Source organism: Treponema lecithinolyticum ATCC 700332 (assembly GCA_000468055.1).
Taxonomy (GTDB): Bacteria; Spirochaetota; Spirochaetia; order Treponematales; family Treponemataceae; genus Treponema_C; species Treponema_C lecithinolyticum.
Map to the genome: position 1 here is coordinate 3,715 of KI260564.1, position 115,343 is coordinate 119,057.

102 protein-coding genes, 5 tRNA genes and 1 other RNA gene (1 of these 108 running past the window's edge) are annotated in these 115,343 nt (G+C 43.3%); 68 read left to right on the forward strand and 40 right to left on the reverse strand.

The window, feature by feature from the left end; genetic code table 11:
- Nucleotides 1–139 precede the first annotated feature (139 nt).
- The 13 genes from HMPREF9193_RS04640 to HMPREF9193_RS04695 are packed head-to-tail and all read right to left on the reverse strand — an operon-like array spanning nucleotide 140 to nucleotide 14,405.
- The gene (locus tag HMPREF9193_RS04640; protein WP_021686920.1) at nucleotides 140–1,600 is read right to left on the reverse strand and encodes a B12-binding domain-containing radical SAM protein; all 1,461 of its coding nucleotides are present in this window, start codon (nucleotides 1,598–1,600) and stop codon (nucleotides 140–142) included.
- 21 nt (nucleotides 1,601–1,621) lie between these two features.
- On the reverse strand, nucleotides 1,622–2,596 hold the full coding sequence (locus HMPREF9193_RS04645; protein WP_021686921.1) for a glycosyltransferase: 975 nt from the start codon (nucleotides 2,594–2,596) through the stop codon (nucleotides 1,622–1,624).
- The gene (locus HMPREF9193_RS04650) at nucleotides 2,593–3,861 is read right to left on the reverse strand and encodes an oligosaccharide flippase family protein (protein WP_021686922.1); all 1,269 of its coding nucleotides are present in this window, start codon (nucleotides 3,859–3,861) and stop codon (nucleotides 2,593–2,595) included. Before HMPREF9193_RS04650 ends, HMPREF9193_RS04645 begins: the two co-directional genes overlap by 4 nt.
- Before the next feature lie 29 nt (nucleotides 3,862–3,890).
- Nucleotides 3,891–4,937, reverse strand: coding sequence for an acyltransferase (locus HMPREF9193_RS11020; protein ID WP_021686923.1), 1,047 nt, complete (start codon nucleotides 4,935–4,937; stop codon nucleotides 3,891–3,893).
- Nucleotides 4,938–4,990: 53 nt separating this feature from the next.
- A complete protein-coding gene (locus HMPREF9193_RS04660) occupies nucleotides 4,991–5,809 on the reverse strand; it encodes a hypothetical protein (protein ID WP_021686924.1) in 819 nt (272 codons plus the stop codon).
- 17 nt (nucleotides 5,810–5,826) lie between these two features.
- Nucleotides 5,827–6,771, reverse strand: a complete 945-nt coding sequence (locus HMPREF9193_RS04665; RefSeq protein WP_021686925.1) for a glycosyltransferase family 2 protein — start codon at nucleotides 6,769–6,771, stop codon at nucleotides 5,827–5,829.
- A 3-nt stretch (nucleotides 6,772–6,774) separates the two neighbouring features.
- A complete protein-coding gene (locus tag HMPREF9193_RS11470; protein WP_021686926.1) occupies nucleotides 6,775–6,900 on the reverse strand; it encodes a hypothetical protein in 126 nt (41 codons plus the stop codon).
- Between the two features lie 14 nt (nucleotides 6,901–6,914).
- The gene (locus HMPREF9193_RS04670) at nucleotides 6,915–7,337 is read right to left on the reverse strand and encodes a hypothetical protein (RefSeq protein WP_021686927.1); all 423 of its coding nucleotides are present in this window, start codon (nucleotides 7,335–7,337) and stop codon (nucleotides 6,915–6,917) included.
- Nucleotides 7,338–7,352: 15 nt separating this feature from the next.
- On the reverse strand, nucleotides 7,353–10,310 hold the full coding sequence (locus HMPREF9193_RS04675; RefSeq protein ID WP_021686928.1) for a bifunctional fucokinase/fucose-1-phosphate guanylyltransferase: 2,958 nt from the start codon (nucleotides 10,308–10,310) through the stop codon (nucleotides 7,353–7,355).
- Nucleotides 10,310–11,170 (reverse strand): ABC transporter permease, encoded by an 861-nt coding sequence (locus HMPREF9193_RS04680; protein WP_021686929.1) that lies wholly within the window; start codon nucleotides 11,168–11,170, stop codon nucleotides 10,310–10,312. Before HMPREF9193_RS04680 ends, HMPREF9193_RS04675 begins: the two co-directional genes overlap by 1 nt.
- A gap of 14 nt (nucleotides 11,171–11,184) precedes the next feature.
- Nucleotides 11,185–13,023 (reverse strand): aminotransferase class I/II-fold pyridoxal phosphate-dependent enzyme, encoded by a 1,839-nt coding sequence (locus HMPREF9193_RS04685; protein WP_021686930.1) that lies wholly within the window; start codon nucleotides 13,021–13,023, stop codon nucleotides 11,185–11,187.
- A gap of 15 nt (nucleotides 13,024–13,038) precedes the next feature.
- Entirely contained in the window at nucleotides 13,039–13,824 is a 786-nt protein-coding gene (locus HMPREF9193_RS04690; RefSeq protein ID WP_021686931.1) for a DUF6675 family protein, read from the reverse strand.
- Nucleotides 13,821–14,405, reverse strand: a complete 585-nt coding sequence (locus tag HMPREF9193_RS04695; RefSeq protein ID WP_021686932.1) for a winged helix-turn-helix transcriptional regulator — start codon at nucleotides 14,403–14,405, stop codon at nucleotides 13,821–13,823. The genes HMPREF9193_RS04690 and HMPREF9193_RS04695 overlap by 4 nt, the downstream gene beginning before the upstream one ends.
- A 321-nt stretch (nucleotides 14,406–14,726) precedes the next feature.
- On the opposite strand from HMPREF9193_RS04695, the gene HMPREF9193_RS04700 reads away from it, so the two are divergent.
- From HMPREF9193_RS04700 to HMPREF9193_RS04710, 3 genes are all read left to right on the forward strand, one after another.
- Entirely contained in the window at nucleotides 14,727–16,295 is a 1,569-nt protein-coding gene (locus tag HMPREF9193_RS04700; RefSeq protein ID WP_021686933.1) for a glycogen synthase, read from the forward strand.
- Complete coding sequence (locus HMPREF9193_RS04705) at nucleotides 16,276–16,785, forward strand: TIGR03546 family protein (protein ID WP_021686934.1); 510 nt, start codon at nucleotides 16,276–16,278, stop codon at nucleotides 16,783–16,785. The genes HMPREF9193_RS04700 and HMPREF9193_RS04705 overlap by 20 nt, the downstream gene beginning before the upstream one ends.
- Nucleotides 16,786–16,863: 78 nt before the next feature.
- Nucleotides 16,864–19,077 carry a TIGR03545 family protein gene (locus HMPREF9193_RS04710; RefSeq protein ID WP_021686935.1) on the forward strand — a complete coding sequence of 738 codons (2,214 nt, stop codon included), beginning with the start codon at nucleotides 16,864–16,866 and terminating at the stop codon, nucleotides 19,075–19,077.
- A 52-nt stretch (nucleotides 19,078–19,129) separates the two neighbouring features.
- On the opposite strand, the gene lplA is transcribed toward HMPREF9193_RS04710, so the two are convergent.
- The 5 genes from lplA to HMPREF9193_RS04735 all read right to left on the reverse strand — a co-directional run bounded on the left by lplA (nucleotide 19,130) and on the right by HMPREF9193_RS04735 (nucleotide 25,653).
- Nucleotides 19,130–20,122: a lipoate--protein ligase gene (gene lplA / locus HMPREF9193_RS04715; RefSeq protein ID WP_021686936.1), complete on the reverse strand. Its 993-nt coding sequence runs from the start codon at nucleotides 20,120–20,122 to the stop codon at nucleotides 19,130–19,132.
- Entirely contained in the window at nucleotides 20,119–21,012 is an 894-nt protein-coding gene (gene lipA / locus HMPREF9193_RS04720; protein ID WP_021686937.1) for a lipoyl synthase, read from the reverse strand. Before lipA ends, lplA begins: the two co-directional genes overlap by 4 nt.
- Nucleotides 21,013–21,036: 24 nt before the next feature.
- On the reverse strand, nucleotides 21,037–22,596 hold the full coding sequence (locus HMPREF9193_RS04725; protein WP_021686938.1) for a P83/100 family protein: 1,560 nt from the start codon (nucleotides 22,594–22,596) through the stop codon (nucleotides 21,037–21,039).
- A gap of 111 nt (nucleotides 22,597–22,707) precedes the next feature.
- Nucleotides 22,708–24,486, reverse strand: coding sequence for an outer membrane protein assembly factor BamB family protein (locus HMPREF9193_RS04730; RefSeq protein ID WP_021686939.1), 1,779 nt, complete (start codon nucleotides 24,484–24,486; stop codon nucleotides 22,708–22,710).
- 3 nt (nucleotides 24,487–24,489) lie between these two features.
- Nucleotides 24,490–25,653, reverse strand: a complete 1,164-nt coding sequence (locus tag HMPREF9193_RS04735; protein WP_040847606.1) for a class I SAM-dependent RNA methyltransferase — start codon at nucleotides 25,651–25,653, stop codon at nucleotides 24,490–24,492.
- Between the two features lie 47 nt (nucleotides 25,654–25,700).
- Between HMPREF9193_RS04735 and HMPREF9193_RS04740 the strand changes: the two genes are divergently transcribed.
- Both HMPREF9193_RS04740 and pcnB read left to right on the forward strand, forming a co-directional pair.
- Nucleotides 25,701–26,636: an alpha/beta hydrolase gene (locus HMPREF9193_RS04740; protein ID WP_021686941.1), complete on the forward strand. Its 936-nt coding sequence runs from the start codon at nucleotides 25,701–25,703 to the stop codon at nucleotides 26,634–26,636.
- Nucleotides 26,637–26,695: 59 nt separating this feature from the next.
- Nucleotides 26,696–27,790, forward strand: a complete 1,095-nt coding sequence (gene pcnB / locus HMPREF9193_RS04745; protein ID WP_021686942.1) for a polynucleotide adenylyltransferase PcnB — start codon at nucleotides 26,696–26,698, stop codon at nucleotides 27,788–27,790.
- Between the two features lie 35 nt (nucleotides 27,791–27,825).
- Here pcnB and HMPREF9193_RS04750 read toward each other — a convergent pair whose 3' ends face one another.
- Both HMPREF9193_RS04750 and HMPREF9193_RS10740 read right to left on the reverse strand, forming a co-directional pair.
- Nucleotides 27,826–28,689 (reverse strand): hypothetical protein, encoded by an 864-nt coding sequence (locus HMPREF9193_RS04750; RefSeq protein ID WP_021686943.1) that lies wholly within the window; start codon nucleotides 28,687–28,689, stop codon nucleotides 27,826–27,828.
- The gene (locus tag HMPREF9193_RS10740; protein WP_021686944.1) at nucleotides 28,673–29,857 is read right to left on the reverse strand and encodes a pseudouridine synthase; all 1,185 of its coding nucleotides are present in this window, start codon (nucleotides 29,855–29,857) and stop codon (nucleotides 28,673–28,675) included. Before HMPREF9193_RS10740 ends, HMPREF9193_RS04750 begins: the two co-directional genes overlap by 17 nt.
- A 71-nt stretch (nucleotides 29,858–29,928) precedes the next feature.
- On the opposite strand from HMPREF9193_RS10740, the gene HMPREF9193_RS04760 reads away from it, so the two are divergent.
- The 11 genes from HMPREF9193_RS04760 to HMPREF9193_RS04810 all read left to right on the forward strand — a co-directional run bounded on the left by HMPREF9193_RS04760 (nucleotide 29,929) and on the right by HMPREF9193_RS04810 (nucleotide 41,515).
- The gene (locus HMPREF9193_RS04760) at nucleotides 29,929–30,408 is read left to right on the forward strand and encodes a divergent PAP2 family protein (RefSeq protein ID WP_021686945.1); all 480 of its coding nucleotides are present in this window, start codon (nucleotides 29,929–29,931) and stop codon (nucleotides 30,406–30,408) included.
- Nucleotides 30,409–30,421: 13 nt separating this feature from the next.
- Nucleotides 30,422–31,915: a hypothetical protein gene (locus HMPREF9193_RS04765; RefSeq protein WP_021686946.1), complete on the forward strand. Its 1,494-nt coding sequence runs from the start codon at nucleotides 30,422–30,424 to the stop codon at nucleotides 31,913–31,915.
- Nucleotide 31,916: 1 nt separating this feature from the next.
- On the forward strand, nucleotides 31,917–33,224 hold the full coding sequence (locus HMPREF9193_RS04770; protein WP_021686947.1) for a 4Fe-4S-binding domain protein: 1,308 nt from the start codon (nucleotides 31,917–31,919) through the stop codon (nucleotides 33,222–33,224).
- The gene (locus HMPREF9193_RS04775; protein ID WP_021686948.1) at nucleotides 33,208–33,432 is read left to right on the forward strand and encodes a hypothetical protein; all 225 of its coding nucleotides are present in this window, start codon (nucleotides 33,208–33,210) and stop codon (nucleotides 33,430–33,432) included. Before HMPREF9193_RS04770 ends, HMPREF9193_RS04775 begins: the two co-directional genes overlap by 17 nt.
- Nucleotides 33,433–33,443: 11 nt before the next feature.
- Nucleotides 33,444–34,289, forward strand: a complete 846-nt coding sequence (locus tag HMPREF9193_RS04780) for an RnfABCDGE type electron transport complex subunit D (protein WP_371440102.1) — start codon at nucleotides 33,444–33,446, stop codon at nucleotides 34,287–34,289.
- Nucleotides 34,282–34,734: a hypothetical protein gene (locus HMPREF9193_RS04785; protein ID WP_021686950.1), complete on the forward strand. Its 453-nt coding sequence runs from the start codon at nucleotides 34,282–34,284 to the stop codon at nucleotides 34,732–34,734. The genes HMPREF9193_RS04780 and HMPREF9193_RS04785 overlap by 8 nt, the downstream gene beginning before the upstream one ends.
- Nucleotides 34,731–35,342: a hypothetical protein gene (locus tag HMPREF9193_RS04790; RefSeq protein WP_021686951.1), complete on the forward strand. Its 612-nt coding sequence runs from the start codon at nucleotides 34,731–34,733 to the stop codon at nucleotides 35,340–35,342. The genes HMPREF9193_RS04785 and HMPREF9193_RS04790 overlap by 4 nt, the downstream gene beginning before the upstream one ends.
- Complete coding sequence (locus HMPREF9193_RS04795; protein ID WP_021686952.1) at nucleotides 35,339–35,890, forward strand: hypothetical protein; 552 nt, start codon at nucleotides 35,339–35,341, stop codon at nucleotides 35,888–35,890. The genes HMPREF9193_RS04790 and HMPREF9193_RS04795 overlap by 4 nt, the downstream gene beginning before the upstream one ends.
- 91 nt (nucleotides 35,891–35,981) lie before the next feature.
- Nucleotides 35,982–37,961: an alpha-amylase/4-alpha-glucanotransferase domain-containing protein gene (locus tag HMPREF9193_RS04800; protein ID WP_021686953.1), complete on the forward strand. Its 1,980-nt coding sequence runs from the start codon at nucleotides 35,982–35,984 to the stop codon at nucleotides 37,959–37,961.
- A 10-nt stretch (nucleotides 37,962–37,971) separates the two neighbouring features.
- A complete protein-coding gene (gene metG / locus HMPREF9193_RS04805; protein ID WP_040847609.1) occupies nucleotides 37,972–40,368 on the forward strand; it encodes a methionine--tRNA ligase in 2,397 nt (798 codons plus the stop codon).
- Between the two features lie 7 nt (nucleotides 40,369–40,375).
- Nucleotides 40,376–41,515 carry a lipid II:glycine glycyltransferase FemX gene (locus HMPREF9193_RS04810; RefSeq protein WP_021686955.1) on the forward strand — a complete coding sequence of 380 codons (1,140 nt, stop codon included), beginning with the start codon at nucleotides 40,376–40,378 and terminating at the stop codon, nucleotides 41,513–41,515.
- On the opposite strand, the gene HMPREF9193_RS04815 is transcribed toward HMPREF9193_RS04810, so the two are convergent.
- The gene (locus tag HMPREF9193_RS04815) at nucleotides 41,516–42,145 is read right to left on the reverse strand and encodes a DUF2271 domain-containing protein (RefSeq protein ID WP_021686956.1); all 630 of its coding nucleotides are present in this window, start codon (nucleotides 42,143–42,145) and stop codon (nucleotides 41,516–41,518) included.
- Complete coding sequence (locus HMPREF9193_RS04820; RefSeq protein WP_021686957.1) at nucleotides 42,142–42,741, reverse strand: TetR/AcrR family transcriptional regulator; 600 nt, start codon at nucleotides 42,739–42,741, stop codon at nucleotides 42,142–42,144. The genes HMPREF9193_RS04815 and HMPREF9193_RS04820 overlap by 4 nt, the downstream gene beginning before the upstream one ends.
- Nucleotides 42,742–42,877: 136 nt before the next feature.
- On the opposite strand from HMPREF9193_RS04820, the gene HMPREF9193_RS04825 reads away from it, so the two are divergent.
- From HMPREF9193_RS04825 to HMPREF9193_RS04870, 10 genes are all read left to right on the forward strand, one after another.
- Nucleotides 42,878–48,886: an alpha-2-macroglobulin family protein gene (locus HMPREF9193_RS04825; protein ID WP_040847611.1), complete on the forward strand. Its 6,009-nt coding sequence runs from the start codon at nucleotides 42,878–42,880 to the stop codon at nucleotides 48,884–48,886.
- The gene (locus HMPREF9193_RS04830; RefSeq protein WP_021686960.1) at nucleotides 48,886–51,270 is read left to right on the forward strand and encodes a transglycosylase domain-containing protein; all 2,385 of its coding nucleotides are present in this window, start codon (nucleotides 48,886–48,888) and stop codon (nucleotides 51,268–51,270) included. The genes HMPREF9193_RS04825 and HMPREF9193_RS04830 overlap by 1 nt, the downstream gene beginning before the upstream one ends.
- 3 nt (nucleotides 51,271–51,273) lie before the next feature.
- Nucleotides 51,274–52,236 carry a glycoside hydrolase family 113 protein gene (locus HMPREF9193_RS04835; protein WP_245565493.1) on the forward strand — a complete coding sequence of 321 codons (963 nt, stop codon included), beginning with the start codon at nucleotides 51,274–51,276 and terminating at the stop codon, nucleotides 52,234–52,236.
- A 157-nt stretch (nucleotides 52,237–52,393) separates the two neighbouring features.
- The gene (locus tag HMPREF9193_RS04840; protein ID WP_021686962.1) at nucleotides 52,394–53,152 is read left to right on the forward strand and encodes a hypothetical protein; all 759 of its coding nucleotides are present in this window, start codon (nucleotides 52,394–52,396) and stop codon (nucleotides 53,150–53,152) included.
- A gap of 3 nt (nucleotides 53,153–53,155) precedes the next feature.
- Complete coding sequence (locus tag HMPREF9193_RS04845; protein WP_021686963.1) at nucleotides 53,156–54,112, forward strand: carbohydrate kinase family protein; 957 nt, start codon at nucleotides 53,156–53,158, stop codon at nucleotides 54,110–54,112.
- A 34-nt stretch (nucleotides 54,113–54,146) separates the two neighbouring features.
- Nucleotides 54,147–55,085, forward strand: a complete 939-nt coding sequence (locus HMPREF9193_RS04850) for a pseudouridine-5'-phosphate glycosidase (RefSeq protein WP_021686964.1) — start codon at nucleotides 54,147–54,149, stop codon at nucleotides 55,083–55,085.
- Nucleotides 55,086–55,118: 33 nt separating this feature from the next.
- Entirely contained in the window at nucleotides 55,119–56,045 is a 927-nt protein-coding gene (locus tag HMPREF9193_RS04855; protein WP_021686965.1) for a ribonuclease Z, read from the forward strand.
- A gap of 14 nt (nucleotides 56,046–56,059) precedes the next feature.
- On the forward strand, nucleotides 56,060–56,797 hold the full coding sequence (locus HMPREF9193_RS04860) for an ABC transporter ATP-binding protein (RefSeq protein ID WP_021686966.1): 738 nt from the start codon (nucleotides 56,060–56,062) through the stop codon (nucleotides 56,795–56,797).
- Nucleotides 56,794–59,160, forward strand: a complete 2,367-nt coding sequence (locus tag HMPREF9193_RS04865; RefSeq protein ID WP_021686967.1) for a Gldg family protein — start codon at nucleotides 56,794–56,796, stop codon at nucleotides 59,158–59,160. The genes HMPREF9193_RS04860 and HMPREF9193_RS04865 overlap by 4 nt, the downstream gene beginning before the upstream one ends.
- A complete protein-coding gene (locus HMPREF9193_RS04870; protein WP_021686968.1) occupies nucleotides 59,157–60,269 on the forward strand; it encodes a hypothetical protein in 1,113 nt (370 codons plus the stop codon). The genes HMPREF9193_RS04865 and HMPREF9193_RS04870 overlap by 4 nt, the downstream gene beginning before the upstream one ends.
- On the opposite strand, the gene HMPREF9193_RS04875 is transcribed toward HMPREF9193_RS04870, so the two are convergent.
- Complete coding sequence (locus HMPREF9193_RS04875; protein ID WP_021686969.1) at nucleotides 60,259–61,143, reverse strand: hypothetical protein; 885 nt, start codon at nucleotides 61,141–61,143, stop codon at nucleotides 60,259–60,261. The genes HMPREF9193_RS04870 and HMPREF9193_RS04875 overlap by 11 nt on opposite strands.
- 76 nt (nucleotides 61,144–61,219) lie before the next feature.
- Between HMPREF9193_RS04875 and HMPREF9193_RS04880 the strand changes: the two genes are divergently transcribed.
- From HMPREF9193_RS04880 to rodA, 17 genes are all read left to right on the forward strand, one after another.
- Nucleotides 61,220–61,579, forward strand: coding sequence for a hypothetical protein (locus HMPREF9193_RS04880; RefSeq protein ID WP_021686970.1), 360 nt, complete (start codon nucleotides 61,220–61,222; stop codon nucleotides 61,577–61,579).
- A gap of 106 nt (nucleotides 61,580–61,685) precedes the next feature.
- A complete protein-coding gene (gene aroH, locus HMPREF9193_RS04885) occupies nucleotides 61,686–62,048 on the forward strand; it encodes a chorismate mutase (RefSeq protein WP_021686971.1) in 363 nt (120 codons plus the stop codon).
- 103 nt (nucleotides 62,049–62,151) lie between these two features.
- Nucleotides 62,152–62,225 (forward strand) — tRNA-Thr (locus HMPREF9193_RS04890).
- A 61-nt stretch (nucleotides 62,226–62,286) separates the two neighbouring features.
- Nucleotides 62,287–62,368 (forward strand) — tRNA-Tyr (locus HMPREF9193_RS04895).
- Between the two features lie 68 nt (nucleotides 62,369–62,436).
- Nucleotides 62,437–63,375 carry an MBL fold metallo-hydrolase gene (locus HMPREF9193_RS04900; protein WP_021686972.1) on the forward strand — a complete coding sequence of 313 codons (939 nt, stop codon included), beginning with the start codon at nucleotides 62,437–62,439 and terminating at the stop codon, nucleotides 63,373–63,375.
- Nucleotides 63,372–63,563 carry a hypothetical protein gene (locus tag HMPREF9193_RS04905; protein ID WP_021686973.1) on the forward strand — a complete coding sequence of 64 codons (192 nt, stop codon included), beginning with the start codon at nucleotides 63,372–63,374 and terminating at the stop codon, nucleotides 63,561–63,563. Before HMPREF9193_RS04900 ends, HMPREF9193_RS04905 begins: the two co-directional genes overlap by 4 nt.
- Nucleotides 63,553–64,635: an endolytic transglycosylase MltG gene (gene mltG, locus HMPREF9193_RS04910; RefSeq protein WP_021686974.1), complete on the forward strand. Its 1,083-nt coding sequence runs from the start codon at nucleotides 63,553–63,555 to the stop codon at nucleotides 64,633–64,635. The genes HMPREF9193_RS04905 and mltG overlap by 11 nt, the downstream gene beginning before the upstream one ends.
- A gap of 12 nt (nucleotides 64,636–64,647) precedes the next feature.
- Nucleotides 64,648–66,444 carry a DNA primase gene (dnaG, locus tag HMPREF9193_RS04915; protein WP_021686975.1) on the forward strand — a complete coding sequence of 599 codons (1,797 nt, stop codon included), beginning with the start codon at nucleotides 64,648–64,650 and terminating at the stop codon, nucleotides 66,442–66,444.
- Nucleotides 66,444–68,222: an RNA polymerase sigma factor RpoD gene (rpoD, locus tag HMPREF9193_RS04920; protein WP_021686976.1), complete on the forward strand. Its 1,779-nt coding sequence runs from the start codon at nucleotides 66,444–66,446 to the stop codon at nucleotides 68,220–68,222. Before dnaG ends, rpoD begins: the two co-directional genes overlap by 1 nt.
- A gap of 40 nt (nucleotides 68,223–68,262) precedes the next feature.
- Nucleotides 68,263–69,126 carry a zinc ribbon domain-containing protein gene (locus HMPREF9193_RS04925; protein ID WP_021686977.1) on the forward strand — a complete coding sequence of 288 codons (864 nt, stop codon included), beginning with the start codon at nucleotides 68,263–68,265 and terminating at the stop codon, nucleotides 69,124–69,126.
- Nucleotides 69,127–69,128: 2 nt separating this feature from the next.
- Nucleotides 69,129–69,501, forward strand: an RNA gene (gene rnpB / locus HMPREF9193_RS10835) — RNase P RNA component class A.
- Between the two features lie 15 nt (nucleotides 69,502–69,516).
- A complete protein-coding gene (locus HMPREF9193_RS04930; protein WP_021686978.1) occupies nucleotides 69,517–70,479 on the forward strand; it encodes a tetratricopeptide repeat protein in 963 nt (320 codons plus the stop codon).
- 13 nt (nucleotides 70,480–70,492) lie between these two features.
- Complete coding sequence (locus HMPREF9193_RS04935; protein ID WP_021686979.1) at nucleotides 70,493–71,530, forward strand: rod shape-determining protein; 1,038 nt, start codon at nucleotides 70,493–70,495, stop codon at nucleotides 71,528–71,530.
- A gap of 24 nt (nucleotides 71,531–71,554) precedes the next feature.
- On the forward strand, nucleotides 71,555–72,487 hold the full coding sequence (mreC, locus tag HMPREF9193_RS04940; RefSeq protein WP_021686980.1) for a rod shape-determining protein MreC: 933 nt from the start codon (nucleotides 71,555–71,557) through the stop codon (nucleotides 72,485–72,487).
- The gene (mreD, locus tag HMPREF9193_RS04945; protein ID WP_021686981.1) at nucleotides 72,484–72,993 is read left to right on the forward strand and encodes a rod shape-determining protein MreD; all 510 of its coding nucleotides are present in this window, start codon (nucleotides 72,484–72,486) and stop codon (nucleotides 72,991–72,993) included. The genes mreC and mreD overlap by 4 nt, the downstream gene beginning before the upstream one ends.
- On the forward strand, nucleotides 72,993–74,885 hold the full coding sequence (gene mrdA / locus HMPREF9193_RS04950; protein ID WP_021686982.1) for a penicillin-binding protein 2: 1,893 nt from the start codon (nucleotides 72,993–72,995) through the stop codon (nucleotides 74,883–74,885). The genes mreD and mrdA overlap by 1 nt, the downstream gene beginning before the upstream one ends.
- Nucleotides 74,886–74,889: 4 nt before the next feature.
- On the forward strand, nucleotides 74,890–76,203 hold the full coding sequence (gene rodA, locus HMPREF9193_RS04955) for a rod shape-determining protein RodA (protein WP_021686983.1): 1,314 nt from the start codon (nucleotides 74,890–74,892) through the stop codon (nucleotides 76,201–76,203).
- A 137-nt stretch (nucleotides 76,204–76,340) separates the two neighbouring features.
- Here the strand turns inward: rodA and HMPREF9193_RS04960 are convergent, their stop codons facing one another.
- Both HMPREF9193_RS04960 and mfd read right to left on the reverse strand, forming a co-directional pair.
- Nucleotides 76,341–76,964: an HAD-IA family hydrolase gene (locus HMPREF9193_RS04960; RefSeq protein ID WP_021686984.1), complete on the reverse strand. Its 624-nt coding sequence runs from the start codon at nucleotides 76,962–76,964 to the stop codon at nucleotides 76,341–76,343.
- A gap of 85 nt (nucleotides 76,965–77,049) precedes the next feature.
- Nucleotides 77,050–80,568, reverse strand: coding sequence for a transcription-repair coupling factor (gene mfd, locus HMPREF9193_RS04965; RefSeq protein WP_245565494.1), 3,519 nt, complete (start codon nucleotides 80,566–80,568; stop codon nucleotides 77,050–77,052).
- Between the two features lie 99 nt (nucleotides 80,569–80,667).
- Between mfd and HMPREF9193_RS04970 the strand changes: the two genes are divergently transcribed.
- Together HMPREF9193_RS04970 and HMPREF9193_RS10745 are read left to right on the forward strand one after the other, a co-directional pair.
- Complete coding sequence (locus HMPREF9193_RS04970; protein WP_021686986.1) at nucleotides 80,668–81,627, forward strand: hypothetical protein; 960 nt, start codon at nucleotides 80,668–80,670, stop codon at nucleotides 81,625–81,627.
- Nucleotides 81,624–82,469, forward strand: coding sequence for a hypothetical protein (locus tag HMPREF9193_RS10745; protein ID WP_021686987.1), 846 nt, complete (start codon nucleotides 81,624–81,626; stop codon nucleotides 82,467–82,469). The genes HMPREF9193_RS04970 and HMPREF9193_RS10745 overlap by 4 nt, the downstream gene beginning before the upstream one ends.
- 16 nt (nucleotides 82,470–82,485) lie before the next feature.
- Here HMPREF9193_RS10745 and HMPREF9193_RS04980 read toward each other — a convergent pair.
- Nucleotides 82,486–82,569: transfer RNA gene (locus HMPREF9193_RS04980), tRNA-Leu, on the reverse strand.
- 73 nt (nucleotides 82,570–82,642) lie between these two features.
- On the opposite strand from HMPREF9193_RS04980, the gene HMPREF9193_RS04985 reads away from it, so the two are divergent.
- The 4 genes from HMPREF9193_RS04985 (at nucleotide 82,643) to HMPREF9193_RS05000 (ending at nucleotide 85,791) form a co-directional block, all read left to right on the forward strand.
- Nucleotides 82,643–83,059, forward strand: a complete 417-nt coding sequence (locus HMPREF9193_RS04985; RefSeq protein WP_021686988.1) for a zinc ribbon domain-containing protein — start codon at nucleotides 82,643–82,645, stop codon at nucleotides 83,057–83,059.
- 80 nt (nucleotides 83,060–83,139) lie between these two features.
- Nucleotides 83,140–84,165: a hypothetical protein gene (locus HMPREF9193_RS04990; RefSeq protein WP_021686989.1), complete on the forward strand. Its 1,026-nt coding sequence runs from the start codon at nucleotides 83,140–83,142 to the stop codon at nucleotides 84,163–84,165.
- Between the two features lie 20 nt (nucleotides 84,166–84,185).
- On the forward strand, nucleotides 84,186–85,604 hold the full coding sequence (gene thrC / locus HMPREF9193_RS04995; protein WP_021686990.1) for a threonine synthase: 1,419 nt from the start codon (nucleotides 84,186–84,188) through the stop codon (nucleotides 85,602–85,604).
- Between the two features lie 115 nt (nucleotides 85,605–85,719).
- Nucleotides 85,720–85,791 (forward strand) — tRNA-Gly (locus tag HMPREF9193_RS05000).
- 1 nt (nucleotide 85,792) lies between these two features.
- On the opposite strand, the gene HMPREF9193_RS05005 is transcribed toward HMPREF9193_RS05000, so the two are convergent.
- Complete coding sequence (locus tag HMPREF9193_RS05005) at nucleotides 85,793–86,752, reverse strand: hypothetical protein (protein WP_021686991.1); 960 nt, start codon at nucleotides 86,750–86,752, stop codon at nucleotides 85,793–85,795.
- 84 nt (nucleotides 86,753–86,836) lie between these two features.
- Between HMPREF9193_RS05005 and thiI the strand changes: the two genes are divergently transcribed.
- The 6 genes from thiI (at nucleotide 86,837) to HMPREF9193_RS05035 (ending at nucleotide 93,445) form a co-directional block, all read left to right on the forward strand.
- Nucleotides 86,837–88,015, forward strand: coding sequence for a tRNA uracil 4-sulfurtransferase ThiI (gene thiI, locus HMPREF9193_RS05010; protein ID WP_021686992.1), 1,179 nt, complete (start codon nucleotides 86,837–86,839; stop codon nucleotides 88,013–88,015).
- Nucleotides 88,016–88,136: 121 nt separating this feature from the next.
- Nucleotides 88,137–88,988: a hypothetical protein gene (locus HMPREF9193_RS05015; RefSeq protein ID WP_021686993.1), complete on the forward strand. Its 852-nt coding sequence runs from the start codon at nucleotides 88,137–88,139 to the stop codon at nucleotides 88,986–88,988.
- A 9-nt stretch (nucleotides 88,989–88,997) separates the two neighbouring features.
- Nucleotides 88,998–90,548, forward strand: coding sequence for a phytoene desaturase family protein (locus tag HMPREF9193_RS05020; protein WP_021686994.1), 1,551 nt, complete (start codon nucleotides 88,998–89,000; stop codon nucleotides 90,546–90,548).
- 1 nt (nucleotide 90,549) lies between these two features.
- Nucleotides 90,550–91,710 carry an iron-sulfur cluster-binding domain-containing protein gene (locus HMPREF9193_RS05025; protein WP_021686995.1) on the forward strand — a complete coding sequence of 387 codons (1,161 nt, stop codon included), beginning with the start codon at nucleotides 90,550–90,552 and terminating at the stop codon, nucleotides 91,708–91,710.
- 25 nt (nucleotides 91,711–91,735) lie between these two features.
- Complete coding sequence (locus HMPREF9193_RS05030) at nucleotides 91,736–92,671, forward strand: DUF5692 family protein (protein WP_021686996.1); 936 nt, start codon at nucleotides 91,736–91,738, stop codon at nucleotides 92,669–92,671.
- A 39-nt stretch (nucleotides 92,672–92,710) separates the two neighbouring features.
- Complete coding sequence (locus HMPREF9193_RS05035; protein WP_021686997.1) at nucleotides 92,711–93,445, forward strand: lysophospholipid acyltransferase family protein; 735 nt, start codon at nucleotides 92,711–92,713, stop codon at nucleotides 93,443–93,445.
- 66 nt (nucleotides 93,446–93,511) lie between these two features.
- Here HMPREF9193_RS05035 and HMPREF9193_RS10750 read toward each other — a convergent pair whose 3' ends face one another.
- The 7 genes from HMPREF9193_RS10750 to coaD all read right to left on the reverse strand — a co-directional run bounded on the left by HMPREF9193_RS10750 (nucleotide 93,512) and on the right by coaD (nucleotide 99,427).
- Nucleotides 93,512–95,071, reverse strand: a complete 1,560-nt coding sequence (locus tag HMPREF9193_RS10750; RefSeq protein ID WP_021686998.1) for a hypothetical protein — start codon at nucleotides 95,069–95,071, stop codon at nucleotides 93,512–93,514.
- The gene (locus HMPREF9193_RS10755) at nucleotides 95,049–96,638 is read right to left on the reverse strand and encodes a hypothetical protein (RefSeq protein WP_021686999.1); all 1,590 of its coding nucleotides are present in this window, start codon (nucleotides 96,636–96,638) and stop codon (nucleotides 95,049–95,051) included. The genes HMPREF9193_RS10750 and HMPREF9193_RS10755 overlap by 23 nt, the downstream gene beginning before the upstream one ends.
- A gap of 12 nt (nucleotides 96,639–96,650) precedes the next feature.
- The gene (locus HMPREF9193_RS05050; RefSeq protein ID WP_021687000.1) at nucleotides 96,651–97,460 is read right to left on the reverse strand and encodes a hypothetical protein; all 810 of its coding nucleotides are present in this window, start codon (nucleotides 97,458–97,460) and stop codon (nucleotides 96,651–96,653) included.
- An 89-nt stretch (nucleotides 97,461–97,549) separates the two neighbouring features.
- Nucleotides 97,550–98,281 (reverse strand): ribonuclease III, encoded by a 732-nt coding sequence (rnc, locus tag HMPREF9193_RS05055; protein ID WP_021687001.1) that lies wholly within the window; start codon nucleotides 98,279–98,281, stop codon nucleotides 97,550–97,552.
- 100 nt (nucleotides 98,282–98,381) lie between these two features.
- On the reverse strand, nucleotides 98,382–98,618 hold the full coding sequence (gene acpP, locus HMPREF9193_RS05060; protein WP_021687003.1) for an acyl carrier protein: 237 nt from the start codon (nucleotides 98,616–98,618) through the stop codon (nucleotides 98,382–98,384).
- Between the two features lie 15 nt (nucleotides 98,619–98,633).
- Complete coding sequence (gene rpmF, locus HMPREF9193_RS05065; protein ID WP_040847614.1) at nucleotides 98,634–98,822, reverse strand: 50S ribosomal protein L32; 189 nt, start codon at nucleotides 98,820–98,822, stop codon at nucleotides 98,634–98,636.
- A gap of 125 nt (nucleotides 98,823–98,947) precedes the next feature.
- Nucleotides 98,948–99,427, reverse strand: a complete 480-nt coding sequence (gene coaD, locus HMPREF9193_RS05070) for a pantetheine-phosphate adenylyltransferase (RefSeq protein WP_040847616.1) — start codon at nucleotides 99,425–99,427, stop codon at nucleotides 98,948–98,950.
- A gap of 54 nt (nucleotides 99,428–99,481) precedes the next feature.
- Here coaD and HMPREF9193_RS05075 point away from each other — a divergent pair, with 54 nt between their 5' ends.
- The 13 genes from HMPREF9193_RS05075 (at nucleotide 99,482) to HMPREF9193_RS05135 (ending at nucleotide 111,058) form a co-directional block, all read left to right on the forward strand.
- On the forward strand, nucleotides 99,482–100,096 hold the full coding sequence (locus HMPREF9193_RS05075) for a hypothetical protein (RefSeq protein WP_051306003.1): 615 nt from the start codon (nucleotides 99,482–99,484) through the stop codon (nucleotides 100,094–100,096).
- Nucleotides 100,097–100,162: 66 nt separating this feature from the next.
- Nucleotides 100,163–100,870, forward strand: coding sequence for a HEAT repeat domain-containing protein (locus tag HMPREF9193_RS05080; protein ID WP_021687007.1), 708 nt, complete (start codon nucleotides 100,163–100,165; stop codon nucleotides 100,868–100,870).
- Nucleotides 100,871–100,930: 60 nt separating this feature from the next.
- A tRNA-Arg gene (locus HMPREF9193_RS05085) sits at nucleotides 100,931–101,004 on the forward strand.
- 13 nt (nucleotides 101,005–101,017) lie between these two features.
- The gene (locus tag HMPREF9193_RS11025) at nucleotides 101,018–101,836 is read left to right on the forward strand and encodes a putative ABC transporter permease (RefSeq protein WP_021687008.1); all 819 of its coding nucleotides are present in this window, start codon (nucleotides 101,018–101,020) and stop codon (nucleotides 101,834–101,836) included.
- Complete coding sequence (locus tag HMPREF9193_RS05095) at nucleotides 101,824–102,501, forward strand: Maf family protein (RefSeq protein ID WP_021687009.1); 678 nt, start codon at nucleotides 101,824–101,826, stop codon at nucleotides 102,499–102,501. The genes HMPREF9193_RS11025 and HMPREF9193_RS05095 overlap by 13 nt, the downstream gene beginning before the upstream one ends.
- 118 nt (nucleotides 102,502–102,619) lie before the next feature.
- The gene (gene rpsB, locus HMPREF9193_RS05100; RefSeq protein WP_040847617.1) at nucleotides 102,620–103,486 is read left to right on the forward strand and encodes a 30S ribosomal protein S2; all 867 of its coding nucleotides are present in this window, start codon (nucleotides 102,620–102,622) and stop codon (nucleotides 103,484–103,486) included.
- Between the two features lie 12 nt (nucleotides 103,487–103,498).
- Entirely contained in the window at nucleotides 103,499–104,335 is an 837-nt protein-coding gene (tsf, locus tag HMPREF9193_RS05105; protein ID WP_021687011.1) for a translation elongation factor Ts, read from the forward strand.
- Nucleotides 104,336–104,348: 13 nt separating this feature from the next.
- On the forward strand, nucleotides 104,349–104,903 hold the full coding sequence (gene frr / locus HMPREF9193_RS05110; RefSeq protein ID WP_021687012.1) for a ribosome recycling factor: 555 nt from the start codon (nucleotides 104,349–104,351) through the stop codon (nucleotides 104,901–104,903).
- On the forward strand, nucleotides 104,903–105,622 hold the full coding sequence (gene uppS / locus HMPREF9193_RS05115; protein ID WP_021687013.1) for a polyprenyl diphosphate synthase: 720 nt from the start codon (nucleotides 104,903–104,905) through the stop codon (nucleotides 105,620–105,622). The genes frr and uppS overlap by 1 nt, the downstream gene beginning before the upstream one ends.
- Nucleotides 105,623–105,632: 10 nt before the next feature.
- Nucleotides 105,633–106,484, forward strand: a complete 852-nt coding sequence (locus tag HMPREF9193_RS05120) for a phosphatidate cytidylyltransferase (protein ID WP_021687014.1) — start codon at nucleotides 105,633–105,635, stop codon at nucleotides 106,482–106,484.
- A 23-nt stretch (nucleotides 106,485–106,507) separates the two neighbouring features.
- Nucleotides 106,508–107,701 (forward strand): 1-deoxy-D-xylulose-5-phosphate reductoisomerase, encoded by a 1,194-nt coding sequence (locus tag HMPREF9193_RS05125; RefSeq protein ID WP_021687015.1) that lies wholly within the window; start codon nucleotides 106,508–106,510, stop codon nucleotides 107,699–107,701.
- The gene (rseP, locus tag HMPREF9193_RS05130; RefSeq protein ID WP_021687016.1) at nucleotides 107,698–109,095 is read left to right on the forward strand and encodes an RIP metalloprotease RseP; all 1,398 of its coding nucleotides are present in this window, start codon (nucleotides 107,698–107,700) and stop codon (nucleotides 109,093–109,095) included. Before HMPREF9193_RS05125 ends, rseP begins: the two co-directional genes overlap by 4 nt.
- 4 nt (nucleotides 109,096–109,099) lie before the next feature.
- Entirely contained in the window at nucleotides 109,100–111,058 is a 1,959-nt protein-coding gene (locus HMPREF9193_RS05135) for a WD40 repeat domain-containing protein (protein WP_040847619.1), read from the forward strand.
- Nucleotides 111,059–111,124: 66 nt separating this feature from the next.
- On the opposite strand, the gene HMPREF9193_RS05140 is transcribed toward HMPREF9193_RS05135, so the two are convergent.
- From HMPREF9193_RS05140 to HMPREF9193_RS05165, 6 genes are all read right to left on the reverse strand, one after another.
- Nucleotides 111,125–111,985 carry an HhH-GPD family protein gene (locus HMPREF9193_RS05140; RefSeq protein ID WP_021687018.1) on the reverse strand — a complete coding sequence of 287 codons (861 nt, stop codon included), beginning with the start codon at nucleotides 111,983–111,985 and terminating at the stop codon, nucleotides 111,125–111,127.
- Complete coding sequence (gene cmk / locus HMPREF9193_RS05145; protein ID WP_021687019.1) at nucleotides 111,978–112,553, reverse strand: (d)CMP kinase; 576 nt, start codon at nucleotides 112,551–112,553, stop codon at nucleotides 111,978–111,980. The genes HMPREF9193_RS05140 and cmk overlap by 8 nt, the downstream gene beginning before the upstream one ends.
- Nucleotides 112,554–112,667: 114 nt before the next feature.
- A complete protein-coding gene (locus HMPREF9193_RS05150; protein WP_021687020.1) occupies nucleotides 112,668–113,537 on the reverse strand; it encodes a hypothetical protein in 870 nt (289 codons plus the stop codon).
- A gap of 12 nt (nucleotides 113,538–113,549) precedes the next feature.
- Entirely contained in the window at nucleotides 113,550–114,131 is a 582-nt protein-coding gene (locus HMPREF9193_RS05155) for a hypothetical protein (protein WP_021687021.1), read from the reverse strand.
- A 29-nt stretch (nucleotides 114,132–114,160) separates the two neighbouring features.
- Nucleotides 114,161–115,054, reverse strand: a complete 894-nt coding sequence (locus tag HMPREF9193_RS05160; RefSeq protein WP_021687022.1) for an SGBP N-terminal domain-containing protein — start codon at nucleotides 115,052–115,054, stop codon at nucleotides 114,161–114,163.
- Between the two features lie 21 nt (nucleotides 115,055–115,075).
- The coding region annotated (locus tag HMPREF9193_RS05165; protein WP_021687023.1) for an SGBP N-terminal domain-containing protein crosses the window boundary (this coding region is incomplete at its 5' end): on the reverse strand, nucleotides 115,076–115,343 show 268 of its 1,037 nt. 769 nt of the annotated region lie beyond the right edge of the window.

Sequence of the window (115,343 nt, forward strand, 5' to 3'; positions counted from 1 at the left end):
CCCCCCCCCCCCCGATATTTTGTGATATAGATTCATTTTGTATAGAAATGAGATAGGGTAATATTTTATTGAACATAGGACGGAATATTTCCGTATCTCCGCCCTGATACATTATTTCATTATTAGTCTTTTCCATAAACTATTTCCCTCTGAAGTCTGTTAAGTGACCAAGTACTTTTCCGGCTGCACGAACAAAAAACTTTATGTCATCAACACTTCGAATACTGAATAATCTTCTAAGTAAAAATTCGGGATTAAAGGCAACCTTATATACGGATTGTACAGCCTCTTTTAATTTTTCATCACCCACCGGCGTTTTCATTACCGGACGGCGCATATCAAATTCTTCATAGTCTTCCGTTTGCAACCAGCCGTTTTCTTTACATTCCTTATATAAGGGAGTGCCGGGGTAGGGGATAACAACTGTTGCTTGTAGTGTATGAGCATAGCCTTTTTGTAAAAGTTTACGTCCAAGTTTTACTGTGTTTTGAATTTCTTTTTCACCTTCCCATGGATATCCAAACATAATTGTTACATGAGGAGAAAGGCCGGCTTTTTTTGCCAATCGACAGCTTTCTATCATAGCTTCAATTTTTTCCCCCTTCTTTATTCGGTCCAAAGTTGATTGGTTTGCGCTTTCAAGACCGAACAGAACGAAACGGAAGCCTGCTTTTTGCATCAGTTTATAATCTTCAAAACTTAAGGCACAAAAGCGCATATTACAGTCCATAATAATTTTTTTATTATAGCCCCGTTCTATCATTCCTTTGCAAAAAGTTCTCAGCCATTCTCCGACGGGAAAAGCTCCCGAATCATCCATAATTTCCTTTACACCATATTTTTCGATCAGTATGCCTACTTCATCCAAAAGTTGTTCCGGAGTTCGCGTTCTATATGAGGGGTATAGGGTTGTCCAGCTGCAAAAAGTACACCTATGATACCAACAATCCCTTGATGCATACGTATAGGTTCCGGGGAGACGTTTGTAATTACCATTTTTTTTACTGTATAATTTCCAGTCAGTTAAATCTCTGTCGATCATAGGTAATTTATTTAGATCTTGATTTAATTGGAACTGTCCTGTATTTTTTACACTGTGATTTTCTCGGTAATAGATTCCCGGTTCCAGATTTTGAATTTTGCATTCACCCTGAGAAATATTTTCACAAAGATTTGCAAGTAAAAAATCATAATTTCCGCCGGTCAATACAAAATCAACAGAACAATTGTTCATTGTTTCATCAGGAAACGCGGTGACATGATCACCTACCATAACAATAAAGGTTCGAGGATTTATTTTTTTTAGCTCGTCAACAATTTTCCAGTGCATTTTCAAAACAGGAGCTTTTGATTCAAGCATGATAAGGTCAAAATCTTCTTTCTTAAAGAAATCTATAAATTGTTCGTATGTCCACTCCTGTGCAATTGCATCATTCCATACAACTTCATGCCCTTTTGTTTTTAAATAAGTTGCTGCATAAGCTGGTACCATGGGGTAAATATACGTAGGACTATTAAACCATTGAAACTGTCTGTTTTGTCCCAAAAGGGGTGTTCCCTTTGTACTTGTAAGTGGCGGATAGGAAATCGCTATTTTCATTTAAACTCCCATAAAAATAAACTATCGCGGTAAATCTTTACTGAATAAACCGACCAATGTAAAAAAACCATACGTTATATGTGTTGCAAATACACCAAAGAATGCAAGTAAACTTATCAAAGGCGTTTTCAGTTTAAATACTGAAATAATGTCTGCAAAAAAATATAGTCCTAAAACGGAAAAATATACCGGCCACAATACAGGAAAAAGCATACACGCTATTGGACCTAAAAAAACGCCGAGCATAAAGCACAAAGGTAATAAATACGGGATACGTAACGATGTTGCTGAAAGTCTTTTCATAAAATACCCACGGTGCTTTGCATAATTGGCAATCTGTTTTAAATGTCCTCTGAATAATTTTCTTCTATGGTGATAAACAAATACTTCAGGGCAGTAAATTATTTTTTTGCCCAGTTTTTTTGTTATATCTAAACACAGTTTTGTATCTTCGCCGGGATAAAACGAAGAATCAAAGCCTCCGATTTTTTCGAATACATCACGGCGCACGAGCAAATTGACGGACGGTAAATCATCATCCAGCGTTTGTTTTTGCGGTTTATATCTTCGTATATACGCTCCACTACACAAATAAGATTCAAAAACTCTACCTGAAGCTTTTTGTAGCAAGGAGTCGCTGTCAGGTGTTACAGCAGGTCCGCCTACCGCCCCAACAGTTTTATCATCAAAGTATTTTACGGCATTTTTTAGCCAATCAAAACGAGGATATGCATCGTCATCTATAAAAGCAAAAATATCGCCCTGTGCATACTTCAAAGCCATATCACGTTTTTCTGCAGGCCCTGTTTTTCCGCTTGCGATTATACGAATCCGCGTATCCGAAAATATCTTAGGCAGCTTATAGTCCGGTAATTCATCGGGGAATATGAGGATTTCAAAATTGGAATAATCCAAAGATAGTAAGTGGGGTAAGGCTTCGTGAATGTAGTCATTTAGAGCTTTTACCGGAATAATAATTGAAACACACAGATTCAATTCATAGCTCCTATTTGTTTTATTTTACATTTTCTGTATTCATCATATAGCAATACAATAAAAATGATATTACCGATAAAACTTGCAAAAAAAATATTTACCATAACTTGGATAAATGAAGCATGAAATAAACACGTCCCTATAATCTCTATTAAAACTGCTATCCCGAGCGGTAAAATACAAATATATTTTTCTTTTGCCAAAAAATATGTAAAAAAAATATTAATTATGCTTAGAGGAACAAAAGCAAAACCGTAAAAGCGAACTAACTGAGTTGCATTTACATATGCATTTCCCAAAGAAATTAAAACGATAAATTTTGAAAACAATAGTAAAAAAAATGCGCCTAAGATGGACAAAACAACGTTTAAGAGTATTGCTTTTAATAAGAGTTTTTCCGAGGTGTCACCGGCGGCGGTGTTTTCGGCAACTAAGGGAAAAATAACCAACGCTATCGCTGCAGGAAAATATATAATAGCTTTTCCGAATATTGCAGCGGAAGAATAAATTCCTGTTTCATACGACGAAAAAAACAATCTCACGAGCAGTATATCCGCTTGCATAAGAGTATTATAAAATATATAGGCTGAACCGGTTAGCACAAAGTATTTAAAAATACCAATCTTGTCGGCAACGTAAACTGTTTTATCATGCATAAATATTCTATAAAGAAGTACATAAAAAAAAGAAATTGTAAGGATCCCGGCGAGCAATCTTCCAAATAATACTCCGGTTTCACTATGACCCAACATTGCAGCACCTGCTCCGAAAAATAATACAGACATCGGAAACAACATAATGACGATAGCCAATATTTTAAAACGCTGCAATCCTTGAAACATACCGACTATCCACATTTGTATATTCGTTAAAGAAAAGTAAACAATTGTTATAAAGATATTAATATATGATATGTGAACCCTTCGCCCTAAAATTACCGCGAAAGTTGCAGGCACAAATGTAAGAAGTAAAATATTAGGTAGTAAAGAATGAACGGTGAATCTGAAAAAGCCGCTACAAAGCTCATTACGAGCTTTTAGTTTTGATATTTCGTTCGCAACAAAATTTTGTAAAGGAAGAGCCGTTATTGCAAAAAGAAAATTGAAAGAAAGAGCTGTATTTAATATACCGTAAGATTCAACTGACAAATATCGTGCTGTTACAATTTGGAAAAGATAGGCACAAATATTAGCCACAGTTGTTGCAATAAGTAGGAAAGTACTTGTCTTAATAAAAGATATATTATATTTATTACTAATCATCATAGTTATGTGCTCTAACTAATGTGTGTGGTTTATACGAGATATTTTTTAAAAATAGGTATTTTTCGTATTAAAAATACAACTATTGCAGAAAGGACAAAAAAAGCAATACTTATTACCGGTATATATAAAAATCCCGGCTGTAAATAGTGTTTTATATATTTTTCTAAAAAATGTATAAGCAACTCATGTATCAAATATATACCAAAAGTAAGGTTTGCTATAGACCGTAGCTTTTTTTTACGAGAAGCCGTAAAAGTTATTCTATCGCAAATATTTTTACACAAGATAAATACCGCTACCGTTATTACTGTACTAAAAAAATTAAAATACCCGAAATCGCCTGTCGGAGTTATTTGTATTACAGTATTTTGTTCTTTTGCAGTTATTCCGATAAAAACCATCGTATACAAAATTACCAAAATGGCACAACAATAGACTATTATTCGAGTTACACGTTTTAGCTCATATTTTGAAAAATAGTACCCTGCAAGGTAGTAAGCGATATACCGAAGAATTTCAGTGCAAAGAACTTCAATAAAATAATACTTATTATCCTCTCGACCTATATATATATATATATATAGGATAAAAGATGTAAGAAATACGGCTACTGTAAAGATCGCTGTGCTATACCGGTTTAATCTTTGCAGAATTAAACGCAAAACAGGTGTTATGGTATATAACACAAGTATTATACATAAAAACCATAAATGAGATGATGATGCCGTATGCAATACACCTGATACGGAAATTGTACCTTGTAGTACTATGCAATAGATTGCCGACCACAATAACAGCCTTATTCCTATTTTAGGAATCTGTTTTATATATACTGCCTTTACTGTTCTTTCTTGTCGTTCATCAAGAAAAAATATCCCGCTTATCATAACGAATACGGGTACACACCATAAAGTAGTTTTATTATAGATATTCATAATTTGCCAGTTTAAAGAATGAATCGGCGTATCATAGTAGTAAATACCTATTGTGTGTACCATTATAACTCCAAAGGCAGCTATAATCCTCAATACATCAGGATATATCAGACGTGCTTTTTCGCTCTCTCTCGGTTCCATTAATAACGTGTCCTTTGATTATTCAAATACATCAACTCACAAATAAAAAAATGTTACTTTCGCTTTTCACGAGAAAGTATATTTTGAAATTTTACTATCATGTTGGGATTTGTTTCCAATATCAAAGTCCGGATACATCTTTTTAATTGATCCCAAGAAGATAAAACGCCGCGTTTTGTTAGATCAATAGAAATATCATTGTAATTACATATCTGTAATGCAAGATGTTCCCATTTACCTTTATGTACAACTTCAATGTATGGAAATATTCTTTTACGTGTTCCATAAATCGGCATTGTATAGCTTTCTTTGTCATACGAAATTTTTCTTTCAAAATCCCAAATATTGTCTGCTTTTTTCATAAGTGTGAGTAGAAAGTTCCTGTTCCAAACTGAACTTTGAAAAGATAACCGGTATGGGGAGCCTTTCGGATATTCTATATATTCCTCCGGTGCTACATTTGCAGGCTGTGTTTGCAGTATTTTTGACTGTAAAACTGTGTTATCGCCCAACATTTTAATACAGCCGCTTTTATAATATTTAATATCATGAATTATTTTTTCAATTTTATTTGTGTTAACGTAATCAATCAAAAAATAATCGTCACAAAGTAGTAACACGTAAGGTGTTGTCAGTTGACTTAAAGCTATACAAATAGTTTCCGCGGAGCTCTTCCTTCCTTCCTTCCTTCCTTTGTCGCATAAGATAGTTTCATCAAACTCTTTACATATTATGCTCTCGGAAATTAAAACAAGTTTGTAAGGACAATCTGACCAAAATTTTCTAAAAAGTTTTATAAAGGGTATCCATAAATCGGAATATTTATCGCAGGATGTTACCAATATGGTGAGGTTTTTATCAAAATCTTTCATTTTTCTCCCTCTGAAACTTAATTCACTCTTTCCCGTATCACATACAGCGGGCGGTTTACTACTTCATCGCGTATCTGTCCGATATACAAAGCAATTAAACCAAGCGCCATAAGAACAATTCCCAACACGAGCGTATTCAGTACAATTACAAAAGAAATGGAACTAAACATAGGGCTTTTTAGTATAAACCTAAACAAACACATTACACATAGTAGTATAAAACTGACACTAAAAATAAAAACTCCGAAATAGCCTGTTATGCGAAGTGGAAAAAGCGAAAAGCTTGTCATACTGTTTACAGCCAAACGGGTAAGTTTTATAAAAGAATAGGTTGCTTCTCCGTGTATTCGCTCAGGAGCTACAAATTCAATATATTCGGTTTTAAACCCCAGCCAATCGATAAGCCCGCGAAACATTCTGTTATGTTCGGTAAACTTTTGTAGTACAGTAATAACTTTTTTATCAATTAATTTAAAATCGGTTGCATTTTGCGTTAAAGGACTGTCTGCATTTTTGTTCATGATCGAATAAAAAATTTTAGAGCCTATATGTTTAATAAAAGCTTTTTTCTTTGTTGCCTTACGGATACTGGCAACTATATCAGCACCATGTTCCCATTTTTCAATAAATTGGGGTATCAGAGCAGGGGGGTGTTGTAAGTCGGCATCCATAAAAATTGCAGCGTTTGTATCACCTGAACAATTTTGTATGCCGGCTGTAAGAGCAATTTCTTTTCCAAAATTGCGGCTAAAGTCCAAAACTTTTACACGTTTATCTTTTGAAGCTAGTTTGTTTAAGACGGCAAATGAATTATCTTTGCTGCCGTCATTTATAAAAATCAACTCCCAATTATATGAAGGAACCTCGTTCATCGCGTTTTTACATGCCTCATACATGGGTAAAATATTAGCTTTTTCATTGTATACGGGCACTATAAGAGAAATAAGTTTTTTGACTTTCATATTTTATCCTGCCAAACTGTTATCCGCATTAATTAACATATCCGAAATAATGGTTTCAATATCACTTTTAAATTTTTTCCATTCAGGATCTTTTATCCACTTAATATATTTAAGTTCGGCTTCCGGCATATCTTTTAATATTTCTACAATGACCGGTATTTCAATGCCTGCCTCTTTTTGTCGAGCTTCACAGATAATATCCGCCGGTCAGATAAAAATGTGTGTTGCAAGTTTTTATGATATTCAGAACCCCAGCTTGAAGCGGGTAAAGGCTCTTTTCGTAATAATCGGAATACGGTATCATATCTTTTCCTCAACACTTTGGAATGAATTTGCATTAGCAGTTTCGGTGTATACGACTTGAGTATATTTTCTATGCCCCACAGGGCAACAATTCTGTGCCAGCTTACCCGTTCGAGACAGCGTACAAGTAATTTTTCCGAAGTAAAGGGACCGGCTTTTTCTTTTTTCCCGTTGATTACATCAAGTAATTCATCTTCTGATACTTTATAATCCCACGCAAGACCCGTAAGTATGTCGTTTTTGTCCTGTGTACTTAGCTGCATGAGGCGAACTTTCTCCTACGACCGGCTGATTTCCAAGCCTTTGGTGTTCAAACTTATGCCGACAAAACGGGCGCGCTCGTTTATAGGATGTTCTTCCAAAATGCGGACTATCCTTGACACGGCATCTGTATCTTTTGCGCATATGAGCATGTAGCCGCCGCCGCCTGCTCCGGGCAGTTTATAGCCTGCAGCATAATCGTCTATCATGCGTATAATGCGCTCTATTTCTTCGTTGCTTGTACCGCTGTCGAGTTTTTTGTTCAGCTGCCACGAGCGTAAAACAGCGCGGGCGGCGCTTTCATAGTTTCCCGTTTGAAAGGCGAGGGCGCTGTTATATGCATGCTGTTTTATATCGTGCAAAATGTCGAGCGTTTTTTGTTCATTTAAAAACATCGACTTTACGATTTCGGCTAAAATGCTTTTTGCCGTTCGGGTAATTCCCGTGTAATACAAAAGCCAGCAAGGCGCCGTTTGCGCGTCCGTAAACAAGCGTTCGTTCAGCCAACCGACGCCGATATTGTTTTGAATACCGCTCGAACTTTCAAGCAATTTAAGACCGCCGAATACCGCTCCGTATTGGTCTTGCCAGCCGCCGCCGGTTGTTAAAAGCTGCTCGAGTATGAGAACGCGGTTTGCCGTTTCGTGTTTACTCCAATTAAGTGAGCATGCGTTCGAAAGCGTTCCCAAAACGGCGGCTGCAAGCACCGAACTGGTTCCGAGTCCGGAGCCTTTGGGAATGGCGGCTAAAAGACTTAATTCCAAACCTCCGCCCATGGCATCAAGCTGCTGCTCAAGTGTTGCAAAATGCTGCGTGCAAAAATCGGGATAAAAGCCGCACAAACACAAGGCGGCTTTGGGAATAGCAAATACCGATCCTACTTGATTAAAGGCGGCAAGGCTTTTGTAAGAGCGTACTTCTTCACTTTTTCCGTTATCGATTGAGCGAAGCCGTATAACTTTTTCCGGAATAGAGCGCACATATACTTGAACGGGCTGCTGTCCGTTTAAATCGACGGCAGCGTTTAAAACAGAGCCGCCGTTGATATTGCAAAAGGGCGGAGTGTCGCTCCAGCCGCCTGCTATATCTATACGTACGGGACTTCTTCCCCACACGATTTGATCCGAATATAAATCGTAGCGCGGCATAACGGGAAGTGCCGTTTGCACAATGGCTTCGCGCAATATGGCAAAGGCTTTATCGCTTTCTTTTTTGACCAAGCGTTCGTCTTTGCCGCACAATTCGGCAACGCGGCTTTTGAACATAGCGTCGCGCATGCGGTTTATATATTCAGCATCGGAAGAAAGATGCGCCGGAAGTTTTAAACCGTGCTTTGCGTATAATTGCGCGCCAACCGCCAAATCGCTTTGGTAAAACACGCTTTTTTCGTAGTGTTTTGCCAAAACGCTAAGGTTTTCCGTGCAATAACCGAGCCGTTGATTGTACAAAAAGGGAATGTCGCAGTGCGTGCAGATTTTGTCGGCAGACAAACGCTTGGCGGAAAGCCAGTTGTTTGCAGCTTGTCGGCATTCTTGTGCGCTTAGTTTTTCATCCGGCTTTGACGCAATCATCCAGTTGAGTAAAAGCGGAACTTCTTCTTTTTTTACGACCGGAAAAAGCGGCGCACTTTGAATGTCTGTTTCAAGCTCGATACCTGCTTTGCCTGCGTCTATGCTGCGCCGGGTAAACCACTTTGTAATCGCTGCGGAACACCACTGCGTTTTTTCGCTGCTGCAATCCCCGCGGAACGAATCGTTTATGCCGTAGGGGCGAATACACCATGCGATATTTCTGCCATTTTGAGCGCTGCGCACGGGAACAAAATCGACACAGATACCTGCAGGAATATCAACCGTCCAATTGTTTACAGGTGCGCCGGTAATAATTGTATTTTCCCGCAGCGTCCATTTTTTTCCTACGGTGCTGTTTTCTATCCAAATATTGCGGTGTGCCGTGTTCCATTGAACATCGATATCGGCATTTTGTGTAAAAATACTTGGGTGGGTTTTTATTTTTTTATGCCAAATTGAGCGCTGATCTGTTACAAGGTTTTGGATCTTTTCGGTTGACGAAATAAGTTCTGCGCTCGTTCCGTAGTGATAAAACTCTCCTTTGTTGAGGCATACGACGGCAACACTTAATGAAGCGATTTCTTTGTCATGCAGTGTCGGATGAGTTCCCATTGCGGGTCCAAAATCGGAATATAAATCATAAAAACGGGGAGGCGGATTCACGCCGGAGCCGCAAGATGCACCGGTACCGGTTCCGCCGGTTTTGGGTATGCATTTTTTTTCAAGCACGCCGAGTGCTTTGTCGCTTAAAATCCATATACCCACATCCATCATAAAAAAGCTGTTTTGTCCGATTTTTTCAAGTATGGCAGGGGATGGTTTTTGCAGCATGCAATCCAAAATGTTCGGGCTTTCTTTTTTTACGATAAATACACCGTGATGAGAGGCTGTTTCAGCTTCTGTCCACATACCAAAGCATACGACGTCGGCATCGGGTAAAGTTTCGGGAAGCTCATCGGTGCGCACCAAAATATCGCCCGATGCGATAAGCGTATTTTGATTTTCCGATGTCAAAGCCATAAATTTTTCATACAACCGGCTTTGAATGTCTAAAAGTGTTTGCGTAACACTTTGTCCGATTGCCCAGCGAAAAACGGGAATCGGCGTCAGTAATTTTCCCCACACCGCATAAGAGGGCAGGCGTCTGCTTTGTCCGCCTGCGTGAATGATAATGCGTTTTTCAGGTCCCGGCGCCTTTATGCTGATGTTTTTATTTTTACCGGCTGTTTTTGTGCTGCCCGCTTGCATACGGCTTTTAGACAAAAGCCATGCGGTCGCTCCTCCCGAACCTATTTTTACTCCCTTAGGATCCGAAGCGGCAATATACTGCCGATCTTCGGTATCGGGAACAATTTTGCTCCAGCACGAGGCAAGGTTTTCAGGTACGGACAATAAATACTGCATTAAATCACATCCACAAAGGTGCGCTCGTTGCGGTTAAACAGCACCAAACCGAAAAACATAAATGCAAGAGTTTCGGCAATGCTGATGATAATCATAGAGACGGGAATGTTTCCTGCACCGTAAAACCAAATGCGGAACAGTTCTATGGGCGCGCTCATCGGGTTTACGTAAAACACCCACCAAAACTTTTGCGGCGCTTCGGACAGCGGATAGACAATCGGGGTTGCATACATTGCAAGCGAAAGCCCGAATCCCAAAAGCTGGTTTAAATCGCGGTACTTTGTCGTCAGCGCCGATATAATCATGCCGAAGCCGGTTCCCATAGCGCCCACCCAAATAACGAGCAGGGGCAGCGCCGCGATCCACCATGAGGGCTGCACGGGCGCTTTTATAACAAGATAGTACACGTAAAAAATCATGAGTGTGGCAAATTGAATGCCCAGTTTTATCATATGGCCGACGGTAGTGGAAATAGGAACGGTCAAGCGCGGAAAATAGACTTTGCCGAAAATACCCGAATTGTTTGAAAAACAAGCTGCTGCGCTGTTAAGGCATGCGGTAAAATATGTCCACAACATAGTGCCTGCAAAATAAAAAAGCAGGTACGGAACACCGTCGGTACCTATTTGCGCAAGGTTACCGAATACAAATGTGTACATAACCGTCGTTACCAAAGGCTGCACGATGTACCACAACGGTCCCAAAATCGTTTGTTTATATGCGGTTACAAAATCGCGCTTGATAAACATAAATACCAAATCGCGGTAGCGTATCAATTCGCGGATCTTTAAATCCAAAAGCCGGTTCTTCGGCTCAAGAATCATATCCCAGTGGTCATGGGGTGCTGCGCTGTTTTGCATTTTTTAATACACCTTTATAATAATTCTTGCAATGCTTTTATCAGTTTGTCGTTGTCTTGCTTTGATCTGACGGCAAGCCTAATAAACTGTCCGTGCTCAAAGCCGGTTTTTGAAGACAAATCCTTTATAAAAATATTGTATTTTTCAAGTAATTGCATGGTTAATTTTGACGAAGTAAGTTTTTCGGTCAGTTTGCACAAAATATAATTTGCTTGACTTGCATAGGGGTAAAGACCCGGTATGCCGCGCAATAATTCAAAAAAGCGTGTACGTTCGGCGGCAATTTTATCGCAGCCTGTTTTGTAATCGGCTTTGTATTTGTCGAAAATCTGCAAAAAATATTCTGCAAAAGAATTGATATTCCAAATGGAAATTTCTTTGCGCAGTTTTTGTACGAGTTCTGTACGCGAAGAGGCTGCAACACCTAAGCGCAAGCCGGGAACGCCGTAGCTTTTGCTTATGCTTTTGATTACGATAAGACAGGAATATTTTTCCAATATGTCATCGTTAAAAAAAGTGTAACGTATATCGCTTTGGGCAAAGTCTATAAACGATTCGTCAAATACGCAGATAATATTTTTTTGTGTACAGTATTCCAACAGTTTTTCTGCATCCCGTTTAGCGATAAAATTGCCGCTTGGATTGTCAGGGTTTATTAAAAGAACAGTACCGATTTTTTTACCGTCTTTTTCGGCTTTGTCGAGCGCGCTGATAAGTTCTTGTGTGCCGTATGAAAAAGTTTTTCCGTCCGCATACAGGGGAACAATGCTGTCTTCGCCGAAATGTTTTTTAAATCGTTCGGGATATTCGTTGAATGTCGGATGAACGGTTAAAAAGGGCGCTTTTAAATACGGCGTGAGTGCCGAAATCAATTCTGCAGCACCGTTTCCCACAACCGTTTTTTCAGGAGCTATGCCGAAGATTTTGCCTGCCAAAAGTGCTTGCTCTGCGCTTCCGCTCGGGTACTCAGTTAAAAGCGTTTGAAAATTTGCCTTTAATTCATTTACCAATTTTTCCGGCGGAAAATATGGATTAACCAAATAGCAGTAATCGAGCATGGACGGAAAGCGCCAATAACCGCCGTATCGCTTTTGCATTAATTCAAGTTTTTTTTCTTTGCATGCAAAACGGTTTGAAGCAATCGCCAAATCCTGCATATCGTCTATTTCGTACCAGCGTTCGCCGCTTATCGGGTATGCGCGCAAATTGGTGCAGTCCAAAAATGAAATAACTTTTAAAACCTGTTCATAGTATTCGTTTTGACCGTATGCTTTTTGGTATGCCGCTAAAAAAGGTACGTAGTACTTGCTCGAAAATTCTTTCGACAGTTTATAAATGTTTACCGTTTTATAATAGTCGCCAATGTTTTCCCATAAAAACTGTTTTTTGCCGAGCATGCCGGTTATATTGTTTTGTGAATCGATGAGCGTTACCGTTCCATCCATCCACGGTTCAAAATGAGAAACCACCGCCAAATTGGGTTCGGGGTTTTCAATCAATTCGCCGATTAGTGCAGGATCAAAAATCAAATCGCTTTCGAGCAAAATCGTGTCGTCTTTTTCAAGCTCGTTCGATGCTAAAAACAGCGAATAGATATTGTTTGTTTTATCGTACACCGGGTTTTCTATCCACGTTATGCGCATTTCGGGATATTTTCCGTCAAGGAATTTTTTTAATGCATCTCCTTTGTAGCCGATAACGATAATCATCGTGCGGATGCCGGCTTTTAAAAGCGCTTCAATGCAATATTCGATAAGTGTTTTTCCGTTTACCGGTACCATGCACTTGGTAGCGTTTTGCGTATACCTTCCGAGCCTTTTTCCCATTCCTGCGGCTAACATAAGAGCTTGCATTTATTTTTATTGTCCTTATATTTTTTCAAAAATGAATTTACAAAAAGTTTTTATGCGGTTTATAAATGACGTTTCTATTCGGTCGCGCAAAAAAAATACGCTCGGAGCATGAACGCCTCCGATGCCGTACAAAATAACAAAATCGCCGTATTCAAATACATAGACCAATGATTTCATATTGTATTTTTTTATTATGGTCATATTTTCGTATTTGACTATACTGTTGTTTTGCATTGTATACAAAAGTTCGTTTTCGTCGGAAAGCAATTCAATGTTAACGTTTATATTGCCGAACGGGTTCATAAACAAATCGGCGTTCATAGTCATTCCCGTATCCGTTTTTTGGGATTCTAAAATTTCGGCACTTGAATACAAATCGTAAAAGCGTTGATTGCGTTCAGACCAATAGGGAATGCCGACATAGCTTTCTATATCAAGCAAAAGAGGCCGGATACGTTCGATAAGGTTTTCGCCGGTACTGTTGTTGCCGGGCTTTTCGCTTCCGCCTGATAGTTTTCGTATTTGAATTACTTCAGCCAAATATGCAGGGCGTAAATCGTTTACGGTATCGATAAGGGTACGCGCGTATTCCGTTACGGGGTTAAGAGTCATGTTTTTAGCTTTTCCGATATTGCGGATTAGAATTTCGCCTGAAGCAAGTTTTTCTTTTTCTTCAGAATTTAAGCGCGAATTGAATGCGCTAAATACGTCAACGGAATTTTGAGCGTAAAGAGAAAAGCCGGTTATGTATGCGGCTGCAAATACGCACAAGATTGCAAAGCGGTAAATGTTATTTTTCATACTATTTCTTTTTCCCGTAAAATATGCATAATGCTGGTAAAGCGGACATTGTTGTCAAAACTAAGAGTAAGTGTTTTTTGGGTATGTTCATACTGTTCTTCGTCTGAAAAAACGACGACGGTATTTGCTGTGCATACATCTTGCAAAGCTGTAGATGAATTAAACGCTGCTTTTTTATAAAACGATAATTTGTATAATCCGCACGCATAGTCAAACAAAAATTCCAAATCGCTTTCTCCTATTAAAACGATTTGATTGCATCCGGCATTCACAGCTTCCGCTGCAAAATGGCTGATACAATTTTTGTATTCACTCATAAGGCGCGCCGTATTTTTAAAATAACGTTTGCTGCGCGAAGCAAGCTCTTTTATGCCTTCGGAAGTTAACACGTAACGGATATTCCGTTTTGAAATCTTTTTCATGTACAGCCAGCCTTTGTCGGCAAAGCGGCGCAAAAGAGCGTTTGTCATTCCCAGCGATAAATTGGTGTTTTGTGCAAGTTCCCGCTGATTCAGTTCGCTGTTGCTTTTAAGAGCGCTGTGTACATTTGAGAGTAATCTAAGTTCGGAATCTTGTTCCATTGATTTGTTTTAGGTATCGGCGTTTTCGGTTAACCGGTTAAAAGTGTAGGGTGAAAGTTGAAAGTAAATTTTCTTTTTTATTGCATTTTATTGCAAAACGCAAAAAAAATGGAAAAGGTGAATGACTTGCCGAAAATCTTTGCCGCCGAAACAGGCTAAAGGTCGGTAAGCCAGTTGTTCAACTTGTGAACAATATAGCATAGTCTTTAACTTAGTGCAAGCACTTAATATTATTTTTCACACAAATCATACATTGTATCTTCCGTTAATGTACGTTTTATGCTATATTACGTTTAAGATTACGCTCAAGCGGGGTACAGGATGAAGATTTTGATGGTAAGTGCCGAAGCCGTTCCCTTTGCAAAAACGGGCGGTTTGGCGGATGCAGTGTCTGCTTTATCAATTGCATTGCACAAACAAGGTCACGACGTCCGTATTGTACTGCCGCGCTATTACAATATCGATAAAAAAAATCTAAAAAAACTTGAAGGTCCGATGGGCGTTCCCTGCGGTTACCGCGAAGAATGGACGGCGGTTTATACGGCTGATATGCCTTTGAAATCGCATGTTAAAGAATGTCCGCTTCCGCTTTATTTTATAGACCACGAACAAGCATTCGGTAGAGACGGCGTATACGGCACGGCACAGGAAACCGACTTTGCGGACAATCCGTTTCGTTTTGCTATTTTGTGTCAAGCGGCGTTTAAGCTGTGTAAAAAATTGCACTGGTATCCGGATATCTTTCACGTTCACGATTGGTCGGCAGCCTTTGCAGCTGTTTTACTCAAGTTTAACGAACACACCGAGGTGCAAAGTCCTTTTTTCCGTTCGGCAAGCGTATTGACGATTCATAATTTAGGTTATCAGGGAATATATGGAAAACATAATTATCCGTGTTTGGGACTTGCATGGGAGCATTTTTATGCGGCTGGTTTTGAAGACTACGACCGAATGAATTTTCTAAAAGCCGGTATTACCAGTGCCGATATGTTGACGACCGTGTCGCCGACGTATGCGGCGGAAATTCAAAATGCAGCGTACGGTTTTAGAATGGACGGTCTTTTGCGCGCCAGAGCTGATGATTTAACCGGTATCTTAAACGGTGTGGATACCGATGTGTGGAATCCGGCTTCGGATACGAAAATTCCGTTTCAATATATTGACAGCGACTGCAGTACGGATGACGCCGGATCCGGCGGATGCAATGCCGGCAGCGGCGAGCGCGGCGGAAAAGCAAAAAACAAAGCGGCATTGCAAAAACTGTTCGGCTTTGAAGTTAACCCGGACATTCCCCTGATAGCTATGATCAGCCGTTTTGCCGATCAAAAGGGGATAGCCGAACTTTTTGCCCCCGGTTTCGGCTGTGTATATGATATGTGTTCGAATATAAAACTGCAGTTTGCCGTCCTCGGTTCTGGTGAAAAATGGTGCGAAGACGAACTGCGCGTTCTTCAGGCGAAGTTACCGAATTTCCGCTGCCGCATCGGATACGACGATAGTTTAAGTCATCTTATGGAAGCCGGAGCGGATTTTTTTCTTATGCCCAGCAGGTACGAACCCTGCGGTTTAAATCAAATGTATTCACTTTTGTACGGTACGCTTCCCATAGTGCGGCGCACCGGCGGTCTTGCGGATACGGTTGAAAACTACAACGAGCAAACCGGAGCGGGTACCGGATTTATGTTTGACGATTTAACGCCGCAAAGCGTTTATAATACGGTAGGCTGGGCTATTCACACGTGGTATAACAAAAAAGAGCATATATATGCAATGCGAAACCGCGCAATGAAAATGAAACAGCAGCTGGGCTGGGATAAATCGGCACAAAAGTATGCAGACGTGTATGCAAAGGCATTAAAACGGAGGGAAGATGTTTGCACCGATCGTTAAACTTTTTAAATCTTTAAATACAAATTCACATCCGGGCGAAATTGCCCATGCGGTCGCCATAGGAATGGTGCTGGGCTTTATGCCTAAAAACAATGTGTTGTGGTACATACTGTTTGTGTGCTTTTTGTTTATCCGGATTAATAAAGCGGCTTTTTTGCTGACGGGAGCTGCAGTTTCGCTGATTATTCCTTTTGCCGACCCTTTGTTTGATACCGTAGGTTATGCTTTATTGAATATGTCTTTTATGCAAAATTTTTATAAAAGCTTGTTCGATATTCCGTTTGTTTCATTTACCCGGTTAAACAACACGGTAGTTGCAGGATCGCTCGTTGTAAGCTTGATATTGTATATTCCTGTATACATCATTATAAGATTTTTAATATTGTTATGGCGGAAATACGGTGCAAAAGCATGTGCACAAAGCAAAGCTTTTAAAATTTTGTATAAACTTCCGCTTGCAGTTAAATTAAAAAAACTGTTTTTCCGCTGATTGCAGCGATGTAGTCACGTTAGTCAGCGTGCCGATGTCAACGCAACGGCGCATTGGTAACAAAATAAGGAGCATAATATGAGTACGACAGATAAAAAAATTACGGCAAAAAAGCTTCCATCACTTTTAAAAAAAGCGTACAGTGAAAAACAGCTTGAAAACAAATTGCTTAAAAAGCTGTACATAGCCGGCGACCGTGAATTTATGTCATCATATTTTGTCTCCGATTCAAAACAGCCGAATAAAAAAAGCATTCGGCAAAATACAGAATTAAACAAAGCCGACTTTATACGCTTAAAATTACTTGCCAAACAAATAAAAAAACAAGGGTTACGCGTTAAATTCATTCCTTTAGCCGCTGTTTTAATTTTTATAGTATCGTTGTGCGCGGTAGTGTTGCTTTTTAAAGACAGTTTGGTAAAAAGCGCTTTAATACACGTACTGCAAAATGCGGCAGGAGCAAAAACCGAAATAGGTTTTGTACACGTAGGAATTTTGGATTCGGTATTAACAGTGAAAAATCTGCGTGTTGCCGACAAAAATAATCCGATGAAAAATATTTTTGAAGCTCAAAAAATAGAAGCCGATTTTAATTTAACCCAGCTTTTGAAGCGCCGGTTTGTGTGTGAAAATCTTGAAGTATCCGGCATGGCTTTCGCTACGGAACGGCAAACTTCCGGAGCACTTTCCAAACGTGAACAAAAAAAACAAAGTAAGCGCACGGCAAAAGCCGGCAGTAAAAAAAGCGGCAGTGTTGCCGCGCTTATAGAACAAAAAAAAGACACGGCGCTGGATGCGACAAAACAAACTATAACCCGTGTGTTTGAAAAATTCGATCCTAAAATGCTTATAGACGATGCGCAAAAAGATTTGCGTTCGCCTCAAGTGGCACAAAAAGCACGCGAACAAATAGAAAGCGTTTTAAGCACTTGGGAAAACCGTCCCGAACAGCTCGAAAAGTCGGTAAGCGATTTTTCACAGAGCGTGCAAAAGCTGATTGAACGCGATTATAAAAAAATTACAAATATCGGCGAACTGCAAATAGCTTTTGAAGAATTAAACCGTGCCGCGCAAGACGGAAAAACCGTATCGCAGCAAGTTCAAAGCGCTGTTTCTGATATAAAAAAAGACGGACAAGCCGTGCGCCGGTTTGCAAAAGAAACAGCCGATGCGCTTAAATATGATACGTCCGTAATTGCCGAACGTATTAATAAAGTGCGTTCGTTTAAAACGGACGACGGCAAAAATCTTATTTCGCAAAGTATAACTTCGGTTATTTGCAGTATTTTGGGAAAGTATTACCCTTACGCACAAACTGCCGTCGACACGCTTGTAACAATAAGCCGAAACAGTGCGCACGGTAAAAATAAAGACAGGACAAAAAAAACAAAACGCTCGTCTACACCCTTACACCGGCTGCAAGGCAGAACAATCGAGTTTGGCTCACGTTATCCTTCGTTCCTTATTGAACGGGTATATGCAAGCGGAACGGGATTTGAAGCTCAATTAAACGATATTTCAAATGATCCTGATATGTGGGGAAAACCCGCAGCGCTGAGCGCAAAGCTTGATGAAAAAGCCGTAAACGGAACGGAAAGACTGCATACGGTTAACGCAATTGTCAATACGGGAGAAAAAACGGACTATCCTTTAATACATTTGACATATGAGGGAACGGGCTATAAACTTTTTTGGAAAAATACCGAACAGCTTCCCGGCATTCCCTCTCTTAACGGTACGGCAGCGTTGCACTCAGACTTTGAAGCGTTTAAAGCCGGGGGATTTGCCGCAAAAACCGCGTTGCGGATAACCGATATGGATGTATCATCCGGCGCATTCGAACCTGAGTTTGTGTGGCGCATATATAATCGTTCGCTTGCTTCAATACGTAAAATGGAATTGGGAATAAATGCCGCCGTATCGGCTGATTTGGAATTCGATGTGGATGTTGTTTCGGATGCGGATAGCGTTTTTCAAAACGCTTTAAAAAACGGCATAAATGAAGAACTTACGCAAATAAAGCGCACTGCGATTAAAACGGCTCAAGCAGAGCTTGAAAAATATACCGGCAGCGTTAACGAAAAGCTAAGCGATTTTAATGTTATTGAAAAAAATATATTAAAGCGCCAGACGGAATTAACCGGTTTGCAAAACGAACTTGAAGAGCGTAAAAACGAAATAAAAAAGCGCATAGAACGAGGCGCGCTAAATGTACTCAAAAGTGCGGCAGCTGAAACCTCAGGCGATATTCAGGATACGGCGGCAACGCTAAAGGGATTGTTCGGACGCTAACACAGCGTGTAGAGGACATGCGGTATTTTTATTTGCAGTGCTTTGATGTGCTTTAATCGATAATGCTTTCGACTAAATCCCGTTCATCGAGTAAATAAAAAGCGGTGTGCAGTTTTTTATTGTGAACCGTGCGCTCTATGTCGGCTTTTCGGTACGGAATGCCGCACAAGCTTTTTTCTACGGTGCTTACCGGAATATTTCCCGTTTCAAAAAAATCGCCGCATATACTGCACGAGACGATAATGCCGTTTGCAATTTGCAGCCGTATTTGAAAACCGCCTGCAGCATATCTTTTTTTCCGTTCAATATCGAAAGCGGGCGAGCAGCCGTAGTTCCATTCCCATGTACGGAATTTGGCAGCGGCGCCCTGTTCGATATGTGCTGCATCATCCGATGTTAATTCGTATTCGGTTCCGCTTGTTCCCAGTATACCGCGTACCATGCGTTCTTTAAACTCTTGTACCGTAAGCGGATTTTCCATAAACTCGCTTATGTTTGCAACACGCTCTCGCACCGACTTTATGCTTTTGGAAAAGATTTTATCTTGCGATACTTTAAGGCTGTCGGTTAAAGCTTCTAAATCGGTTTTGTACAAAATGGAGCCGTGGTGCACCATAGCCGTTTGTTTTTTATATTGAGCGTTTCCCGAAATTTTTTTTCCGTTAACCGTTATATCGTTTCTGCTTCCGAAAGCGGCAGGTACTCCCATATCCTGAAGTACTTTTATAACCGGCTGTGTAAAATATTTAAAAGAGCTGTTATTTTCATTGTAATTTTTAATGATAAACGAAAACTGCCATGCGCCTTCATCGGTGTAAATGGCGCCGCCACCCGAATTTCTTCGGACGACGTTTATGCCGTGTTCCCGCACGTAGACTGCATTGATTTCTTCGCTTGTGTTTTGAAAACGTCCTACCATAACGGTCGGCGTTGTGCGCCAAAACCAAAACAAACAATTGTCGAGTGTATCTTTTTGCGTTAAAAAATACTCTTCAAGGGCAAAATTAAAAAACGGGTCGGTACTGTTGCAGTTTATATATGTCATTGCAAAAGCCCCGTACCGATAAGCGCTTCCGCTGCATTGTACGAGCTTCTGACAAATGGTCCGCTTGCAACGTAACGAAAGCCTTTTTGCATACCGATTTTTTTGTATGTTTCAAATTGTTCGGGTTTTATGTATTCTGCAACGCCGATGTGCTGTTTGCTGGGACGAAGATATTGACCTATGGTTATAATATCGCAGCCGGCAGATCGTACATCGTCCATAACTTTATACACTTCATCTTCGGTTTCGCCCAAGCCAACCATAATGCCGGTTTTAGTAACCAAGGGTATTCCATTTGCCGCCGCATAGCTTTTTGTGTAACGCAGCACTTCAAGCGAACGCTCATATACGGCTTGCGGACGGACGGCGGTGTACAAGCGCGGAACGGTTTCTACATTGTGGTTTAATACGTCGGGCGCCGCGTTAAGCACAGTATCTAAATTATTTTTTTTTGCGTGCATATCGGGGATGAGCACTTCAAGTTTTGTGCCGCAGCATATATTTTTTACCGCGCGTATCGTATCGGCAAAATGTGCGGCGCCCTCATCGGGTAAGTCGTCGCGCGTTACACTGGTAATAACGGCGTATTTTAGATTGAGCTTTTGAACGGCTTGGGCAACGCGCAGCGGTTCGCTTTTGTCTACGGCGGAAGGACAGCCGCTTTGCACATTGCAAAAACTGCAGTTTCGGGTGCAGTTTTTGCCGAGTATCATAAATACGGCAGTGCGTTTTTTATAACACTCGGCTAAGTTCGGGCACGCGGCTTCCGTACAAACGGTATTAAGTGACAAATTCCGCACTAAACCTGCAACTTGTTCAAGCGAACCGCTGCGGTACTTTACCGTAAGCCATGCCGGCTTTTTTAAATCTGCCGGATTTTTTAAATCCATACGCGCGCCGAACCCAAAGTTTTTTTATTCTACACCTTGCAAATTGTCGGCTTTTAAAAGTTTGGCAAAGCCGTATGTATCGGTAACCGTAATGCCTAATTCGCTTATCGTAATAGGAGTTGCCGGATTTACCGGTACGTTTGATTTTACTACTTGTTTTAAGTCCGCACCGTATTTTGCGGCAACATAATTTTTTCCATCTTGGATAATAACGTAGTAAAAAGCGCCTTCTTTTACCAACACCGAATTGACGGCAAGTATTTCGGCGGTTTCGCCGATTATTTCCATTGTTTTGCCGTCGAGTTTTACCAATTTAACGGCAGCGTTTCCGCCCGTTTTACCGGCAACCGCAATAAAATCTTTGCCTTCGGGGTATATTACCCGGTTGCGTATAACGGTAACCGGCGACTCTTTTACCGTCCGTCCGGTTTTAGTATCTACAAGTACCATACCGGAAAGCAATTCTCTGTCATCGGTAATTTTAAGACCGTAAGCTGCGGTAATTACATCGTCGAGGGCAGCATTTTCACGGATTAATTGCTGCTGGTCTTTGGCAATTTCTATGCGTTCTTTTTGTGCTTCGTTTTGTTTTTTATCCGCAACCGCTTGCTCTTTTTCAGCAGTTTTTTCCAAATCATCGGCTTTTTGCTCCGCTTGTGCCGTTTTTTCTTCTTGTATAATTACTTTTTTTTCAGCTTCTTCTGCTTTTTTTTGAGCTTGCTTATCTGCAGGTTTTGCTTCAGCTTCTTTTTTGGCAAGTGCCGCTTCTTTTTTTGCTTCGTTTAATTTTTCTTTTTCAACTGCCGCTTCTTTTTTTGCTTCGGTTGCTTGGTTTTGCGCTTTTTCGGCTTTTGCTTGCGCTTTGTCGGCTTCCGCTTCTTTTACGCTTACCATATTTTTACGCTCTTTTATTCCCTTATCCGGTTCTTTTTGCATGGATTCAATAACTTTTGTATCGGAAATAACGCTGGTATCGACGGTCGCTGCTGTTCCGCCGCGTATGTCGGACAAAGGAATAACGATTTGTGTTTTTCCTGGCCAATCGGCATAGTTTACCGACAAACCGACTTTATCGGCGCTCAAATGTTTGGTAACCACGTTTTTATATTTTTTATAAAATGTATCGATATTGCTGCGGTACACGGCATTGTACACGGTAACAAAAACTGCAAGCGTTTGCGCCGTTTGTGCAGGATACCCGTATGCCGTTTCCAAATACGCACCGATAATGCGGCGCAAATTGTCCACATGGTCTACACCGGCTCTTTCGCCCAAAATTAAAATATCGGCATCAAGTTTTTCGGTAACTGTAGGGTCTACGGCATGAATAACGTAATAGCGTGCCGTTTGCCCGGCATTTGTTTCTTTTTCAAGGTTTTTTGCAATTACTTTTCCCAAACCGATTCCGATTTTACGGATTTCGTCTATGGTATTGATTATTTGATGAGGTCCCGAATAGTTTATAAACACAATTGAATTGGCAGAGCCTGCCGATTCAAGTTCCGCTTTATCGACTTCCAAAGCGGGGGCAAAAAACTGCACTGCCAATAACAGTGTACACAAAACCGACGTATATCTTTTCATATTTTCCTCCTAACTAAAAGCCGAGCGTGCTATAGTATAACGCAAAAGGGTAAAAAAAGCTAGTAAGTGTGACGGCGTGTAACGGCGTGACGGCTTATAATACATCGTCTTTTACGAAACCGGAGTTTCCAATTCTATAAAGCGCAGCATAATTTCCCGCGCACGCGTTTGAACCGTGCTGTCGTTTCCGGGAAGCAGCATATCGGCAAGGATGGCTTTACCGCGTTTGGTAAAAGCGGGGCGTCCCATATAGCGGCAAATGTAATACACCGCTTCTCCCAATTCGCCTAAGACAGCCGGAGAAAGCGTTGTTTTTTTTCGGTGGTACAAACGCTCAACCGCTTCAAGCATTTGTCCGTCAGGATCGTTTCCCAGTGCCGCGGCGCAGCGAAAGGCTGCGGCGGCGAGGGCAGGGTCTTTTTCGTTTTGTAATATCAGCGGTACAACGTAATTGAATTCGGTGCTTTCGAGCAATCCTACAAGCGTTAAAACGGCGGTTTTTTCTGCTATGTTTGAAAAATACCGCTCGCTGCTTCCGTATTGTTCTTTATAATCGTTTAATATTGACACAATGCGTTTTTTGTACACGTTTTCTTTTGTGCCGTAATCGCCTGCGCTTAGCGTTTGTGCAATATCCGCAAGCGAAGCTTTTTTTATTTTTTTATCCTCTTGCGCTTTTTTTTCGGCTTGCGCAGTTTTTGTGTTTGCGTATGAACCGTAGCGCAGCATAAGCGGCTTGGGTAAAAAATCGGCGCTTTTTTCTTCGGTGTCGTTTTCAAGTGAATATGCCGATATTACCCAATTTTTGTCGCACAGCACAAGGTACAGCGACGAAGTTACCAGCGGAAAACGCCCGGCGCTTTTTACCGTTTTTTGCCACAAAAGCGTTCCGCCTTTTTGCCGCTCGTTTTCCTGCGATGCGTATGAAGCGGTATACGTTCCGTTTACCGATGATAAAGCGAATACATAGCGTCCGGTATCGTAAGCTGCAAAAAAATCACCCGACGGTTTGACTTGCCCGTCGTGTTTTGTCCACAGTACGCTGCGGTCGTTAAACGAATATTCGGCAAGGTTAGAATCCGAATACAAAACGCAAAAACCGCTTTTACCCGGTATAATGCGCTGCGCCGTGCCGCTTGTATCTTTTGTTTTAAGCGACCACAATGTTTCGGTAGTATTGTTAACTACGGCGGCGCAGCCGACCGTTCCCGTGTCAAAACCCAATATAACGCCTTCGCTGTGCGAAGCTATTGCCGAGATTTTTCCGGTAAATACGATTTCTTCAATCGGTTCTCCGTAAGGCGATATGCGTATGCCCGTGCTCGCTCCGTTTTTGGTAAAAGAGGGAATGTACAGTATGCTGCCGTCGTTCATCTGAGTAAGCGGTAAACCGCTTCCTGCAGGCAGTTCGGTGATCCATTTGCGTTTTCCGTTCGAACCGTAACAGCTTACCGAATTTTTGCCGGCAACAAAAACTCTGCCGTCGCGGCCTTGCAAAGGATCGCTTACAATGCTTTCTTTGGGAACGGTTTGCCAAAGCAAAATGCCGTCGGGGCTGTACAGCGACAGTTTTTTTCCTGCAGAAGATACCGTATATACAAAGTTTTGGTCGGTAACGGAAAACCATTTTGAAGGCATGTCCTGCAGCCGACGTCTCCAAATAACCGTGCCGCTTCCCGTACATGCGGTTAAAATACGACCTTCGCTTACGGCGACAAAACCGTAGCTTGTACGTTTTGGGGCGCTTACCGCTTCTCCGCCTAAAACCGCTTGCCACGTATTTTGACCTGTTTCATTTTGTGAACCGGCAGCAGGCTCGGCAGCATAAACAAAAGCGGCACAAGCGCATGTGCACAAAAGCAAAAATACCGTTTTAATAATACTTTTCATACTTTAGTTTTCCTTTTTTAATTTAAAAAATGCCAGTGTTTCTATATGCGACGTTTGCGGATAAAAATCCAGCATATACAGTTTTTCCATAATATAGCCGGCTTGCAGTAAACGCTTTGCATCCCGTGCATGTGTTGCAGGGTCGCACGAAAGAGAGCGGATAAGGGGCGGCTTTTTAGCGCATATAAATTCGAGCACTTCTTTTTCTATGCCCGTTCTGGGCGGATCTATTATAAGCGCATCAAAGCATGCGTTTTTTGCTTTTGTACTGCGCACCCAGTTTTTGCCGGAAAGCATGTACACTTCAGGTGCCGCCGTAATGCCGTTTAGTTTATAATTTTCTTTTGCATAAGAAGATGAAATTGCGCTTAACTCCACGATACTCACTTTGTCAAACCGTTCGGCGGCAAAAAGCGACAGTACCCCTGTTCCGCCGTACATATCCAATAAATGCTTTCCGTGCAAACCTTCGCCGATAAGTGCAAGCGTTTTTTCGAGCATGGGCAAGTTCGACTGAAAAAATCCGTTTACGTCAAAACATAGAGTTTTACCTGCCAGCTGCACAACGCAGCGCGAATTTGTATCCGTACTGCACGCAACAAGCTTTCCGGCTTGACGCGTGTTATCAGCAAGCAAGCGCTCGTCGGCAAAAACGCAAAGGCGCTGCGTTGTGCTTAACTGTACACGCTTGCTTTGCAGTAAGTTTCGGATAGCCGGTACCGCACAAGGGCAGTCGTCAAGCGTAACGGCATCGTGTGAGTTCCGCCGCTTTAAACCGCCTTTATAAAACTGAAAGCGGCTTCGGTACTCGGTCGGCTGCGCTGATACGCACTGTATTTGCGGTACCGATCGTGCGTGTTCGCCGAGCGTGCGAGTTATCAGATCTTCAACAATTTGTTTTTTTAATTGTACTTGCAATTCGTAATCGGCATATTGGAAATTACAGCCGCCGCATATACCGTACACAGGACAAAAAGGCTTTTGTCTGTGTGCGCTCGGCGTAAGCACTTGCAGCACTCGTGCCGTATCGTAGTCTTTTTTTGAATTGACAATCTCTATGTTTACGGTTTCACCGGGAAGCGCGCCCTCATAAAATACGGTTTTTCCGTCTATTTTTGAAATGCAATTACCGCCGAAAACCATTTTTTGTGATATAATGGTATACACACATTAAAGTATAACGCGGCTTAAGATAAGCTGCAAGGGGAAGAACAATGGCTGAAATGATGACAAACACAAGCTTTATTCAAACCGAAGACGGTGTACGGCTTGCCTTACACACATACGCGCCGAAAGAAGGGCAAATAAATGCTGTTGTTGTATTGTGCCACGGTATGGCAGAACACGCGCGCCGCTACGAACGCTTTGCCCGTTTTTTATGCGAACACGGTATAGCTTTTTACGCATATGACCAACGTGGGCACGGACAAACGGCGCAAACGCAAAACGACATCGGCTTTTTAGCCGAAAAAAACGGATTTGACCATGTTGTCCTTGATCTTCGCAGAGTAATTGCTGTTGCCCGCGGCGATTATCCTACAGCACGGGTATTTTTATTCGGTCACTCGTTCGGCTCTTTTGTGTCTCAAGGATTTATAGAAAGATTTTCCGGCGATATTGCCGGCTGTGTTTTATCGGGAACTGCAGGACCGCGCCGATTGCTTGCCGCATCGGGTCATGCAATTGCAGTTTTGGTAAAAAAGTGTAAGGGCGCGCGTTATCGGTCAAGCTTATTACATAACCTGAGCTTCGGTTCGTATCTTAAAAAAATAAAAAACGCAAAAACCGAATCCGATTGGCTGTCGCGGGATACAGCACAAGTGCAAGCATATATCGACGACCCTTTGTGCGGCTTTGTGTGCACGGCAAGTTTTTTTTGCGATTTAACCGGCGGCTTGTACCGCATTCACAATAAAAAAAATATTGCAGGTATTTCAAAAAAACTGCCGCTGCTGTTTATTGCAGGTACTGCAGACCCTGTCGGAAGTTATACTGCTACAATCAAACGTCTTGCCGCGCAATACCGTGCAAACGGTATGGGAGATGTAAGCGAAATTTATTATCCTGAAGGGCGGCACGAAATGCTCAACGAAACGAATTACGAAGAAGTTCAAAACGCCGTTTTAAACTGGATAACACAGCATCGTTAAGCCGCCGAACGCAAGCGCTCTACTTGACCACGAGCGCTTGTTTGCTCTATTATCTAACGGTGCTATTTCGATATACCTCCGATAAAAACGGTAAACCGGTTAAAGCTGCCGTTATTTATACGGAAACGGAACACTGTATCAAAAAAAAAGATATAGATCCCGATGCTTTGCAAACAATTCTACGGCTCAAAAGTTACGGCTACGAAGCTTATATTGTCGGAGGAGCCGTACGTGATCTTTTACTGCAAAAAAAACCGAAAGATTTTGATTTGGTTACCGATGCAACACCGTCGCACATAAAAAAAATTTTCCGCAGTTCTTATATCATAGGAAAACGCTTTCGTATAGTACACGTGTTTTTCGGACCTAAAATTTTTGAAGTAACCACATTCCGCTCCATTGCCGGAGGTACTACGGGTAATGCATTCGGAACGATTGATGAAGACGTGCACCGCCGCGATTTTACCTTAAATGCGCTGTACTACGATCCGTTAAAAAATTATATTATAGATTATGTCGGCGGCGTTAAAGACATACGCATGCACAAATTAGTACCGGTTATTCCGCTTACCCATATTTTTACCGAAGATCCGGTGCGAATGATCCGCGCGGTAAAATATGCGGCGTCAACCGGATTTACTATGCCGCGCACTTTAAAGCATAAAATACAATCTTCGGTTTCGCTTTTGTCGCCCGTATCTCCTTCGCGCTTAACCGAAGAACTTATAAAAATCATTAGTTCCGGCTGTTCGCAAGTTATTGTAAAACAAGCTTTGGACACCGGTTTGTATATTTATTTACAGCCGAATGCGGCGGCGCTGATATATGAAAAAAAAGACTTTGCGGCTTCTTATTTTGCAAGCCTTGCCGAATTGGACGCCTTGCAGCGCACCGAACCGGAAGCGCGGTTAGGGAAAAAATTGGTATACCTTATACGCGACTTCATGGGTAGTTTAACCGATTGGAAAAAAGAAATTGAAGAAAAAACCGAAGCCGGAGAGCTGTACGCTTTAACATGGCAGCAATGCCGCTCTTTTGTGCTGCCTATGAATCCGCAACGCTCCGAACTTGATTATGCCGTCCGCTTTTGTTTAAAAGAGCGCGGCGTACCGGTGCGTGCTCCTAAAGCTAAAAAAAATAAAAACACAAAATAAAAGAGTGTGCGTGTTAAGGCTCGAGCGCTTAGCGTTTACGTGCGCGATATTTTATCTACGATAATGTTTACGCTTTCAATTAAAATTCCCGTGTAGCGTTCCAAATTTTCTATAACGTATTTTTGCAAATTGTGAATTTTACCGGCAAGCTGCGTTCCGAAAGGTACGTCGGTAGTGATAATCAATTTGTATCCGTGAGCATCGGTTTTTATCGTTAATTTTTTTATTTTAATTTCCGAATCGAATTCGCTTACGCAGTGCATAACCATTTGCGTAAGAGCGGCTTCGGAAATGGTAACTCTGCCTTTTTTGGAAAATTCCGGACGGACTACCGATTTTTCGTATACTTTTGTATTATTGCCCGATATTTTTTCTTTTCGCGCAAGTTTTACCCGTATGGCGTCGTAAAATATTTGTGGATAGCTTCGTTTTATTTCCAATGCCGGTACCGGTATAACATGTTTGCCTTCTATGTGACGCGAGCGGATTGCAAAATCGATTTCGTCTTGTGTCGCAATATCTTCGATTTTTATAATTTTTGAAGGCGGCGGAAGCTGTAAACGCATGGCGATTTTTTGCACCATTTTTTCAGATGTTCCCAAAATAAGCAAACGTTTTATGCTTTGCTTTTTCAGCGCACGCGCTATTTGATCACGGTGTTCTTTGTCATCGAACACTGCTGCGCGCACCGCCGCTAAAAACGTTTTTTCGCGCTTAGCCGAATGTCCTGCAAGAATTTTATCGTCTTGTATAAGTAAACCGTCGTCTATGATTGCATTTATATCGTATTTTTGCGCCAAAAGTTTTGCGCGAAAACTTTTTCCCGTGCCGCTTGCGCCGACAAGTGCAAAAACCGTTATACCTTTAAATAAAGCTAAAACTTCATCGAACAGTTTCATTAGCGTCAGTATACGGCAAAAGCTTAACATCACTCAAGAGAGTTTGTACGCATTGCGCAAAAAAAACGGGAAGCGGCGCGCTGAGTGAGCTTGGCAGTCCCAAGGGGTTGCCGGCAGGAAAGCACAGCTTGTGCGCATGTAAAAAAAGCGATTGAGCGTTTTGTTCGGCGCCGAACGGAAAAGTAAATGCCGGCGCACCGTAAGCGGTATCGCCTAAAAGGGGAAAGCCGCAAAATGCCGCTTGAGCTCGTATTTGGTGGGTGCGTCCGGTACTTATGCGTATTTTAGCAAAGGTAACGGAAAATGCATGAGCGGATTCGGATGAGCGCGGTTTTTGCTGCACTGTGTTTGGCGGCGCTACGTTTGAAGATACTGCAGCGGATGCGATGGGGTACACCTCGGTGCGTGCATACGCGCCGGCGTTTGCATGCTCAAGCGGCATAACGTTAACGGTTTTAAATGCTTTTGATGTTCGCGCTGAAGAAGAGCTTAAAGTGTTTGCGGAAAACTCGCTTGCTAAATTGTTATTGTGTAAAGCGTTTTTTTTGCGCACATCAAGCCTATGTTCCCACACGGCGCTCGTGTGCAGCGTGCCGCACAAAAGAGCAAGGTATTCTTTTTTTATTTTTTTATCTTTAAGAGCTTGCGAAAACCATTGCGCCCCTTTTAAACTTTGTGAAAATGCAAGCAAACCGGTTGTTCTGCGGTCGAGGCGGTGCAGGGGACCGGGGGTAAAAGAAAGAGCTTGTGCTTTTTCTTTTGTGCGGCACTCCAGCCTATAGTCGTTTTGTACGATACTGTCCAAAGCTTGACAGCCGTGTGCGCCGTGTACGGGAATACCGTAGGGTTTATTTATAATGCGGATGTGTTCGTTTTTAAAAACGTCCTGTAATACCGGAGCGCAAAGCGCGTTGTATACGCCGTCAGTCGGCGTTTGTAATTTTTTGCTTTCGGCTCCGTTTTGGTAAAGATATTGTTCAATTGCAATGCAATCGCCGCTTTGCACGCGGTAATCGGCACTTGTTTTTTTATCGTTTACGCGGATAAAACCGTTTCTTATGCTTTTGTATAAAAGGGGCAGCGGATGCTGCAAAAGGAATTTGCGGAGCACACGGTCGAGCCTGCGGTTTTGATCATCTTTTTCCGCAAAAAAACGCATAAACTGCATACAAAAAGTATAGCGTTCATTGTTTTTTTTGCCTACTAGACAAAAGTCGGTATACGGGTAAAATAATCGGTATGTTTTTTACCGTTCGGAAACAACTGTATTTTTTACTGACTAACCCCGTTTTTCTTTCAGCACTGTTCAGTTGGCTTTCCGCACAGTTTATAAAAACGGTTATTCAGCTTTTAACCGGAAAAGTCTCTGATTTTAAAGAACTCATTGCACTCCTTTTTTGGCGTACCGGCGGTATGCCTTCAAGCCATTCGGCTTTAGTGTGTGCTATGTCGGCTTCTATAGGTTTCCGTTCCGGAGTTAATTCCGACATTTTTGTTTTAGCGTGTTGTTTTACTTTAGTAGTCATACGCGATGCGCTGGGAGTACGCCGCGCAAGCGGTTTACAAGCGCGCACGCTTAATGAAGTGGGAAAAGAGCTGCATAAAAAAAATATTATAGAATTTCAAGCGGTAAAAGAGGTGCACGGTCATAAACCACTGGAAGTTTTTGTAGGCTGCTTGCTCGGTTTATTTATCGGAGCCGCTTTTTCGGTATTGTAACAGCGATAGTCCGATGAAATCAAAGACGCTTGTTTTTACTTCAGCAATACTTTTTTTTGTGTGTATATGCATTTTGTTTTTTTTCCGCCTAAGCCCTTCATTCAAAATATGGGACGGTTATAATGTCATATACGTTGATAAAACGCTAAGCGCTGACGAAGTAAACCGCACGCTTAGTCAAGCAGGCATTACCGGCATAGTTTCGCCCCTGCACAATCCCTTTCCGCCGCTTCCGGTTATGGCACCGGTACAGCATACGGCACTATACGACAATTTTTCTTACAACGATTTGCAAACGCTCTTTTTTTCGGATAAAAACGATTTGTTTAATTTGTACTACATACCGCAGCGGTATAAAACAAAAGCGGCAGCCGCATTGCAGCGCATACACGTACTGTGGGGAATCGATGCGCCGTATTCAATGCCGTGGATAATTCCTATAGCTTTATGTGTTGTATGCGCATACTTTATTTTTTTTGCAAAAAATCGTTTGTTTTTTTTATGCGCGGTTTTTCCTCTTGTATGCTATGCGGCTGCCGTACCGCTGTACCAAACGGCATCTTTTGTGTGTATGTGCTTGTACTCTTTGTTCGGTATACAAAAATTATGGCAGCGAAGATATTTTTTTGAAGCAATAAAGTACCGCTTTGTTTTACTTATTCCCTTTGTGTTTTTACCCGTGTCCGCCGTTTTATTGGGCTTGCGTTCGTTTTTGCTTTTGTGTACTTCTTGCACTGCATGCTCCGCCTTGATATACATTTTATTAAAAACCGAAAAGTTGCAGCGGAACAAAAAAAGTTTTAACCCCGTTCCGATTTTTTCCGCACGGACGGTACAAACTTCGGATGTTTTTAATTTGCGCTTTGCGCTGCTTCCTGCAATATGCGCGGCAGTGTTTTGCCTCTGTGCGGCAAGCGGCATACATACTCCCGCCCATGCATCGGCAAAAAATACAAAGGCAGGTTTATATCTTCCCGCTCCGGCAGTTCATACGGTACAAAAAGATTTTTCTGCAGCTTCGTACAAAGCGGTTTTAAAATACGAAGTAAAAAACCGGCTGCCCGATTTAACCGATTTTATACACGCTTCGTGGTATACGCAAACCTATCCGTTCCGCCGGTTGGAAAAAGCTGATGCAGGTTTTAAACTCCCCGAATTCGGCGAACGGGTAAACTTTAGCGACTATATAAAAAGCGGCGAAAAACTTGAAAAAAAAATGCTCAGCGCACAAGTGTTTGACGAAGAGTTTATACAAAAAACGGTTGACGCCGCACGGAATGCAAATGCTGCGGATAGTGCGAATACTGCAAACAGTACAAACGGCGCTGCAGCGGATAAGGCTTTCGGTATACAAAGGCTTTTAGCCGCTCAAAGAGGTTTTATGCGCACGCTTTACATACGCGCCGACAGTGCAAAAGGCGGTAAACTTTCCCTTGTCTTTACCTTTGCAGCATTTGCATATATACTATCGATTATTATCGGTTTTGCAATAAAGAGGCGCATATAGCATGAGCGACAAAAAAGAAAATTTTGAATTTCAGCGTTACGATTACCGATATCTTCATTCCGCTTTTATACCGTCTTTAATAACGATTTTTGCAGAACAAAATGGAAGTCAATCTCATTTGTTGGTAAAAGAAGGAGATAGGGTAACGGAAGGGCAGCTTATCGCTTCAGGCTTTTCAGATACGGTGCCGGTTCATTCGCCCATACCGGGAACCGTTTGCGCTGTTAAAAGTTGTACACTGTACGACGGAACACTTGCCGAGTCTACCGTCATACGCTTGGAAGGTTCTTTTGCTTTTGAAGGAAAAACCGCTGCCGGAGAAACGGATATTGCTTTTTTACAAAAACGTTCGCCTTACAGTATTGTTTCGCAAATTAAAGAAGCCGGTATTATCAATACGTTTGACAATACGTCATTGGCTGCAACGCTTGGACGGGATACGCAAAAATCACCGGTTTTGGGGGTGCGCTTATTTGACGCCGATCCGAGCTGTTCTGTGGACAGTTTTGTAACGGAGTTTTTTACAAAAGAAGTTTTTGAAGGCGCTTTATTGTGCGCTCGCTCGCTTAAAGCAAACGCTGTCGTTTTTTTTTATGACCCTAAAAGCTTTAGAATACCCGATGCTGTACAAACCGACCGCCTTTTTTTCGGTTTGCCTTATTTTTTTATAAAAACAAACAAAGAGCGCTATCCTGCCGGCTCGGAACAGGTTTTGCAAAAACTGACTGCAAAACATGCCGCCGATTTTTTTAAAAACACGCAAGCGCACATTTCCCTTTTTATAGACAGTAACACCGCAGCCGCCGCATACCGGTGCTTGCGTTTTTCGCTGCCGCTTTTGGATACGATAGTTGAAGTAAACGGTTCGGCGCTGCACGAAAGTAAAATGTTCAAAGTTAAAATAGGCACGCCGCTTCGCCGGCTGGTAGAAGAATGCGGCGGCTGCGAAAGCGTTCCTTCCAAAATAATTGTAAACGGTCTTATACAGGGAACCGCCGTTGCGGACTTGGATATGCCGGTTACCAAGTATTTAAAAACGCTTACTTTATTGTCTTCAGACAGTATACCCGATTTGCGCACAACACAGTGCATAAATTGCGGTTTTTGCCGCTCGGTATGTCCGATGGGAATACAGCCCGACCGCATATTTGACCACCGGATAAATAATACGGTATTGCCGGACGAAATACTTTTATCCGCACATTTGTGCGACAACTGCGCTTTGTGCAATGCGGCATGTCCTGCGCGCTTACCCTTACACCAAACCGTATCAAATTACAAGGAACATCCGTATGCGCCAAAAGTATAATACTATAACATTAAATCCTTTTTGTTGTTCAAACCCTTCGGTAAACGATATTGCAAAAACAATTTTGATTGTTTTATGCCCGCAAATACTTATGCTGTTTGCAACAAAAAGCGTTTCTTCTGTTATTTTACTTGCGTGCAGTGTTTTTGCTTCATGCGCCGCCCAAGCTCTTTTTGCAGTGCTTAAAAAAAACTTTCCCTTGCAATAGGAGAAGCGGTTATACAGGGTATACTGATCGGAATGTTTTTGCCTGCAGGCTATCCGTATTTTATTGCATTTGCGGCAATCCTATGCATATTGTTTTTTCAAAAGCTGATATTCGGTACGAACGCTCAGCCGTGGGCAAACATCACGGTTGTTGCCGTTATCATTATGTATTTTTTATATCCGTCGGCTTTTCCGCCCATACTGCTTGCCCAAGAATACTTTGCCGACATAGGCGCAAGCGGACGCTTGTTTTCGGAAAACATTGTTACTTTGCGCTCATTCGATAAATATGTAACAGAGTTTTTAAACGGCAGTATATTTTCCGGTTTGGGCGTTTCGGTACCCGAAGGCTATGTAACGCTTTTTTGGGATTCGCAATCGCTCATTCCCGCATTTCGTTTTAATATGTTAACTTTAATCGCTTCTTTGGTTCTTACGGCGTACCGTGCAGCAGATTCTTTAGTATCCTATCTTTTTATCTTGGTATATGCCGTTGCCGTGCGTTTGTTTGCTTTATATCCGTACGGCGGCACTGTCGGAAGCGGCGATATTCTTTTAGCGTTTTTTACCGGAGGAACATTGTTTTCCGCATTTTTTATTTTGGGGCGCTTCGGCACTGCGCCTTTATCTATCGGCGGAAAATGCGTATATGCCGTTTCGGGCGGAATCATTATGTTTTTAATTTGCGGTATGGGCTCTCCTGCCATTTCTTCCGTTTTTGTCCTTTTATTTTTAAACATACTGTCGCCGGTTATACGCTACTGTGAAGATGTGCTGTACCGCTTGCGTTTGCGTGCGCTGCTTTGCGCTGCCGGCATAAAAGGCGGAAGTGATAAAGGAGAAACCGGTAATGGTTAAAAAAGACAGTTTAAAAATTGGTGCAACGGCGGCGGCTTTTTTAGCTTTTTTCGGCGTATTGTGTGCAATACATATTCCGGTTAAAAAAAGTACGGCAAAAGCATTTGCACAAAACATACAAAACGTTTTGGATCAAAACGGCTTGGTAGACTACCGCGTACAAGAGCAATTGCTTTTAAAAAATCCCGGACAAGTTTCTTTGAGCGTATTTAAGTTGACAGGAACAAAGGCAAGCGCTCCGTCATACGCTTGTCTTATGCGCATTACCGGTATATGCGGTCCGGTGCCGGTTGTATTTGTGTATGAATACGCGGATGTGCGCTATGTCGGTATTGCAGGATTTAAAGACACAATATACACAAAAGAAAACTGCGGTATAAGCGATATTCAAATTGCGTATTGGAGTTCGCGCATCCGATTTGTTATGGAGGATATGCTTAAATGACAAAAAAACATATTTTTATTTACATTGGCGCATGTCTTTCGTTATTTGTTCCGGCTCCTGCGCGCTTTGCATACGGCATTGTATTGATTATTTTTGCAGATATAATACTTATGACGGTTATAGCGGTAAAATTGCTTTTGCAGCGCCTTAAACTCGATCTTTATAAAAATTTTTTGTGCGCCCTTGCTGCCGCCGGTATGAGCGTATTTGTGTTTGAACTTTTAAGTTTGTGGTCGCCCGTTACACTTTTTACGCTCGGTTTTACCGTGTATCTTATTCCGCTTTCAGCATTTGTTATGCACGCTGTAGCGGAAGAAAAAAAGAACGACGAAGATACGTTAATCGGCGGCTTACAGGATTGTACTTTTTTAAGCGCGGCAGGTTTATTGTTTTTTGCCGTAAGAGAATTGTTTGCTTACGGTTCTTTGTCTTTCCCCGATTCTGAAGGTATAAACGTGTTTTCTCTTTTACCCGATTTTATACCCTTTCCCGTTTTTTTATGGGCGGGTATTCCCGGTTCGCTTATATTGCTTGCTCTTTTTGTAACGGTTTTAGCCTTTGTATACCGTAAACTTGAAGCAAATAGCAAGGAGGAAAGCGAACAATGATTTTTCTTACAGTGTCTATGTATGTTTTATTGTGTTCCGCTCCTCTTGTATACGGCATCGGCTTAAAGAATTTAGTAAAATCTCCGCCCAATGTTAAAACCGTATGTTTGTCGGCGGCAAAATCTTTTGTTAGCGCGCTGTGCTCCATTACGGTGATGTGGTTTATAACAGACGCATTGCTTGCACCTTATTCGCTTGCTTTTTTGTTTCCGTTTATAGCTCTTGCGCTAACGGCAGGCTTTTCCATTGCCGCTAACCGGATTATACGGCGTTTTTTTAATATACACGTGGGTGCTTTTGATGTCAGCTTTTTAACAGGTATTTTAGCTTTGGCGGAAGGTTTTAGTTTGCAATATGCACTGATTATAGGTTTTGCCGCAACACTGTCGTTTTACTTACTGATACCGGTAATAAGGGCAATCAGAACGCGGCTTTTTATGAGTTCCTATTCGGAAAATTACAATGACTACGCTATGCTGTTTGTTACGGCAGCGTTGATTTTATGTGCATTTTATGCATTTAATTTTTCATGGCTTTATGTACATTAAAAAAAATATGCAAAAAGTAGTAAAAATGGCACAATTGTGGCAATTACAGCTTTAAAAAAATACCGTATTGGTATATCATAGAGTAGCGAATATGGGTACGATACATATATGCTTTGTGCTCAGCTTTAGTGTTGCCGGAAGCGAATTGCCGGACACTATTGAAGAGCTGTATCAAAAAAAATATAAAAAGATTCTCAGCTTTTTGTACGCTCACCAAGATATGTGTATTACATTGTTTGTGCCCGGTATTGTACTTGAATGGATTGAAAAAAAACATCCGGAAATAACTTCGGTATGTTTGGAAATGATAAACCGCAGACAAATTGAAATACTCGGCGGCGGTTATTACGAGCCGCTGTTTCCCTTGCTGCTTCCGGTAGATAGAGTTGCGCAAATTGAAGCGCTTACTACAGCAATCCGTAAAGCTACCGGCAAACGTCCGCGCGGCGCGTTTTTAACCGAAAGCGTATGGGACCCGTCCCTTGTATACAGTTTTAATACGTGCAGCATAGAATATACGCTTTTAGACAGCCGCCTTATACCGCAAAGTCAATTTAAACCCATTTCCAGTTTTTTACCGATCGTTATGGAAGACATGGGTAAAACAACAACAGTTATACCGCTTCATCAAAGCAGTATGCCGCAAAAGGGACAGTCGCCGGTAGAATATTTACACTTTACGCATACCGTTGCCCAATCGGGAGATTCGTCGGTTTTAGCTTGTTTGTTTACTCCGGCAAACTTTTTGGAATTAATGGAATCCAAATGGTTTGAAAATTTTCTTACTCTTTTAAAAAATGATCAAATTGCTTCTCTTTCCGTTCCTCAGCGCTATTTAAAACAATACAAAGCCCGCTCCAGAACCTATATACCGGCAGGCTGTATGTCCGATGCGGCGCTGTGGACGCTTGAACCCTTTGTACCGCACACGCGCGTTTTTACCGAAGCTATACGGCCTACGGTAAAAGATTTTTTAACCGTGTATCCCGAATCAAACCGTTTATACAGCCGTATGATGTATGTGAGTATGCTTATAAACCAGTGCAGGGGAGATAAAGCGCGTAAAAAAGCGGCAAAAGAAGAATTGTGGGCAGCACAAAATTTTGCAGCGTATATTTACACGGGAAAAGGCGGTATCAGCGATAAAGTTTTGCGCGGTAAAACGTACCGACACTTACTGCAAGCGGAAAAACTTGCCCGCTCGGTATCGGGATTTAAAGAAAATTCGAGCGCATTCGACTTTAGCATGTCCGGCGGAAGAGACTTTTTATGCTGTTTTGCTCCGTTTAACGCTTTTTTCGGTTTACAGGGCGGTGCTTTATTTGAATTCGATGTACTGCAAAACACTTCGAATTATTGTTCAACCACACAGCGTTCAAAAAAAATCGACGGCATTGCAGACACATACGAAAAAAAAATGTTTACGGACCATTTGTGGGATAAAGAAGACTTTGCCGGTTTTATTTCGGGCAACGGCTGTCCGGGGGCTTTGTTTCCCTCAGTGCGTTATACGGAAGTAAGCTTTGACCGCATTAAAAGCGAAATTAAACTGTCTGCCGATATTGTATGGGGAAAAAAAGAAATACCGATATCGCTTAAAAAAAATTACAGCGTATCTTCAAACGGTATTATTTGCCAATATATTTTAAAGAATAAAGGGACTCAAGACTTACAGGCAAAATTTGCCGTTGAACACAACCTTGCCATTCCTGGCGACAGTGCAGGCGTTTTAAATGCCGAAGTTATTGCAGGCGATGTAAAAGAAAGCGCTGTTGCCGAACAAGCTTATGTAAAAAAAACTGGCGTATCGATGATACGGCTTACGGACAGCGCTTCGGATATTCACTTTATGTTTGAACCGAACGAGCAGTGCGGTTTTTATCTTCAACCGTTTTTTACCCAAAGTTCGCATGCATACGAAATAAAAAAAATAAAAAATTATGAAGCGCACACGTGTGCATTTTTTTGGGACGTGTGTATTCCGCCGGGTATGGAAACGGAAAAAATCCTTAACTTAACTTTAGTTACTGCGGAAAAATGCGCGGTTGCAAAAAAGGCAAAAAAGCGCTAAACTGCCGTCTATGAATAGACGATTGATTACTTCTGCTTTACCTTACGTAAACAACGTTCCCCATTTGGGAAATTTAATACAAGTGTTGTCCGCCGACGTTTTTGCCCGCTTTTGCCGCAGCCGCGGTTATAAAACGCTGTATGTGTGCGGTACCGACGAATACGGTACGGCAACCGAAACAAAAGCGCTGGAAGAAAAAAAAACACCCAGACAATTATGCGATTATTATCATGCAATACATAAAGATATTTACAAATGGTTCGCCATTGACTTCGACCATTTTGGGCGCACATCGGAAGTACAGCAAACCGAAATAGTTCAGTCTTTGTTTAGCGCACTTGATGAGCGCGGTTATATAAAAGAGCATACGGTTGAACAGTTGTTTTGTCCCCAATGCGAACGTTTTTTAGCCGACCGCTATGTGCGCGGAACTTGCCCGCACTGCGGCTACGAAGACGCACGAGGCGATCAGTGCGAGCACTGCGGCAAATTGCTTGAGCCGGTAGAACTAAACGAACCGCGCTGTTCAACTTGTTCACATACGCCCGAAGTAAAGTCGACAAAGCATTTATACATCGATTTGCCGGCTATTCAAAAAGAATATGCGCCGTGGATGAAAGAAGTGAGCGAAAAAGGCAAGTGGTCTAAAAACGCCGTACAAATGACGCAAGCTTGGATCCGCGACGGTTTGCACGAGCGCGCCATCACCCGTGATTTAAAATGGGGCATTCCCGTTCCCAAAGACGGCTTTGAAAACAAAGTATTTTACGTATGGTTTGACGCGCCCATAGGCTATATTTCCATAACCAAAGCTTTGTGCGATAAACTTGCACAAGAAGCGCGCGACGGTAAAATTCCTGCTGATAAAGTTCCCGATTGGAAGTCGTGGTGGCTTCCCGAAGAGTCCGGTGCAAGCGATGCCAAAGAGCCGGTCGATTTATTTCAGTTTATAGGTAAAGACAATATACCGTTTCACACCGTGATTTTTCCTTCAACCCTTATCGGAAGCGGAAAAAACTGGACAAAACTGTACCACATGAGCAGTACCGAATATTTGAATTACGAAAGCGGTAAATTCAGTAAATCCAAGGGAATCGGCGTTTTCGGAAGCGATGCCAAAGAATCCGGAATTCCTGCAGATATGTGGCGTTTTTACATATTTTACAACAGACCGGAAAAATCGGATACGCAGTTTACGTGGAAAGATTTTCAGGATAAGGTAAACAGCGAATTGGTGGGAAATTTAGCTAATTTGGTAAACCGCACGACCACCTTTGTAAAGCGCTACTATGATGGAAAAATTCCCGAAGGTAAAAAAGACGAAGAATTGTGGAATCTCGTGGTTAAAGCTGAAAAACGCATTACTGAACTGTACGAATGGGCTGATTTAAAAGACGCATTTCACGAATTGTTTGCGCTTTCTTCGATTGCAAACAAAGCTTTTCAAGACGGAGAGCCGTGGAAAACCCGCGAAACCGATCCGGAAAAAGCTTGTTCGCTTATCCGTGATTTGTGCTATATTATAAAAGATTTGATGATTATGTGTTATCCGGTTATGCCGCAATATGCGGAACAAGTGCTCGGCTTTTTCGGTAAAACCGGACGATTGGGAACAATCGGCGACGAAAGCGCTGCAAAAGATGCTTTAACGTGGAAAGATTTGGGCAATACCGACGGTTTAAGCGAAGTTGTTGAAACGCGCATTATTTTTACTCCTTTAGATAATGTAAAAATCGATGCGTACCGCGAACGCTATTCGGGAAAACAAGCGGATCGAGCCGGAAACGGAAACGGCGGAAAGGCTGCGATGAGTGCCGGCAACAGCGGAAAACCCGCTTCCGGCACTGCGGTACATGCTGCACCGAAGGGGGCTCCTGCCCACGAGATGCCCAAAACGGCTGAAAATCCTGAGGCGCATTTTAACCGCTTTATCGCGCTTAAAACGGCAAAGATCCTTAAAGCAGAAAAACACCCCGAAGCGGATAAGCTTTATATAGAAACGATTGATGACGGAAGCGGTGAGGAGCGCGTTATTCTTTCCGGCTTGGTGCCGTATTTTACTGCCGAAGAGTTAACGGGAAAAGACATTATCATTGCCGACAATTTAAAACCGAGAAAAATGCGCGGCATAGAAAGCCGCGGCATGCTTTTGGCAGCCGACTATACCGATTCTTTCGGAAAAGAATGCGTTGAAATTTTAGGCTGTCCGGGAGCAGCTCCCGGTACTCCCGTCGTTCTTGAAGGAAGCGATCCCGAATCGGAAAAGCCTGCACAAATCGAAGCCGATGTTTTTTTTGCTTGCCCGATTAACGTAACAGATAATTGCGTAACCGTCGGCGGAAAGCCCCTTGTTGCCGGCGGCAAAAAACTTATAACCGTTTATACTGCAAACGGCGAAGTACACTGAGGTTGCTTTGTTTTCCGTACAAGCCCGCCTTTTGGAGCGCGATGAAATTGCCGCAGATTCACAGTATGCAAAAGCGGACGGCACGGAGCGTCGCATATCTTTTTTGCAGTCGGCGTTTTGGGCAAGCTTTAAAGCGCTGCACGGATGGAAGCCGCTTCGCTTTGAGCTTACCGTGTGTTCGGATATCTCCGATGAGCTGGATGTACCCGATGAGAGGCGGGGGCAAAAAAAATTGTCCGTTGAGCTTTCGGTTTTGATCCGCAGCTTTAAGCGTTTTTTTTCGATTGCCTATATTCCGATGGGGCCCGATTTATCTTCTTTGGCGCTTTGCCGGGATGAACCGGCCTCTTTTTGGATTCGGACGGTTGAAGCGGTAAAGCCTTTTTTGCCTAAAAACAGTTTGTGTTTGCGCTTTGATCCGCCCCTCGATTTTTATTCGCTTGGCGAACGTTATGATTTTGTGAGCTCTATTAAAAAGCCGCTTATAAAATCGCTTGCGGACATACAGCCGCCGGATACTACGGTTTTGGATTTAACGCTTGATGAGCAAACACTGCTTGGTAATATGAAACCAAAATGGCGGTACAATATACGCCTTGCCGAAAAAAAAGATGTCGTTGTCCGTGAGGGCGGCATAGGCGATATCGATGTATTTTACGGTTTGTATTGCCAAACGGCAAAGCGTGACGGTATTGCCGTTCACGGAAAATCTTATTACAAAGATTTACTTTCCCGCTCGGGAACCGACGGCTGTCTCGTGCGCTTGTACATAGCCGAACACGAAAACGATGCGCTTGCCGCAGTTATCGTGCTGTTTGCAAAAAACGAAGCCGTGTATTTATACGGTGCTTCGTCTAATGTTAAACGCAACCTTATGCCGGCATACCTTTTGCAGTGGACAGCCGTTTTGCAGGCAAAACGCGCAGGCTGCCTCACGTACGACTTTTACGGTATGCCGCCTACCGACGACGAAAAACATCCTATGCACGGTTTATACCGATTTAAAACCGGTTTCGGCGGAAAAATCATACACCGTCCGGGAAGCATAGACGTACCGCTTTCGCCGCTGTATGTTCCGTTTGCGCTTGCCGAACGGCTGCGTATGTTTTACCACAAGCGTTTAAAAAAACTGTTTGTCCGCCGCTGATTATTTTTTTGTTACGCTGATTTTTTCTACAATGTTTTTTGCCGTCGTCAACTTTGAAACGTCGCCGTGAATCTTTCCGTCGTCACCGTTTTCTGAACCCGTTCCGGCAAGCAAAAGCGTTATTTCCTTGTCCGGTCCGTCCGAATCTCCGTCCGCCGGAATTTTTGCTTCGTATACGACGGACGGCTGGCCGTTTACGCCGGAATTTTTCTTTGTGTAAAAATCGTTGTAATCGAAACTCGTATTGAATTCGGCTTTGATAACGCATTCTGTATCGCCGATTTGTGCGGTGAATACGATGCCGCCTTTCGGCGTCGCCGATGTTACCGCGTCCACCTCTGTGCTGTTCGGCGCATTTTTTACGCTGCCGTAATTTGCCGCATGATACCACACCGGAAGCGCTTCGGGTCTTCCTTCTTTGGGACCGAAAATCCAATTTCGCTTGCTTGAGCGCTGTGTTACGTACAGGGTGCGCACATAAGTGCCGTCGGCATCTTCAAGCCATACGGCACACTGCGGGTTCATTTTTGCCTTCCAATTTTTTCCCGCTTCAATAACGACGCTAACTTCTTTTGCAAAAAGTGCCGACGCTGCCGATAAAATTACAAATACTGCAAATGCTCTTTTCATTTTGTACCTCCAAAAATTGCATTTATCCATAAGTCAATAAAACGGTTCATATATGCCGAACCGTTATCCCAATATTTTTTATTGCACTTTTTAAGAAAAACCGCTTCAACGCAGCCCCACAGCCCCGACACGAGAATGTCCACATCAAGCTGCGGATTTGCCGAGCGGGCACTTCCGCTTTGTACGCATGCCTTTAAAACTTCGGTTGCCGCCTTATTGCACACAAAATATGACTCTCTAAATTCATTGCCGGCAGCGGCAGAAGTTTTAATTCCCTGTATAACGAGCAATGCACGGCGCGGATTTTCAAAACACCAATCGCGGAACGTATGTGCGGCGGTTTGCAATTTTTTTTTGTCCGCGCTCAGATTTTGTACACGGTTAAGTATTCTTTCGTTCAATTCGTGTAAGCAGTCAAGGCTTATTTCCTGAAAAAGGCTGTCTTTGTCCTTATAATAGTGGTAAATGTTTGCTGCCGTAATGCTGCAGTTTGCGGCAATATCGCGCATGGAAATCGAATCCGGATTTTTTTCCATGAGTAATTCAAGCGTTTTTGTTTTTATTGTCGATACGATTTGTGTGTTTGCCTTTCTCATAATCGTCTCTTTTGCGTTTTATTATTGAACAATGATAAATTAACACTGTTTAATAATAAAGTCAAGCGGACGCGTTACACTTGACTTGCGTTTGACTCGAATTCGTCGTATTATATTTTTGAAAAGGGGTGTTCCCATGAAAAAAAATACGGTGTTGTTATTTTCATCGGCGCTTTTAATCACAGCGGCTGTTTTGTTTTGTGCTGCAGACTGTTCGCAAAAAAATACTGTTACAGCGCGGAGCGCGCAAGCGTGGTCAAACGAAGATGGCTCCGACTTTGCCGATATTCCCGACTTTGAACAAGCGTTTGTTCCCGTATATGAAAAGGCGGTACCGGAACCGGATTTGCCGGCAAAAAGACGGAATTTAAGCGGATCTTCTTCGGCTTCCGCCAAAAAAAGCGCGTCAGGCGCGGCAAAGTCAGGCGCAACATCTTCGGCCGTGCGCCCCTTAAAAGAATATAAAACCTCGTATACGACAACGCGCTCTGCAAAAAATGCATTTGTCATGCCCGCAGGCGTTTCGGGAGAAGTCGTTCCGGCCGCCCCTGAAAAGGGCGATTTAACCGTCATCGATTGGGGACCGCAAAAAGAGCTGCCTGCGGCAATCCGCCAGCCGTCTTTTTACGTCGTGTTTTCGCTTCCCGTAAAGGCGATAAGCGCGCTCGAAGAACCGTCTTCAAAGTCTGATTATATGAAAGTTGAGCCTGCCGTTGAAGGCGTGTTCCGCTGGTACGGTTCGCGCCATTTGGCGTTTGAAGCGAGCGAAAACATCAACCCCTTGTTGGAATACACGATTACCGTTCCCGATACGGTAAAGTCGCTGAGCGGAAAGCCGATTACCGGCGAACGCGTTTTTAAAATCAAAAGCGAAGATCTGCGCATTACCGGTTCTACGGTCGGCTATTCGTTTGCAAAAAAATCCGGCATGTGGATCGATGAGGACGACGTTGTACCCGAAGCGGCGAACGAAGTGCTGCTTACATTCAACTATCCGGTTAAGGCGCAGGATTTTTCAAACCGTATCCGTGCCGAAATTGACGGCAGCGTTTTGCCCTGTATCGTGAGCCAAAAAGACGACAAATCGCTGCTTGTCACGGTAAAGGGAAACATTCCTTTCGACACCGACGTGTATATTTATGTCGATAAGCTGTGCATCCGTTACCACACGCTTTTGCCGTTCCGATTGAAGGATACCGACGTCGAGCGTTCGGCAGGGCGTTTTTTAAATCCCGTGTACCTGCGCTTTTCGCACAATGTTGATGCTGCCTCGGTTTTGGCGAATCTTTCGACCGAACCCGCGATGCCCATAAAGAAAGAAAACATCGAAGTAAACGGAAGCACGGTCATCGTCTACGGACTTCCCGTCAACTTTAATTCAAAATATACGCTGACGATTAAAGACGGCATAAAGGATGTGTACGGCAGAAAATTGAAAACCGGAAAGTCCGTTTCGGTTCGGGTTCCCGAAGCGGCAAGCTACGTGAGGTTTTTGGACAGCGGCACAAAAATGCTCGAAGCCGCCTATCCGCACAAGTTTTTGTTCGAATACCAAAACTTGTACGAACCCTCGCGTTACAGCATTGTAAAAACCGACGCTCCGCTCAACATAAAGTCGTGGCAAACGTCTATTTCCGAAAAGGATGCGATACAGCCGAATATAAAAATACGCAATCAAAGGCAGTTTGAAGTTATCGATTTGGATCCGCTTTTGGATGAGGGCAAGGGCTTTGTGCGCTTCGATGCGGAGATGACCGTTCCGTCTTATTGGGATAAGGGTAAATTTTACACACAGGAAAACTGTACGAGTATTCAGGTAACCGATTTGGGCATTACGGTTCGGTACGGAGTAAATAAGGCGGTCGTACTGGTAACAAGTCTTGCAAGCGGCAATCCTGTCGAAGGGGCGAATGTGTACATGTACAGCGGTGAGCACCCCGTAAGCACTGCGGCAACAACCGCGCTCGGTTCAGGTACGACGGATAAAAACGGACTTGCCGTTTTGCAGTTTGACCGTTGGAGTGCGGCATTTTTTGACTCATACCGGGAAGCCGTTTATGTGGAAAAAGACGGAGACCGCGCGGTGTTTTATCCGGATACGCACCGCGAATGGCGTTCCGTTTCTTCGGTCGGCGATATTGATACCGGCGTGCAGAATTTTCAGCGTACATTTATGTTTTCCGACCGCGGTTTGTACCAGCCCGGCGAAACGATTACGTTCCGCGGCATCGACCGCACGCAAAGGCTCGGCTCGTTTACTCCGTATACCGATGATTATACGATAACATTAAAAGAAAACGTGTGGGGCGATGCCGAAGAGATTGCGCGCTTAAACGGCACTTGTTCGGAATCGGGCGGTTTTTGGGGGTCGATTAAACTTCCCGAAAACGTAAAGCCCGGTCAATACGTGCTTGTATACGAGCGCCCCGGAAGAGAGTGGCGGAGCCGCAAAATCAATATTACCGTCGCGTATTTTGAACGCTTAAAATTCCAAGCGGAAGTTGCCTTGAGCGATGCGACCCTCGTTGCAGGCGATACGATAAGCGGCTCGGTTAAAGCTTCGTATTTGTCCGGCGGCTCTCTGGCCGAAGCGACGTACACGGGCGGCTGGGTGCGCCAAGGCTGCGATTTTACAAGCGACGACAGCGCACTTAAAAATTATACCTTCGGCCCGCGCGAAATCGAGCGGTCAATGGAACAGCTTTCTTCGTTTGAAGGAAAGCTTTCCGCCGACGGCAGTGCGCGCATTTCGTATACGACCGCCGAAGAAGGCATTGTCGGTTCTCCGTACCGCTACTTTGCCGAAGCGTCGGTAACCGATATAAGCAATCAGCTTATTGCCGCGCGCAATGCGGTAACGGTTCATCCCGCGTCGTTTTACATCGGAGTTGCAAAACCCGACGGCGTTACCGGCTTTGCAAAAAAAGGGCAGGAATTGAATTTTCCGCTTATGCTCGCTTCCGCCGACGGAAAAGCGCTTGCTTCTTTGGATTTTGTTAAAGGCAATTTGTCTGCCGAACTTATACGCGACGATTGGCATTTGGTGCAGCAGTACGGTTCGGCCGGCAGCGTATACGCGAGCTACGAAAAACAAAGCGTAAGCGAATATACCTCTTCGATAAAACCTTCGCTCAAAGGATCGGTAAAAGTTACGCCTAAAAACGCCGGCTATTATACGCTCGTGTTAAGCGGAACCGATAGAAACGGTAAAATTGCAAAAACCGAATATTCCTTTTTTGTAACCGGTTCGGGCGCCGTTTTTTGGAACCGCGACTTTGAATCTTCGCTGCGCCTCACTCCCGACCAATCGCAGTACAATCCCGGCGATACGGCGCGCATTTTGCTCGAAAGCCCGCTGCCTGCCGGCAATTATCTTATTACCGTTGAGCGTGAAGGAATTTTTACCGAACAAGTGCGCCGTTTTGAAGAAAGTACCGCCGTGCTGGAAATCCCGATTGCGCTCAATTACGTGCCGGTTGTGTACGTGAGCGTGTGTTCGTATTCCGTGCGTTCGGGAAAGCCGACTCATCAGTACGGCGAAGCCGACATGGACAAGCCCAAGGGCTTTTTCGGTTCGACCGCCGTGTTTGTAAATCCGCGCGTAAAAGCTTTTTCGATCGACGTTGCCGCCGACAAACCCTCGTACCGTCCGGGCGAAAAAGCGGTTATCGTGCTGAATGCGACAAAGGGCGGAAAGCCGCTTGCCGACGCGGAGCTGACCCTTATGGCGGTAGACCGCGGCGTTTTGGATTTAATCAATTATCACGTTCCGAATCCCGTAGACTTTTTTTACAATGAATACAACTTTCCGCTTTGCGTAAAGGGCGGCGATTCGCGCTCGCTGCTTATGGATCCGGTAACTTACGAAATAAAGAACCTAAAAGGCGGAGACGCTTCGGATGAAGAAAAAGAACAGGAGCGCAAAAAATTCGACCCGACAGCCGTCTTTATACCGGTTTTAAAAACCGATAAAAACGGTCAGGCTCGCGCCGAATTTACTTTGCCCGATACGCTTACAACCTACCGCATTACAGCTTTCGGCGTTCACGAGGATTTGCTTGCTTTGCAGGAAGATGAAATGCTCGTGCAAAATCCCGTAAACGTGCTTGCCGTAAAACCGCGGCGCTTACGCGAGCGCGACACGGCCGAATGCGGCGTGCTGATTTCAAACCTCGATTCGCGCGCACACAGCATAACGGTAAAAGCCGAAGTACGCTCTCCGCAGGGAACCGATTCGGCAAACGGCGGAAAATCCGCCAAGAGCGCCGCGGGCAAAGCCGCCGGTAAAGCCTTTTTCGACGGCAGCGCGCAAAAAACGGTTAAGGTCGAAAGCGGCGCACAGTCGACGGTGTATTTCGATCTTGCCGCTCAAAAAGCGGGAAAAGTCGAAGCCGTGTTTTCGGTATCGTCGGATATTTTAAAAGAGCGCTTGGTGCAGCCGCTTGTTATCGAGCACCCCTTTGTGTTCGAAACCTTTACGGCGACGGGAACCGTCGAGCGTTCCGCTTCTTCGGTTTCCGAAATGGTGGCGCTCCCGTCTTTTGCCGATTTGAACGCCGGTTCTTTGTCGGTTACGCTGGATGCAACCCGCTTGGCGACGCTTTCGTCGGCGGTCGATTACGTGTTCAATTATCCGTACGGCTGTATGGAACAGCAAAGCGCGCGCTTATTGCCCTTGGTTGTTTTCGGCGACTACATCGCTACCTTCGGTTTGCAAACCGAAGTGCCCGACGTAAAGAAAACCGTAAGGGAAACCTTTGCCTCGTGGAAACAAATTCAACAGGACGACGGCGGTTTTCCGTATTGGCCCGAGGGTACGGAGTCGAGTTTTTACGTGAGCGTACGCATCGCTCATTTGTGCGCGCTCGCAAAAGAGCGCGGCTACAGTGCTAAGGATATTGCGCTCAATACGGAAAGGCTTGCTTCATATGTTTCGTCAAAACTCAACAAAAAGTACCTGAGCGATTACCTTCGCGCGTATGCGTGTTATGTGCTCGCGCTCAACGGAAAGAGTTTTCCTTCTTCTTTGCTGCCGTCCGTATCCGCTAAAGATACCGATATTTCGACTGCGGCCTTGGCCGGCTTGGCTTGCCTCGAGCGCGGCTCTTCCGGCGATAAGGAAAAGGCTCAGCAGTATGCGGACACCATACGCCGCTACTTGCGGCCCGATACGCGCGGCGTGGACATAACTTCTCCCGACGAATCGCGGTACTATTATTGGTATGCGAACGACAAATCCATGGATTATGCGCTGACGGTTAAACTGTTTACGCAGCTTAATGCCGACGACGCTATGATTACAAAGCTTTTGTATACGCTTTTGCAGCGTCAAAAAGCCGGCTATTGGAAAAGCACGGCCGTTACCGCCTTTGTGCTCGATTCGGTATATACGGTTATAAAAACGGCTAAACTCGACAACTTGAATATGAGCGTTTCGGCATCTGTGGACGGAAAGGATTTGGTTTCCGGAGGCTTTAAAGGCGCGGGAGCGCAAGCTCTTACGTTTACCGCCGATTTCGACACCGAGCCCTTGAGTACCGTAAAGCGCGATACGCTGCTTCCGCTTACGATTAAGAAAAAGGGTTCGAATCCGCTGTATTATACGACATCGCTCAAGTACGCTATTCCGCAGGAAATGCAAACCTCTCGCGATGAAGGCTTGGGTGTTTCGTATATTCTCCGCGATGCCGAAACCGATAAAATCGTAAAACCGTCTTCGGCTTCTTCTTCCCTTATCGAGCTTGAAAGCGGCAAAACCTACGAAATGGAAATAAAATTGTCGTCGGGACGCGACCGGTCTTTTGTGGCGCTTCGCGCACCGGTGCCGTCGGGGGCGGAAATTATCGACGCGGCCTTTGTTACGACCGCCTCCCTCACCGGAAGCAACCGCGCCGAAGACGAGGATGCCGACGATGAAGACGATTGGTATGGCTGGTTTTACGGAAGGCCGATGAGCAGTCAGCGCATTTACGACAACGAAGTGCAGTATTTTTGGAACGATTGGGCAAAGGGAAGCGATACGGTGCGATTTAAATTCCGCGCCGTCAGAAAAGGAGTGTATCCCTGTCCGCCGCTTACCGCCGAATGTATGTATGAAAACGAAGTGTTCGGCCGCACCGACGGATACCTGTTTGTGATAAAATAATGAAGGCCGTTTCGAAGATACAAAAAAACGTTTGCGCCGCCGGTCTTTGTGCGGCCGGCCTGTGTGCCGCCGGCGCTCTGCTCTTGTTTGCCGCGCTTGACCTCTTTGTGCTGCCGTTTCCGAAGCTCAACGCATTTCGGAAGCGGGATTGGAGTACGCGCATTTACGACAGGCGCGGCACATTGGTGCAAGTACTTGCGCTCGAAGGCGGTGTGCGCCGCGAGTTTACTCCGCTTTCGGCTATGCCGCAGCAAGCTATTGATATTTTTTTAGCGGCCGAAGACAAACGTTTTTTTTCGCACTGCGGAATCGACTTTTCGGCCGTAGTGCGCGCGGTGCTGCAAAATATACGGAATGCTCAAAGGGTGAGCGGCGCTTCGACCGTTACGATGCAGCTTGCCCGCCTTGTGGTTCCGGCAAAAAAGCGCACGCTTGCGGCAAAACTCAACGAAGCATGGAACGCGCTTCGCATAGAGCGGCGCTTAAGCAAAAACGAAATACTCGAGCTGTATTTGAATACGCTGCCCTTCGGTTTCCAAACCGAAGGCATTACATCCGCCGCAAAAACTTTTTTTGCCGCACCGCTTGAAGAGCTGAGCATCGAGCAGTTGTGCTGCCTTGCGGTTATACCGCGCCGCCCTTCGGGTAACAATCCGCTCGAACACCCGGAAGTATGCGCCGAGCGCGCCTGTGAACTGTACCGTTCGCTCGGCAATTCCGCCGCCGATTCCGGTCACGGCGCATCAATCGGAGCCGCGCCGCTTGAACACTTTGTGCGCATTGCCGAAAATGCGCGGCGTGCCGAATATCCGTTTTATTTGCCGCACTGCGTTGATTTTTTGAAAAAGCGGTTTGCGCGCGAGGGCCGCTCCCTTCCCCCGGAAATACGATTGACTGCGGATGCGCTTTTTTCTTTTCACGCCGAAAATCTTTTGGCGGGCGAACTTTCGAACAATTCATACGCGCGCGTGTACAATGGAGCGGTGTTTGCAATCGAAAACGAAACGGGGAACATCATCGTGTGGGTCGGTTCCAATTCTTATTTCGACCGCGACCACCAGGGACAAATTGACGGCGTTACCGCGATGAACCAAAGCGGTTCGAGTTCAAAACCTTTTTTGTACGCGCTCGCGCTGGACAAAGGCTATAAGCCCTCCGACGTGCTTCCCGACATTCCGCTTCGCTTCGGCTCGGACGAAGTGTACATTCCGCGCAACTTCAACAACCGCTATAACGGCCCCGTGCGCTTCCGTACCGCCCTTGCATCCAGTTTGAACGTGCCGGCCGTAAGCCTTTTGGATTCGATCGGCGAAGCTTTTTATGCCGACACGCTCGATAAACTGCATTTCGATTCGATACGCACAAAGGGACTCGATGCGGGGCTTGCGCTCGCGCTCGGAAGCGCTCAGGTATCCTTGTATGAATTGGTACGGGCATTCAGCGTTTTCCCGCGTGACGGAACGGTTATTCCGCTCCGCTTGCTCGAAAATTCCGGCAGCAGTGGCGAAGTACTTCGCTCGGCTGATTCGCCGCCCGATTCGGTAAACGACGATTTTTCGCCTTCGCGCGTATATTCTCCGGACAGCGCGCGCATTATCTGTTCGATTTTGTCCGATAGCGAAGCGCGCGTAAAAGGATTCGGTTTTTCGTCCGTGTTCAAAACGGACTTTCCGTCCATGTTTAAAACGGGAACGGCAAATCAATATCAAAGCCTTATCGCTCTGTGTGCGAGTTCCGCCTATACCGTGGGCGTGTGGCTCGGAAACTTTTCCGGCGAAACCGTTATCGGTAAAACGGGCAGTTCGATACCCGCTTACATCGCAAAAGAAGTGCTTACCCGATTGCAAACCTCTGCGGACGGAAGCGGCAAGATTCTTCCGGCGCGTAACTTTGCCGAACCGGAACATTGGCACAAGGGACGCGTGTGCGCGCTTTCGGGTATGATCGCTTCTCCCGATTGTCCGAACACGATAAGCGAGTACCTTCCCGATTCTCTTATCTCCGAAGATAAAAAAAAGCTTCGCTGCACTTGGCACACAAAAGAAAACGGAAGGTTAAAAACCGTGTATCCCGAAGAGTACCGAAACTGGTTTTTATCGGCCGAACGTTACGGTGCCGTCAACGCCGGCGGTGCACCTCTTACGATAGTCCGCCCCGTGTCGGGAAGCCGTTTTCTCTACGACAGCGCGTATAAAAACATTGCCGTCATTCCGCTCGAAATAAACGGCGGGCACGGCGATACGGTGCGCGTGTTTTTGGACGGCGCCGAATATGCGGTGTTGGAACGCCCGTTTTTTATAAACCTTAACGCGGGTAAAGGAAAACACCGCGTGCGCGCCGTGTGCGCAAACGAAGAGCAAACCGTCTTTTTTACGGTGGAGTAGGGCTTGGAGATCTTATTGCACTTGCGCTTTTTCCGTGCTATGATTGTTGCCATGCTGCGAAAGACATTGTTTAGAATGCTGTTTATTTGTCTGTTTTTGCTGTGCGCGCAGCTGCATGCGCAGCAAAGTATGCACATGCGGCAAAAGATTCCATCTCCCTTGTACGGCATAACGCTCGACGCGGTTTCAAAATCTTCGATTAACAAAATCATCGATGCGATAAAAGCGCTTCCCGTTAAGCCGACCGCCCGCGTCATTATCGATGCCGATAAAAAACCGGCGGATTTTGTTCCGCTTTTGGAGCGATTACATGAGGTTTCCTATATTTTGCTTTGCCCCTGCGATTCTTCCGACATGAAACTGTATAAAACGGTCGAATCGTATACGGCGCGCTTTGCCGACTGCGCAGCTCATCTTGCTCCCTATACGGATATTTGGGAAGTCGGCAACGAAATTAACGGCGAGCTCTGGCTGGGCGGTACGGACGAACTGATTGCTCAAAAAGCCTATGCGACGTGGAAATATGTGCACGACCGCGGTTTTGCATCGGCGCTTACAACTTATATGTTTAAGATCGGCGATCAAAGCATGACGATGGAAGAATGGCTTGCAAAGTTCATTCCTTCCGATATGAAAAACGCGCTCGATTACGTGTTGGTCAGTTATTACGACGAAGACAACGAAGGCATGCATGAGGATTGGAACGATATGTTTAAAAACTTATACGAGATGTTCCCCTCTTCGCAGCTGGGCTTCGGTGAGGTCGGCTTTGCCGCTCCGCACCGGGCGGGAAAGGTTTTTAACGCTCAAGCCGATGCGTATTACCGCATGAAGCCTTATAACGACCGCTATGTCGGCGGTTATTTTTGGTGGTACTGGCAGGAAGACTGCGTTCCGCATAAGCGCAATTCGCGCTGGCAAAAAATCGCCGATAATTTTTTGTGGATGAAAGAAAACTACTTTTGAAGTACAGCTACCACACATCTTGTGCGGCGGCTGCCGATTACCGGTAAGCTTGTCTTGCGGCAAAATATTGCGAGTCTAGAACCGCGGCTATCCGTGACGGTTCGGTATTTCGTGTCTACTTGTATTTTATACCGTCTTTTTTTATACTGTTTTTGCTATGAAAAGTTTTTTTACCGTCAACCGTATTATGTATGCATCCGCTTTCTTTGTGTTGTGCATCGCAATAGTGCTGAATATTACCACTCAAATTCCTTTTGTGGGGTTTCTGCCGGTTGTACGGTGGATTGATGTCGCCGTTAATGCGGTTGCCGCCGCTTTGTGCATTTTTTTGTTTATAAAACCGGGTTGCAAAATAATTTCGTATCTGTTGTTTTTTATCGAAGGCGGGGTTACCGTTCACATGGGCTTTGTCGGTATCGGAACGCTCCTTTTTACTGCAGGATGTGTTTTTGTTTTTGTAAACGGAGACTTTAAAAGACGTTATAAAGAAAAAATCGCAGCGCTTATTTTATATTGGGCACTTATTACGGTGCTTTTGTATTTTGCGTTTAATATAAAAATGATGATATTCGAAATTGCGCTTACTCTTTTTCATTTTGGGCTTTTGGCTTGTCTTTATAAAAAGCTGGAATCGAAGCTGTCCTTTCTTTTGCCCGCAACCGAAATCTTTTTTCCTAAAATTGAGCTTCCCCCTAAGGGATCAGCCTTACGCTTGTTGGACTACGGCGTTTCTGAGCGTCAAAATTTTTTTATTAAAGGTATGGTCAACGGAAGAAAAACCTACGAAGAGCTTGCCGCCGAATACCATGTAAGTACTTCCGTCGTAAAAAAAGACATGGCAGCGGTCTGCCGTCTTTTTGGAGTAACAAACAAAGAGTCTTTACGGATTTTGCTTTTGCAGTATAAAATTAAGTAGGAGATGCCTTTTAAAATCAATATGCAAGTAAAAAATAATTTTTATGCAGCCGTTGTGGGAGCTGCAAACATAGACATTTCAGCTAAAGCTTATAACAATTTTATTAGTGCCGATTCAAATCCGGGAAAGGTAAGTTTTTCGTTCGGGGGAGTAGGCAGAAATATAGCCGAAAACTTGGCGCGCCTAAATATTCCGGTACAATTTATCAACATTTTTTCGGACGATTTATACGGCGATCAAATAAAAGAATCGTGTACACAAAACGGAATCGATATTTCGCAATCACAAACGGTAGCAGGTTCTTGCGCTTCGGTATATGTAAGCATTGCAGATAATTACGGCGAAATGAAATCGGCAATTGCGGATATGAGCATATACGACAAATTGACGCCTGAGTTTTTACAAAAAAAATTGCCCGTCATAAATGCCGCTTCCGTATGTATAACCGATACGAATATTCCGCAACAATCGCTTGAATTCCTATTTAAAAACTGCACGGTACCGGTTTTTGTAGACCCGGTGTCGGTTGCAAAAGCGGCTAAAATACAAAACTTGCTTTTATACATCCACACGCTTAAACCGAATAAACACGAAGCCGAATTTTTAAGCGGCATAAAAATCAAAAACAAAAAAGATGTGCAGTGTGCAGCCGAAACGCTGTTAAAAAAGGGCGTTAAGCGCGTGTTTGTTTCGCTTGGACAAAAAGGTTTATTTTGTGCAGACGGCAAAAACGGTTTTTTTATTCCGAGTAATCCGGTGCGTGCCGTGCACACAAGCGGTGCCGGCGACAGTATGGCTGCAGCACTGGCGTGGTCTTTTATGCACGGTTTGTCTTTAGAAGAATCCGCAAAAGCTGCAAGCGCCGCTGCAAGTATTTGTATCGAAAGTGAAAAAACGGTAAGTGAACAAATGAGCGCTGCTTTGCTTTGCACACGCGCTCAATTGCAAATATCCGCATAAAATCCTGTACGGAAAATATTGAAGGAGTGTATGTATGAATGCTATGTGTCCATATCTTGATGTTTCCGCTGAAGTACAAAAAGCTTTGACGGAAGGTAAACCGGTAGTTGCTTTGGAATCAACTATTATTTCGCACGGTATGCCGTATCCGCAAAATGCGCAAACGGCGCTTGCCGTTGAAAAAATCATACGCGATAACGGAGCGGTACCGGCGACAATTGCTATTATAGGCGGCAGGCTTAAAGCCGGCATCAGCGAAAAAGAAATAGACTATTTGGGTAAAAAAGGACTTGCCGTTGCCAAAGCAAGCCGCAGAGACATTCCCATCCTTGCAGCGCAAAAACGTGATGGAGCTGCAACGGTTGCCGCAACAATGATTATTGCAAACCTTGCAGGAATTTCCGTTTTTGCTACCGGAGGAGTCGGTGGGGTGCACCGCGGCGGCGAAACCACAATGGATATTTCTGCAGACCTTGAAGAACTTGCGCGCACTCCCGTTATGGTCGTATGCGCCGGAGCAAAGTCGATTTTAGACCTCGGTTTAACCCTCGAATATTTGGAAACAAAAGGAGTTGCCGTAGTCGGTTACCGTACCGAAGAACTGCCGGCTTTTTATACGCGCACAAGCGGCTTTAAGTTAAACAGCAGTTTAAACAGCCCCAAAGAAATAGCTCAAAGTTTTTTTATTCAAAACGGATTGGACTACCGCATGGGTATGCTTGTAGTAAACCCCATTCCCGAACAATACGATATGGACGGAAAGTATATTGAAAACGCAATCGAATATGCGCTAAAAAAAGCTCAAAAAGCGGGAATCCGCGGTAAAGAAACCACTCCGTTTCTTTTAAACGAAATAAAAGAAATTACCGGTGGCAAAAGCCTTGAAGCGAACATTCATTTAGTGTATAACAATGCTGAACTTGCTGCCCGCATAGCATGCGAATACGCCGCTTTTAAAAAGCCGAACGCTTGAAAAAAAGCGTTTTCTTCAATATACTTTTACGCAATGAACCTTGAAGCATTTGTTTTAGGCTGCGGCGGTATGATGCCGCTGCCGTACCGGCATTTAACATCGGTTTTACTGCGCCGAGAAGGACAGCTTTTTTTATTCGATGGCGGGGAGGGTACACAGGTTTCCCTTAGGCGTCTTAACTTAAAGTGGAAAAAAATAAACGCTATTTTTGTAAGCCATACGCACGCCGACCACGTTACCGGACTTCCGGGAATTCTTATGCTTTCCGCCCAAGTGGAGCGCAGTGAACCGCTGTATATTTACGGTCCGCCTAAAATAGCCGAATATATAGAAACAAGCCGCAGCGTTTTGGATATGTATATAAATTATCCGATTGTCGTAAATGAAATTACCGCTCCGTGCGTTTGTTACGAGGGTGACGGTTTTTACGTTAGGGCGTTTCCGCTTAAGCACACAAAAACGTGCGTCGGCTATACTTTGGAAGAATTGGATCGACCCGGAGAATTCAATCCCGAAAAAGCAAAAGAGCTGGGCGTTCCTGTCGGTCCTTTGTGGTCAAAATTGCAGCACGGCGAATCGGTACAAAACGCTTTGGGCGTTACGGTGCTTCCGGAACAAGTAGTGGGAAAAGCGCGCGCCGGGCGCAAATTCAGCTATGTAACCGATACTTTGTATTTACCGTCCATCGCTCAAGAAGTGCGCGGTTCCGACCTTTTAATATGTGAAGGTATGTTTGCACAGGAATTTATCGACCAAGCTGTTGAAAAAAAACACATGACCGCCCGTCAAGCGGCAACAATCGCAAAAGACGCCGGTGCGGATAAATTGGGTTTAATTCACTACAGCCCGCGCTATACGGACAGCGAATTAAAACAGTTACTTTACGAAGCTCAAAGTGTTTTTAAAAATACCGTTCTTACAAAGGATAGGATGGTATTTGAAATTCCGTATAAAGACTAGGGCTTGCAAATTTTATGATTGAACTGCACTCAGTTACAAAAAACTACGGTAACAGATGTGCCGTACACAATATCAGCTTTAGCGCACCATCAAACTCCGTTACCGCGCTCATCGGGTTAAACGGTGCCGGAAAAACCACCATACTTAAAGCTGTGTGCAGTATGCACTATGCCGACAGCGGAGTCGTTTTGGTAAACGGCATAGATGCTGCCGAAAACAGTATTGCAAATAAAAAACAAACGGCTTTTATGAGCGAGCGTTCCGCATTTTTCCCCGAATATACAGTGTATGAATTTTTATGCCGTGAAGCTGCAGTGCTTTTTGCCGGTTCGGATAAAACGGAACAAAAAGAGCGTATTGCACAAGCAAGTCGCTTGTGCGGCATACACAAAGTATTTTCGCAAAAAATAGGGACACTTTCTCACGGCTGGCAAAGGCGTTTGGCTTTTAGCCGCTGCCTTTTAAGCGACCCTCAAGTATTGGTATTGGATGAACCTGCTTCCGGGCTGGACCCGCGCCAAAGTGCCGATATGCGCTCTTTAATCGAAAAATTAAGCGAACACAAAACCGTTTTTTTTTCCACACACCTTATCCGCGAAATGGAAACACTGTGTTCAAAAATCGTAGTATTGCATCAAGGAAGCGTTATTTTCCAAGGCAGTCAAAACGAGCTGTGCACGTTAACCGGTGAAAAAACTTTGGAAAAAAGCTTTTTAAACATAACTTCTAAAACACAGGAACAAGCGCTATGAACGGCATACATATAAAAAAGAAGCCGGTTTTTATACCGCTTGCTGCGTATGAATTATTTTCGCTTGTTTTAAATCCTGCCGTATATGCAGCCGGGATTGTATTTGAAGTTGTATGTTTTTATTATTTTTTCTTTTTTAACCGCTTTTTTGTGCCGGGTATAGGTTCTGCCGATATGCGCCGATTTTTTTCCGTTATGCCCGTCGTTTCCGTTTTATGCATTCCCGCACTTACCATGAACTTATGGAAAAAAGAAGATGATCTTTCGCTGTTGCCGCTATCTTCTTTTATGCGCGTAAGTGCAAAGTGGTTTGCAGCTGTAATCATTTTTTTGTTTTTTGTGCTTGTCTCCTTGCTCATACCCTTAGGCGCGTCTTTTTTTACTGTTATCGATGTATCCTCAGTGTGTACGGGGACAATCGGTATACTTTTGTTTACTATGGCGGCAACAGCCTTGGGCTTATGTGCTTCCGTACTGTTTAGGCGCCAACCGCTGTCTTTTTTTGTTTCGGCGCTTTGTTTAGCGTTTTTTGCATACGGTAACCGTGCGGTTTTTTATAGCGGTATTACATCTGAAAAAAATGGCGGTATTTTGAGCGCTGCAGTGTATGCGCTCGGCGGTATAAGCCGTTTTTTGTCGTTTGCACGTCATTTTGACAGTGCAGGTAAAGGTATTTTAGACAGCCGCGATATTGTGTTTTACGTATGCGCCGCTTTATGCTTTGTATATTTTTCCGCTTTTGTTTTGGAAAAAAGAAAATATTCGCGTGCGTGCACGTGCGCAAGTAAAAAAAAGCTGTACCGCTCGTACGGAGCAAAATTGCTTTTGTGTGCACTGGTACTGTGGAACGCTCAAGTGTTTTACATTCGCACCGATATAACAAAAAATAAAACATATACGCTTTCCGATATAAGTACGCGCTTACTCGGTTCTTTAACCGACACATTAACCGTTTTTTACTATTTTTCGCCGGATGCGGATAAATTGTATCCGCAAGTACGGGAGGTAAAAGAGTTTTTGTTTTCGTATGCAACAGCTTCATCTTTGGTAAGCGTACGCTTTATGAATACCGCTAAAGACGAAAATAAACGCAAAGCCGAAGCCGCACATATTACAGCGCGTACAGTACAAACCGATTCCTCCGGCTCTTTTAAAACAGTGTATTCGGGAATTGCACTTGAATATCAGGGTAAAAGCGAAACAATTCCGTTTTTGCTGGAAAGCGGCACGCTCGAATTCGATATGACTGAGCGTATACAACGTTTAAGCGTTTCACCTGTAAAAACACATACGGTATATATTGCATACGGCGGTACTTTAAACTTTGATGAAGATTATCCGTATGTAAAACCGTGGCTGGAAAGTGCAGGTTTTTCCGTGCAAACACTCGATTTAGACGATAAAAACGCATTTAAAATACCGCAAGCGTCTCAAAACGCGTCTTTGTTGATTATCGGCAGTGAGCGCATAAGCGAAAAACAAAGTTCGGATATCGAAAACTTTTACCGTTCCGGCGGGCATTTGTTTTGCAGTATCGGCGCAAACGAAACGGATATACATACGAATTGGCAAACCGTGCCCGCTTCAAACACTGCGCTCATCCGTTTTTTGCGCCGCTGCGGCATATACATACAAACAGCGCTTGCTGTCGATAGGCATACCAACACTATTGTTATGGCAAACGAAAACGATCACACATACGAATCCGTCGATTATCCCTTTTTTATTTCGGTTCTTAAGGAAAATTGTTCCGGTACACATCCGGCAATTGCCGCGTTGCCCGGTTTGGATTTGTTTTGGGCATCTCCAATCGAACTGATTTTGCCGAATGAAAAAAAAGAAAACGAAAGGGATTTGCACATACTCGCTTCTACATCGGACTCATCCCATCTGCAGTATCCTCCGTACAATATCGATCCTTTTGATAAAACCCTTGCGCAAGCAAGCGGAGTTTTACGCAGTGCATACCCGATTGCCGTATGTGCGGCAGAAAAAAACATATTGAGCCGAACGAGCGGCACTTACGCCGAAAATACCGGAAAATTACTGGTTATATCCGACCAATATGCATTTTCACGGATGATTGAATATACGCAAAATGCGCGCAATTTGGATTTTTTGCTAACCGGTCTTTTATGGTTATCCGGTAATGACGATCTTTTAGCTTTAAAAAACCGCAGTTTACAAGGAACGGCTTTTTATCAAGTGCAGGCAAATACGCGCAAAAACGCTTTTGTGCAAAACAAATACACTGTATTGGCAGCTATACTTGTGTGCTTTGCTGCAGCCTATGCAGCATTATGTATAGCGGTAAAATTCAAACGCATAAAATTGCAAAAAGAAGCGGAAAAACTGTTAAAATGATAAAAAAAACTGACATACCGCTTAGGGCAATACAATTTATTATTTTTGCAATACTGCTGTGCACGGCTATTGCCGGCAGTATACGCCAAGCAAAGGGAAAAAATACTGCGGAAGTGCAAAGCGCACTTTTAAATCCCAAATATACCGCTGCAGTAACGCAAATACAGTTGCAGCAGGAAAGCGATAATCTCCGGCTCACCCTAAAACGCAGCGATGAGGGATTTTGGACGGGGACATTACGGGTATTACAAAGCGCTTCTGTAGCAGCCGAATCAACTGCGTCTACAGTAACCGGCACTCCGGCAATACCCGACAGTACCCCGACAGTACTCGCTGTCTCGGCTGAACCCGGTACTCCGGCACCCGGCGCAGATTTGATATTTCCCGCAGATACATTAAAAATACAAAATCTATTGGCTGAATATGGAAAAGTTCGGAGTATGTATATTATTTCAGACAATCTTCGGCGCTATTTTTTTCCGGATAAAACGCTTTCGCTTACATTTTCAGGCAAAACAAGCGCTTTGCATACGCAAAAAAACTTTTCCGAGCTGTATTTTGCGTCGGCACATAGCCCCTGTATTGTGCATTCGGCACAGGGTACATCGGTATACCGGACAGACGATGAGCTGTGCGGTTTTTTAAGCTTGCATCCTGCTTCATGGTTGGATCCTAAATTGTTTTGCGATTTTATTTTAAACGGAAAAACTGAAGCGGATGTACAAAAAATACAGTATACACAGTTTCAAGGAGCGAAAGTACGTGTACAAAAAATACTTGCTTCGGGAGACAGCGGCTTTGACCAAACCGTTCACGAACTGTTAAGCGCACAAAGTTTAAAAATCGGCTTAAACGAAACCGCTGCGGATGATGCATCGAACATTACCCAACAAAGCGCTGCAGTTTTTGAAAACCGTTCCGCTATTAAAATTACTCTATTTTTTAACGCTTCGCACACAGCTGCCGTTTTTTTGTATCCGATACCGACGGCACAAGATGTAAATTCCGCAGCGGAATACACCGTAATTCCTGCTGACCGAAGATTATCCTATAGTTTACGCATAAGCGCTGCGAGTTTTGAACGTATGTGCGTACCGTTTATTCGTTAGTACTGCCGGTTTGACTTTGCGCGTTTTGAGCGTTTCCGTTTATTTGCGGATTTGCCGGGAGCTCAAGCGTAACGTTTTTGCCGCTCGATACGGATAAAAACTGAATTAAAAGCGGGTATTCAGATAAAATACGTCCCAAGCGTGAAAACCGCTCCAATTCCAAATAGTCGGCTGCCGCTTGTGCTGCTTGTTTGCCGCCGGTTTTTTCGAGCGTTGCTTTTAGTTTTTCCTGATAAGTTTCATAAGTGCTTTTGGCAATGTTATACAACCCCGTATCGGGGACGTGCAGTTCATTTATGTGTACCGAAGCTATTTCAAATTCCGAAAATCGCTGATCCGAACGCACATGCTCAAGCAATTCCGTATCCGAAAAAGAGGCGGCTATAACGGATGAAGGATTTTTTAATGCCGTATCAAGCACAAAATGAGCAACGGCATGAGCAAGGTTTTCCGCTTCGCCGGAAACATATTGTTCTAATTCGTTTTGTTCGGCAGCGCCGCTTCGTTTTACAAAAGCGGGCAGGGATTCTGCGCTGATGTTCATGGTAAGCGAAAGCGAAAACCGGTATGAAAAATCCGGTTTACCTTCAAGTAAATTGGCATATAATTCCGCCGACGGCAAAGCGCCTGAAACGGTTTTGGTAAACGCAAGCGGTTCTATTTTAAATGTGCGGATGCGCACGTTGGTAGGTAAAAGGCATTCCCATCTCCAATCAAAATGCCCTGAGCGGATAGCCCGCCTGTATACGCCGCCTGTTTTCGATACCATAACGCCGCATTTTCCGGCGGGCACTCTGAATTCAACCCAGCCTATAAAAAATACGGCAAGTGCGCATACAATTATCAATATCAGCGAAATAACATGTTTTTTCATCGTGTGCCGCCTTACAAAAGCGCTTGCTTAAAACAGCGCAGGGTATTACTATGGGAGTATATAAATTTACAAGGGTATGTGCAAGGTGAGCAAAGGACAAACGGTATTTTCTTCGCAGCGTAAACCGCTTCTTTTTAAAATGACCAACCGTATTGTGTTGTTTTTATTTTCGTTTTCGCTGGTACTGTTTTGTTTTTATGCGGCAGGCAATATTCAGTTTTTTTTAGATAAAAATCAAAAGCTTTTGTTAAACGCAGTAAAAATCACATCAATTCTTTTACTTTGTTTTTTAACAGCCGGCAGTGTGCAAATCCTATGGTATGCAACGCATACAAAACGTTTTATGCTGCGTTTTATTGCGCTCTATGTACCGCTTTTTATTTTTGCTTTTGTACTGTTTGCGTTTGCCTTTGCCGTCGGCTTTTTTGCTAAATAGCATATGCGTACGCTACCGTATGGCACCGTATGTTACCTTACCGGTAATGCTAAACATAACAAGAGGCGGATTGACATACCGAATATGAGTTACTACACTTTTTAGTATGAATAAAAAACGCTTATACGGCATTCGGGGTGCCGTACATACGCTAAACAAAGCCGATGCGCTGCAAAAAGCGGTTACCGATTTAATGACGCGCTTGTTTACCGAAAATTCGCTCAACGAAGACGATATCGTATCCGTACAGTTTACCCTTACCCAAGACTTGGACTGTTTAAATCCTGCGCAAGCTGTCCGTCAAGCCGGAATGTGTACATCGGCACCTTTGTTTTGCGCGCAAGAACCGCACATAAAAGGAGGGCGCACGGGCATTATCCGCGTTTTGGTGAGCGCGTATTTGGAAAACAAACCGGTACATGTATATACCGGCGGCGCCGAAAGTTTACGCCCTGATTTTGCGCGCTAAACTAAAGCACGCAAAATTAAAGTGTACGGAATTAAAACGCACGGAAAGTACAGGCTACTTGACGCTTTTTGTATATTCGGCTATAGTAGCACTCGTTCGTTACGCCAACTTAGCTCAGCTGGCCAGAGCACGTGATTTGTAATCTCGGGGTCCAGGGTTCGAATCCCTGAGTTGGCTTGCCGGCTTTTGTCAGCAAGCGTACCCAATGAGATACGGCACGCAAGGCGCATACGGCAATGGGGAGGTTCCCGAGCGGTCAAAGGGGGCAGACTGTAAATCTGTTGGCTCCGCCTTCGAAGGTTCGAATCCTTCTCTCCCCAAACTATAAACACTACGAAGTCTTTTGAGCCGTTTGACAAAGCCGTACAAATGGTTTACTTTTTTAAGTATGAAAATACGTTTTTGGGGTGTGCGCGGTTCTGTTCCGGCTCCTCTTTCGGCAGCACAAATACAATCTAAAATATCAGCCGCCGTTGCGCAAATTTCAATAGACGATCTTCGCAGCGAAGACACACGCCAAAGTTTTTTAGCAAAACTTCCCGAACATTTGTACGGTACGGTCGGCTCAAATACTGCGTGCATAGAAATTGAAAATGCCGAACACGATCGCATTATTTTTGATGCGGGAACAGGTATACGTTTGTGCGGAAAACAATATAAAAACAACTTAAAGGCAAATTACCATATTTTATTTTCGCATTTTCACTGGGACCATATCCAAGGTTTGCCTTTTTTTGATCCCGTATACTGTAAAAACAGCACGCTGCACTTGTATTCGGCATATCCGGATATGAAAAACTACCTCAGCGCACAAATGACAAATCCGTATTTTCCCGTCCGCTTTGACGATTTAAAAGCGCACATCGAATGGCATCATATTTGCGACGGCAAACCGTTTGCTATCGGAAGTGCCAGCATCGTATCAAAAAAAATGTTTCATCCGGGAGACTCGCATGCATACGCAGTTTTTGAAAACGGTAAACGTTTTATTTATGCAACCGATGTGGAATTGCGCCAAAGCGATTTTGAATGCACCGAAGAAAATACCGCTTTTTTTAAAAACGCCGATGTTATGGTGTGCGATGCTCAGTACACGGTAGAAGAAAGCGTTCACAAAGAAGGGTGGGGACATTCGGTTTTTTGTTACGCTGTAGACTTTGCTGTGTTTTGGAATATAAAGCATTTGTATTTGTTTCATCACGAACCGGAATATGACGACAAAAAAATATACGGTATATTGCAATCGGCGCGTTGGTATGCCGATTATATGTATGCGGGGAAAGTAGCGGTACACTTGGCAACCGAAGGTGCGGAACTGGATTTATGAGCGCTGACAGTTGTGACTTTTGCGAATACCGCTTTTCGCTGCAAGAAATCAGAATTCTGCTGTCGTTTATGCGGGAACACGAAGATGTATTGCCGAACCAATTACAAAATTTTTTTTCAACGCTTGAATCTTTTGTATACAATGCTATGACTATAGAAGAGGCTGAAAGATTTTTTTATGAAAAATAAACTGTCTGCGCTGCACATTGTCGCGCTAGTATCGGCGCCGGTTTTACTATCTGCCGCAGCCGTGTGCATATTGTGTTTTTTTATTCCAAAAATGCCGTTTGCAAATGCATCCGCTGCGCCGGAGTACCGCATACAAGCGGCAAGCGGTACAACGATGTACGCCGTTGGAAAAGAACTGAAAAAAAACGGCATTATCCGCTCATCACGTTTTTTTTATTTGTATGCGCGGCTGCACCGTACCAATTTAAAGGCAGGCATATATAAAGTAAATTCTGCAATGTCGATAAGCGAAATTTGCGCTTTATTGAATTCAGGAAAACAAGAATACATAAGCGTTGCGATTGCAGAAGGTTTAACGTTAAATAAAACAGCCGCGCTTCTTGAAGCAAAAGGCGTAACAAACGCACAAGAGTTTAAAAAGGCGGCGCAGGACCCTTCACTTTTAAAAAAATTTAACATAAGCGCAGCTTCTTTTGAAGGTTACTTGTTTCCCGATACGTATAATTTCGACCCGCTTATGAAGCCGGAAAAAGTTATAGATATTTTGGTACATACGTTTTTTTCAAAAATTGCGGACATTAGCGAATTAAAAGGCAAAACACCGGAAGAATTGCATAAAGTCGTTATTTTAGCTTCCATTGTGGAGCGTGAATACCGCGTAAAAGAAGAAGCTGCGCTTATTGCAAGCGTATTTACCAACCGCCTTAAAGACAACATCGGTTTGTACTCATGCGCTACCGTAGAATACATTTTAACCGAATTGCAAGGCAAAGCGCACCCAGAGCTTATAAAAATCGAAGACACTAAAATAGACAACCCCTACAATACCTATAAATGGGCGGGCTTACCGCCCGGACCTATTTCCAATCCGGGACTGACCGCTTTAAAAGCCGCCGCCGCGCCGCCTCAAACCGGTTATTATTATTTTAGGCTTACCGATGCCCAAAAAGGCACCCATTCGTTTAGTGCCGATTTCGGCAATCATAAAAAAGCCGGTACGGATATACTTGGTGCTTCCGGCACTATCCGTACCAAAAAAGCTGCCGGTTCGGTTCAAGATGTTCAAAAATAGGGACAGCAACGTATGTCTAAAATTACTGCTGAAACCATAGACGAAATCAACAGCCGCACCGACATTGTTGCGCTGGTAAACGAATACGTCCGTTTGGAGCGTAGAGCAAACGGATGGTGGGGCTGCTGTCCCTTTCACAACGAAAAAACTCCTTCGTTTAGCGTCAGTGCCGAGCGCAAAATGTATCACTGCTTCGGATGCGGCGCAGGCGGCGGCCTTATCAACTTTTACATGGAAATGGAAAAAGTCAGCTTTGCCGAAGCGCTTATCGCTTTGGCACGCAAAAGCGGAGTTGAAATACGCTACGAAACGGGAAGCGAGCCGGTTCAAAGCGAGCGCGACAGTCAAAAAGAGCAGTACATCGACTTATACGGAAGAGTCGCCGGTACATATCACTTTTTTTTAACCGAAACCGACATGGGAAAAAGCGTTTTGGACTATCTTGAAAAGCGGGGGGTTTCGCGCAAAAGCATAACGGAATTTCAACTCGGTTATGCTCCGCAAGACCGCTATTGGCTTAAAAAGTTTTTGCGCGAAAAAAATTACAGCGACGCTTTTCTTGAATCTTCCGGTTTGTTTTCAAAAAAATATCCGGACGTATCTTTTTTTTCAAACCGTTTGATATTCCCCATTTGCGACCGGCGCAGCAGGGTAATCGCATTCGGCGGACGTATTTTGCAAGGAGACGGTCCCAAATACCTTAATTCCGGCGAATCGGTTCAATACAAAAAAGGCGAAACCCTTTATGCCTTTAACCTTGCAAAACAGCACATACGCACGGCAAAATCGGTTATTTTGTGCGAAGGGTATATGGACGTTATTGCTTACCATCAAGCCGGCATACAAACGGCGGTAGCCCCGCTGGGAACTGCTCTTACCCAAGAGCAAGTACGTGTACTGCGCTCATTTGCAGATACTTTTTATTTATCGTTTGATTCGGATGAAGCGGGGCAAAAAGCGACGTATAAAGCCATACTTTTGTGCCGCAAAAACAATGTATCGGTAAAAGTTATTTCACTGGACGAAGGCAAAGACCCTGCAGAAATTCTTTTGAATTCCGGAGCTGAAACATTGACTAAGCACGTCGAAAATGCTATATTAGATAGTGATTTTTTGTTATCCGTGCTTATGCATCGTTATCCGGCACATACACCGGAAGGCAAAACAAATATATGTTTGGCTTTTTTTCCGTATTTGGATGCGCTGCAGTCGGACGTACACAGAGAATCCTGCTTCGAGCAGTTATGTCAGGCATTGCAGCTAAAACCGGAAGCGGTGCGAGCGGATTACGAAAACCGTGAAGCCGCGCGGGAACGGCTGGAGGAAAGATCGGCGGATAATCGACAGCGTTTGAACAAAGGATTTAAGCCGAATGCCGAAGTGCGCTCAGTGCTTGCCGTTGTTGCAAATCCGGATTATTTTACCCTTATGCGATCCTCTCTTACTGCCGATGATTTTGACGATGCACTTGCGCGCGATATGTTTATCACGCTTGAAGAATGCTTTAGAGAAGATGCGGTCAGTTCAGACAGCATACTCAAACGGTGCAGCGAACAAGTGCGCGCTATGGTGGCAAAAGCCGTTACTTCCGGCGAATTCGAATTGAATTCGCGCAAAACGGTAGACGACGGCATACGTTTGGTGCGTACAAATGCTTTGCGCCGCAAACGCGATTCGGTTGTAAACCGTATCCGCTGTTTACAAAATGCGCGTCAAGAAGACGCTGCAACGCAAAACGAACTGAACACATTGTTAAACGAAAAAATGAACATAGATTCCGAATTACAGCGGTTAAAGGACACGCATTGATGGCTGAGCAAGATAAGGAACTGGATCCTGCAGTACTAAAACTTATTGAACACGGAAAAATAAAGCAAATAATCTCTTGGAATGATGTAAGCGATTTTCTTCCTCAAGAGTTGATTATTTCCGACAAGATGGAAGAAATTCTTGTTTTATTGGCAAAAAACAACATTCAATTGATTGAAGATACGCCTGAGGAAGCTGAAGAAGATGCGGAAGAAATAATCGAAGAAGAAGCCGGAACCGAAGAAATAAAAATAGACGACAGCGACCGCAAACACTTGGTAAATAACGAAAAAGATTCCGGAACCGACGATCCTATCCGTTTATACTTACGCGAAATAGGTAAAGAGCACTTGCTGACGGCGGAGCAGGAAGTTCAGCTTTCAAAAAAAATGGAAGACGGTGAAAATATTATAAAAAACGTTATAAAACATTCGGGAATGATGATACCCGAATTTTATCTTATTGCACAAAAAGCCTATACGCGTATCGATTTGTCCGAAAGCGGCAGACCGCGCAAAGAAATAAACGAAGAAATGGCGGAAAAACGCCGCTTGCGCGCCGCGTACGGCGAATATTTAAAACCGATATTGCCGGATATGCGGCAGTATATTTCGCTCAAAAAGCAGTTGTACGAAGCCGATCAAACAAAAAATATTTTTGAAGACGAAGAACTTTTACAGTTGCGCAAAAAAATCGTACCGCAGCTGCAAAAAGCTGATATTCAATCCGAAGAAATAGAGCGTTTTTCCGACCGCTTTATAGACGCAACGTTTAGAATCCGCGAATACCGCCACCGGCAAGAGCGCAAAGCAAAAGATTTGCGCATAAGCGAATACGGTCAATTACGCAGTTTGGGAAAAAAAGTAGCTATAAAATCGGAGCGCATAAAACTGGAACAGGAATTGGGAATGAGCGCCGATGAAATCCGCGATATTTATACCCAAATTCAAAAAATCGACCGTAAATTGCGCCGTCTCGAATATGAGTTTGAAGACAATGTACAAGATATTATGACTATGGCGCAGGAAATAGACGCGGGGCGCAAAATGATGGAAGAGGCTAAAAACCGCCTTATTAATGCCAATTTGCGCTTAGTTGTTTCCATTGCCAAAAAATATACCAACCGCGGTTTACAACTGTTCGATTTAATACAAGAAGGCAACATCGGGCTTATTAAAGCTGTAGAAAAATTTGAATACCGCAAAGGCTATAAATTTTCAACATACGCTACGTGGTGGATACGCCAAGCGATTACCCGAAGCATATCCGACCAAGCGCGAACCATCCGTGTGCCTGTTCACATGATAGAACAAATCAACAAAGTAGTGCGCGAATCGCGCCAGCTTATGCAGCGTTTGGGACGCGAGCCGAGCGACGATGAAATAGCCAATCAACTCGGTTGGCAAGTCACCCGGGTTAAACAGGTAAAAAACGTTGCCCGCGAGCCTATTTCGCTTGAAACACCTATCGGCGAAGAAGAAGATTCGCTTTTGGGTGATTTTATTGAAGACAAAGAAGTGGAAAATCCTGCAACTAAAACGGCGTACACGCTGCTCCAAGAGCAAGTGCAAGGAGTTTTGTCTACGCTGCCGCCGCGCGAACAAGAAGTTTTAAAAATGCGTTTCGGTTTGGACGACGGATATTCGCTCACATTGGAAGAAGTCGGTTTGTACTTTAACGTAACGCGCGAGCGTATCCGCCAAATAGAAGCAAAAGCCTTGCGCCGGCTTCGCCATCCGCGCCGTTCAAGCGGTTTGCGCGATTATATAGACATTTAAGCGATAATGGTATATAAAATATAAGAGGTACAAAAGACAGATGACAGAGATTTTCGACAAACTAAAAAAATTACAAGATATTTTAGCCGAAAAATATGCTATCGAGCGTGAAATCGAAGAATCGCCGAAAAAACTTTCGGCGCAAGACGAACTTTTAGCGCGCTTAAAAAAAGAATTTATCGAAAAAAATACCGAATATGAAAGTGTGCGCACAAAAATAGTACAGTTAAAATCGGAATTGGCGGAAGCCGAAGCTGCCCGCGAGCGCGGCGAAAAAGGCATGGATGCCATTACCACACACCGCGAGTACGAAGCGCTTGATAAAGAAATCCGCGACGCTACCGAAGCCGAACAAAATACACGCAAAGAACTGCAAAAACAAGAAAAAATCCTTGCCGAAATGAACGAAAACTTAAAACAAGATGAACAGCTGATTGCCGGGCAAGAAGAGGAATTGAATTCGGGTAAAGCTTCGCTGAATAAAGAAATAGCCGGCATGAAAAAACAATTGGAAAAGTTAAGCAAACAAGAGGCAAAAGTTGTTCCCGGCATAGATGCAGAAATTATTTTTAAATTCGAACGTATTATAAAAAGCAAAAACACGGGAATTGTTGCCGTTAAAGGCAACGTATGCGACGGCTGCCACATGATTTTGCCGGCTCAGTTTGCCAACGATGTACACAACGGCGAAAGCATTACTTTTTGCCCGTACTGCAGCCGCATTTTATACTATCAAGAAGCCGAGGACGGCGAAAACGAATACTTCCAGCTGGATGATACCGGAAGCCTTGCCGACTTTGAAGACGATTTTGATGATGAAAACGCAGAGGATGATGAGGACGCGGATACCGTACAAGCAAGTGCGGACCGCGAAGAATTAAAAGATTTGGGTTACGAAGAATAATTTTTGGAAGAGATGTAACCGCCGTTACAGCCGCTTTTCGGTTGTGACTGAGGAAAGTCCGGGCTCCTTCGGAAAGGATGCCGGCTAACGGCCGGGGCAGCTGAATAAGCTGTACAGACAGCGCAACAGAAAACAAACCGCCTGCTGTGCAGGCAAGGGTGAAAAGGCGGGGTAAAAGCCCACCGGGTATTCGGTAACGGATACCGCAGTGCAAGCCTCATTCGGAGCAAGGTCAAGCAGTAACTGATTATTCCGAATCGATAGTTACGGGTAGACCGCTGGAGACACGGAGCAATTCGTGTTCAAGATAGATGGTTACGGCAATCCGTTTTTAAGGATTGTTTACAGAATCCGGCTTATTCTCTTCCATTTTTTAAGGGTACGGGAAGTATGAAAAAAAGTTACAAATACAATACGGAATCTTTAAGTGCCAAACGTACCGTCGATATATTTCGTGTAATCGTTATACCTGCCGTATGCATTGCTTGCGCAGTTTGTCTTTTTTGGGCTTCGCGCTCGCTTGCAAAAACATTTACCCGCTCGCCCGTTTTAGTTAAATTAGAACAACAGTGGAATGCAAAAGACTATCCGCAAGTATACACCCTTGCCGAAAATATTTTAGCCGATAACCCTTTCCACAACCTTGCGCTGACATACCGCGGGTATGCCGCTTTTTATCTTGCGCTGTCTCAAACCGACCCCCTGCAAGCGCAGCTGTATATAGACAAAGCCGTTAATTCGCTGCGCCTTGCGCTCTTTAATGCAAAAAAAAAGACAAAACCGCAAATACAATACATGCTCGGAAAAACTTACTTTTATAAAAATCTTTTATCTGCATACCATTATTATGCCGACTTAACCGTACGTTATTTAACCGAAGCTTTAGCTTCCGGATATAGTGCACGCGATATATACGAATACTTAGGTCTCAGCTATGCCGATTTAAATATGACAAACGAAAGTATAGCCGCATTTACCGAAGCTCTTGCTCTCAACGATTCGGACACGCTGCTTTTGGCAATCGCCCGCCAATATTATAAAAACGGACAAAACGAAGCTGCAAAACCGTATTTGTTTCGCATAAAAAACACCAGTACGGATGAATTGTTTGTGCTTACTTGTTCGCAGCTTTTAGGCGACATTTACATCAGCGAAGGTAATTACGAAGAAGCCAAACACGAATTCGAAACTATTTTGGAAAAAGACCCCAACGCTGCAGATGCATACTACGGTTTGGGACTTATATACGAACAAGAAGGCGATATGATTAAAGCACGTGCACAGTGGCGTAAAGCGCTTAAAGCGCAAGTAAACCATGCCGGCGCTTTAAAAAAAATAGAAGCAAAAAAATAAATATGGAGGAATAATGGGTTTCTTTGACAGATTTACAACAGATATCGGTATGGACTTAGGTACTTGTAATACATTGATTTACGTGCCGGGCAAGGGAATCGTAATAAACGAACCTTCGGTTGTTGCCGTTGAACGCGGCACCAAGCGTATTGTCGCCGTAGGAGCTGAAGCAAAACGCATGCTGTGGAAAACTCCCGGAGACATTACCGCCATACGGCCGCTTGCCGACGGCGTTATTGCCGATATGGACAGTACCGAAAAAATGATACGGTATTTTGTATCAAGAATTATTCCCAAACATAGAATTATAAAATCTATCCGCATGAAAATCGGTATTCCTACGTGTATTACGGAAGTAGAAAGCCGTGCCGTTGTGGAAGCCGCTATGAAAGCCGGTGCAAAAGAAGTATCGGTCATTGAAGAATCGCGAGCTGCAGCCATAGGAGCCGGTATCCCCATTCACGAACCGGCGGGGCACATGGTATGCGATATCGGCGGCGGCACTACCGAAGTATCCGTAATTTCGCTTAACGGTATGGTTGTGTCCAATGCGATTAGAATAGGCGGTGATGAATTCGATGAAGCTATTATCCGTCACGTGCGCAGTGTGCACAGTTTGGTTATCGGTCAGCAAACGGCGGAACGACTTAAAATAGAAATCGGTAACGCTTCTCCCGAAAAAAATATAGAAAAAATGGAAATAAAAGGTACCGATGCAATTACCGGATTGCCGCGCCGCTTGGAAATAGATTCAATCGAAGTGCGCGAAGCGTTAAAAGAACCTACCAATCAAATTGTTGAAGAAATTAAACAAACTTTGGGTAAAACCCCGCCGGAACTTGCCGCGGATATAGTTGAGCGCGGTATTGTTATGACCGGCGGAGGCTCGCTTTTAAAAGGACTGTCCAAACTTATTTCAAAGGAAACCGGCGTTCCCGTTATTTTAGTGGAACATCCGCTCGAATGCGTTGCGGTTGGGGCAGGGCGCTCTTTTGAACTGTTTAGGGATATGTCGTCTGACCGCAGCATTTACGACAGCCTTAATTCTTAAATACACTACTACGGACAGCATCTGATGTATAACCGCAAAAATGCCTATACGTTTAAACATTCGCTTATTGTATTGACGGTTTTGGTTATCGTATCGGGCGTTTTATTGTTTTTTTCAACCGGTAATTTTATTTTGAATTTTAAGCAAATCGGATTTTCGATTGTATCGACTGCACAAAGCGGCGTACATTCGGCAGCTTCGGGTATACAAAACACCGTGCATGCCATCAAAGAATTAACCAATTTGCGCGAAGAATACGAAAAACTGGTTCAAAAACTTGAAAATTATGAATACTTGCAGCGTACAAACGCCGAAATACGTAAAGAAAACGACCGCTTAAACAAATTGCTCAATTTTTCGCAAAAATACGACTACAAAAACTATACCGCACGCATTGTCGGACGTGATACGGATAATTTGTACGCAGGTATTACCATAGACAAGGGAAGCAAACACGGAATACGGAAAAATATGCCCGTAATTGCGGTTCAAAACGGCAGTATCGGCCTTGTAGGAAAAATCATCAGCGTAGGTCCGTACACCAGTATGATTATGTCCTTGTATGATTTTCAATGCAACGTATCGGCACGTATTCAGCATACGCGCGATTTGGGTTTGGTAAGCGGAACCGGATCTTCAGAAAATCATTTAAAAATGAGTTATATAAAAAAAAGAGTTTTGGATGAATTGCAGTACGGTGATATAGTCGTTACTTCAGGAGAAAACGGAAACTATATTAAAGAAATCCCGATTGGAACCATATCTGCCGTTTCGGTGGTCGATTACGATACCTCTCTTATTATATCGGTAGTGCCCATTGTAGATTTTTCGCGGCTTGAAGAAGTTATCGTTATAGACAGTATAAGCGGTACTACCGAACAAAAGCAAGCAGATACTTCCGAACTTGAATATGTACAAACAATGAAAACAATACAAACTTCGGAGACATTTCAGTGAAGCGTGTTTTTGCCTTTGCCGCCGTGATTTTACCGGTTTTACTTATAGAAGCTGCAATACTTTCAAATTGGTATGTTTTACCGGTTATGCCCGATTTGCTTTTGCTTACACTCTTATACACAGCCTTGCATAACGGCAGTACAATCGGCGAAACATACGGCTTTTTTTCCGGTTTACTGTTGGATTTTACCTTTACCGGTCCTTTAGGATTACACGCGCTTGTAAGAACTGTTATAGGTTTTACTTGCGGTTTGTTTTACCGCACACTCGATACGCGCGGAATTATACTTCCTGCCGTTATGGGAGCTTCGGCAACCCTTGTAAAGGCAGTGCTTATACGTTTTCTTTCGTTTTTTTATCCGGACAGTATCGTAACGTATTCACTTTTTTCTCCGCTTTTGTGGTATGAGTGCCTTTTTAACGCCGTGTGCGCTCCGGTACTGTTTTGGTTTTTATCATTTTTTAAAATACTTGCCGAAGACTATGTATCGGAGAAACTGGAATAATGCGTTTTACCATTTTTTCATCCGATTTTAAAAACCGACCCGGCAGTGTCGAAACTAAAAACCGCGTAGCGGCGGTATTTTTAATTTTAATTGTTGCCACCTTTGCCGTTTATATTTTACGCTTGTTTTCGATGCAAATAGTTGAAGGCAGCCGCTACCTTAAGCAATCGCGCACTATCTCACAGCGAGTACGCGTTATTCCCGCACAGCGCGGAGAGATTTTCGACCGCAGTGCAAAACTCCCGATGGTTATCAATAACGATTCGTTTGCCGTAGACATTACGCTCGGTGAAATCCCTGTAGGCCGCTTAGACAGCGTTTTAGCACGGCTTGCATTTTTTTTAGGTATACAAAAAACCGATATAGACGAAAAAGTAGCCGCATACGGCAGGAATTCGTACACTGCAGTTGAAATAAAAACAAATGTACCGTTTTCGGTTATATCGAATATAGCGGAAAATGCAAGCGATTTACCGGGTGTCGGTTGGAGATCAAAACCGATACGAAATTATCTTGAAACCGGCTCAATGTCGCATATCGTAGGCTATGTGGGCGATATTACCAAAGACGAATTAAAAGCGTTGTATAACAAAGGATACGGAAATACAAGCATTATAGGAAAAACCGGTATAGAAAAACAATACGATGAACTTTTGCAGGGAAAACCCGGAACGGAATTGCATACGGTAGATGCAAAAGGACGCTTGATGTCCGAAAAACCGGTTATACATGCACCGGTAAGCGGTAAAAACCTTATTTTAACCGTAGATACAAAAATACAAACGCTTGCCGAAAAAGCGCTCGGAGAACGGGTAGGGGCTGTCGTTGTTTTAAAACCTGCTACAGGAGAAATCTTAGCGATGGTATCTTATCCGTATTTTAATCCGAATATTTTTAATAAAGACAATGCAAGCAGCGCTTACAATGAATTGGCAAAAGACATACACAAACCGTTGATAAACCGTACGGTAGGAGCGGTATACCCGCCGGCTTCAACTTTTAAAACCGTTATGACAACGGCAATTTTATCTGAAGGAACGCTTTCGCCCGATAAAAAAATCGAATGCAAGGGTGTTTTGGATTACGGAAACCGTACCTTTCACTGCCATATCGGAGTGCCCGGTCACGGCTATATGAACTTAAAAAATGCACTGGCGCAGTCGTGCAATATATACTTTTGGACTGCCGGACGTGACTATTTGGGAGTTGACCGCATTGCTGCTTATGCTTCCGAATTCGGGCTCGGTCAAAGCTTGCAGATAGATTTGCCCGTTTCTGAAAAAGGTTTTATTCCTACGGCGCAATGGAAAGAGCGGCGCTACCACGAAAAATGGCACGGCGGGGATACAATGAGTATGTCGATAGGGCAGGGCTACACTTTAGTTACGCCGCTTCATATAGCAAACATGATGGCTATGTTTGTAAATGAAGGTACGATTTATGCACCGCATTTGCTTAAAGAAGTACGCAATCCGGACGGAGAAGTTATTGAAACTATTGCGCCAAAAGTACTGCATAAATCAACTGTTGCGCCGAATGTATGGACTACAATGAAAGAATACCTTCGTTATATGGTTACCAACGGTTCAGCGCAAAGCGTATTGATGCGCCAAAAAGCGGTGCAAATAGCCGGCAAAACCGGAACTGCCGAAGTTACCGATTACGATAAAAGCTGGCACTCTTGGTTTGTGGGGTTCGGCCCCTACGATGCGGAACCGAAAGATGCCGTTGTTGTATGCGTATTGGTAGAAGCAGTAAACCCGTGGGAATGGTGGGCTCCGTATGCTTCAACCATTATTTTTCAAGGTATATTTGCAAACCAGACTTACGACGAAGCCATTGATGAACTGCACTTTAGATATTTAACCAAACCGACAGGCAGGCAGGAATAAAAATATGAAACTGCGTTTTTTTGAAATATTCGATTATCTTTTGCTTATTTGCGTAACTTTGCTTGTTGTTATGGGAATATCGTTTATTTATTCTTCCGGTGTCAATTCAAATCAAATATCCGTATCAAATGAATATATAAAACAGCTTGTGTTTGCCTGTACGGGTTTGGTTATTATGTTTTTTGCGGCATTAGTCGATTACCGAAAATTAAAGCGTTTGCTCCCTATGTCTTTTGCAGGTTTAATTGCCGTGCTTTTGTATACGATTATTTTCGGAAAATATGTAAACGGTGCGCGCAGCTGGATAGGTATCGGCAACTTCGGTATACAACCGTCGGAATTCGGAAAAATCATATACATATTGTTTTTTGCTTATTATTTGGAACAATCGGAAAACACTGCTGCGCTTAAACGCTTTTTTATAAGTTGCGGTATACTTGCATTGCCCAGCGCACTGATTTTACTGCAGCCCGATATGGGAACTGCAAGCGTATATATACCCATTTTTTTAGCAATGCTGTTTGCCGCAGGTTTTCCTTTGAAATATATTTTGTTTATTTTATTTACCGGTATATCGACTATAATACTGACCATTTTACCCGTATGGCAAGAAGCAATTTTACAAAAACAAATTCTTGCGCTGTCCGTTTTAACGGACACAAAACTACGTCTTATAGTTATAACCACGCTGACTATTATAGCCGTTATAAGCTCCGTAGGATATTTATTTTATAAAAATAAATATTATTATTGGCTTGCATGGCTGTTCGGCGGTTTAACCTTAGCCTTTGCTTTTTCGGTAGCAGGTGCAAAGGTTTTAAAAGATTATCAAATCAAGCGTTTAATTGTGTTTTTAAATCCGTATACGGACCCTTTGGGATCCGGATGGAATATTATTCAATCAAAAATCGCTATCGGTTCCGGCGGTATTTTCGGACAAGGTTTTTTAAAAGGAACACAAAGTCATTACCGGTTTTTGCCTCAGCAAAGTACCGATTTTATATTCAGCATTTTATCGGAAGAATCCGGTCTTTTAGGCAGCTTGTTTGTATTTGTATTGTTTTTGATAATTTTACTACGCATTGTATTTATCATACGCAATACCAAAAACGTATTCGGTTATTACATAGCGTCGGGTATTTTGATAATGTTTTTCTTTCATTTTGTCGTAAACGTCGGAATGGTAATGGGAATTATGCCGATTACCGGTATCCCATTGTTGTTTTTGTCTTACGGCGGGTCCTCTCTGTGGACAGCTATGTGGGCAACAGGTTTGCTGATGAGCATTCATTACCGCCGTTTGGACTTTGATATTTAAGGGGTAAAAAAACGTAAAAATAACCACCCCGTATTCTACTTCCCATAATGTATATTCTGTCTACCAGAATAGATGTTTTACTTTACACCATCACTACTTGGCGGAATGTTTTAACGGTAACAACATGTACTTTACGTTTACCCGTTTTTATCGACACACATTTGCCAGTCTTTTTGAGCTTTTTCAAGTCCTGTCCATACAAAAGCGTGAATTCCCAGCATTAAGGCAGCGTCGACGTTTTCTTTAACATCATCAAAAAACACTGTTTGTTCGGGAAGTACTCCCAGTTCTTTAAGACACAGTTCATAAATTTCTCTTTCAGGTTTTATAATTTTAACCCGACATGAAAAACAAGCGTAATCTGCTGCTACAAACGGCGGTATTTCTTTTTCATATAAATCCAAAAACTCGTACGGCATATTCGATAATATACCGAGTTTATACCCCAATTTTTGTACATTCAAAGCCCAATTACACACATCTTCTTTAATCGGCCGCCAACTTTCCAAATCTAAACGTGCTATTTTTTTCATAAGTTCATTGTCGCATGCAACATCAGTATAACCTTCTCCGACAAGCAGCCTGCGGTACATTTCAGCACCGTCTATAATTCCTCTATCAAATTCAAAACGAAACTGCTCGTATACCCTTCCAAAAACTTCAGCAGGTACTCCAGTCATTCGCTCCATTTGCACGGCACAATCCCCGGTGTTTGCCTTTGAAATAACATTCCCGTAATCCAAAACAAGAGATCGTATCATAAAAACTCCTTATTCTTTAAGTAAAAGTCTATATAAGTAGACATTGTTATATAATTTCTAAATAAAATCCTTTGTCTTTATAAAATTACGATGCCAACAAAGTTTCCAATTTTTCCCGAATAAATTGACTTTTTTCATTTAAGCCGATTTTTCCGGTCAGCAATATAAGCACGTTCGGTTTTTTTGCATCCAATTTTACCCTGCCGCCGCTTTCTTTAATTAAACGCAGTACTTTTTCAACGGAGATATTCGACACTCGTTCAAATTCAATATAAGCCGTTCCGTTTTTTTCTTTAAGAGATGAAATACTTAATTTTGCGCATATAATGCGTATTTCTGCCAATGCGAGCAAGCTCGATACTTCGGCGGGAATCGGTCCGAATCTGTCTTCAAGTTCGGCATATACGCGTTCAGCTTCATCTTCGCTGCGTACTGCGGCAATTTTTTTATATATTTCCATTTTGGTTTGCGCATTGGAAATATACGTATCCGGTATAAAACCGGTGTACTCCAATTCCAACAGCACTTCTTGTTTTTCACAAAAGTTTTCTCCGCTAAGGCGCTGAACGGCGTCTTCCAAAAGGCGCAAATATAAATCGAATCCGACCGAGTATACGTCGCCGGATTGGTCGCGCCCCAACAGGTTGCCTGCGCCGCGTATTTCCATATCCTTCATAGCTATTTTAAAACCGCTCCCCAATTCGGTAAAATTGCTTATAACTTGCAAACGCTTCATTGCAACTTCGTTTAATACGCGGTTTTCAGGATATAAAAGATATGCATAGGCTTTACGGTCGCTGCGCCCTACCCGTCCGCGCAACTGATACAACTGCGATATGCCGTACATATCGGCGCGGTCTATAATGATGGTATTGACGTTCGGAATATCAATACCGTTTTCGATAATGGTTGTCGCAATCAATACATGGAAGCCGCCCATTTTAAAGCGGCGGAAAATGTCATCCAATTCTCCGGACGACATTCTGCCGTGTGCCGTTTCTATCATCATTTCGGGAAGCAGTTGCTGTAGTTTTACGTATACATCTTCGAGGCTTTCAATCCGGTTGTGTAAATAAAAAACTTGTCCGCCGCGTGCGGTTTCATTGCGGATTGCTTTTGTAACTCGCTCATCGTTGTACGCATCTATTACGGTTTCTATTGCTTGTCTGTTTTGCGGAGGAGTCGTCAACAAACTCATATCACGGATTTTAAGCAAGCTCATGTGCAGTGTGCGCGGTATGGGGGTTGCGCTCATCGCCAATGCGTCCACATTGGTACGTAAAACTTTTAAGCGTTCTTTATCTTTAACGCCGAAACGCTGTTCTTCATCGATAATCATAAGTCCCAAGTCTTTAAAGCGCACATCTTTTTGTATAATGCGGTGCGTTCCTATTAAAATATCGATTTCACCGTTTTTGAGCGCGGCAAGGATTTTATTTTGTTCGGCTTTTGAAACAAAGCGCGATAAATGCGCTATGCGCACGGGAAAATTTTCAAAACGCTCAATACAGGTTTCGTAGTGCTGTTCTGCAAGTATAGTCGTCGGCGCTAAAAATGCAACTTGTTTACCGCCCATAACCGCTTTAAAAGCTGCACGGAATGCCAATTCGGTTTTTCCGTAGCCGACATCGCCGCAAATAAGACGGTCCATAGGTACGCTTTTTTCCATATCGGCTTTAATTTCGGCGCACGCGGTTAATTGATCATCGGTTTCGGCATAAGGAAAAGCGGCTTCAAATGCCGTCATAAACTCCCCATCTTTGGGAAAAGCAAAACCCCGTGCAGCTTTGCGGCGGGAATACAAGTCAATCAGCTTTTGTGCAATGTCTTCAACCGATTTTTTTACGCGGTCTTTACGGTTTTCCCAGCTTTTAGAGCCTATCCTGTCAAGGCGGGGGGCTTCTCCTTCATTGCCGATATAGCGCTGCACAAGGTTTACTTGTTCAATGGGAATAAAAACGGTTTCTTCATCGGCGTATTCAAGCTTTATATAATCGCGCTCGTTTGCGCTGGTTTTAACCCGCTCGATGCCTTTAAAAAGCCCGATGCCGTAATTAACGTGAACAACATAATCGCCCGGATTAAGTTCAATAAAGGTATCCAAAACCGAACTTTTTGCATGAGTAACCGATTTGGGAACGTGTTTTCTTCTGCCGAATATTTCGTTTTCTTGAATTACCGCAATTTTTGCTTGAGGTAAGCCGAAGCCTGACGATATGTGAAGCGGAAGAATGTGCAGCAGCGCTTTATCCGCTTTTGCCTCAAGCGGATGCACAAATTCTTTTAACAGTTCGCTTATCCTTAAAGCTTGGTTTTCGCTTTCGGCATAAATAAAAATACTCCAGTTTTCGTTTTGAAGGGTTTCCAAAGTTTCTTTTAAATAGCGGATATTGCCGAAAAAACTGTGCGGAGCATCGCATTCGAATTCCAAACGCGGAACGCTGCTGAGGTTTTCGCCTTTTATACTGCGAAACAGTATGTGCTTTTTGTGTTTTTGCACGGTATTTTCAAAATTAAAAAGCAGCATATCGGGAGAAGGAACGTAACGTTCGCTTAAAGCTTTTTTATATAAACCGGCATATTCTTTATCCAGATTTTCTTGGGAATTTGCCAGTCTGTCGTAATCCAAAAACATTACAGTTGTTTCGCTTGATATGTAATCGAGTACGGAAAAAAGTCGCGTAGCGCTGCCCTGCCCTTGCTTTTCGCCGGTATGGGCTGCGGCTGCGTGGGCTAAAGGATAAAATAGTTCTTCGCCTTCGCTTTCTTTTTTTGTTAATAAATCGTCCAAAAGTGCGGCGCACTGTGGTGCACTGGCGCCCAAATTGTGTTCCAAATTTTGAACGGTATCTTCGGTCCACAGCGTTTCTTTCATCGGGTATACGAGTACGCTGTCCAGTTTTTTTATTGACGTTTGTGTTTCCTGATCAAAAGCACGTATAGTGTCTATTTTGTCAAAATCAAAAACGATGCGGTGTGCGTACTGTTCTCCGGGCATATACAAATCGAGCACTTCGCCACGCAAAGTAAATTCACCGCACACGGTTACGCGCGGTACTCTTACATAACCTTGCGCGCTTAAGCGTTCGGCTAAAGCAACAGGGTCAAAGTTTTGACCGGCATAAAGCGGAAAAAGCAAAGAAGCCGTGTATTCCGGCGGCGCAACGGGAGTTAAAAACGAGCGCTGGGTTGTTATAAAAATTGTGGGTGTTTTTTTTGTTTGCCGCGCTGGAGCGCTTTGAGAGTCTTGAAACGCTTGAGCCGCTTGGATTCCGCCGTAATTTGTTGCATACAGCAGTTTTGCCAAAACCGAAGAGCGCTCGCCGAATACGCGGGAACCGCGCGACACCGGACGGTACGGAATGGAGGACCACCACGGAAGGTAATGGATTTGAGCTGCCGCGCTTTCTTCCGTACCGCCTGTACCGCATACGGTGCGTAAATCTTCCAGTATATCTTTTGCTTCTTTTTCTCCGGGGACTACCAGTAAAATATTTGCGTCGTCGCGGTACAGGTATTCACGCAAAAAAAACGCATAAAAACCGCTTTGCATACCGCTTATTTCGCGCGGAAAAGATGCATTTTTTTTTGTAAAATTTTCCATAAAAGACTGTATCTTTTTTTGTGAATGTATGATATGATTTAACGAATTCATATTAAGTGTCCGATAGTAAAATAAAGTGTCTTTTATGGAGAACAAGTTGTGAAACGTATTCCGATCGTTATTATAGCCGTTTTAGTTTTTTTTGCCCAGAGCCTTGTGGCGCAAAATATCGGCAGCGTACAAGTATCGATAAAACTGCACGATAAAACCATGTACTACCCTGCCGACGTGCCGAACAATCCGGTATACGTGCACGTAACAGTTGCAAACAAGGGGCAAAATACGCTGCGCTTTAAGCTGGCGGACGACCGCGTGTTCAGTTTGGACTTTAATGCCTTTAATGTGCGTAATGTAAAGCTGGCGCAAACCGATTCTTTAATACGCAAGCGGACAACCAGCCAAACCGTGTATTTTAGAGAATTGGCTTTGGAGCCTGAAGAAGAATATGCTTTTATTGTAGATTTAAAAGATTTTCTTACGATAAAAGATCCGGCAATTTATTATTTTGAACTCAGTTTTTATCCGGAACTGTATAAATCAAAAAGCGTTTCGGTGGTTTCGAACAGGTTAAGTATTGAAATAAACCCGAATCCGGGAATAGCTGCCGGAATGTCGGTGCCGGTTGATTACGAAAACACGGTTATCTTAAAACCGGAAGCTATAGCTCCGGATAAAGTAATCGAGCAAACTATAGTGGCGCGCCAGCGCAGCTTGTGGGATCAGTTTTTTTTGTATATGGATGTTGAATCCGTGTATATTAAAAACGATGCAAACAAACGTGCATACAATGCGGCATCAGAACAAGAACGGCGGACAATGCTTTCAAACTTTAAAAAAATGCTTTCAAGCGAAACGCTTGATTCCGACATTGCTGCCATTCCCGAATTATTTACTATAGAAAAAACGGCTTACACAAAAACGGAAGGAACCGTTACTGTTCTTGAATGGTTTAAGTATCCGACGTTTAAAGAAAAAAAGCGCTACACATACTATATACGTCAGCGCGACGGAATATGGCAAATATATGACTACAGTGTAGACAATCTGGGGACAGAATGAAAGCATTGTTGGTTGCCGAATCCGAAGATACTTTAAATCTATACCGCAGTTTTTTTGAATCGCTCGGTTACGATACGGTGTGTTATCGGTGGCTGCTTAAAGCTTTGGATAACGTGGATGAAATAATGCCGCAAGTAATATTTATGAATGCGGTAGATTATCCGCGCCATTGGAAAATTTTAGTACAGTATATCCGTTCGGGACTGTGCAAATCTTTTCCCGTTGTTTTGCTTGCCGCTCAGGATATTTCAAACGATGATTTAAAAAAAGCCGAATATTTGGAAGTACACTGCATACGCAATTCAATTGAAAGCAGCGAAACAAAAAATGAAATAAGCACTTTGCTCAATCCGCCCATAGCCGATTATACGGATGAAGCGTTCAGTGCTCTTGTGCGTGAAGCACAAAAGGCGGCATCTGCTGCAGCATCAGAGTATGCAACGGAAAGTGCAATGGCGGAAACCGAAACGGTTATGACAGATGCCGCCGAACAGGCGGCGGATGTGCTTGGAGCGCAAAGCGCAAACGATGCCATCTCTCCTGCTTCCGATTTTCCCGCCGTCGCTTTAACCGAAAGCGAGGATGCAATCGGTGCAGCTGAACTTCCCGACTGCGGTTTTACTTTGTTTCACCCGAAAACAAAAGCCGTTATAGCGGGAACGGTAAGTTCTTTACATTTGCCGCTTATATTTTTTAAACCTGAAGATAAAAGCGTTTTAAAGCGATTGCGCATGGGGCAAAAAGCTCCCGCTTCGCTTAAGGAAAACGACCGATTGACAGACATAACCGTACAAATTCAAGGCTTTGAAAACGGCACTGTGGAATTGTGCGTACTAAAATAAATTAACTGTTTGATTATGCCCGGAACAAGACTTGAACTTGCACACCCGTGAGGGCTCTAGTACCTGAAACTAGCGTGTCTACCAATTCCACCATCCGGGCAAAAGGTGTGTTTAAAATAGCAAAGAACGCCGGCTGTGTCAAGCCGGCAAATGGAAAGTAAACGGAAGCTAAAATGAAAAACGACCGCCGTCCGAAATTTTTTTGCGAATTTTGCGATACTGAAGTTCCAGTGAATGCGCGCTTTTGTCCAAAATGCGGACGTTTTTTTGCATCGGTGTGCTGTCCCCGCTGTGGAAAAATAGGAGACCATACCCTGTTTGCAAACGGTTGTCCCGACTGCGGCTATGCGGGCAGCGGGTCAAACTTAGTCGATTTATTAGGACAAACAGGGCAAAACGGCAATAAAACAAAAGCGCGCACAAAACACAGCGGTAAAACAGGCTTGTTCGGTAAAAAACGTACTGAAAACGCATATCGGACTAAAAAAAACGCTTATAATGCCGAAGATCCGCTTCCTGCATGGATTTATATTGCGGTTGTTTTGCTTTTATTGGTTGTTTTAAAAGTCTTGTACGACTTTTTGCGTTAAATCATACCTTTGATATTGAAATTAGTTTATTTCGGAGTTAAAATATTGAAAAGTAATTTTTATAAGTTCGGAGTATTTTTATGGTAAAAACATTTGAAAAGTATACGTCTGTTGCGCTGCTTTGTATGTCATTGTCTTTGTTTTCCTGCGCCGGTGTGCCGGGAAAATCCTCAGTACATACAAACGTTTCGGATTCGGAACAAAAAACGGTAAATAAAAACGGTAAAAAACTGCTTTTAGTGCATAAGGGTTCCGATATGTCGCAAGAGCACCGTGCCGACCATTTAAACGAATATATGCAAACGCTGCAAAATATAATATTTAAAGCTCAAAATATTCCCGACGAAACGCAAAACGGTAAGGCGTTTTCATCGGCGTTTACGGCTTTAATAACCGATACAAACGGCAAAGCTTTGGTAAACAAAAATATTAGTGTAAAGTATCCGTCGGGAATTAACGATGGAGAACCTGTATATGCACTGGAAGAATTGCAAAGCGATGAAAACGGTATGGTTAGCTTTAACGCACCTGTTCCCGAATTTTCGTGCAATGCACAACTATTGTTTTATCCTACCCCTTCAACAATGGAAAAAGAAGTGCTCGAATATGCCGAACAACATGCGCTGCAATTTCCTTTTAAAGTCCGTACCAATAAAAGAACTTCTCCCTTATCCATAGCCATACTCGATTACAGTGCTTCGGGAAAACCGATTACCAACAACAGTCTTTCTTCTTCCGCCCTTTTAAAAGCCGTATACCGCAAAGGATTCCGCAGTGCCGGCAATTCCGATTTTGTAAGCGAAATAAACGACGGCAATATCGAAAAACTGTACAAAAGTGCTTCAGCCCTATTCAGGGGCACCATAAAGTATTTAATATTCGGTACGGTAAAATATGTGCAGCCGATTGAAAAAACGGAAGCCGGATTGTATAAAGCGCTAATGCAAGCTGATATTTCCGTTATGGAAATGGGAAGCGGCAAAATCGTACTGCACAAAGTTATGCCCTTGAGCGCTGAAGACAAAAGCGAATGGAACGTTTTGGACCTTATACGCAATAAAATATTTGCCACAGAAATGGCGGACAGTTTATATTACGGGTTATAACTTTGTAAAAGGATAGCGCAATGCAGTATACCGATACCAGGGACAATTCGATACGCACTGATTTAAAAAGCGCCGTATTAAACGGTATGAGCCCGGATACGGGCGGATTGTACATTCCGGTTTTTATTCCTAAACTGGATGAAGCGCTTTTAACCAGATGTTCAAGTCCTTCGTTTCGAGATATCGCTTTTGAAACTGCAAAGCTGTATTGCAGCGGCGAAATCCCTGATGACGATTTACAAGCCATTATTGCAGATTGTTATCCGTTTAACGCACCTGTTGTGCCGATAGATCCGGTTACTTATGTTTTAGAACTTTTTCACGGTCCCACATGCGCATTTAAAGATTTCGGTGCACGTTTTATGGCGCGCCTAATGAGCTATTTTAACCGTGATAAAAACGGTTTGCTGCATATTTTAGTTGCAACTTCAGGCGATACCGGAAGCGCTGTCGGAAGCGCTTTTTACAACGTTGAAGGCATTGATGTAACGATTTTATATCCGAAAGGAAAAATAAGCGCGCTTCAGGAAAAACAGCTTTCCACTTTTACGGGCAATGTACGCTCAATTGCGGTAAACGGCACTTTTGACGATTGTCAGCGGTTGGTAAAAACGGCTTTTACGGATACCGAATTGCGCAAAGAATTCCGTTTGTCTTCGGCAAATTCAATAAATATAGCACGGCTTTTACCGCAAAGTTTTTATTATATTTACGCTTCTTTATCGGTAAAATGCAGATGCTTACACGATAATAATATTGAACATCCGTCGATTATTGCAGTTGTGCCGTCGGGGAATTTCGGTAATTTAACGTCGGGTTTAATTGCTAAAAAAATGGGAGCGCCCATTGCCGGCTTTGTTGCCGCAACCAATGCCAATAAAACGGTTCCCGATTGGATTGCAAGCGGTCGCTACGAACCGCGCTCGTCGATACAAACGCTTTCAAATGCTATGGATGTAGGCGCTCCGAGCAACCACGAGCGTATAACCGCATTACACACGTTTGACGAAATAAAACGGATTTTAGCTTCGTACTGGACGGACGACGAAGGTACTATGGACGGTATTGCGCAGTGTCATGAACGTACCGGCTACATTATAGATCCGCACGGAGCGGTAGGCTGGAAAGCATGGAATGATATGCGTAAGGGCGCTATGCTAAAATTGGTATCCGGATTTCCGAACAAGCCCGCTTTGCCCGGATTAACGCCGAACGCCCCCTATTGGGCGCAAACAGTGCTCGATAACACTGCAGTAGGTATTTTGCTTGAAACCGCACATCCTGCAAAATTCGGCGAAACGGTAAAACGGGCAATCGGCAGAGAGCCTGCAATGCCGGATAGATTAGAAAAAGTTTTAAATTTACCGGATAATTCGATTCCTATGGAAAACGATTACAAAGCTTTTAATTCGCTGCTGCACGATTTTTTTAAAAACTGATGCTTGCTATATTTTTTTCTATGCAAGTTAAAGCACATAGGCGGATAAAGTGTATTATCTAAGAGTGCTATCCGCTTGACACTAAAAAGTTTTTTTGTTAGTATAATTTTATAACGCGGATGTCATATAACGGCTATTATCTCAGCCTTCCAAGCTGATGACGTGGGTTCGACTCCCATCATCCGCTGTTAAAAATCCTCAATATTCATATTTTCAAGTTTTTTATAAATCGAAGGTTCTACAAAGCGGGCTCTTCCGTCGTGGGGCGGATAGCGCAATCCGTTGTGTTTTGTAATTTCAGCTTGTAAATCGTCGATGTCGGATCGTACTAAATACGGTTCGGTAAGCACCAGTAAATTGCCGAGTACACTTACGCGCGGCTGTAAAGGCAAAGTTCCGATGCGTTTTAAATTGCGGATTTTTTTTCTGCGCCCGACTGCACAAGTATATACGGCGCTGCCGATTTTAATGTATTTTTCCAATAATATTACCGAACCGCTTCCGATATGCAATTCCGCTTTTTCATCCGTATATTCGGCTTTGGTAAGCCAATAACGTATTTCGTATACGGCAGAGTTATCAAAAGTGCCGGTAAAAGCGCCGTTCGCTGTACTGTCGGTATTATCATTTTCAGCATCGGCAGCACTTTGATTTTCGGCAGTATTGTACTCCGTATCGGCTCTGTTTTCAGTACTTGTAGCACCGGTAATTTCAGAAGCGTTGTTATTTAACACAAAATAACCTTTTAATTCTTTTTGTATAGGCTGTCCGTCTATGGAAAATTCGGTGCGGTTGCTGCGCGGAAGCCACAGCACACCTGAAGATGATTGTCCCGGTGTCCAAAACTGCGTGTACAAACCGTTATCCATAACCGCAAGCACATCCGTGCTTTCTTCGGCTGCCGGCGGATATATACCGTCGTAATAATAACGGTAAAACGGTTTAAGTACAATATCGGCGTGCAGCGTGCCGTCATCCTGCAGCGTAAAAGAAACAATGCGCTCGTTATTTTCCCACGTTCCTACAAAACTTTCACTGCCCTGCACTTGCCCGTTTTGTTGTGCGTATAAACCAGATAAAACACAACATACGGCGGCAAAAAAAACAAAGTAAAAAAAACTATAGACTTTATGATACACAGAGCTCATACGTTAATAATCGGCATAAATGAAAGCTAAAAAGAGAGGTAATTCTTTATAGACGCAGAAAATAAAAAACGTTAAAATACAGTCATGGACGAATGCATTACTGAATGTACTTACTTGGTAAAATTAGGTGAATTAACACTTAAAGGCTCGAATATCCGATTTTTTGAAAAAAAACTGATACATAATGCCTATCAATATATACATCACCCGAAAGTAAAAATCCGTTTATACGGCGGCAGAATGTATGTAGATTGTCCTGAAACCGCATGCACTCAAGTCGAATTTATGCTCGACAAACTAATCGGCATTGCAGGCTGGGCAAAAGCCGTTGTATGCGAAAAAAATATAAATGCTATAAGCGAAGCGGTTTACGCTCAAGCATTGCAAGCGCAAAACAACGGTTCAAAAACATTTAAACTGGAAGCCAGAAGAAGCGATAAAGCGTTTACACTAACATCGTATGAAATATGCGTTCAAGCCGCATCTTCTGTGGTAGAAAAAAATATACTGACGGTTGATGTACACCGCCCGGATACTACAATTTATGTGGAAGTACGCGACCGCTGTTTTGTATACGGCTTTTCGCACAAAGGAAGACGGGGGCTTCCTGCCGGAACGGGCGGCAAAGCTTTACTTTTGCTTTCTGGCGGTATAGATTCGCCTGTCGCCGGCTACCGGATGATACGGCGCGGAATGAATATAGACTGCGTGTACTTTCACGCATACCCGTATACGTCAGAAGAAGCGAAAAAAAAAGCCGAAGATTTGGCGGCGGTATTGGCACAGTACGGGATTACAATCCGCATGCACATAATTTCGTTTACCGAAATTCAAATGCGCATAAAGCAAAGCGGTCCGCAAGATTGGTCAACTATGCTTTTGCGTATGTGTATGATGAAAGCCGCCAGTATACTTGCAAAAAAAACGGGAGCCGCTTGTCTTATAAGCGGTGAAAGTCTCGGGCAAGTTGCAAGCCAAACGGTTGAAAACCTAAGCATTACCGAAAGCGCAGGAAGCCTACCCCTTTTGCGCCCGCTTATCGGTATGGACAAAGAAGAAATAATTCAAACGGCACTTGAAATCGGTACATATGATATATCGATTTTACCATACGAAGATTGTTGCGTATTATTCGCCCCAAAACATCCGGTGCTGCACGGAAACGTTATACAAGCACAGGAATTGTATGCAAACCTTGACTGCGAAAGCTTTATTCAAAAAGCCGTAGATGAACGGGAAATTAAAATATTCAAAGCGGTATAACTAAAGTCCCATATTTTTTTATTTGCAGATAATTTTTATCTTGCACATTTTGCAGTTCAGTTATATAATACATGTATTATTATATATTTTTTTATAAATACTGAAGCAAAGAGGTGTTGGTATGAACAGTTTTCAGGATCGCATGACAGCGGTAAAAATGCCGCATTTTGCCGTGTGGCTGTGTGCAGCAATCGTTATTACGGTTGTATCGTTTTTAACGTCGTATTTTCCCATTTGGGCAAACATCCCCGTTAATGTTATTCTTCCTTTTTTGGTTTTGATTTATTTGAAAACGGTGTTTTTCGAAAAATTAAAACTGTCCACGCTTATTATACTGCGTACCGCAATAGTTGCTGCAGTATTTATCGATTATTTTGCAAACATCGGCGGCTTATGGTTTGTGTACGTTGTGCTGGCATTTTTAATCATCAATATCCTTGAAGCTACCTTTACTGATTTAAAATACAAAAAATACTTTAACTTTGTAACCGGCCTTGTTCTTGCCGCTTCCGTTTTGGCTTTGGCTCCCTCGTGGATAAATCTTTCGGGCAAAAGTTTTGCCTTTTCATATATTTACGAAGCGAACAACAGCGCACCGACGGCGCAGTACGCATTTTGGGGTACCGTATGCTGGATTATCGCATACACGATTTGGAATTGGATTTTTGTAACCGACGAATTCAGCCCTTCTATCGCTTACCTGCATTTTGCCATTCTGGGTATGCCGCTTTTAGGCTGCATTATTACGCGCAACCCCGGATTGTGGCTTGTGTTCCGCGCCAACTCGCTTACCTGCGGTGGTATTTTGCAAATTTCGTGTAAACAATTTTTTGAAGAAAAATTAAAAACCGAAAAAATGACGGCCTTTGTCAAAGCAAGCCAAAAAACCGGCGTACAGGCGGTTTTGATGATTATTAACCTTGCGCTGCTGGCAGTTCCCTGCGCTTTTGCGATTATGAGTAAATTAAACTAGAGGAACACCATGCCCCAATACGACGCAATCATCATAGGTGCCGGAAACGGCGGCCTTTCGGCGGCTCTTACCTTGGCACAAGCGGGAAAAAAAGTTGCCGTGTTTGAAAAACACAATATTCCCGGCGGCTGCGGAACAAGCTTTTGCCGCGGACGGTTCGAATTTGAAGTTGCCCTGCACCAATTAAGTTCCATGGGAACGCCGGAAAATCCCGGAGATTTACGTAAGCTTTTCGAAGAATACGGCATACTGGATAAAATCGATTGGATACAAATAGAATCGCTGTACAAAATCAATTTGCCCGGCGGAAAAGGAGTTGCGCTTCCGGCAGATAGAGAAAAAGCCGAACAAACCCTTATAAAAGCCTTCCCCGCAGAAAAAGAAGCCATACACAAATATTACGAAACGGTATGGGAATTTAACAGGGAAATTATTGCGTTTACAAAAAAAAGCGGCGAAAGTTCGCGCAAAGGTAAAAAATCCGGCGAGCCGTCCGCGCTGAAAAAACTGATTATGAAAGCGCTTTTTCCCAAACTGTATCCGACGCTTGCAAAATATGCCGTCAAAAGCACCGACGATGTGCTGAACGAATTCTTTAAAAGCAAAGAATTGCAGCTGTGCCTTTCGGCGTACTGGTGCTTTATGGGAATGCCGCCGGAACGCTTTCCGTTTACGATTCTTGCCCGCTGTACGTATATTTACACCGAAGACAAGCCCTTTTATCTTCGCGGCGGCTCGCAAGTTATCTCGCAAGCTTTAACCGAAGCGATAAAAAAAGCCGGCGGATCGGTATTTTTTAATACCGGCATACAAAAAATCCTGCTGGAAAACGGTAAAGCATCAGGCGTTATCGACGAAAACGGTGAAAGATACCGCTGTAAAAAAGTTATTTCCAATATTTCGCCGACTGCAACCTATGCAAACTTACTCGACGAAAAAGACACTCCCAAAGCGGCACGCGAATACCTTAAAGCATATACCGTCGGCATTTCTGCGCTCACTTGCTTTATCGGTTTGGACTGCCCGCCCGAAGAAGTCGGCTTTACCGATTCGTTCAATTTAACCTACGACAGCTTGGACGCAAACCGTGATTTTATGAATTCGTACGAATTGAATACGGCGATAGACCCGATCGTTTCCACCTGCTATACGGTTGACGATCCGAAAGTTTCTCCGGAAGGTACGAGCATCGTTACGGCAGGTACACTTAAATACGGCGAAGCGTGGGAAAAACTTTCGCCGGAGCAGTACTATAAAGCAAAGTACGATGCGGCGAATACGATTATCGACCGGCTCGAAAAACGCTATCCGGGTTTTAGAAGCCATATCGAAGAATTGGAAGTTGCAACGCCTCTTACCCACATGCGCTATTTAAACCATCCGGGAGGCGCCATTTACGGTTACGAGCAGGATTTAAAGTCGTCCGTATTTTTTTATCCGCGCGACACTTTTATACCGAACCTCGATTTTGCAAGCGGTTGGGTAAACACATGCGGTTTCGGCCCGAACTACCTGTACGGCAATAGTGTAGCTAAAAAGATTTTAAAGGAGTGGGACTGAAATGCGCAGTATTAAAGAAATTCTTATCGGCACAATGGAAAACGGCACAGAGGTTTTGAACGAAATCGAATTTGCGCGCAAAAGCGGCAAAGATATTTTAGTGCAAAAAGAAGCGGTAAAAAACTGCCTTGCCAAACTGCATCCGGGCAAACTGGAGCTGGAAGTTTCGGATATCTATCCTGCAGCGCAGGACGCCAAAGTGTTCCGCTTTGTATCCAAAAACGGTTATCTTCCGCCCTTCGAAGCAGGACAATTCATCAACGTGTTCGTCGAAATAGACGGCGTATGCACGTCAAGACCTTACAGCATTTCGTCCTCGCCCAAACAGCGCTCGTATTACGAAATTACCGTTGCAGCTGTCCCCAAGGGCTTTGTATCCGCCTACTTTTTAAAAAAAGTAAAAAAGGGCGACAGCTTTACCGTTACTTCCCCGTCCGGACGTTTCCACTACAACCCGGTGTTTCATTCAAAAAAGTCCGTGTTTTTAGCCGGTGGAAGCGGTATTACTCCGTTTATGAGTATGACGCGCGAAGTGCTCGAAAGCGGCGAAGACAGAGAAATCTTTTTGATTTACGGCAACCGCACGGAAAAATCATCTTCGTACCACGAAGAATTGAGCGCTTTCGCCAAAACGTACCCGAACTTTCACTACCAGCTTGTTATTTCCGACGATAAGGCATACAAGGGTAAAAAAGGGTTTATCGATGCAAAATGCATAAAAAGTTTTGTTAAGCAAACGGACGATGCGACATTTTACTTGTGCGGCCCGCATATTATGACCGACTTTTGTACCAAGGCGCTTGAAGAACTGCACGTTAAGCCCAAAAACATCCGGCGCGAAATGTTCGGAAGCCGCCAAGACATTCAAAACGAACCGTTTTGGCCGGAAAATTTAAGCGGTAAAGAAAACTTTAAAATTTCAGTCGGCGGCAAAACATTCGAAGGAAAGTCGAGCGAATCGCTGCTTACGAGCCTCGAAAGAGCCGGCGTACGGGTAAACGTGTGCTGCCGAAGCGGAGAATGCAGTTTGTGCCGCGTTAAGCTGGAAAACGGAAAGGTTTTTATGCCGCGCGGCGCTTTGCTGCGCTATGCGGACGAAAAGTTCGGCTATATTCATTCGTGCAAAGCCTATCCGATATCGGATGTACGGCTGTCTTTTTAATTTTTTATTAGGATAGGAGATAATTATGTTCTTTTTTGCAAATTATACGTGGCAAAATGTTTTAATCGGTTTGGCGGTTCTTGCAGGGCTTATACTGGTAAACGACCTTACGCGACGCAGTAAATGGCTTTCCCTAGCCGTATACATTGTGCTGCCGCTCGTCCTAACCTTTACCGTATGGCCTAAAACGGCGGTACGCGGCAACGGCGATTGGTTTCCCGTCGTTAAAACGTACTCGGCGCTCGCAGGCGTTATCGGCTTTATGGCAATCCGCTACATAAAAGGCGCGGATACAAAAAAATGGCTGTTGTTGTTTCCCTGTTTGATTTTATCGGTTAATATTGCCGAAGCCGTGTACCGCGACTTTGAAGTGTACTTTGCCTACCGCGGTCAAGCCGTTATGAACAGTGTAGACGGTTTATTTATGCAAGGCGGCATTTGGAACGTTTTGAATGCGATTGCCGGCATTGTGCTGATTATAACGCTGACCGGCGTATTCGGCATAAAGGTTGCAAAGACAAAGTCAAAAGATATGATTTGGCCCGACCAATTGTGGTTTTGGATTATCGCATACGATTTATGGAACTTGTCTTATTGCTACAACTGCATTTCGACGCGCTCGATGTATGCCGGCTTTATCCTGCTTTTATCGTGCACGATCAGCGAATTTGTTCTAAAAAAAGGCGCGTGGCTTCAGCATCGCGCTCAAACGCTGGCTTTGTGGGCAATGTTTTCCATTACTTTTTCAAGCTATGCAAAATCGCCGCTGTTTTCCATAACGTCGAGTTACAAGCCGGCAGCACTGCTCGTTATCAGTTTGCTGTCGATCGGCTCAAACCTTGCAGTTTTTGCATACGAAATCGCGCACATTGCCAAAACAAAGCGCAACCCGATTACGCAGGATTTGTACATCGACTTAAAATCCTACAAAACGGTATTGCAAGACAATAACCTCGTCTGACGCTATACTTTTCCGCGAAAAGCGTATATACTTTGTATTATGTTACACACAATCATAGCTTTTATACGCTTTATCGCCTATCTTATCGGATCAAAAAAACACTTAAAACTCGTAAAACAACTCGATTGTGAAGGAAAAATTGCCGAGCGCGATGCTTTGATTAAAGAAAAAGTTGCCGAATGGACAAAGCTGGTTATAGGTTTAACCGGCAGCACGGTTGAAGTAAGGGGAATTGAAAACATTCCGCAAAACGGCACCTTCGTTATGATAGGTAATCACCAAGGCAATATGGACATTCCGCTTCTTTTAGGTTATGTTCCCAAAAGTATTGCTTTTATCTCAAAAATCGAAATTTTAAAAGTGCCGATTTTATCCGATTGGATGAAATACATGCAGTGCGTATTTATCGACCGTAAAGACAGACGCCAATCGGTCGAAGCTATGGCTCAAGCGGTAAAAACCGTAGAACGCGGCTATCCGCTCGTTATTTTTCCCGAAGGCACCAGAAGCCGCGGCGGTCCCGTTGCCGAGTTCAAACCGGGAAGTTTTAAGCTCGCCTACCGTTCCAGTGCTTTGATTGTTCCCTTTACCATTGACGGCACGTGGCATTTACTGGAAGAAAAAGGACAAATTAAAGGTGCACCCGTTACGTTGACCATTCACCCTGCCGTGTCGACTGCCGGTCTCGGACGTGAAGAACAAGCAGAGCTTCCCGAACGCATACGGCAAACGGTTGCAAGCGCTTTACCGAAAGAACACTTGCGCAAAACTTAAGCACGCAAGTGAACATAATAACGCATAAAAAAGCCCGCAAGTTATGCGGGCTTTTAAACAAGATTTTTACTTTTTATTTTTCCATTCAACGTCAAAGGAAAGTTCCATATCACCCCAGCCGGCTTTTTTGAAAACACCGACCCAGTCCCAAATATAGGCTGAAATACCGATTTTCATTGTAGATTTTTTTCCGTTTTGAACTTCGTTCATCGCTACGGATGTTACTTTCCATTCGCCGTCCCCGTCGGAATAATGCTGTACCGAATTTCCCGTTATATTCCACGCTTCAGTTACGTTATCGTAAGAAACGGTAAACAGCGGTTTTTCGTGTTTTATGATTACATCGTCCGAATTGCCTGCCAGAGGATCAACTTCCCAAATATCGGCGCTTATAGTAATGGAATGACTGCCTTCTGCAGGTTTTTCTATTTCCTGTAAATAATTACCTGCCAACTCTTTTTGAGTACCGACATTTATAGACAGTTTTTTTCCGTTGTTTGTTGCAAAGGTATACCATTCCTCATTGTTATAGCGCGCTTTAAGTTCGTATTTAAATTCTGCTTGGTTGGAACTGCCTCCTAGAGGATAATCACCGCCGACATCTTTTATGGAAATATTTTTAAGTGCAATATTTGATATTTGTATAGCCGGTTTTTGAGCATCTCCTACATATCCCAAGTACGGCGATTTTCCGGTAAAAGCCGGATCGTAATTGCCGTTTGCCAAATTACCTTTATAGGTATCGCTCATATAAAAAGAACCGTCTTCGGCTATGTACCCTGCAGGATCGTATTCGTAAAAACGGTATTTTTTTCCGCCGGGTCCTGTAGATACCGCATCCACAGGCGCCCATTTAGTCGGCACTTGATTGCCGGCAACGGATTTAAATTGAATGGGTTTTGCAAAAGCGAATACCAATTTTGCATAAGTGTCGACGGCAACGATGTAATTATCCAGCCATACAATCCCGCCGCCTTTACCGGTAAAGCGATAAAATATAAAACGCTTCATTCGCGCTTCTTTTGTACCGGTAGGTTTTCCGTCTTTGCCGTACACTTCGTATTCTTCGTTTGTATACAAATTAAACGGATTTTTACCGCAATAACGGTAATAAGTCATAGAACTTATGCTATTGCCTCCGGCGGAAGCGCTTTCGTTGCCGTCGCCGTATTGCTGACGTTCCGGATTTCCGCTTTCGGGAGCGGCTTTCCATTCAATTTCGCCGTCGTATTTGGGTTCGGGTACGTTGCTTGCCGAAAAATTGCTGCGGAATTTCCATGTACTGAATTTTTCAGTAGAAAAGGTTGCAAAGGGAAAGCCGTCCGAAGCGTTCAGTTTAGCGGCAAGCTGTGTATGCACGGTGGTGTCGCCTTTAGGTTCGGCTATAAAGCCGTCCGGCAATAGAACTGAAAACATACTGATTTTTCCCGGATCAAGGGGTTGCTCGGGAGGAATAGGATCTCCTCCTCCCCAATCGGGTGGCTGCGAACCGCCGCCTTCGTTTGCTGCTCTGTTTTGCTGCTGCACATAGTACGGTGATAAAAAAGGAGCTGTACAAGCAGCGCATACAAAACATATTAGTGCAAGAGCGTAAAATCCGTAGTTATTCTTGCCAACCGATTTCATAACACAACTCCATCTGCCCGTTATGGTTATTTTTCGCTACGGGAAAAGTAACCGGCACAATAATTTTAAACAATTTTTTTTCTCCGGAAGCAAGTGTAAAATCATTATCCAGCACAACCGCTCTTCCGTCAGGTACAGTTATATCATTTTTGTCAAAAAGTTTCCAGCACCGATCGGTATGATTATAAGTAAAACGGATTAAAGGCTTGCCGTACCGCGTCACTGCATGTTCGAGCGGAAAACCTATAAAACCGGGTATAACCATTCTCGGCTTTCGTATAATTTCACTGTCCAATTCGATTACATGCGGTCCTTTTACGCCTTTAAATCGGTACGCACGGCTGCTGTCTTGACTAAAATCTTTTTGCGCTCCGACATCCAATTCTTTACCTTTTTCTTCGTTTTGTTGCGCAAGGGAATCCAAGTCGGGGCTGCTGAAATTTCCGCTGTATGCACGCGAACGTATATCCCAAGTAAAGCTTTGAATTCTGGGGTTTCCGTCGGCATCTTTATCGTAGTTGTCTATTGCCGAAACGTTTTTAAAGTATATTGCCGTTACGGTTAAAGTACCTGTAAGCGCAGGAGTTTGTACGATAGTTCCCGCACAATAAGCATAGGGAGATTTTCCGGTAAAAACGGGATCGTAGTGTTTGTTTTTGGAATTGGTTTTATACGTTTCGGTTAATACAAAAGAGCCGTCTTCTTTGACATATCCGACAGGATCATATTCGTAAAAACGGTAACGTACTCTTCCGGTTATCGCATCTTTAGGACCTTCGCACACAGTGTCTACCGGCGCCCATTGAGTGGGAACTTGTTCTTTTTGTACCGTTTTAAAGCGGATAGGTTTTCCGAAAGTGAATATCAGCTTTGAATACGTATCGACGGCTACCAAACAATTATCGAGCGCTACAAGTCCGCCGCCTTTACCGGTAAAACGGTAAAATACAAAGCGTTTCATAAGCGGTTCGCTTTGTTCGGATAATTCGCCGTCTTCGGTATATATTTTGTACATTTCGTTTTGATACAAACTGTAGGGATTTATACCGTAGTAACGGAAATATTTCATTTCGGTTATCGGGTTTTTACCGTTTTCTTCGGTAAGCGCCGATGAATCCGCTCCCAGATAATATTGTTCCGATCCGATTTTTCCCTGCCACTCAACCGTTCCGCTGTACTTCATAAAAGAAACATTGTATTCGAATGTACTTTCGAGTTTCCAATCCGTAAACAAAGTGTCTGAAAATGCGGGGAATTCGGTAATTCCCATATCAAGAGCGGCAAGTTTCTCGCTTACAAAACGGTGTGCTTTATCGCCTGCGGCATTGTTTTTTTCTTTCGGTTCTATTATAACACCGCCCTGCCGTATAACCGAAAACATATTAAAAGAGCCTTCCGGCAATACGGGTACAGGAATATCGGCATTTCCCCAATCTTCGGGTTTATTTTGAAATGCCGAACGGTTTTGCTGTTGTATGTAATATGGGTTAAAGGGCGCCGAACATGCGGCGCACACAAAGCATAACAGCAACAACAGCGTACTTTTTTTTATTGATATACGCTTCATCGCTTTGTTCCTTTACAGTTTAAATGCAAACCCGACGCTAAGACCGAAGTCCAGCGAATTAAGCCAATAGTCGGGAACCGGATCGTTTAAATTAGCTTGTTTTGCAAGGTCGCCGGGTGCGGTTAAATATTTCGGGCGATATATATTATAACGCGTATACCAACCCAATATAATATCGGTTGTATTTACAATCGGAATATTGTATTCAATTAAACCTTTAACCGAAGCCATAAGAGGGTTCATTTTTTTCATCATTTCTTCGGTTATAATTATTTCCCCGACTTTAGTGTCCAAACTGGGATCGGAAAAATAATATAAATACGACGGTCTTGTATCGGCTATCATACGACCGCCGATGCCCAAGCCGAGCGCAAGGCGGTTACTAAAAAAATACGCTTTACCCGTTACACCGAAATTAACGACAGGCATAAAATTAATGCTTATAAAAGTATCCACTTTGCCAGTTCCGGTATCCGCTGTAATTTTTTGCGCGGTATTGCCCTGCCCTACACCCAAGCAGGCAAAAGCTCCTACGCCGCTAAACGGATGATTTTTAGGCAAACCGAAAAATCGGTTGCTTGAAAATACATAACCGCCTTCAACTTCACCGCTCATAAGCAAACCGCTCATTATACCGGTCATTTTTTCGGCTTTGGGGTTAAGCTTTTTTAAGCTTTCATCGGAAATAAAGGGTGTGGTAAGAGCGCCGCCGAAATCGGCACGCAAATACAACAACGGCCCGTTTTCAAAAGCAACGAGCGAAGACAAGGTCAAAAGACCTGCAAAAACGGTGATAACACCTTTAAAACGTAACTTTTTCATAGCCGTATCTTATCCCAATACCGAACAATTGTCAAGCGTAATGTACAAAATTATACAAAAATATATTAATTTGTTTGATTTTATTTGCTTTATCTATCGCTTTGCTTACTGTTTTCAGCCCCTATTGTTTCCCACGCTTTATGAGCCGCAGCTTGTTCGGCTTCTTTTTTGCTTTTACCCTGAGCCGGTCCGTACACCGCTTCGCCTAAATGCACGTTTACCCAAAATACTTGGTCATGATCCGGTCCCGTTTTTTTTACCAATTCGTAGCGGGGACATTTTTTACTTTGTTTTTGGTAAAATTCCTGCAAAAGGGTTTTATAATCTTTTTGATGACGGTTTTCGCGTACTTTTTCGATTTGCGGAACAAGCAGTTTTAAAATCAACTTTTCTGCAGCTTTAATCCCCGAATCAAGGTAATAGGCGCCGAATACCGCTTCCATAGCGTCAGCTAAAATCGCTTTTTTAGTTCTGCCGCCGGAATGTTCTTCTCCCTTTCCCAAACGTAAACAGTTTTCCGCACCTATTTCCAATGCAATTTCTGAAAGGGACAGCTCCGACACGGCAAAAGATTTGATTCTGGTCAATTCGCCTTCGGGAAAATCTGAAAACGTAGTGTATAAATAAGAGGCAGTTACCATGCCAAGTACGGAATCGCCTAAAAATTCAAGGCGTTCATTATTGCACGAAGTGCAATCGGTTTCGTTGGAAAATGAACGGTGGTGAAAAGCGGTATCTAAAAGGTTTTGATTTTTAAACTTTATACCCAGCCGTTTTTGAAAATTATTAAGCAAAACTTTGCGCCGGGAAGAAAGGGACATATCGGTTTTAAAGAAACGGAACACCGTAGAAAAAAATATCCCGAAAAAAAACTTCAGGCGCGAATGCCGCAGTTTTTTTCGGGACTTTAAAAACGCAGTATTAAGCCTGCTGTGATTTTATGAATTCGTAAGCATCGCGGACGGTTTCAAATTCGTTTGCTTTTTCGTCGGGAACGCTTACACCCAATTCTTCTTCAATGGCATATACCAATTCATAAGTATCGAGGCTGTCTGCGCCGAGGTCTTGGCGGAACGAAGCGTCCATAGTTACTTTGGATTCTTCAATTTCCAGTTTGTCGGCAATCAGTTTTTGCATTTTGCTGAATAATTCATCCATTCTCTAAACTCCCTGTCAGCCGTTGCTTTCCGGCGTAATTATTTGTCTGCCGCGGTAAAATCCGCATTTGGGACATACGCGGTGCAGCATTACTAAATTTCCGCAATTGGCGCACTCTACAAGATGGGGGGCATTTAATCTCATGTTTATTCCCCGGCGTCTTCTGGTACGCGCCTTCGATGTTTTTGCTCGTGGTACTGCCATTATTAACCTCTCTAAAAATATATGCGATTATATCCGAAATAATATCTTATGGCAAGTCCATAACGAAAAAACAGTATAACATTTTATGATTTTTTGTCAACTACCTTTATGCTCTTATACAAAATTTATTTGCCGAATTTTAATTTAAGCGCTTTTTCTACATTTTCGGGAACCATTTCAGAAACATTGCCGCCGAAAGAAGCCAATTCTTTTATAGCGCTCGATTTTAAAATAAAAAACTTTTCGTCGGTGGGAAAAAATACGGTTTCCACTTGCGCATTTAAAGCTTTATTCATAAACGACAAATCGAATTCATACGAAAAATCAGCCGAGTTGCGTATGCCGCGGACAATCACTTGCGCTCCGGTATCCCGCGCGTATTCGACGATAAGTTTTGTACAAACATTCACCGACACATTGTCCCATTTGCACGTTAATTCTTTCATCAATTCAAAGCGCTCTTGTTCCGAAAACAAATACCGTTTGCTTTTATTAACCGCAATAACTACGTCTACAAAATCGAATACCGTTTTTGCACGCTCTATGATGTTCAAGTGTCCGTACGTAGGCGGGTCGAACGAACCGGGAAATATTGCTTTTATCATAAACACAAGTATAACATATTTGACAATTCGGAACAATAAGAGTATTATTAGCTTATGAAACACTTGCATAGTATCCGTATGCTTTTATGCGTTATAACCGCCGCAGCTGCTCTTGTAACGCTTCAAGCGTGCAAAACAACAAACGAAGCGGCTGCTCAAAAAGAAAGCGGTATGCAGCCGGCAAAAAGCGCAAACACAATGAAAACGCCGGAACAGATTGCCATGGAAGCCGAACAAAAAGAAAAAGACGACGAATATGCGCGTTCGGTCGGCAATTTGGGCAGCGAAAAAGTCAGTTTTGACGACTTTCAGCGCGACAAAGCCGATATCCTTACCGTTATTGCGGACTTGGATAAAAGCATGAAAACCCTCAATTACAGTTTGTGGCGCACCTATCTTACTCCAGCTTCGATTTCGTACTGGAGCAACAAATTGAATTTGCAAATCATTGCAACCAAACTGCCTAAAAAAGGCGTATCGCTTAAAAACTTAAGCGATTACTTTTTAAATGTGTTTATTCCGTCGCGCATAGACCGCAAAGTAACCGAAATCCGCTATATTTCGCCTACGGAAGTAAAAGCGGTAGAAGTTCAGGGTGAAAAAGATATAATTTACTATGAATTTGAAAAAGTCGGTGAAAAGTGGCTGGTAAAATTGCCGACAATGTAATGGAACAAAAATAAGATTGATTATTTTTATGAATCTTTGTATACTGATGAACTATTAGGAGGATGTATGAAATTATCCAAAACGGCGCTGTGTTTTGCCGCGGCATGTATGATTTTATCAAGTCTTGCAGCCCAAGAAGAAAAGCGCTCTGAAGTTACCGTTGAAGAAGAATATTTCGGTTCAAATGAAGATATGATTATCAGCGAAATGAGCCAAGTTGACGATTACGAAACAAAACTGCTCACGCTGCAATACATAAAAACAGCCCTCGATGCGGGCCGCTCTTCTCCGGCGATTGAAGCTTCGTTACAAAACATGGCAGGCGAAGGCGTATTTAACGAATCGCGCACCGGACGCCGGCAAACGAATAACTACACCGAAGTACGCCGCCAAGCGTGCATTATGCTCGGTCAAACAAGCGGTCTTTCCGACGAACAGCTTAAAGCGCGCAAAGATACGATTATGCGCTTGTTGCGTGACGAAGGAGAACCGATGGTGCTTTCGGCTGCAATTTATGCGCTGGGCAATATCGGCATTAACAACAATGACGATGTAGTAGACCAAATAGCAATGATTCACAAACGGTTTTCAATTTTAAATCCTACCGACAGCCTTGCTTATTCGGTATTGGATGCGTTTGGAAAGTTGGCGCCGACGGTAAAAAATTCAAGTTCGTTTGTAGAAACGGTTGCTTCCATCGCAACAAATTACAGCTACGTTATTCCCGTACGCCAAAAAGCAAAAGAACTTTTATTTTCGTTAAAAAACAACTGATTTTACAGTAATGACCGAAACGTTTAACTAAAGCGTTTCGGTCAAGTTTTTTTCACGCCAGAGTGATTAGCTCATTTGGATAGAGCGTCGCCCTCCGGAGGCGAAGGTGGCAGGTTCGAATCCTGTATCACTCGTATTATTAAACGTATGCTGTCCGATCTTTTTATTTTATTTGTTTTTTACAGTTCTCTGGGGTGGATGTGTGAAGTGTGCTATTGCGCACTGATAACACACCGTTTTGTAAACAGAGGTTTTTTACACGGTCCGTGGTGTCCGGTATACGGTATTGGAGCACTGTCGGTAATTGGTTTACTGCAGCCTTTTGCACACAATGTGTTTTTACTGTATGCAGCGTCGTTTTTTATAACAGGCGCGGTAGAATACCTTACCGGCTGGCTTTTAGAAATGCTGTTTCATACCAAATGGTGGGATTATTCGGATAAAAAATTTAATATAAAAGGACGCGTGTGCCTTTTTAATTCGCTGTTGTTTACTTTTGCAAGCGGTAGCGCCGTTTTATTTGTACATCCGACAGTTGCCGCTTTTGTAGAGCGTATGCCCTCTACCCTTCGCTTTTACATTGCATGCGCTTTTGGTTTTGTCTTTACTGCCGATTTTGCGCTAACGCTGCGCAAAGTGGTTGACTTTACCGAGTACATTACCCGCTTGCAGGATTTTGCCGAAAACTTAAAAGAGCGCTACGAAAACGAAGCATGGTTTAAATCACAGTCCGTAAGCGATATGTTCGAAGCGGTAAAACTGCGTTCCCGTTTAGCCAAGGGTGAAATATCGGATCGCATATTGGCAAAAATCGAATTGTTTTCGCAGCGCCACGCGGCAGTCGAGCGCTTTTTTAACAAGTTTCCTTCAATGCAAAATACAAACCGCAGTTTTTCGCTGCAGCACATAAAAAAATTGATACAAGAGCGCATGCAGGATAAAAAAAATAAATTATGGAAAAACTGATCCTTGCTTCAACTTCCGCACAGCGAAAAAACATACTGCATTCGCTGCACATTCCGTTTTACGAATATACGCCGCCGTTTGAAGAGATTATACCGCCGAACATAAAGCTCGACGATGTAAGCAAATACTTTGCGGTGCAAAAGGCTGAATGTACGGCTGCCGCACTTACAAATACAAGGGCACTCACAAACACGGGCTCTGTAAATGTGAGTGAAAATACACACAAAAAGTATACCGATGCACGCTTAATCGTCGGAGCGGACACGCTCATCGTATTTGACGGCAAAGCTTACGGTAAGCCAAAAGATAAAAACGAAGCTGCCTCATTTTTACGCTCATTTTCGGGAAAAACGCACAAAGTAATCAGCGGCATTGCCGTACACAATCGGGAAAGCGGAAAAACGCTGTCGCGCTCGTGTGTCAGTACTGTAAGCTTTGCCGTCTTAAGCGGTACCGATATAGAACATTACTTGAGTTTAGGCGAATGGCAAGGGGCTGCCGGTGCGTATAAAATTCAAGGTTTTGCCCAATGCTTTATTTCGCACATCAGCGGTTCGTTCAGTTCGATTATAGGCTTGCCTATTTTTGAATTTTATGAAATAATAAAACAACAAGGCTATGTCTTTGAGCACAGCTTTTGTCCTGATTTTAAACGTTTCGGTTGAATCGTTAAAATCTTGAAAAATCTTCCGCAGCCGGCTGTTTGTTTTACCGAACGGCTTGTACTGACGAGAAACAGAGTTTGGGGAAAAGAAAAATTCTTTTCCGATGAAGGAGCATTTCGTGGCAGTAGTAACCATGAAAAGTTTGCTTGAATCCGGTGTACACTTCGGTCACCAAGTCAAGCGCTGGGATCCGCGTATGAAAAAATACATTTTCGCGGAAAGAAACGGTATCCACATTATTGACTTGCAAAAAACCATGGCTTCAATTAAAGAAGCGTATGAAGCAGTCCGTAAAGTAACTTCGGCAGGAAAATCGGTCCTGTTCGTAGGAACAAAAAAACAAGCACAGCAAGCCATAGCTAAAGAAGCCGAACGTTGCGGTATGTTTTACGTAAACAACCGGTGGCTGGGCGGTATGCTGACAAACTTCAGTACCATCAAAAAATCGCTTTTGCGCCTTAAAAAGCTTGAAAAGATGGAAGTTGACGGTACGTTTGAAAATCTTACCAAAAAAGAAATCGCGTCAATCCAAAAAGAAAAGGCAAAACTCGAAAAAAACTTGGGCGGCATTAAAGAAATGAAAGAACTGCCCGGTATTTTGTTTATTATCGATACGCATAAAGAACAAATTGCCGTTGCAGAAGCGTGCCGTATGGGTATTCCCATCGTAGCGGTTGTAGACACAAACTGCAATCCTGAAGGGATCAACTACCCTATTCCCGGAAACGACGACGCTATCCGTGCAATAACACTGTTTACCCAAGTTATCGCCAATGCCGTTATCGAAGCGGACAACGAAACCGGTCTTAAAATTATTGAAAACCTTCAAGACGACGAAGAAGATATTACCGATACCGCATCCGTTCGTACCGACGATGAAGAAATTATCGATTACAGCAATTACACGCCTACCGAACCTAAAGAAGAAGATAAAGACGACGAAAGCGACGATTCTTTGGTAGACGAAGACAAATTATACGAATAACGGGAGATATACATGGAAATTAAAGCCGCTGAAGTAAAAGCGTTGCGCGATGCAACGGGCGCAGGCATGATGGAATGCAAAAACGCCCTTGTAGAATGCAACGGAGACGCCGCCGAAGCTGCAAAACTTTTAAAAGAAAAAGGGCTTGCAGCAGTGGAAAAACGTTCAGGAAGATCGACCAGCGAAGGGCGCATTTTTATAAAATCGAACGGTTCAAAAGTTGCCGTAGTAGAGCTTACCTGCGAAACGGACTTTGTTGCAAAAAATACTGATTTTTTAGCGGTAGGCGAAGCCATTGCTCAAAAAGTTTTGGATAAAGGCTATACCGAAGTAAATGCGGAATTGTCGGATATGCTGCTCGATTTAGCTACCAAAATCCGCGAAAACATGACCGTGCGCCGCGTGTCGCTGACCGACATTCCCTCAAGTGCCGTATATGCTTCGTACATACACAGCGACGGAAAAACAGGCGTTGTGGTGATCTTATCCTGCGATCCTGCTTCCGGAGCACAAAACGAAACGGTAAAACAATTTGCCTTTGACTGCTGTTTGCACATTGCAGCTTTTGCACCGCGCTATTTAAAACGCGAAGATGTGGATGCCGCATATATCGCCGAACAAAAAGAAATTTTTACCGCACAAACGGCAGAATTGGACAAACCGGACAATGTAAAAGCCGGTATCGTTCAAGGAAAACTGAACAAGCACTTGGCGGATATTTGCTTTATGGACCAAATGTTCGTAAAAGACGATAAAGTATCCGTTGCCAAAAAAATGGAACAAGTCGGCAAAGAAAACAGCGTTAAGCTGGGCTTGTTGACGGTAGTGAATTTTCAGTTAGGCGCATAATTCGGAGAAACCTATGGCAGACACAAACGAAGCAAGTATTCAAAGGATGAATAAAAGCATTGCGGCGTTAAAGGATGAATTCAATGCAATCAGAACGGGGCGTGCTTCGGCTGCCCTGTTCGATAAAGTACGGGTAGACTATTACGGTCAAAGCACACCCTTAAATCAAGTTGCAACGATTTCCATTCCCGAAGCGCGGACGGTCGTTATTCAGCCGTTTGATAAATCCTTGGTAAGCGAAATCGAAAAAGCCGTGCAAAAGTCGGAATTGGGATTGAATCCGTCAAATGACGGTAAAATTATCCGCATTGCGATTCCGCCGCTGACTTCGGAGCGCCGCAAAGAGCTGGTAAAACAAGCAAAAGCGATTGCCGAAACCAGTAAAGTCGCCATACGGAATATCCGCCGCGACGGCAATGATGAACTGAAAAAGATGCAAAAAGACGGAAGCCTTACCGAAGACGGATTAAAAACCGCAGAAGAAGCGTTGCAAAAATCGACCGATAAATTTATCGCCGATATAAATAAAATACTCGAAGATAAAGAAAAAGAAATTATGGAAGGCTGATGTCATCTTTTGATGCAATCGATAAAAGCGCCCTGCCCGTTCATGTAGGTATTATCATGGACGGGAACGGGCGCTGGGCACAAAAGCGCGCTCTGCCGCGCAGCAGCGGTCACAAAGAAGGCGTACGTTGCGCACGCGAAATAATAAAAGCAGCCGCCCGGATGGGTATACGGTATTTAACGCTGTATACCTTTTCTACGGAAAACTGGAAGCGCACCGAAGAAGAAACGTCTTTTTTAATGAACCTTTTGAAAATACACTTGCGAAAAGAATTCGAGTTCTATAAAAAAGAACAAGTGCGGGTACGCCATTTGGGCGATAAAGCGGGGCTTCCCGAAGACGTGTGCGCAGAATTGGAATCGGTTGAAAATGAAAGTAAGAATTTTAACGGAATGACCCTTATTTTAGCTATAAATTACGGCGCAAAAAATGAAATATACCGGGCGGCGCAAAAAATGATGCATGCGCAGCAAACGAATGAGCCGATTAACGGCGAAAGCGGGTTTACGCGTTTTTTTGACATTCCCGAATTGCCGGATGCCGACCTTATTATTCGCACAGGGGGCGAAAAACGTTTAAGTAATTTTTTACTGTGGCACGCTTCTTACGCGGAATTGGATTTTTCCGATGTTTTATGGCCCGATTATACACCGGAAGACTTTTATAAAGCGGTACTTGATTTTCAAAAAAGAAAACGCCGCTTCGGAGCTGCCGATTAACGGGAGGAATATGAATAAAATACTGCAAAGATTGCTGACATTTTTTATCGGAGTTCCGTTAATCGTTTCTTTAGCGCTGTTTTCTTTTGCAGGACACCTTGTGCTGCACTGCGCAATTATAGCCGGAGCCCTTATCGCTTCGTGGGAAGTGCACGGCATACTTAAACACAAAATGCCCAGCCAGCCCAAAGGCATCGTTATGGCAGCATCGGTTTTTAGTCCGCTTATGGCAGCGATTGTGTGTATCGGCGGAAGATCGCAAACATGGATATCGCTTGCCTTTATTCTTTCGCTTTTGGCAAGTTTTACTTACGAAATATTTTCGCCGGACAATGTAAAATCGTTTGAAAATGCCATTGCACGATTAAGTTCTTCAGCTTTTACAATTGTATACACCGGTTTTTTATTAACATATATTTCACGTTTAACCGTTTTGCCCTATGCAAACATCGTTATATCGTTGTTTTTTTTATTAGTATTTTCCTGCGATTCGTTTGCATGGCTTTTCGGTATGCTGTTCGGCAAAAAAAACCGAGGCTTTATAGCCGTCAGCCCGAACAAAAGTATTGCAGGTTTTGCAGGAGGCATTGCAGGATCGCTTGCCGTAGGCATAGCTGTGTATCATTTTTTCCCCTATGCTTTTTCCGCATTTAATTACAATACGGCAAAAGCTGCGATAACCGCTTTGTGCGTTGCCGCAGCCTCCATAGCAGGCGATTTAGCCGAATCGGTTATAAAACGTTCGGGCGAATGCAAAGATTCGGGAGCGGTTGTTCCCGGACGAGGCGGTTTTTTGGATTCCATAGATTCAATTTTATTTGCGGCTCCGGTATATTTTATCGTTATCAATCTTTTTAACTAAATGAAGCAACAAGGCAGTTCGATATGCAAAAAAAGGTTTTGGTTTTAGGCTGCACCGGATCTATCGGAAAAAGCACGCTCGATATTATAAGATCGTTTCCCAACCTTTTTAGTGTATGCGGTTTAACTGCCCATACCGATACGGCATCTTTGAATAAATTGGCACACGAGTTTTCATGCAATTGTATTGCAGCGTCAGGTGCCGAAAACGGCAGTAGGTACGATATACGCGGTGTAATCGAAAACTGCGGCGCCGACATTGCGGTAAACGGTATTGCAGGTTCTGCAGGTCTTCTGCCGTCCGTATGGTGTTTGCAAAACAGTATGGATTTGGCGCTTGCAAACAAAGAAACCGTTGTTATGGCATACGATTTGATTGCACAAAGTGCAAGTAAAGCCGGTAAAAAAATTATTCCGGTAGACTCGGAACACTCTGCAGTGTTTACGCTTATACAAAAATTCGGCAAGCAAAACCTTGCTTCCGTTATTTTAACCGCATCGGGCGGACCGTTTCGCAATTTGAGCACGGTACAGTTAAAAAGCGTAACGCTTGAACAAGCACTCGCCCACCCTACGTGGAAGATGGGAAAAAAAATAAGCATAGACAGCGCAACGCTTGCAAACAAAGGTCTTGAAGTTATAGAAGCGTGCCGGCTTTTTAACATAAAACCGGAGCAAGTGCAAGTTACGATACACCCGCAAAGTTTAGTGCATTCATTTATACGTACCACAGACGGCGATTTATACGCGCAAGTTTCCAAACCCGATATGAAACGCCCCATTTTGTCGGCGCTCAGCTGGCCTAACATGATTGAAAGCACACTGGAAAAACTGGACGCTTTGATGTGCGGGATCGGTTTACCTGCGACAGGCGGCGCACACGGTGCGGGCACGGCAACAGGCGGAAAAAGCACCGATGCGCTTGCCGGTATAACTATGGAATTCTACCCGCCGCGTTTTAACGATTTTCCGCTTTTAACTGCAGCATACGAAGCGCAAAAAAAAGGCGGTTCGTACACTATCGCGTACAATGCGGCAAACGAAATAGCTGTAGAACTTTTTTTACAACGGAAAATCGGTTTTACCGATATAAGCACTTTAGTATGCTCCGTTCTTGAACACGACTGGACAGCCGAAGCGCATAATTTTGACGAAGTTTTTTATTTTGACGGCGAAGCGCGCAAAAAAGCCCGCCTGTTATCAGGAGTACACGCATGACTGTAATATACGGACTTATTGGTTTAAGTTTTATAGTATTTATTCACGAATTAGGACACTTTATAGCCGCGCGTATATGCGGTGTTACGGTAGAAAGTTTTTCCGTAGGAATGGGACCGGTACTGCTGCATAAAAAATGCGGCACAACCGATTACCGCCTGTCGCTAATCCCTTTCGGCGGTTATTGCGGCATGAAAGGTGAAAAATCATTTCAGCAAGCAATGGAACAAAAACTTGAGCACATTCCCTACGAAGAACACGGATTTTACAGCGTGCACCCTTTGAAACGAGCCTTTATAGCTTTTGCAGGTCCACTTGCAAATTTTATATTTGCCGTTATGTGCTTATCCTTTATAGCCGCAGTAGGTTACGACTATTATACCTCTGAAAACAAAATCATTACGGCAAACGAAATATATCCTGAAAGCCGTTCGCGAGCTTTTGAAGCCGGACTACAAACGGGCGACCGTATAACCGCAATAAACGGTAAAAAAACAACCTATTTTTCGGACATAGCCGAAACGGTAGCGGTGTCGCCTTTACAAACGCTGCACATCAGCGTCGAAAGAAACGGACAACCGCTCAACTTTGATATTGAACCGGAACTTGATAAAACAAGCGGCGCCGGTAAAATAGGCATAATAAGTTGGACAGATCCGGTTATTAGTCAAATTGACGAAGACAGCACTGCTCAAAAAGCAGGACTGCAAACGGGCGACCGTATTATTGAAGCGGAAGGAACGGCTATAAACAATACCGCACAGCTGTACAAAATACTCAAAGGATTAACAAGTGCCCGCATATGTTATGAACGGTCAGGATCGGTATACGATACGGTTTTAACTGTAGACACGGCGGAAAAATCGGCAAAAAAAATATCCGGTGCACCGCTTGACGGCGCCGCCGGTATTTTAAGCGGAATAAATTGGAAAGCCAAAAAAGTGTATTCAAAAACCTATGCTTTTTTTCCTGCAATCGTACAGGGGATTAAAGAAACGTGCAGGCTTTTTATACTGACAGTTAAAAGCATAAGCTTATTGTTTAGAGGAGTCGATGTAAAACAAGCAGTATCCGGTCCCATAGGGGGTACCGTAATGCTCGGACAAAGCGCTAAAGAAGGATTTTCCGCAGGTTTTGCCTCAGGTTTGGTAACCCTTTTTAACTTTTTAGCTTTAATCAATGTATCGCTTTTTTTAATGAACCTTTTACCCATACCCGTACTCGACGGCAGCACCGTTTTTTTTGCTTTGTTGGAAGCCGTCCGAGGCAAAAACGTAAAACCTGCTACTTTGTATAGAGCGCAGTTTGTAGGCTTGGCTTTTATTGCACTTATTTTTGCATTCGGTATGTTCGGCGATATAAGCCGTATTATTCAAAACATAAAGAGAGGCTAAAACAATGTACAACATCCGTATTAAGCTATGTGCGGCTTTATTTTTATGTTTCGGCTGTATTGCCGCAGTCAATGCACAAATCACTGTTTCGCCGCAAAGCCACTTCGGCTCGGTAAGCTGTATGGCATCGGCGCGCACAACACCGTTTGATTTTCCCGTGTACAGCGCTTCGGACGACGGCTTTATTATAAAGTGGACGGCGCCGGAAAACGGAGAGCATTTTCAAATATCCGATTACCGCATAACAGCGCTTTCCGTTCACCCGAATGGAAACGATATCGCTGTAGTCGAAACCGATGGTTTTTCTTTATACCGCATTTCCGTATGGGATTGGAAAAATCAAACTAGAAAATGGGTTAAACGTTTAAACAGTACGGTTTCTTCTTTTGCCTATTCGGCTAAGGGCAGCTTTTTGCTTATCGGTATGTCCGACACAAACGGCATTGTGTTTATGGATTCTTCAAACGGCCGCATTCTTACGGGAAAATCAAATGAATATGCAGATATGGCTTCATTTGTTATGACCAGTGCAAGCGAAAATTCATGTATTGTATACTCGCCTGCAGGACAGCTTTCATACCTCAATTTAAAAAACGGAAAGCTTAAAACCGAATGCATTATAGAGCCTGATTTAACTCAAACTTGTTTGTTTTCGGATAACATCCTATTTGCCGGTGTAAAAAACGATACTATTTATATTTTCCGCGCCGATACGGGAGAACTTGAACTAAGCGTACAAGCAAAAAAACCGCTTTTGTGTACTTCTCCTTCCGATAAAAATCTGTATTATGTAGAAACTGATGGTAAAAACATCGTGTTAAAAATGACGGAAATAGAAAATGGTCGTATAAAACCGCAAGGCTTAATCGTTAAAACCGCATTTTTTGAAAAAAAAGAAAAGCCGACTTCGTTTATAAAAATAAATGACAGCGTATACATAGGCACCGGCTCTGGCGAGGTATATACATTAGATACACAAGCCGAAACGCAAACTTACGCTGTAAGCACCGTATCGAACAGAATATACGATAAAATCTACGATATTGCCGAATACGACGGTTTATTTTATTTTCTTACTTCAAAAACGGTATTTAAATCCTCGTATGAAGACAATACCGTATACAGTTTTTTTTCGCACAACGGCTACACCGATATAATTCCGCAAGAAAGCACTTTGATACTGTGGGCAAAAAACACAAAAAAACCGGTTTTATCGGTAAACGAACAAGGTTCACAAACCCTGTTTACCCCTCAGCAAAATATACAAATCCTGCACGTACAGCACGATAAATTGGTATACGTTGAAGGAAGTACAAAGGTAAAAATATTTGATTTACAAAGCGGCAAAGTATCGCAGCCGTATACGGGTACCGGTATTCAAGATGCCCTGCTGTATACTCCCGAACTTTTATACGTGGTAAAAAGTGCAGCAAGCAACCCGAAAGGCGCAATTGTACAAGTGGATACAAAAACAAAAGAGACGGTTTCAATAAATACCGAAGCCGATGTAGCTTTTTCTTTGTCGCAAAACAAAACAGAAAACGGTCCGTTTTACGGTGTTGCACTTTCCGCTGCAAAGTTTTCGGCTGCAAATGCAAACGGTACAAACGGGGGGCAAGCATCGGCAAAAGGGCAAACCGAAATATTCGCCTACTATCCTGAAACAAAAAAATACAGCCCTATTTTCAGATGGGCTGATGAAGATGCAAATGCGTTTACGTGGATACACAACGGCACATTGTTTACCAACGTAGGCAAAATGCACATTCACGCTTACGATATTGCAGAAAGAACGGACACTTTGCTGCAGCGCTCATCCGCACTGCCGCTTAAAATAACGGGAACCGAACACATGCTTGCCGTATTGAATAAAGACGGAAGCGTGTCTTGGTATGACGGTGTTACCAAACAGCCTTTAAAATCATGGTACATAACGAACGAAAACGAATGGTTGGAATTTTAAGTTTTTAAGCTGCCGCTACAGCCGGCAGCGCTGATGAATGCGCGGAAATTACACGGCGCAACCGGTTCAGACAATGCGGTAAAGATTTTTATCACAGCTTATTATCTTTTCTGCGACAAGGTCGTACGCGGCTTTTTGCAAAAGTTCGGCGTCTATTTTTTCTTTTTTTTGTATATCATACAAAGAAATACCCGTTCCGGCACGGTCGGCATTATCGGTATTTTGCACAAGAGCACGTATAATTGCACCGCGCGCTTGGCGCAGCGAACCTTTAAAAGGCGATTGTTTGGTATAGTGCCGGCTTTTACGCGACGGGTTTTCAACCTTTTTTTTAAGAACGGCGCCGTAGTCCATTAAAGCGTAATACCATTTTTTAGGATTTTTGCGGTACAGCGTTTGTTCTATAAGTTCGAGCAATTCTTTGTCGGCAATACCTTCTTTCGGCACTTCTTTATAAAAAAAGAAAAGGTATACCGAGCGGATATTCGTTTCTATAAAAACTTCGGGTTTGTTAAAAGAAAACGTACACACGGCGCGCGCGGTGTACGCTCCTATTCCCGGAAGCGCGTCCAATGCATCGGGGGTATCGGGAAAGCTTTTTCCCTGTTTAAGCAAAATGCTTAATGAGGCACACGCTTGCTGCAAAAACCGCGCACGGCGATTGTAGCCCAAACCGCTCCACAGCGAAAGCACATCGGCTAAAGATGCTTGTGATAAAGTGTGCACATCGGGAAAGCGCTCAAGCCACGCTGTATACTTGGGCAGCACCCGTTCGGTTTGCGTTTGCTGAAGCATAATTTCGGACACCAGTATTTTATACGGATCATCCGTATGACGCCACGGAAAGTCGCGTCCCTGACGTTCGTAAAAATCCAATATATCGTGCTGGAATTGAGCGATTTGTAAAGGAGAAAGACTATCAGTCATCGGTACCGCTTGAATGCTCTATTAATTTTTTTTGTGCTAAACCTTTTAAAATAAGAGACACTATTTGCTCGGGAGTATAACGTTCCGTATCTATAACCAAATCGACATGGGCGTAATCTTCATTATCTATATTATACAGTTTTTTATAGCGTTCAGAATCTTCTGCATCCCGCATTTTTGTAAAAGCGGCTATTTTTTCCACACTGCCGCCTTCTCTTTTGTGTATGCGCTTTGCTCTTACGTGCTCGGCTGCCGTAAGGTATACTTTAAAATCGGCTTGTTTAAGCATCCATACTGCAAGGCGCGAGCCTAAAACGCAGGATTTTTGCAGTGCCAATTCTACTTGCCTCTTGTCGATTTGAGTGTCGAACCAATCGTCGTTTTTTGCTTTTTCTATAATTTGTTCAAGCGTTAAACCTGTTTCTTCGGAAAGGTTTCTAAAAGTAAAATTAACTACACCTATATTAAGTTTGTCGGCAAGCAGTTTGCACACCGTTGTATTACCGCACCCGCTTTTTCCGGATATGGCAATGCGCAGCTGCTTTCCGTTACTGATTTTCCAGCTCATAAAACGAGCATAACAAAAAACAAAGCTTTATTCAACGGTATCTGTTATTTCACGGTACAGTGCTACCGTCTGCCGCACGTTGTCACCGGCAGACGATAGCTCAAAAAGCATTAATTAAGATTCGTTTGGCTCTTTAAAACCTTTTCCATCGTCAGCAGCCCAAACGTAATCGGCACCTTTCGGCATATCGTTAGAAGGGGCATTACCCATCGCATTTACAATCAGTTTACAGGTAATTTTATTGTCGGAACCGATTTTAAAATGTACCGTACTTTTTACCTCTTTCCGTTTAAAATCCTTTTTAGAATACGCAGTGCAAACCCATTCAGTTTTTGACTTTTTTTCCCACTGCATGTTTGTATACCGTGCACTCATCGCTTGAGAATAGCTGATCAATTTATCTTTATCATAAACAACACAGATATCATAAAGATTATGATCGAAATCCAGTTTCCCAAAATACGAGCCGTAAAATTGTTTTAGCGTTTCGGCATCGGCAGGATCTATAGACGGCGTCGCGTACGCTATCTTAATACACAGCTTATACATAGTTGATGAGCCGTTTTCGGTTTTAACTCTGTATTCTCTGTCTTTAATGAACCAATCTTCCAGTTCGCCGCTTTTTTGTTCTTTTGTACCGTTGAACAGTTTTGCATTTGAGCTGAGTTTAAAGCTTGCTTTAAACTTTCTGTTTCCTTTTTGACCGTCACTCTTTTTATATGCCGCTTCCGGTACTGTTACGGTAATCGTTTTTGTGCTTTGATCGACCGTACCAATTATGTCGGCGCTCAAAAAATCGTTGAATCTTTTTTCAAACCCGAACGACAGCAACGGTCCGGAAGCATTCGGTAAACCGGAACCGTTGTCCGGCGTACCGGTATTGTCAAGCGGACCGGCATTATTTTGACATGAAGTCAATGCGGCAAGCAGTATTCCCATAAAAACAACTGTACATACAGCTGTACGCTTACTATTTTTTTTCATAACACACTCCTTTTATCTGGGTATCGGCTTAAGCATTTTAGGAGAAGCGGAATTGTTTTTATCGTATACGTAATAGGTTTTGCCGCCCTCGTCAATTTTTTCAACAGCTTTACCTTTGTTAAACGGTCCCGATTTCATACCCATCGGAACAACATATTGCAAAACTTTTAAATTGCCGCTGCCGTCTTTTAGAAATTTCAAAGCAACCCTTCTGTCTTTCGGAGCGTAATCGGTATCGGTTTTGAGGTATGAACAGCATATCCACATAGATGAAACTTTAGCCCAGCGGATGTTTTCATAACCGGAACTCATAGCAACCGAATATACAATAAGTTTATCGTCGCCGATTTCAACACATTGTTGTTTTATTCCGCCCGGCCAATAACAGCCATATAAGCTTTTAATTTCAGCTTGCTGAGCAGCAGTCAATTCGGATAATTTCTTTTCGACAATATCGTCCGGTATAAACTTTCCGCTATTGTCCCCCGTTCCGCCGGCAGGCGTTTTTCTACCGGCGGAAAAACCGTTGTTGCAACCGGCGAGCACGGTAAAAAAAACAAGCGATATACAGGCATTTAATATAATTTTTTTCATTTTAATTTCTCCGTAAATTCAGCAGCATGTTATATCATTCTCGGTTCAAACAGCTTGGGAGATTTTTTAGGATCTTTGTCGTATGCAGCTTTGTCATAAGTGTAATAGGTTTTACCGCCCTCTTCAAACTTGTCGGGCTCTTTTCCTTTTATATACGGTCCATACGCATCGGTTCCCATCCGCAAAATCTGATCCCAAACCTTTAACGTACCCTTGTTATCTTTTATAAAAGTAAAGACAATTCTTTTTTCTTCATCATCATTTTCAGCGTATGAAAAGCACACCCACATAGAAGACGAAATTCTGCTCCAGCGCAAGTTTGTAAATCCCATGCTCATAAACGCATTGTTTGTGTACACGGCGAGCCTTTCATTGTTAATTGCAGGGCACTCGGCTTTATTACCGTCGTCCGCCCAATAGTAGCCGTATAAAGTTTTAATTTCGGCTTGCTGATCAGCCGGTAAATCGGAAAACAATTGCTCTGCAGCTTCTTCCACTTTTACCGTATAGTTTTGCTGTGATCCATCTTCCGCTTTAACGGTGTACGTTACGCCCGCAGCACCGGAAAAATCGTTTTCAGTTACTCCGCTTTCCTGTTCGACTGCATCGACAAAAAGCTTTGCTTTACTGCTGACTTTAAAAGACACTTTAAGTTTTTTTCTATTCACACCTGTCGCAGCAGCCGGTACTTTTACCGATACGGTTTTGTTTGTTTCATCGATTCTTCCGTATAGGTCAGCGCGCAATCCGATAATTTTTGCTTCTTCAAGCATAAATTCAAGTATCTGCTTTTCCGAAGATTTGGGCTGTTCAATATTTCCGCCGGAAGGCGGTTTTACATCGGGCGAACCGTTGTTACAGCCGGTGAGTACGGCTAAAAGCGTAAAAAAGCATAGGCTCGTAAATACTGTAATTTTTTTCATTTTAATTCCTCCTAATTAATTCTAAATATGTATAGTTACCGGTTTATATCCGCTTTCTGCAGTCCACACAAAATCCTCTCCTTTTACCGCTGTTGTATCGGTTGCCATAATATTGGTGTGTACCGTAATTTTAGTTTTGCCGTTTTCGTTACTTTCGGTAAAATCGTAACCGCCTTTACCGAATAAATTTTTAATCTGCGGCTTATTCATTTTGTAGGTTGTGCACGTGTAAGTACCGTTATCTCTTTTTTCCCATTCCATGTTTACGTAATCCATGCTCATCGTTTTT

Coding starts and splice junctions, on each gene's coding strand:
- HMPREF9193_RS04640 (WP_021686920.1), bottom strand. CDS start 1,600: ATGAAAATAGCGATTTCCTATCCGCCACTTACAAGTACAAAGGGAACA.
- HMPREF9193_RS04650 (WP_021686922.1), bottom strand. CDS start 3,861: ATGATGATTAGTAATAAATATAATATATCTTTTATTAAGACAAGTACT.
- HMPREF9193_RS11020 (WP_021686923.1), bottom strand. CDS start 4,937: ATGGAACCGAGAGAGAGCGAAAAAGCACGTCTGATATATCCTGATGTA.
- HMPREF9193_RS04660 (WP_021686924.1), bottom strand. CDS start 5,809: ATGAAAGATTTTGATAAAAACCTCACCATATTGGTAACATCCTGCGAT.
- HMPREF9193_RS04665 (WP_021686925.1), bottom strand. CDS start 6,771: ATGAAAGTCAAAAAACTTATTTCTCTTATAGTGCCCGTATACAATGAA.
- HMPREF9193_RS11470 (WP_021686926.1), bottom strand. CDS start 6,900: ATGCCGGAAGCCGAACTTAAATATATTAAGTGGATAAAAGATCCTGAA.
- HMPREF9193_RS04670 (WP_021686927.1), bottom strand. CDS start 7,337: ATGCAGCTAAGTACACAGGACAAAAACGACATACTTACGGGTCTTGCG.
- HMPREF9193_RS04675 (WP_021686928.1), bottom strand. CDS start 10,310: ATGCAGTATTTATTGTCCGTACCTGAAAACCTTGCCTCGTGCTGGAGC.
- HMPREF9193_RS04680 (WP_021686929.1), bottom strand. CDS start 11,170: ATGCAAAACAGCGCAGCACCCCATGACCACTGGGATATGATTCTTGAG.
- HMPREF9193_RS04685 (WP_021686930.1), bottom strand. CDS start 13,023: ATGCAAGCTCTTATGTTAGCCGCAGGAATGGGAAAAAGGCTCGGAAGG.
- HMPREF9193_RS04690 (WP_021686931.1), bottom strand. CDS start 13,824: ATGAAAAATAACATTTACCGCTTTGCAATCTTGTGCGTATTTGCAGCC.
- HMPREF9193_RS04695 (WP_021686932.1), bottom strand. CDS start 14,405: ATGGAACAAGATTCCGAACTTAGATTACTCTCAAATGTACACAGCGCT.
- HMPREF9193_RS04700 (WP_021686933.1), top strand. CDS start 14,727: ATGAAGATTTTGATGGTAAGTGCCGAAGCCGTTCCCTTTGCAAAAACG.
- HMPREF9193_RS04705 (WP_021686934.1), top strand. CDS start 16,276: ATGTTTGCACCGATCGTTAAACTTTTTAAATCTTTAAATACAAATTCA.
- HMPREF9193_RS04710 (WP_021686935.1), top strand. CDS start 16,864: ATGAGTACGACAGATAAAAAAATTACGGCAAAAAAGCTTCCATCACTT.
- lplA (WP_021686936.1), bottom strand. CDS start 20,122: ATGACATATATAAACTGCAACAGTACCGACCCGTTTTTTAATTTTGCC.
- lipA (WP_021686937.1), bottom strand. CDS start 21,012: ATGGATTTAAAAAATCCGGCAGATTTAAAAAAGCCGGCATGGCTTACG.
- HMPREF9193_RS04725 (WP_021686938.1), bottom strand. CDS start 22,596: ATGAAAAGATATACGTCGGTTTTGTGTACACTGTTATTGGCAGTGCAG.
- HMPREF9193_RS04730 (WP_021686939.1), bottom strand. CDS start 24,486: ATGAAAAGTATTATTAAAACGGTATTTTTGCTTTTGTGCACATGCGCT.
- HMPREF9193_RS04740 (WP_021686941.1), top strand. CDS start 25,701: ATGGCTGAAATGATGACAAACACAAGCTTTATTCAAACCGAAGACGGT.
- HMPREF9193_RS04750 (WP_021686943.1), bottom strand. CDS start 28,689: ATGAAACTGTTCGATGAAGTTTTAGCTTTATTTAAAGGTATAACGGTT.
- HMPREF9193_RS10740 (WP_021686944.1), bottom strand. CDS start 29,857: ATGCAGTTTATGCGTTTTTTTGCGGAAAAAGATGATCAAAACCGCAGG.
- HMPREF9193_RS04760 (WP_021686945.1), top strand. CDS start 29,929: ATGTTTTTTACCGTTCGGAAACAACTGTATTTTTTACTGACTAACCCC.
- HMPREF9193_RS04765 (WP_021686946.1), top strand. CDS start 30,422: ATGAAATCAAAGACGCTTGTTTTTACTTCAGCAATACTTTTTTTTGTG.
- HMPREF9193_RS04770 (WP_021686947.1), top strand. CDS start 31,917: ATGAGCGACAAAAAAGAAAATTTTGAATTTCAGCGTTACGATTACCGA.
- HMPREF9193_RS04775 (WP_021686948.1), top strand. CDS start 33,208: ATGCGCCAAAAGTATAATACTATAACATTAAATCCTTTTTGTTGTTCA.
- HMPREF9193_RS04785 (WP_021686950.1), top strand. CDS start 34,282: ATGGTTAAAAAAGACAGTTTAAAAATTGGTGCAACGGCGGCGGCTTTT.
- HMPREF9193_RS04790 (WP_021686951.1), top strand. CDS start 34,731: ATGACAAAAAAACATATTTTTATTTACATTGGCGCATGTCTTTCGTTA.
- HMPREF9193_RS04795 (WP_021686952.1), top strand. CDS start 35,339: ATGATTTTTCTTACAGTGTCTATGTATGTTTTATTGTGTTCCGCTCCT.
- HMPREF9193_RS04800 (WP_021686953.1), top strand. CDS start 35,982: ATGGGTACGATACATATATGCTTTGTGCTCAGCTTTAGTGTTGCCGGA.
- metG (WP_040847609.1), top strand. CDS start 37,972: ATGAATAGACGATTGATTACTTCTGCTTTACCTTACGTAAACAACGTT.
- HMPREF9193_RS04815 (WP_021686956.1), bottom strand. CDS start 42,145: ATGAAAAGAGCATTTGCAGTATTTGTAATTTTATCGGCAGCGTCGGCA.
- HMPREF9193_RS04820 (WP_021686957.1), bottom strand. CDS start 42,741: ATGAGAAAGGCAAACACACAAATCGTATCGACAATAAAAACAAAAACG.
- HMPREF9193_RS04825 (WP_040847611.1), top strand. CDS start 42,878: ATGAAAAAAAATACGGTGTTGTTATTTTCATCGGCGCTTTTAATCACA.
- HMPREF9193_RS04830 (WP_021686960.1), top strand. CDS start 48,886: ATGAAGGCCGTTTCGAAGATACAAAAAAACGTTTGCGCCGCCGGTCTT.
- HMPREF9193_RS04840 (WP_021686962.1), top strand. CDS start 52,394: ATGAAAAGTTTTTTTACCGTCAACCGTATTATGTATGCATCCGCTTTC.
- HMPREF9193_RS04845 (WP_021686963.1), top strand. CDS start 53,156: ATGCCTTTTAAAATCAATATGCAAGTAAAAAATAATTTTTATGCAGCC.
- HMPREF9193_RS04850 (WP_021686964.1), top strand. CDS start 54,147: ATGAATGCTATGTGTCCATATCTTGATGTTTCCGCTGAAGTACAAAAA.
- HMPREF9193_RS04855 (WP_021686965.1), top strand. CDS start 55,119: ATGAACCTTGAAGCATTTGTTTTAGGCTGCGGCGGTATGATGCCGCTG.
- HMPREF9193_RS04860 (WP_021686966.1), top strand. CDS start 56,060: ATGATTGAACTGCACTCAGTTACAAAAAACTACGGTAACAGATGTGCC.
- HMPREF9193_RS04865 (WP_021686967.1), top strand. CDS start 56,794: ATGAACGGCATACATATAAAAAAGAAGCCGGTTTTTATACCGCTTGCT.
- HMPREF9193_RS04870 (WP_021686968.1), top strand. CDS start 59,157: ATGATAAAAAAAACTGACATACCGCTTAGGGCAATACAATTTATTATT.
- HMPREF9193_RS04875 (WP_021686969.1), bottom strand. CDS start 61,143: ATGAAAAAACATGTTATTTCGCTGATATTGATAATTGTATGCGCACTT.
- HMPREF9193_RS04880 (WP_021686970.1), top strand. CDS start 61,220: ATGTGCAAGGTGAGCAAAGGACAAACGGTATTTTCTTCGCAGCGTAAA.
- aroH (WP_021686971.1), top strand. CDS start 61,686: ATGAATAAAAAACGCTTATACGGCATTCGGGGTGCCGTACATACGCTA.
- HMPREF9193_RS04900 (WP_021686972.1), top strand. CDS start 62,437: ATGAAAATACGTTTTTGGGGTGTGCGCGGTTCTGTTCCGGCTCCTCTT.
- HMPREF9193_RS04905 (WP_021686973.1), top strand. CDS start 63,372: ATGAGCGCTGACAGTTGTGACTTTTGCGAATACCGCTTTTCGCTGCAA.
- mltG (WP_021686974.1), top strand. CDS start 63,553: ATGAAAAATAAACTGTCTGCGCTGCACATTGTCGCGCTAGTATCGGCG.
- dnaG (WP_021686975.1), top strand. CDS start 64,648: ATGTCTAAAATTACTGCTGAAACCATAGACGAAATCAACAGCCGCACC.
- rpoD (WP_021686976.1), top strand. CDS start 66,444: ATGGCTGAGCAAGATAAGGAACTGGATCCTGCAGTACTAAAACTTATT.
- HMPREF9193_RS04925 (WP_021686977.1), top strand. CDS start 68,263: ATGACAGAGATTTTCGACAAACTAAAAAAATTACAAGATATTTTAGCC.
- HMPREF9193_RS04930 (WP_021686978.1), top strand. CDS start 69,517: ATGAAAAAAAGTTACAAATACAATACGGAATCTTTAAGTGCCAAACGT.
- HMPREF9193_RS04935 (WP_021686979.1), top strand. CDS start 70,493: ATGGGTTTCTTTGACAGATTTACAACAGATATCGGTATGGACTTAGGT.
- mreC (WP_021686980.1), top strand. CDS start 71,555: ATGTATAACCGCAAAAATGCCTATACGTTTAAACATTCGCTTATTGTA.
- mrdA (WP_021686982.1), top strand. CDS start 72,993: ATGCGTTTTACCATTTTTTCATCCGATTTTAAAAACCGACCCGGCAGT.
- rodA (WP_021686983.1), top strand. CDS start 74,890: ATGAAACTGCGTTTTTTTGAAATATTCGATTATCTTTTGCTTATTTGC.
- HMPREF9193_RS04960 (WP_021686984.1), bottom strand. CDS start 76,964: ATGATACGATCTCTTGTTTTGGATTACGGGAATGTTATTTCAAAGGCA.
- mfd (WP_245565494.1), bottom strand. CDS start 80,568: ATGGAAAATTTTACAAAAAAAAATGCATCTTTTCCGCGCGAAATAAGC.
- HMPREF9193_RS10745 (WP_021686987.1), top strand. CDS start 81,624: ATGAAAGCATTGTTGGTTGCCGAATCCGAAGATACTTTAAATCTATAC.
- HMPREF9193_RS04985 (WP_021686988.1), top strand. CDS start 82,643: ATGAAAAACGACCGCCGTCCGAAATTTTTTTGCGAATTTTGCGATACT.
- HMPREF9193_RS04990 (WP_021686989.1), top strand. CDS start 83,140: ATGGTAAAAACATTTGAAAAGTATACGTCTGTTGCGCTGCTTTGTATG.
- thrC (WP_021686990.1), top strand. CDS start 84,186: ATGCAGTATACCGATACCAGGGACAATTCGATACGCACTGATTTAAAA.
- HMPREF9193_RS05005 (WP_021686991.1), bottom strand. CDS start 86,752: ATGAGCTCTGTGTATCATAAAGTCTATAGTTTTTTTTACTTTGTTTTT.
- thiI (WP_021686992.1), top strand. CDS start 86,837: ATGGACGAATGCATTACTGAATGTACTTACTTGGTAAAATTAGGTGAA.
- HMPREF9193_RS05015 (WP_021686993.1), top strand. CDS start 88,137: ATGAACAGTTTTCAGGATCGCATGACAGCGGTAAAAATGCCGCATTTT.
- HMPREF9193_RS05020 (WP_021686994.1), top strand. CDS start 88,998: ATGCCCCAATACGACGCAATCATCATAGGTGCCGGAAACGGCGGCCTT.
- HMPREF9193_RS05025 (WP_021686995.1), top strand. CDS start 90,550: ATGCGCAGTATTAAAGAAATTCTTATCGGCACAATGGAAAACGGCACA.
- HMPREF9193_RS05030 (WP_021686996.1), top strand. CDS start 91,736: ATGTTCTTTTTTGCAAATTATACGTGGCAAAATGTTTTAATCGGTTTG.
- HMPREF9193_RS05035 (WP_021686997.1), top strand. CDS start 92,711: ATGTTACACACAATCATAGCTTTTATACGCTTTATCGCCTATCTTATC.
- HMPREF9193_RS10750 (WP_021686998.1), bottom strand. CDS start 95,071: ATGAAATCGGTTGGCAAGAATAACTACGGATTTTACGCTCTTGCACTA.
- HMPREF9193_RS10755 (WP_021686999.1), bottom strand. CDS start 96,638: ATGAAGCGTATATCAATAAAAAAAAGTACGCTGTTGTTGCTGTTATGC.
- HMPREF9193_RS05050 (WP_021687000.1), bottom strand. CDS start 97,460: ATGAAAAAGTTACGTTTTAAAGGTGTTATCACCGTTTTTGCAGGTCTT.
- rnc (WP_021687001.1), bottom strand. CDS start 98,281: ATGTCCCTTTCTTCCCGGCGCAAAGTTTTGCTTAATAATTTTCAAAAA.
- acpP (WP_021687003.1), bottom strand. CDS start 98,618: ATGGATGAATTATTCAGCAAAATGCAAAAACTGATTGCCGACAAACTG.
- rpmF (WP_040847614.1), bottom strand. CDS start 98,822: ATGGCAGTACCACGAGCAAAAACATCGAAGGCGCGTACCAGAAGACGC.
- coaD (WP_040847616.1), bottom strand. CDS start 99,427: ATGATAAAAGCAATATTTCCCGGTTCGTTCGACCCGCCTACGTACGGA.
- HMPREF9193_RS05075 (WP_051306003.1), top strand. CDS start 99,482: ATGAAACACTTGCATAGTATCCGTATGCTTTTATGCGTTATAACCGCC.
- HMPREF9193_RS05080 (WP_021687007.1), top strand. CDS start 100,163: ATGAAATTATCCAAAACGGCGCTGTGTTTTGCCGCGGCATGTATGATT.
- HMPREF9193_RS11025 (WP_021687008.1), top strand. CDS start 101,018: ATGCTGTCCGATCTTTTTATTTTATTTGTTTTTTACAGTTCTCTGGGG.
- HMPREF9193_RS05095 (WP_021687009.1), top strand. CDS start 101,824: ATGGAAAAACTGATCCTTGCTTCAACTTCCGCACAGCGAAAAAACATA.
- tsf (WP_021687011.1), top strand. CDS start 103,499: ATGGAAATTAAAGCCGCTGAAGTAAAAGCGTTGCGCGATGCAACGGGC.
- frr (WP_021687012.1), top strand. CDS start 104,349: ATGGCAGACACAAACGAAGCAAGTATTCAAAGGATGAATAAAAGCATT.
- uppS (WP_021687013.1), top strand. CDS start 104,903: ATGTCATCTTTTGATGCAATCGATAAAAGCGCCCTGCCCGTTCATGTA.
- HMPREF9193_RS05120 (WP_021687014.1), top strand. CDS start 105,633: ATGAATAAAATACTGCAAAGATTGCTGACATTTTTTATCGGAGTTCCG.
- HMPREF9193_RS05125 (WP_021687015.1), top strand. CDS start 106,508: ATGCAAAAAAAGGTTTTGGTTTTAGGCTGCACCGGATCTATCGGAAAA.
- rseP (WP_021687016.1), top strand. CDS start 107,698: ATGACTGTAATATACGGACTTATTGGTTTAAGTTTTATAGTATTTATT.
- HMPREF9193_RS05135 (WP_040847619.1), top strand. CDS start 109,100: ATGTACAACATCCGTATTAAGCTATGTGCGGCTTTATTTTTATGTTTC.
- HMPREF9193_RS05140 (WP_021687018.1), bottom strand. CDS start 111,985: ATGACTGATAGTCTTTCTCCTTTACAAATCGCTCAATTCCAGCACGAT.
- cmk (WP_021687019.1), bottom strand. CDS start 112,553: ATGAGCTGGAAAATCAGTAACGGAAAGCAGCTGCGCATTGCCATATCC.
- HMPREF9193_RS05150 (WP_021687020.1), bottom strand. CDS start 113,537: ATGAAAAAAAATAGTAAGCGTACAGCTGTATGTACAGTTGTTTTTATG.
- HMPREF9193_RS05155 (WP_021687021.1), bottom strand. CDS start 114,131: ATGAAAAAAATTATATTAAATGCCTGTATATCGCTTGTTTTTTTTACC.
- HMPREF9193_RS05160 (WP_021687022.1), bottom strand. CDS start 115,054: ATGAAAAAAATTACAGTATTTACGAGCCTATGCTTTTTTACGCTTTTA.